Source organism: Streptomyces sp. NPDC050617, assembly GCF_040654795.1.
In the GTDB taxonomy this organism is placed as follows: Bacteria; Actinomycetota; Actinomycetes; order Streptomycetales; family Streptomycetaceae; genus Streptomyces.
The window spans coordinates 1-84,566 of record NZ_JBFAIS010000023.1 but is presented as its reverse complement, the minus strand read 5'-3'; the positions used below and the strand labels follow the sequence as shown (position 1 = coordinate 84,566).

Annotated in this window: 71 protein-coding genes, 2 tRNA genes and 2 pseudogenes; 35 read left to right on the top strand and 40 right to left on the bottom strand. The window is 71.7% G+C overall.

Annotated features, from left to right (window positions below; translation table 11 throughout):
• Positions 1-128: 128 nt before the first annotated feature.
• Positions 129-1,844: a hypothetical protein gene (locus AB0I49_RS27265; RefSeq protein ID WP_363229736.1), complete on the top strand. Its 1,716-nt coding sequence runs from the start codon at positions 129-131 to the stop codon at positions 1,842-1,844.
• On the opposite strand, the gene AB0I49_RS27260 is transcribed toward AB0I49_RS27265, so the two are convergent.
• The 4 genes from AB0I49_RS27260 to oxc form a co-directional block, all read right to left on the bottom strand.
• Entirely contained in the window at positions 1,832-4,009 is a 2,178-nt protein-coding gene (locus AB0I49_RS27260; protein ID WP_363229735.1) for an NB-ARC domain-containing protein, read from the bottom strand. The genes AB0I49_RS27265 and AB0I49_RS27260 overlap by 13 nt on opposite strands.
• Entirely contained in the window at positions 4,006-4,467 is a 462-nt protein-coding gene (locus tag AB0I49_RS27255) for a hypothetical protein (protein ID WP_363229734.1), read from the bottom strand. Before AB0I49_RS27255 ends, AB0I49_RS27260 begins: the two co-directional genes overlap by 4 nt.
• 215 nt (positions 4,468-4,682) lie before the next feature.
• Positions 4,683-5,939, bottom strand: a complete 1,257-nt coding sequence (frc, locus tag AB0I49_RS27250) for a formyl-CoA transferase (RefSeq protein ID WP_363229733.1) — start codon at positions 5,937-5,939, stop codon at positions 4,683-4,685.
• A 90-nt stretch (positions 5,940-6,029) separates the two neighbouring features.
• Complete coding sequence (gene oxc / locus AB0I49_RS27245; protein WP_363229731.1) at positions 6,030-7,826, bottom strand: oxalyl-CoA decarboxylase; 1,797 nt, start codon at positions 7,824-7,826, stop codon at positions 6,030-6,032.
• 294 nt (positions 7,827-8,120) lie between these two features.
• Between oxc and AB0I49_RS27240 the strand changes: the two genes are divergently transcribed.
• Positions 8,121-9,767 carry a FadD7 family fatty acid--CoA ligase gene (locus AB0I49_RS27240; RefSeq protein ID WP_363229730.1) on the top strand — a complete coding sequence of 549 codons (1,647 nt, stop codon included), beginning with the start codon at positions 8,121-8,123 and terminating at the stop codon, positions 9,765-9,767.
• 24 nt (positions 9,768-9,791) lie between these two features.
• Here AB0I49_RS27240 and AB0I49_RS27235 read toward each other — a convergent pair whose 3' ends face one another.
• The 10 genes from AB0I49_RS27235 to galU all read right to left on the bottom strand — a co-directional run bounded on the left by AB0I49_RS27235 (position 9,792) and on the right by galU (position 18,398).
• Complete coding sequence (locus AB0I49_RS27235; RefSeq protein ID WP_363229729.1) at positions 9,792-10,724, bottom strand: LysR family transcriptional regulator; 933 nt, start codon at positions 10,722-10,724, stop codon at positions 9,792-9,794.
• A 237-nt stretch (positions 10,725-10,961) separates the two neighbouring features.
• Positions 10,962-11,348 (bottom strand): MarR family transcriptional regulator, encoded by a 387-nt coding sequence (locus tag AB0I49_RS27230; RefSeq protein ID WP_363229728.1) that lies wholly within the window; start codon positions 11,346-11,348, stop codon positions 10,962-10,964.
• Between the two features lie 475 nt (positions 11,349-11,823).
• Positions 11,824-12,756 carry an NADP-dependent oxidoreductase gene (locus AB0I49_RS27225; RefSeq protein ID WP_363229727.1) on the bottom strand — a complete coding sequence of 311 codons (933 nt, stop codon included), beginning with the start codon at positions 12,754-12,756 and terminating at the stop codon, positions 11,824-11,826.
• A 205-nt stretch (positions 12,757-12,961) separates the two neighbouring features.
• Positions 12,962-13,035 (bottom strand) — tRNA-Ala (locus tag AB0I49_RS27220).
• An 89-nt stretch (positions 13,036-13,124) separates the two neighbouring features.
• Entirely contained in the window at positions 13,125-14,213 is a 1,089-nt protein-coding gene (gene glpR / locus AB0I49_RS27215; RefSeq protein ID WP_363229726.1) for a gephyrin-like molybdotransferase receptor GlpR, read from the bottom strand.
• A 151-nt stretch (positions 14,214-14,364) separates the two neighbouring features.
• Entirely contained in the window at positions 14,365-14,988 is a 624-nt protein-coding gene (locus tag AB0I49_RS27210) for a GNAT family protein (RefSeq protein WP_363229782.1), read from the bottom strand.
• Positions 14,985-15,497 (bottom strand): MogA/MoaB family molybdenum cofactor biosynthesis protein, encoded by a 513-nt coding sequence (locus AB0I49_RS27205; RefSeq protein WP_363229725.1) that lies wholly within the window; start codon positions 15,495-15,497, stop codon positions 14,985-14,987. The genes AB0I49_RS27210 and AB0I49_RS27205 overlap by 4 nt, the downstream gene beginning before the upstream one ends.
• On the bottom strand, positions 15,494-16,021 hold the full coding sequence (gene moaC, locus AB0I49_RS27200) for a cyclic pyranopterin monophosphate synthase MoaC (RefSeq protein ID WP_363229781.1): 528 nt from the start codon (positions 16,019-16,021) through the stop codon (positions 15,494-15,496). Before moaC ends, AB0I49_RS27205 begins: the two co-directional genes overlap by 4 nt.
• Positions 16,022-16,096: 75 nt before the next feature.
• Positions 16,097-17,380 carry a gephyrin-like molybdotransferase Glp gene (glp, locus tag AB0I49_RS27195; RefSeq protein ID WP_363229780.1) on the bottom strand — a complete coding sequence of 428 codons (1,284 nt, stop codon included), beginning with the start codon at positions 17,378-17,380 and terminating at the stop codon, positions 16,097-16,099.
• A 115-nt stretch (positions 17,381-17,495) separates the two neighbouring features.
• A complete protein-coding gene (gene galU / locus AB0I49_RS27190) occupies positions 17,496-18,398 on the bottom strand; it encodes a UTP--glucose-1-phosphate uridylyltransferase GalU (protein WP_363229724.1) in 903 nt (300 codons plus the stop codon).
• 111 nt (positions 18,399-18,509) lie between these two features.
• Here galU and AB0I49_RS27185 point away from each other — a divergent pair, with 111 nt between their 5' ends.
• Positions 18,510-19,079: a 5-formyltetrahydrofolate cyclo-ligase gene (locus AB0I49_RS27185; protein ID WP_363229723.1), complete on the top strand. Its 570-nt coding sequence runs from the start codon at positions 18,510-18,512 to the stop codon at positions 19,077-19,079.
• Positions 19,080-19,224: 145 nt separating this feature from the next.
• Here AB0I49_RS27185 and AB0I49_RS27180 read toward each other — a convergent pair whose 3' ends face one another.
• On the bottom strand, positions 19,225-22,032 hold the full coding sequence (locus tag AB0I49_RS27180) for a penicillin acylase family protein (RefSeq protein WP_363229722.1): 2,808 nt from the start codon (positions 22,030-22,032) through the stop codon (positions 19,225-19,227).
• Between the two features lie 381 nt (positions 22,033-22,413).
• Between AB0I49_RS27180 and AB0I49_RS27175 the strand changes: the two genes are divergently transcribed.
• The 4 genes from AB0I49_RS27175 to AB0I49_RS27160 all read left to right on the top strand — a co-directional run bounded on the left by AB0I49_RS27175 (position 22,414) and on the right by AB0I49_RS27160 (position 27,061).
• Complete coding sequence (locus tag AB0I49_RS27175) at positions 22,414-24,201, top strand: potassium/proton antiporter (RefSeq protein WP_363229779.1); 1,788 nt, start codon at positions 22,414-22,416, stop codon at positions 24,199-24,201.
• A gap of 177 nt (positions 24,202-24,378) precedes the next feature.
• Positions 24,379-25,692, top strand: coding sequence for an MFS transporter (locus AB0I49_RS27170; RefSeq protein WP_363229721.1), 1,314 nt, complete (start codon positions 24,379-24,381; stop codon positions 25,690-25,692).
• A gap of 66 nt (positions 25,693-25,758) precedes the next feature.
• A complete protein-coding gene (locus AB0I49_RS27165; protein ID WP_363229720.1) occupies positions 25,759-26,142 on the top strand; it encodes an FmdB family zinc ribbon protein in 384 nt (127 codons plus the stop codon).
• 85 nt (positions 26,143-26,227) lie between these two features.
• Positions 26,228-27,061, top strand: a complete 834-nt coding sequence (locus tag AB0I49_RS27160; RefSeq protein WP_363229719.1) for an S-methyl-5'-thioadenosine phosphorylase — start codon at positions 26,228-26,230, stop codon at positions 27,059-27,061.
• A 143-nt stretch (positions 27,062-27,204) separates the two neighbouring features.
• On the opposite strand, the gene AB0I49_RS27155 is transcribed toward AB0I49_RS27160, so the two are convergent.
• A complete protein-coding gene (locus AB0I49_RS27155) occupies positions 27,205-27,411 on the bottom strand; it encodes a hypothetical protein (RefSeq protein WP_363229718.1) in 207 nt (68 codons plus the stop codon).
• Between the two features lie 318 nt (positions 27,412-27,729).
• Between AB0I49_RS27155 and mscL the strand changes: the two genes are divergently transcribed.
• Positions 27,730-28,239 (top strand): large conductance mechanosensitive channel protein MscL, encoded by a 510-nt coding sequence (gene mscL / locus AB0I49_RS27150; protein ID WP_363229717.1) that lies wholly within the window; start codon positions 27,730-27,732, stop codon positions 28,237-28,239.
• Positions 28,240-28,337: 98 nt separating this feature from the next.
• Here mscL and AB0I49_RS27145 read toward each other — a convergent pair whose 3' ends face one another.
• A complete protein-coding gene (locus AB0I49_RS27145) occupies positions 28,338-28,517 on the bottom strand; it encodes a hypothetical protein (RefSeq protein WP_363229716.1) in 180 nt (59 codons plus the stop codon).
• Positions 28,518-28,770: 253 nt separating this feature from the next.
• On the opposite strand from AB0I49_RS27145, the gene AB0I49_RS27140 reads away from it, so the two are divergent.
• Both AB0I49_RS27140 and AB0I49_RS27135 read left to right on the top strand, forming a co-directional pair.
• Positions 28,771-29,913 (top strand): low temperature requirement protein A, encoded by a 1,143-nt coding sequence (locus AB0I49_RS27140; RefSeq protein ID WP_363229715.1) that lies wholly within the window; start codon positions 28,771-28,773, stop codon positions 29,911-29,913.
• A gap of 107 nt (positions 29,914-30,020) precedes the next feature.
• Positions 30,021-31,106: a P1 family peptidase gene (locus AB0I49_RS27135; RefSeq protein ID WP_363229714.1), complete on the top strand. Its 1,086-nt coding sequence runs from the start codon at positions 30,021-30,023 to the stop codon at positions 31,104-31,106.
• A gap of 147 nt (positions 31,107-31,253) precedes the next feature.
• Here the strand turns inward: AB0I49_RS27135 and AB0I49_RS27130 are convergent, their stop codons facing one another.
• The 5 genes from AB0I49_RS27130 to AB0I49_RS27110 all read right to left on the bottom strand — a co-directional run bounded on the left by AB0I49_RS27130 (position 31,254) and on the right by AB0I49_RS27110 (position 35,193).
• Complete coding sequence (locus tag AB0I49_RS27130) at positions 31,254-32,015, bottom strand: class I SAM-dependent methyltransferase (RefSeq protein ID WP_363229778.1); 762 nt, start codon at positions 32,013-32,015, stop codon at positions 31,254-31,256.
• Positions 32,016-32,150: 135 nt separating this feature from the next.
• Complete coding sequence (locus tag AB0I49_RS27125) at positions 32,151-33,101, bottom strand: transporter (RefSeq protein WP_363229713.1); 951 nt, start codon at positions 33,099-33,101, stop codon at positions 32,151-32,153.
• Positions 33,098-34,024 carry an ABC transporter ATP-binding protein gene (locus tag AB0I49_RS27120; RefSeq protein WP_363229712.1) on the bottom strand — a complete coding sequence of 309 codons (927 nt, stop codon included), beginning with the start codon at positions 34,022-34,024 and terminating at the stop codon, positions 33,098-33,100. Before AB0I49_RS27120 ends, AB0I49_RS27125 begins: the two co-directional genes overlap by 4 nt.
• Positions 34,021-34,488, bottom strand: a complete 468-nt coding sequence (locus tag AB0I49_RS27115; protein ID WP_363229711.1) for a GntR family transcriptional regulator — start codon at positions 34,486-34,488, stop codon at positions 34,021-34,023. The genes AB0I49_RS27120 and AB0I49_RS27115 overlap by 4 nt, the downstream gene beginning before the upstream one ends.
• Before the next feature lie 396 nt (positions 34,489-34,884).
• Positions 34,885-35,193: a hypothetical protein gene (locus AB0I49_RS27110; protein ID WP_363229710.1), complete on the bottom strand. Its 309-nt coding sequence runs from the start codon at positions 35,191-35,193 to the stop codon at positions 34,885-34,887.
• Between the two features lie 320 nt (positions 35,194-35,513).
• Between AB0I49_RS27110 and AB0I49_RS27105 the strand changes: the two genes are divergently transcribed.
• Together AB0I49_RS27105 and AB0I49_RS27100 are read left to right on the top strand one after the other, a co-directional pair.
• Positions 35,514-36,302, top strand: coding sequence for a VWA domain-containing protein (locus AB0I49_RS27105; RefSeq protein WP_363229709.1), 789 nt, complete (start codon positions 35,514-35,516; stop codon positions 36,300-36,302).
• Positions 36,303-36,393: 91 nt separating this feature from the next.
• Positions 36,394-37,416: a YafY family protein gene (locus tag AB0I49_RS27100; RefSeq protein WP_363229708.1), complete on the top strand. Its 1,023-nt coding sequence runs from the start codon at positions 36,394-36,396 to the stop codon at positions 37,414-37,416.
• Between the two features lie 192 nt (positions 37,417-37,608).
• Here the strand turns inward: AB0I49_RS27100 and AB0I49_RS27095 are convergent, their stop codons facing one another.
• A complete protein-coding gene (locus AB0I49_RS27095; RefSeq protein WP_363229707.1) occupies positions 37,609-38,610 on the bottom strand; it encodes a sigma-70 family RNA polymerase sigma factor in 1,002 nt (333 codons plus the stop codon).
• Between the two features lie 162 nt (positions 38,611-38,772).
• Here AB0I49_RS27095 and AB0I49_RS27090 point away from each other — a divergent pair, with 162 nt between their 5' ends.
• From AB0I49_RS27090 to AB0I49_RS27080, 3 genes are all read left to right on the top strand, one after another.
• Positions 38,773-39,306 carry an N-acetyltransferase family protein gene (locus AB0I49_RS27090; protein ID WP_363229706.1) on the top strand — a complete coding sequence of 178 codons (534 nt, stop codon included), beginning with the start codon at positions 38,773-38,775 and terminating at the stop codon, positions 39,304-39,306.
• A 157-nt stretch (positions 39,307-39,463) separates the two neighbouring features.
• The gene (locus AB0I49_RS27085) at positions 39,464-39,877 is read left to right on the top strand and encodes a hypothetical protein (protein WP_363229705.1); all 414 of its coding nucleotides are present in this window, start codon (positions 39,464-39,466) and stop codon (positions 39,875-39,877) included.
• A gap of 155 nt (positions 39,878-40,032) precedes the next feature.
• Positions 40,033-41,115 carry a hypothetical protein gene (locus AB0I49_RS27080; RefSeq protein WP_363229704.1) on the top strand — a complete coding sequence of 361 codons (1,083 nt, stop codon included), beginning with the start codon at positions 40,033-40,035 and terminating at the stop codon, positions 41,113-41,115.
• 97 nt (positions 41,116-41,212) lie between these two features.
• Here the strand turns inward: AB0I49_RS27080 and AB0I49_RS27075 are convergent, their stop codons facing one another.
• The gene (locus AB0I49_RS27075; RefSeq protein ID WP_363229777.1) at positions 41,213-41,980 is read right to left on the bottom strand and encodes a class III extradiol ring-cleavage dioxygenase; all 768 of its coding nucleotides are present in this window, start codon (positions 41,978-41,980) and stop codon (positions 41,213-41,215) included.
• A gap of 171 nt (positions 41,981-42,151) precedes the next feature.
• Here AB0I49_RS27075 and AB0I49_RS27070 point away from each other — a divergent pair, with 171 nt between their 5' ends.
• Positions 42,152-42,649 (top strand): MarR family transcriptional regulator, encoded by a 498-nt coding sequence (locus tag AB0I49_RS27070; protein WP_363229703.1) that lies wholly within the window; start codon positions 42,152-42,154, stop codon positions 42,647-42,649.
• A gap of 230 nt (positions 42,650-42,879) precedes the next feature.
• On the opposite strand, the gene AB0I49_RS27065 is transcribed toward AB0I49_RS27070, so the two are convergent.
• Both AB0I49_RS27065 and AB0I49_RS27060 read right to left on the bottom strand, forming a co-directional pair.
• On the bottom strand, positions 42,880-44,397 hold the full coding sequence (locus AB0I49_RS27065) for an MFS transporter (protein ID WP_363229702.1): 1,518 nt from the start codon (positions 44,395-44,397) through the stop codon (positions 42,880-42,882).
• A 194-nt stretch (positions 44,398-44,591) separates the two neighbouring features.
• Positions 44,592-45,248, bottom strand: coding sequence for a helix-turn-helix domain-containing protein (locus AB0I49_RS27060; protein ID WP_363229701.1), 657 nt, complete (start codon positions 45,246-45,248; stop codon positions 44,592-44,594).
• A gap of 517 nt (positions 45,249-45,765) precedes the next feature.
• On the opposite strand from AB0I49_RS27060, the gene AB0I49_RS27055 reads away from it, so the two are divergent.
• The 3 genes from AB0I49_RS27055 (at position 45,766) to AB0I49_RS27045 (ending at position 49,655) form a co-directional block, all read left to right on the top strand.
• Entirely contained in the window at positions 45,766-47,103 is a 1,338-nt protein-coding gene (locus tag AB0I49_RS27055) for a M6 family metalloprotease domain-containing protein (RefSeq protein ID WP_363229700.1), read from the top strand.
• A gap of 124 nt (positions 47,104-47,227) precedes the next feature.
• Entirely contained in the window at positions 47,228-48,562 is a 1,335-nt protein-coding gene (locus tag AB0I49_RS27050; protein ID WP_363229699.1) for a M6 family metalloprotease domain-containing protein, read from the top strand.
• A gap of 193 nt (positions 48,563-48,755) precedes the next feature.
• Complete coding sequence (locus AB0I49_RS27045) at positions 48,756-49,655, top strand: universal stress protein (protein ID WP_363229698.1); 900 nt, start codon at positions 48,756-48,758, stop codon at positions 49,653-49,655.
• A gap of 103 nt (positions 49,656-49,758) precedes the next feature.
• Here the strand turns inward: AB0I49_RS27045 and AB0I49_RS27040 are convergent, their stop codons facing one another.
• On the bottom strand, positions 49,759-50,379 hold the full coding sequence (locus AB0I49_RS27040; protein ID WP_363229697.1) for a TetR family transcriptional regulator: 621 nt from the start codon (positions 50,377-50,379) through the stop codon (positions 49,759-49,761).
• 140 nt (positions 50,380-50,519) lie between these two features.
• Between AB0I49_RS27040 and AB0I49_RS27035 the strand changes: the two genes are divergently transcribed.
• Both AB0I49_RS27035 and AB0I49_RS27030 read left to right on the top strand, forming a co-directional pair.
• A complete protein-coding gene (locus AB0I49_RS27035) occupies positions 50,520-50,669 on the top strand; it encodes a hypothetical protein (protein ID WP_363229696.1) in 150 nt (49 codons plus the stop codon).
• 3 nt (positions 50,670-50,672) lie between these two features.
• A complete protein-coding gene (locus tag AB0I49_RS27030) occupies positions 50,673-51,029 on the top strand; it encodes a DUF4190 domain-containing protein (RefSeq protein ID WP_363229695.1) in 357 nt (118 codons plus the stop codon).
• A gap of 23 nt (positions 51,030-51,052) precedes the next feature.
• On the opposite strand, the gene AB0I49_RS27025 is transcribed toward AB0I49_RS27030, so the two are convergent.
• A complete protein-coding gene (locus tag AB0I49_RS27025; protein WP_363229694.1) occupies positions 51,053-52,003 on the bottom strand; it encodes an ornithine cyclodeaminase family protein in 951 nt (316 codons plus the stop codon).
• Positions 52,004-52,023: 20 nt separating this feature from the next.
• The gene (locus tag AB0I49_RS27020; protein ID WP_363229693.1) at positions 52,024-55,503 is read right to left on the bottom strand and encodes a molybdopterin-dependent oxidoreductase; all 3,480 of its coding nucleotides are present in this window, start codon (positions 55,501-55,503) and stop codon (positions 52,024-52,026) included.
• 93 nt (positions 55,504-55,596) lie between these two features.
• Between AB0I49_RS27020 and AB0I49_RS27015 the strand changes: the two genes are divergently transcribed.
• From AB0I49_RS27015 to AB0I49_RS27000, 4 genes are all read left to right on the top strand, one after another.
• Positions 55,597-56,325, top strand: a complete 729-nt coding sequence (locus AB0I49_RS27015; protein WP_363229692.1) for a GntR family transcriptional regulator — start codon at positions 55,597-55,599, stop codon at positions 56,323-56,325.
• A gap of 119 nt (positions 56,326-56,444) precedes the next feature.
• Positions 56,445-56,921 (top strand): hypothetical protein, encoded by a 477-nt coding sequence (locus tag AB0I49_RS27010; RefSeq protein ID WP_363229691.1) that lies wholly within the window; start codon positions 56,445-56,447, stop codon positions 56,919-56,921.
• 71 nt (positions 56,922-56,992) lie between these two features.
• Positions 56,993-59,305, top strand: a complete 2,313-nt coding sequence (locus AB0I49_RS27005; RefSeq protein ID WP_363229690.1) for a hypothetical protein — start codon at positions 56,993-56,995, stop codon at positions 59,303-59,305.
• Positions 59,302-60,354 carry a hypothetical protein gene (locus AB0I49_RS27000; RefSeq protein WP_363229689.1) on the top strand — a complete coding sequence of 351 codons (1,053 nt, stop codon included), beginning with the start codon at positions 59,302-59,304 and terminating at the stop codon, positions 60,352-60,354. The genes AB0I49_RS27005 and AB0I49_RS27000 overlap by 4 nt, the downstream gene beginning before the upstream one ends.
• Before the next feature lie 16 nt (positions 60,355-60,370).
• Here the strand turns inward: AB0I49_RS27000 and hpaD are convergent, their stop codons facing one another.
• The 4 genes from hpaD to AB0I49_RS26980 form a co-directional block, all read right to left on the bottom strand.
• Complete coding sequence (hpaD, locus tag AB0I49_RS26995; RefSeq protein ID WP_363229688.1) at positions 60,371-61,393, bottom strand: 3,4-dihydroxyphenylacetate 2,3-dioxygenase; 1,023 nt, start codon at positions 61,391-61,393, stop codon at positions 60,371-60,373.
• The gene (gene hpaE, locus AB0I49_RS26990) at positions 61,386-62,888 is read right to left on the bottom strand and encodes a 5-carboxymethyl-2-hydroxymuconate semialdehyde dehydrogenase (protein ID WP_363229687.1); all 1,503 of its coding nucleotides are present in this window, start codon (positions 62,886-62,888) and stop codon (positions 61,386-61,388) included. The genes hpaD and hpaE overlap by 8 nt, the downstream gene beginning before the upstream one ends.
• A gap of 200 nt (positions 62,889-63,088) precedes the next feature.
• Entirely contained in the window at positions 63,089-64,006 is a 918-nt protein-coding gene (gene dapA / locus AB0I49_RS26985; RefSeq protein WP_363229686.1) for a 4-hydroxy-tetrahydrodipicolinate synthase, read from the bottom strand.
• The gene (locus AB0I49_RS26980; protein WP_363229685.1) at positions 64,003-65,604 is read right to left on the bottom strand and encodes a fumarylacetoacetate hydrolase family protein; all 1,602 of its coding nucleotides are present in this window, start codon (positions 65,602-65,604) and stop codon (positions 64,003-64,005) included. Before AB0I49_RS26980 ends, dapA begins: the two co-directional genes overlap by 4 nt.
• A 370-nt stretch (positions 65,605-65,974) precedes the next feature.
• Here AB0I49_RS26980 and AB0I49_RS26975 point away from each other — a divergent pair, with 370 nt between their 5' ends.
• Entirely contained in the window at positions 65,975-67,117 is a 1,143-nt protein-coding gene (locus AB0I49_RS26975; protein ID WP_363229684.1) for a helix-turn-helix domain-containing protein, read from the top strand.
• Between the two features lie 365 nt (positions 67,118-67,482).
• Complete coding sequence (locus AB0I49_RS26970) at positions 67,483-68,838, top strand: aldehyde dehydrogenase family protein (RefSeq protein ID WP_363229683.1); 1,356 nt, start codon at positions 67,483-67,485, stop codon at positions 68,836-68,838.
• On the opposite strand, the gene AB0I49_RS26965 is transcribed toward AB0I49_RS26970, so the two are convergent.
• On the bottom strand, positions 68,810-69,733 hold the full coding sequence (locus tag AB0I49_RS26965; RefSeq protein WP_363229682.1) for a DMT family transporter: 924 nt from the start codon (positions 69,731-69,733) through the stop codon (positions 68,810-68,812). The genes AB0I49_RS26970 and AB0I49_RS26965 overlap by 29 nt on opposite strands.
• Before the next feature lie 130 nt (positions 69,734-69,863).
• Here AB0I49_RS26965 and AB0I49_RS26960 point away from each other — a divergent pair.
• The 3 genes and pseudogenes from AB0I49_RS26960 to AB0I49_RS26950 form a co-directional block, all read left to right on the top strand.
• A pseudogene (locus AB0I49_RS26960) lies at positions 69,864-70,262 on the top strand (LysR substrate-binding domain-containing protein); the annotation flags it as partial.
• Positions 70,263-70,478: 216 nt separating this feature from the next.
• Positions 70,479-70,551, top strand: a tRNA-Arg gene (locus AB0I49_RS26955).
• A gap of 114 nt (positions 70,552-70,665) precedes the next feature.
• Complete coding sequence (locus tag AB0I49_RS26950) at positions 70,666-71,019, top strand: hypothetical protein (RefSeq protein WP_363229681.1); 354 nt, start codon at positions 70,666-70,668, stop codon at positions 71,017-71,019.
• 156 nt (positions 71,020-71,175) lie between these two features.
• Here AB0I49_RS26950 and AB0I49_RS26945 read toward each other — a convergent pair whose 3' ends face one another.
• Positions 71,176-71,301, bottom strand: coding sequence for a hypothetical protein (locus tag AB0I49_RS26945; protein ID WP_363229787.1), 126 nt, complete (start codon positions 71,299-71,301; stop codon positions 71,176-71,178).
• Between AB0I49_RS26945 and AB0I49_RS26940 the strand changes: the two are divergent.
• Positions 71,275-72,152: pseudogene (locus AB0I49_RS26940) on the top strand (DUF3631 domain-containing protein); the annotation flags it as partial. The gene AB0I49_RS26945 and the pseudogene AB0I49_RS26940 overlap by 27 nt on opposite strands.
• A gap of 514 nt (positions 72,153-72,666) precedes the next feature.
• Here the strand turns inward: AB0I49_RS26940 and AB0I49_RS26935 are convergent.
• The 5 genes from AB0I49_RS26935 to AB0I49_RS26915 are packed head-to-tail and all read right to left on the bottom strand — an operon-like array spanning position 72,667 to position 77,195.
• On the bottom strand, positions 72,667-73,191 hold the full coding sequence (locus AB0I49_RS26935) for an ATP-binding protein (protein ID WP_363229680.1): 525 nt from the start codon (positions 73,189-73,191) through the stop codon (positions 72,667-72,669).
• Between the two features lie 38 nt (positions 73,192-73,229).
• On the bottom strand, positions 73,230-74,105 hold the full coding sequence (locus AB0I49_RS26930; protein WP_363229679.1) for a glycosyltransferase family 2 protein: 876 nt from the start codon (positions 74,103-74,105) through the stop codon (positions 73,230-73,232).
• A complete protein-coding gene (locus AB0I49_RS26925; protein ID WP_363229678.1) occupies positions 74,099-75,337 on the bottom strand; it encodes a hypothetical protein in 1,239 nt (412 codons plus the stop codon). The genes AB0I49_RS26930 and AB0I49_RS26925 overlap by 7 nt, the downstream gene beginning before the upstream one ends.
• Positions 75,334-76,038, bottom strand: coding sequence for a hypothetical protein (locus AB0I49_RS26920; protein ID WP_363229677.1), 705 nt, complete (start codon positions 76,036-76,038; stop codon positions 75,334-75,336). The genes AB0I49_RS26925 and AB0I49_RS26920 overlap by 4 nt, the downstream gene beginning before the upstream one ends.
• The gene (locus AB0I49_RS26915; RefSeq protein WP_363229676.1) at positions 76,035-77,195 is read right to left on the bottom strand and encodes a glycosyltransferase family 1 protein; all 1,161 of its coding nucleotides are present in this window, start codon (positions 77,193-77,195) and stop codon (positions 76,035-76,037) included. Before AB0I49_RS26915 ends, AB0I49_RS26920 begins: the two co-directional genes overlap by 4 nt.
• A gap of 146 nt (positions 77,196-77,341) precedes the next feature.
• On the opposite strand from AB0I49_RS26915, the gene AB0I49_RS26910 reads away from it, so the two are divergent.
• The 4 genes from AB0I49_RS26910 to AB0I49_RS26895 all read left to right on the top strand — a co-directional run bounded on the left by AB0I49_RS26910 (position 77,342) and on the right by AB0I49_RS26895 (position 83,143).
• Complete coding sequence (locus AB0I49_RS26910; protein WP_363229675.1) at positions 77,342-78,316, top strand: helix-turn-helix transcriptional regulator; 975 nt, start codon at positions 77,342-77,344, stop codon at positions 78,314-78,316.
• A gap of 23 nt (positions 78,317-78,339) precedes the next feature.
• Positions 78,340-78,882 (top strand): peptide deformylase, encoded by a 543-nt coding sequence (locus AB0I49_RS26905; protein WP_363229674.1) that lies wholly within the window; start codon positions 78,340-78,342, stop codon positions 78,880-78,882.
• Between the two features lie 107 nt (positions 78,883-78,989).
• Positions 78,990-79,361, top strand: a complete 372-nt coding sequence (locus AB0I49_RS26900; protein ID WP_363229673.1) for a hypothetical protein — start codon at positions 78,990-78,992, stop codon at positions 79,359-79,361.
• 110 nt (positions 79,362-79,471) lie between these two features.
• Positions 79,472-83,143, top strand: a complete 3,672-nt coding sequence (locus tag AB0I49_RS26895) for a tetratricopeptide repeat protein (RefSeq protein ID WP_363229672.1) — start codon at positions 79,472-79,474, stop codon at positions 83,141-83,143.
• The last annotated feature ends 1,423 nt before the right edge of the window (positions 83,144-84,566 follow it).

Genomic DNA, 84,566 nt, shown 5'->3' with positions numbered 1-84,566 from the left:
GCCGCGAACCGCGAACCGCGAACCGCGAACCGCGAACCGCGAACCGCGAACCGCGAACCGCGAACCGCGAACCGCGAACCGCGAACCGCGAACCGCGAACCGCGTCGCGGTAGCCGGGGAGGGGGGCCGTGCACGATAACCCGCCCCCGCTCCGTACGCCCGTGGGCCCCGACGCCCACCGCTGGCGCACGTTCCCCGGCCGCAAGACCGTCGTAGCCGCCGCCCGCACCGTCACCTCGACCGTGCGCGTCCTCGAAACCCTCCCGGACCTCCTGCGCGGCGACGACCGGCTGGCCGTCGTCTTCGCGTACGACCCCACCTCCGCCTTCAACGACGGGGTCATCGACCTGCTCCACGACGCCGGCTGCCGCGTCGTGCCCTGGCCCCAGCTGACCGGCGCCCGACCCGACCTCATCGTCTCCGCCAGCGAGAACATCGACGTCCCGGCGGGCGACTGCCCCGTGCTCGTACTCCCGCACGGCGTCGGCTTCCAGAAACAGGTGCCGGACTCCCGCTCCGCGCGCAGCCGCCTGTCCGGGATGGTGCCGGACGCGCTGCTGGAGGCGGGCCGGGCGTGGCTGGCCGTCTCGCACCCGGAGCAGGAGGAGCAACTGGCCGCCGCGCACCCGAAGACCGCCGGGCGCACCCTGCTCGTCGGCGACCCCTGCTTCGACCAGCTGCTGCGCGGCCTGCCGCGGCGCGACGAGCACCGGCGCGCGCTCGGCGTCACGGGCGGCCGGCGGCTGGTCGTGCTCAGCTCCACTTGGGGCCCCACGTCACTGCTCGGCCAGGACTCGGACCTCGTACGCAGACTGCTGGCCGAGCTGCCGTGCGACGAGTACCGGGTGGCGGCCATAACCCACCCCAACGTGCCTTCTTGGCACGGCTATTGGGAGATCAACAGGATTCTCGCACCGGCCGTGGAGGCCGGTCTGCTGCTGATGTCGCCGGTGCACGACTGGCGGTCCGCGCTCACCGCCGCCGACGTCGTCATCGGGGACCACGGCTCGGTGACCCTGTACGGGGCCGCGCTCGGCAAGCCCGTCCTGCTCGCCGCCTTCGGCAGCGACGCGGTGCCGGGTACGGCCGCCGCCGGACTCGGCCGCGCCGCGCCCCGTCTCGATCCGCGCGGCGACCTGTACGAGCAGGTCGAGGAGGCCGTACGGACCCACGCCCCGGACCGCTACGCGGACATCGCGCGGCGGTCGTTCGCGGACCCGGGCCAGGCGGTCGCGCGGCTGCGCACCGCCGTGTACGAGCTGCTGAAGCTGCCCGAACCGCGCTCCGCGCCTCCCCTGCCGACGCTCCCCACACCGGCCTCCTCACCCGCCGCCGACGTCACGTCGTGGTGCGTGGTGACCACGGCGTCCGCCGAGTCGGGGCAGTGGACGGTCACGGTCCGCCGCCGCCCCGCGGCGGCGTTCGAGGATGCCGCGGCCGACGAGGAGACGGAGGAAGGCGTCTACGCCCACCTGGCGAGCGACAGCGCGGAGCCGGACCAGCGGCTGGCGGAGAGCGCGTCCGTGCTGCTCAACCGCTCCCCCGCGCGGACCGCCGTCGCCGCCCTCCGCTGGATCGACGAGACGCTGGCCGGGTTCACCGGCGGCTTCCTCGCAGCGGCGGCGCTGGACGGCGGGGGCGTACTGGCGGGGCTGCGCGACGGGCGGAGGGCGGAGGCGACGGCCACCGGCTCGGACACCGACCCCGGCCTGTGCGCCGCCGTGCTCTACACCTGCCTGCGCGCGGGCATCCCGCTGGACAGCACGATCGTGACCCTGCGCGTAGGGGCGGTGCGCGAGGAGGATGTGGCCCTGCGCCTTCGCCCCACCGCTCAGCTCCCCTGACTCTCCGGCCCCTCCAGCCGCTCCCGCAGCGTCTCCGCCTCAGGGCTGCCGCCCGCCGAGTAGATCTCCAGCGCCCTGGCCAGGTGCGCCCGTACGGCCGCCCGCCCGCCGCCCGTACGCTCCTCGATGTCCGCGAGCAGCACCAGCGCCTGCGCCTCGTAGTGGGTCGCGTCGACCTCCCGCAGCACCCGCGCCGCCGCGGTCAGCGCCCGCGTCGCCTCGCCCGTGTCGCCCGCGTGGTCGTGGGCCGCGCCCAGGGCGGCGAGCGCGCGGGCGGCCATCCGGGCGTCGCCGCGCTCCGTCAGCCGCTCGTACGCGCCGCGCAGGGTCTCCAGCGCGCCGCGGTGATCGCCGCCCGCGTCCTGCGCGCACCCCAGGAAGTAGGCGGCGATGGCCGCGCCGCGCTCCTCGCCCGCCTCGGTGTTGAGTTCGAGGGAGAGCCGGTACGCGGCCATGGCGCGGGCCGGGTCGAACCGGTCCCAGTACCGGCCGGAGAACTCCTGCACGGACGCCCGCAACACCGTGTGCCCCGAGACGTCGGCGCACGCGACGGCCGCCTCCAGCTCCGTGCGCGCCCGGTCGTACGCGCCGAGGTCCATCAGCGGCCGGGACAGCAGGCTGCGCAGCCGCGCCTCGGCCGCGGGCACCACGGACTCGGTGGCCGAGGCCGCCCCGAGCTCCAGGGACTCCTTCCACTCCGCCAGGTGCCGGCGGTGCAGGAAGAGGACGGTGAAGGCTTCCGCCAGCTGCCATACGGGCGTGTGCAGCCCGTGCCGGGCGGCTTCGCGCAGCACGGCGAGGATGTTGGCGCGCTCGGCCTCCAGCCACTCCAGCGGCTGCGGCCCGGCGGCCTGGTCCGCGTCCGCGAAGGGGTCGGGAGCGCCGCTCAGGAAGCCGTCGAGATCGGCGATGCGCAGCCGGTCCGCGCGGATGGCGCGGTCGGCGAGCGCGGTGAGGGCGAGGTAGTGCGTCACCACCCGTTCCGTCAGGGCGCGCAGCGCGGTCTGCGGCTCCTCCTCGGCGGCGCGCTCGCGGGCGTGCAGCCGTACGAGGTCGTGCTGGCGGTAGCGGCCCTCGGGGGTGACGTCGAGCAGCCCGGCCGTGACCAGGTCGTCCAGCAGGGGTCCGGTGTCCGCCGGGGCGAGGTCCGCGGCGACGGCGGCCGTGCCGTCGTCGAAGGTGCGGGCCGGGAGCCGGCCCAGCAGCCGGTAGAGGCGGGCGGCGGCCGGCTCCAGTTCGCGGTAGGCGGGGCCGAGCGCCGCGGACACGGAGTGCTCCCCTCGTAAGGCCATGCCGGTCAGCCGCTTTGTCTCGTCGGCGAGTTCGGCGGCCAGGGCGGTCATCGTCAGCCGGGGCGAGGCCGCCAGCCGCGCCGCGACGACGCGCAGCGCGACCGGCAGTCCGCCGCACAGCTCGACCAGCCGCTCGGCGGCCGCGCGCTCCGCCGCCACCGCTTCCTCGCCGCAGCGCGCGGCGAGGAAGCGCATACCGCCCTCGTGGTCGAGCGGATCGAGCGGCATCAACCGGGCTCCATCGAGGACGAGTTCTCCGAGACGGGCGTTGCTCGTGGCCAGAACGGCGCTGCCGGGCCCCTTCGGCACGAGGGGTCTGACCTGCGCGGGGTGGTTCACGTCGTCGAGTACGACGAGCATGCGGCGGCCCGCGGAGCGCGTACGGAACAGCGCGGTCCGCTCGGCGAGCGACGTCGGCATATAGGCGTCGACGACCCCGAGGGCCCGGAGGCCCTGCGCGACGGCCTCGGAGACGTCACCGCCCTCCCCGTCGCGCAGAGCCGAGAAGTCGATGTAGATCTGCCCGTCCGGGAACAGGTCGCGGGAGAGCTGCGCCCACCGGCAGGCGGTGGCCGTCTTGCCGATGCCCGGCAGCCCGGTGAGGAGGCCCAGGCCGATCCCCGCGTCCCCCTCGCCGCTGCCGCGCAGCAACCCGTCGAGCTCCGCCAGCTCCCGCACCCGGTTGACGAACCGGGTGGTCAGCGGCGGCACCTGATCCGGTTTCGGCCAGCTGTCGAGCTCGGGCATCTGAATCATGGTGTAGGTGATGCCGCCGTGGATCTGACCGGCCTGCACGCTCGGCCCGTACACGTTCCCGGACAGCTCGTTGGTGACGTGCTGCGCCGCGGCGCGCCCGTCGGAGACGTCGCTCACCGCGGCGCCTGCCCGTCCCGGCCGGGCGCCACGGCGGCGCCCGAGCTGTGGAAGGTCAGGTTGGAGAAGTCCCGCCCCTGGACGACCGGGCCGTGCTGCACGCCGCCGCTGACGGTGTTGGTCACCGAGCCGGTGCCCCGCCCGTCCGCCGCCGGGTCCAGCTCGGCCAGCAGGGCGCGCAGCTCGTCGGCGGCCGCCGGGTCCGCCTGGAGCACGCGCCGCAGCCGCAGCCGCCACCCGGCCTCGACGTCGCCGGCGGTCTCCTGGTCCGCTTCGTCGCGGGCGGCCGTCAGTTCGTCACGGGAGAGCTCCAGCTCGTCGTCGACGGAGCTCTCGTCCCCGCCGCGAGCGAAGAACCGCGCCAGCCGCTGCTTCGCCTGCGCCCAGGCGTCGGACGCCATCAGCCCGACCACGGTGGTCGCCCCCGACGCCGCCAGCGCCGCCAACTCAGCCTCCACGGTTGCCCCCTCTGTGCCCGCGCGGCCGTCATGACGTTCATGAAGCCGCCGGTGACACCGTAGAGAGAGCGCGGGGACTTTGGGTAGCCCGGCCCCGGCCCGCGGGCGTCCGGCCCGACCCGAACGGCGTACGCGAGGGGGCGTGGTGGCACGCACACGCGTGCCCCGCACGCGGGGAACGCGTGCGGGGCACCCCCGGTCGGGCCGCCGTTCGGTCAGGCGACGACCTGCCCGTCATGCAGCTTCGCGATGGCGTCGGCGTCGTAGCCGAGGCTCGCGAGGACCTCGTCGGTGTGCTCGCCGAGCAGCGGCGAGCCGGCGATGTCGGGCGTGAAGTCGGAGAACTTGATCGGGCTGCCCACGGTCAGATACGTGCCGCGGTCCTTCTGCTCGACCTCGACGACCGAGCCGCTCCGGCGCAGCGCCGGGTCGACGGCGATCTCCTTCATGCTGAGCACGGGCGCGCACGGCACCTCGAAGGTGCGCAGGATGTCGACGGCCTCGTACTTCGTCTTGTCGGCGAGCCACTTCTCGATGTCGGCGAAGATGTCGAAGATGTGCGACTGCCGCGCGCGGGCGGTGGCGTACTCCGGGTCGTCGACCCACTCGGGCTTGCCGATGGCCTCGCAGGTGCGCGCCCAGTTCTGCTCCTGGATCGTGAAGTAGATGTACGCGTTGGGGTCGGTCTCCCAGCCCTTGCACTTGAGGACCCAGCCGGGCTGGCCGCCGCCGCCCGCGTTGCCGCCGCGCGGCACCGCGTCGCCGAACTCGCCGTTCGGGTACTGCGGGTACTCCTCCAGGTAGCCGAGCCGCTCCAGCCGCTGCTGGTCGCGGAGCTTGACGCGGGAGAGGTTGAGCACGGCGTCCTGCATGGACACCGACACCTTCTGGCCCACGCCGGTCGCGTTGCGCTGGATGACCGCGGTGAGCAGGCCGATCAGCAGGTGCATGCCGCTGTTGCTGTCGCCGAGGGCCGCGCCGCTGATGGTCGGCGGGCCGTCCCAGAACCCGGTGGTGGACGCGGCGCCGCCGGCGGCCTGCGCGACGTTCTCGTACACCTTGAGGTCGGACCAGGGCGAGTCCTCGTTGAAGCCCTTGACCGAGCCGAGGATCAGCCGGGGGTTGAGCTCGTGGATGTGGTCCCAGCCGAGGCCCATGCGGTCCATGGCGCCCGGCGCGAAGTTCTCGACGAGGATGTCGGCGCCGCGGATCAGCTTCTCCATGACCTCCTTGCCCTCGGGGGCCTTGGTGTTGATGGCCAGCGACCGCTTGTTGCTGTTCAGCATGGTGAAGTAGAGGGCGTCCACGTCGGGGATGTCCCGCAGCTGACGGCGGGTCACATCGCCGCCGTTGGTGCGCTCGACCTTGATGACGTCGGCGCCGAACCAGGCGAGCATCTGGGTGCACGCGGGGCCGGCCTGGACCCCGGTGAAGTCGATCACCTTGATGCCTGCGAGCGGCTTCTCACTCATGGCGGCTTCCTTCTCGTGAGTTCTCGGTGTGCGGGTGAGGGTGGGATGTACGGGGGCGGGCGAGGGGAGGGGCGGCCCCGGGCCCGGCGCTCACTTCTTCGCCGGCGCGATATTGCCGACGGTGATGCCCTTCGGGTTGAGGTGCGAGATGTGCCCGCTCTCGGTGCCGGCCGAGGGGTCGATCGCACAGTCGATGAGGGCGGGGCCGCCCGAGGCCAGCGCCTCGGTGAGGGCGGCGGTGACCTCCGCGGGGGTGGTCGCGCGGTAGCCCTTGCCGCCGAACGCCTCGATCATCGTGTCGTGGCGCGCCTGGAGCATCAGGGTCGTCGGCGACGGGTCGGTCTCCAGCGGGTTGACGTCGTCGCCCCGGTAGACGCCGCCGTTGTTGAGGATGACCGTGACGATCGGCAGCTTGTAGCGGCAGATCGTCTCCAGCTCCATGCCGCTGAACCCGAAGGCGCTGTCGCCCTCCACGGCCACGACGGGCGCTCCGCTCTCGACGGCCGCGGCGATGGCGTAGCCCATGCCGATGCCCATGACGCCCCAGGTGCCGCTGTCGAGACGGTGCCGCGGCACCTGCATGTCGATGACGTTGCGGGCGATGTCGAGCGCGTTGGCGCCCTCGTTGACGATGTACGTCTCGGGGCGCTCGTGCACCACGTCGCGTACGGCCTTCAGGGCGCCCATGAACTGCATGGGGTGCGGGTCGGCCGCCAGCCGGTCCGCCATCTTGGCGACGTTCTTCGCCGAGCGCGCGCCCAGCTCCTCCCGCCAGGCGGCGGGCGCCGCGATCTGTCCGGGCTTGGTCCGCTCGGCGAGCGCCTCGAAGACCGATTCGATGTCCCCGACGAGCGGGGCGGCGATCGGCTGGTTGCTGTCCAGCTCCTTCGGCTCGATGTCCACCTGGATGAACTTCGCGTCGGGGTTCCACTGCGGCGCCTCGCCGTGGTTCAGCAGCCAGTTGAGCCGCGCGCCCACCAGCATCACGACGTCGGCCTTCTTCAGCGCCAGCGAACGGGCGGTGGCCGCGGACTGCGGGTGCCCGTCGGGCAGCAAGCCCTTGGCCATCGACATCGGCACGTACGGGATGCCGGTGGACTCGATGAACTCCCGGATCCGGTCGTCCGCCTGCGCGTACGCGGCCCCCTTGCCGAGCATCACCAGCGGCCGCTCGGCGCCCGCCAGGAGCTCGATCGCCCGGTCCACCGCGTCGGGCGCGGGCAGTTGGCGGGGCGCCGGGTCGACGAGCCGGCTGAGCGTCGCCGCGCCCGTCCGCGCGTCGAGCACCGAGCCGAGCACGGCGGCCGGGATGTCGAGGTAGACGCCGCCGGGGCGGCCGGAGATCGCGGTGCGCAGCGCGCGGGCGATGCCGCGGCCGATGTCCTCGACGCGGCTCACCCGGTACGCGGCCTTGCAGAACGGCTGGGCGGCGGCGAGCTGGTCCATCTCCTCGTAGTCGCCCTGCTTGAGGTCGACGAGGTGGCGCTCGCTGGAGCCGGAGATCTGCACCATCGGGAAGCAGTTCGTGGTGGCGTTGGCCAGCGCGACCAGCCCGTTGAGGAAGCCCGGCGCGGAGACGGTGAGGGCCACGCCGGGCTTCTTGGTGAGGTATCCGGCGGCGGCGGCCGCGTGCCCGGCGTTGCTCTCGTGCCGGAAGCCGATGTAGCGGATGCCCTGCGCCTGGGCGAGGCGGGCCAGATCGGTGATCGGGATGCCGACCACCCCGTAGATGGTGTCGATGTCGTTGAGCTTCAGCGCGTCGACCACCAGGTGGTAGCCGTCGGTGAGCTCGGGCTGAGCGGCGGCGTCTGCGGCGGCGTCGGCTTCGGCGCCGGCGGCGGTCTCCGGTGCGGTGGGGGCGGTCTCCGGTGCGGTGGGGGCGGTCATGGTCCGAGGACCTCCTTGGGCGGTCTGGCCTTTCCGGCTTCGTCTTCCACCATCCGCAGCGGCTGTGGCCGCGTCCAAGATTCATCGGCGACCAGCCGATAACCGACGTCTATCGAGCCCTGGTCAGGGCCGTAAGACCGCCCTCCTGGGGCCGTTGATAGAAGCTCGCTATCGGTCGTTCGCCAGCGCGTATTGGACGGTCGCGGCGCGCCCGCGCAGGCTCGCTGAGGAGAGCTCCCGAAGATCTGCTGCCGCCCGAGGGCAGCAGCCCGACCACCAGAGGAGGCGGAGGTCATGGCCGTACCGACCGCGACGTCCGTGGACGAGACCAACCCCTCCCGGCCCGGCCGGGCCTACCGGCCCCCGGAGCTCACGGGCCTCGACGACCTCCTCAACCGGCCGACGCGCGAGCGCCCCGGCGCGCCGGCGCTCGTCGTGGGCGGCGACCGGCTGCCCCTGTCGTACGGGGCGCTGTCCGCGGCGGCCAACGCCCTCGCGGTGCGGCTGACCTCGGCGGGCCTGGGCCGCGGTGACGTGGTCGCCCTCGTCTGCGCCAACACCGCCGAGTTCGCGGTGGGCCTGCTGGGCGCGGCGCGGGCCGGACTGGTGGTCGCGCCGATGGACCCCGCCCTGCCCGGCTCGCAACTCTCCGCGCGGACCGGAGCCCTGGGCGCGCGGGCGGTCCTGCTCGGGCCGCCGGCGGCCGGCGCCGCCCCGGTCGCGCGGATCGACGCCCCGGCCTGGCCCCTGCGCGTCACCGTCTCCCCCACCGGGAAGACGACGGCCGCCCTGGACACCGGCGGCGCTCCCCCGGCCCCCGCCGGTACGGGCGCGTCCCGCGAGCTGACGGCCGACGACGCCCTCGTCCTGTTCACGGCAGGGACCACCGACCGGGCCAAGATGGTGCCGCTGACCCGCGCCAACGTGGCGGCCTCCGTACGCGGCATCTGCGCCACGTACGAGCTGGGGCCGGACGACGCGACGGTCGCCGCGATGCCGCTCTTCCACGGTCATGGGCTGTTCGCGACGCTCCTGTCCTCGCTGGCCGGCGGGGGCCGCGTGCTGCTGCCGGAGCGCGGACGGTTCTCGGCGCGTACGTTCTGGAGCGACGTGCGGGCCGTGTCCGCCACGTGGTTCACCGCCGTCCCGACGATCCACGAGATCCTGCTGGACCGGGCGGAGGACGAGTACCCGGGGGACCAGGCGACCGCTCCGGGCCGGAAGCCGGCCCCGCTGCGGTTCGTCCGCAGTTGCAGCGCCCCGCTGAACACGGCCACGCAGCGGGCCCTGGAGCGCACCCTCGGCGCGCCGCTGCTCTCCGCGTACGGAATGACCGAGTCCGCGCACCAGGCGGCCAGCGAACCGCTGCCGCGGCGCGGCCCGTTGAAGCACGGCTCCGTCGGCCGGCCCACCGGCGTCGCCCTGCGGGTCCTCGACCGCGACGGGCTGCCGTGCCCGACGGGCGTACAGGGCGAGGTCTGGGTGCAGGGCCCCACCGTGGCCCGCGGCTATCTGGCCGATCCGGCCGAGACGGCGCGCAGCTTCGCCGACGGGTGGCTGCGCACCGGGGACCTGGGGTCGCTGGACGAGGACGGCTACCTGTTCCTCACCGGACGCCTCAAGAACCTCATCAACCGCGGGGGCGAGAAGATCTCGCCCGAGCATGTCGAGGACATCCTCGCCGGGTGCCCCGGCGTCGCGGAGGCCGCCGTGTTCGCCGTGCCCGACGCGCATTACGGTCAGCGGGTCGGCGCGGCCGTGGTCGTACGCGGGGGTGTGCGCGGCGGCGAGAGCCCCGGCTCCGAGCAGATCCTGCGCTACTGCCGCGACCGGCTGGCCGCCTTCGAGGTGCCGGACCGGCTGGAGATCGTCACGGAGCTGCCGCACACGGCGAAGGGCGGCCTGGACCGCGCGGCGGTGGAGGCCCGGTACGCGCGCTGAGGGCGCCGCGCCATCGGGCTCCCCTCACCTGACCCGGTGCTCGGAGGGCAGCGGCTGGTCGAAGACCTCGTCCAGGGACAGCCCCGTGGCGGCGTTCATGAACGCGCGGGCGACCACCGAGCCGGGCGTCGCGGCGTGTATGGCGACGGAGACCTGCGCGCTGGCGTCGGGGTCGACCAGGCGCACGGCCCGCGTCCGGCCGCTGACCGGCATGGCGCGCATCCAGGTGTGCGGCACGATGCTCGCCCACTCGCCGACGCCGACGGTCGCGTAGAGGGAGGCGACCGAGTCCGTCTCCAGCTGCGGGCTCACCACGACCCCGTTGTCCGCGAACACCCCGTCGATGAGCTGCCGGACCCTCATATCGGGGGTGAGCAGCGCGAGCGGCAGCTGCGCCGCCTCGGCCCACGTCATGGTGCGGGTCTGCGGCGTCAGCTGCTCCTCGGAGGCCAGCAGCACATACCGCTCCCGGTAGAGCGGCACCACCTGAAGGCCCTCCCGGTCCTCGGGCCCGAAGTGCGCGATGGCGGCGTCCAGCTCGAACTCGCGCAGCTGCCGGTGCAGCTCCCGCGCCGACAGCCGCGAGCTGACCTGCACCTTGGCCAGCGGGTGCGCCGTCCGGAACGCGGCCACGGGCAGCGCCAGGGTCGTCGACGCCGTGGGGTCCGTACCGAGGCGCAGCGTCCCGGTGATGCCCGACTGGACGGCGGCGACCTCGGCCTTGAACGCATCCTGCTCGGCGAGGATCCGCTTCGCCCACACGACGAGCCGCTCGCCCTCGGGGGTGAGGCCCTCGTAGTTGTGCCCCCGGTTGATCAGGGTCACGTTCAGCTCGCGCTCCAGTTTGGCGATGGCCGCCGACAGCGCGGGCTGCGATACGAAACAGGACTCGGCCGCACGCGCGAAGTGCCGCTCCTTCGCCACCGCCACGAAATACTCCAGCTGCCGGAACAGCATCGGCGGCTCCTTCCTCGTCGGCTTCCCCGCCGGCCACGGGGAATCGTCGCAGAATTATCCCTGAAGAGGACAAAGCCCCCGTACGCGAATGCGCCGCAGGCGAATACCCTGAGGCACCACCGTCGCGCCGTCCCCAAGCGACGGAAACTACGAGCTGACAGCCGGCCCGAACGGAATTCAGCCGCCTCAGCTATCCCCGCCCCCAGCCGCCTCAGCTATCCCAGCCCCTCAGCCGCCTCAGGCGTCCGCGTCGAGGAGCCGCGTGAAGATCCGAACGAGCTGATCGAGATCGTCGTCGGACAGGACGCCGACGGCCGGGGGCGGGCGCAGCAGAATGGCGTCGATGGTCTCGATGGCCCGGTGCCCGGCGGCCGTGAGCGTGACCAGCTTGCGCCGCCGGTCGTCGGGGTGCGGCCGGCGCTCGACCAGGTCGTGGGCTTCCAGCTTGTCGACGATGAGGGTCGTGTACGGGGCGTCGAGCCCGTTCGCCGCCGCGAGCTGGCTGAGCGTCACCGGCCCCTCCCGGAGCTGGAGCAGGATCTTGCCCCGGCCGCCGCCGAGCCGGAACCCGAGCGCCTCAGCCAGCTCGCCCCGGCGGCCGTGGGACTCGACGAACCGCTGCATGAGCGCCCACGCCCGCTGAGCGGGCTCACCCGCGCGCTCCGCCGATCCCGAGGCCCACCACGACCTCGCCGGGCCGGAGGAAGCAGACGACCCGCAAGATCCCACTGATGCCGACGATCCCGACGATCCCGACGAGGTGGCTGTCATCGGCCGTCTCTCCCGTGTCCCTCAGTACCCCGGCGTCCCAGAGCCTCACACCATATGTACGGCACTCCGGCGCGCCGCGCTCACCACGCTACCGCCCGGCCGGGAAAGCCGACGTGGCGCAGTCCGGGTTCAGGAATGCCGGAGATAGACCTTGTCGGCGATACGCCGCCTTCCTTCGGCCCGGACGAGCAGAAAGGCGTCGGTAAACCTATCGGCGCCGTGCCGGAGCGTCATCCGCGCGGTCGACAGGACCGGACGGGATTTCGTCAGCCGCTTTCCGAGCGGACTCGGGTGCGGGAAGGGGCGACCGCCCGCCGCTGACGTGGCGTCAGAGGGTGAGGACGATCTTGCCCTGGAGATGGCCGGCGTCGAGCAGCCGGTGGGCGTCGGCGACGCGCTCGAACGGGAACGCCTCCTGCACATGGACCCGGAGCCTGCCCTGTTCGACGAGGCCGACGAGTCCGCGCAGCCCGGCCGGGTCCGGATCGACCGCGATGCCGGAGAAGCGCATGCCCGCCGCCTCGTACCTGGCGACGAGCTCCGCATCCCCCTCCGAGACCGCCGTCACCAGGTGTCCGCCCGGACGGAGCACCCCGAGCGACCGCTCGACCGTGTCGCCGCCGAGCGTGTCGAGCACCACGTCGACGTCGCGGACCGCCGCGGCGAAGTCGACCGCCGTGTAGTCGATCACCTCGTCCGCGCCGAGCCCCTCCACGAACGCCCGCTTGCTCCCGCTCGCCGTCGCGATCACATACGCGCCGAGCGCCTTCGCGATCTGGACCGCGATGTGACCGACCCCGCCGCCACCGCCGTGGATCAGGACCCGGTCGCCCTCGCCCACGCCGCCGAGGTCGACGAGGCCCTGCCACGCCGTCAGCCCGACGACCGGCAGCGCCGCCGCCTCGGCATGCGGGAGCGACGCCGGCTTGCGCACCAGGTGCAGCGCCGGCGCCGCCACGACCTCCGCGTACGCGCCCGCCGCCCGCGGGAACAGCGGCATCCCGAACACCTCGTCCCCGGGCCGGAACCGATACGTCAGCGCCCCCTCCTCGACCACGCCGCTGATGTCCCAGCCGAGGACGAACGGCGGCCGGCCGAGCAGCGGAGGGAACTCGCCGCTCCGCAGGAGCGCCTCTATCGGGTTCAGCCCGATCGCCTTGACGCGGACGAGAACCTCGGTCGGCAGGACCCGCGGCTCGGGCGCCTCCACGACGGCCAGCACTTCGGGACCGCCGAGCGCCTGCTGGGTGATGACTCGCATGACTCTCTCCAGAACTGTGAAGGGGGGAGAGAATCCAGGCTAGGTATCCGAAAGGAACCGACAGGTGCCTACGGCCCCCCGACCGCTCGCAGCCGTCCGCCCAGCCGCCCACCAAGCCCCGGAAACGAAAAATCCCGCCCGGTCGATACGACCGGACGGGATTCCCTCAACTGCTCCCAAGCGGACTCAGGAACAGTCATTGCGGTGGACCTGTGGGGATTTGAACCCCAGACCCCCTCGATGCGAACGAGGTGCGCTACCAGACTGCGCCACAGGCCCTTGCAACGAGTGAAACTCTAGCACCCCGATCGGGCTACGCGGAAATCCGCTCCCCTCCTGGCCAGCGACGGAACGCCGGGAGGGGCCGATCACTCGTTGGCGGCGCGGGGGCGGTCGTCGTCGGCGTACTGGTCGAAGAGGGGGGTGCGGCCGCGGTCGCGGGCGCGGCGGCGGGAGCGGGACGGGCGCTGCGGCTCGGCGGCCGGCTGCTCCTCGGGCTGCTCCGGGGCGGGTTCCGCGGGGCTGGAGCGGGCCGAGCTCCAGGTGTCCGGGGCGCCGAGGTCGACGCTGCCGCTCGCGCGCGGGGCGACCGGGGCGGTGACGTACGTGGGCAGCGGTACGGGCACGGGCTCCCAGCTCTCGCCCGCGCCGCCGCGGCCGCGCTCGCGCTGCTGGTCCACCCACTCGGCGTGGTCCGTCTGCTCCACGAGGGCGCGCCGCCCCGCCGCGTGCACGGAGGGCGTCGGCGGCGCGGGGGCGTCGGGTTCGGTCCGGGGCTGGGCGGCGGGGTCAGCCGGGGCGTCGGCGATGGTGGGCGACTCCGCCGCCGGCTGAGGGTGTGGGCGGCCCTCTCGCAGCCGCTGGGCGGCGAGTTCGGCCCGGCGCTGGTCCATGGTGAAGGCGAACCGCCGCTTCTCCTGGACCCGCAGATAGACGATGTACGCGCTGAGCAGCACGGCCGGCACGGCCGGGGCCCACAGGAAGGCGAGGCCGCCGACGCCCGCGACGACCGCGCCGACCGTGAAGCAGAGGAACAGGACCACGGTGGTGCGCCGGCGGCGCGCGAGCACCTTCGAGCGCCGGGCGCGCTCGGCGGCCGTGGGAGCGGGGGCGGAACCGGGCCCGGGGGCCGAGCCGGACGCGGGCGCGCCGAAGGGCCGGACGTCGACCTTGTCGGTCGCGGCGTCCGGCACGGGGGCGCTCCGCTCGGCGGCGGGGGGCCCGGTGGGGTCCCCCGCGTCGTCGGAGGCGCTTCCCTCCAGGTCCGTCAGGTCCTTCTGGTCCTTGGCGTATCGGCGCTCCATCCCCGCCCGGCCGGACAGCAGCCGGATGGCGGTGGAGAAGCGTTCCGTCGGACGGGCTTCATTGAGCTCGTCCTGCCTACGGAGCCACATCGGCACCAAGTAGGCGGCCCAGGCCCCGACGATGACTGCGTAGATGAGGCCGCTGCTGCTCACGCTTCACACCGTAGAGGGGCATGCGCAAGCGCATCCGCCAATTGGCGCGGTGTGTCGCACGATCTGGCCGATATCTCGAACTTTTTTTGTGATTGTTTGGTTCGGCACCTCGCGAATGCGGTCATTTGGCAGCCGAATTCGAACACATATTTTATTTCTGCGAGGCGTTGGGCCGTACGCGGTGCCACCGGGTCAGCAGCCCCTCCGGGACCTCCTCGGCCGTCAGCACATAGACCAGATGGTCCCGCCAGCCGCCGTCGATGTGGAGGTAGCGCGGCCGCAGCCCCTCCTCACGGAAGCCGAGCTTCTCCACGACCCGGCGGCTGGGCCCGTTCTCCGGCCGGATGCACACCTCGATGCGGTGCAGCCCGACCGTCCGGAAGCAGTGGTCGACCGCGAGGGCGACGGCCGTCGGCATGACGCCGCGGCCGGCCACGGCCTCGTCCACCCAGTAGCCGACATGACCCGAGCACATCGACCCCCAGGTGATCCCCGCCACAGTCAACTGCCCGGCCAGCCGCCCCTGGTACTCGATGACGAACGGCAGCATGCGCCCCGCGTGCGCCTCGGCGCGCAGATGGCGCACCATCTGCCGGTACGTCGGCCGGTGGATCACCGGCCCGCCGGGCGGCGGCGGCGGGATGGTCGCCTCCCAGGGGCGCAACCACTCGCGGTTGCGCCGGTTGACCTCCCGCCACGCCCGCTGGTCCCGCAGCCTTATGGGCCGCAGTGACGTATCGCCGTCCGCCAGCTCGGCCGGCCAGGGGGCGTTCAGTTGACGCTCCCCGACGGTCTCGGATGGTCCCCGCCCCGGATCTGGTCGACGGCGTGCACCAGCAGCCGCCCCAGCACGGCCAGGCCGTCCCGGACCCCGCCCGTGGATCCGGGGAGGTTGACGATGAGCGTCGTCCCGGCGACGCCGGCCAGCCCCCGCGAGAGGGCCGCCGTGGGAACCTTCGCGAGCCCCTCCGCCCGGATGGCCTCGGGGATGCCGGGGATCTCGTAGTCCAGGACGCGGCGGGTCATGTCGGGCGTGCGGTCCATGGGCGAGATGCCCGTGCCGCCGGTGGTCACCACCACGTCGTACGAGGCCGCCACCGCCTCCCGCAGCGCCTCCTCGACCGGGTCCCCGTCGGGCACCACCCGCACCTCCCCGACCTCGAAGCCGAGCGCGGCCAGCCCCTCGGCGAGCAGCGGGCCGCCCCGGTCCGGGTAGACGCCGGCGGCCGCCCGGTTCGAGGCGGTGACGACCATCGCGCGGTACGCCGCCGGGCCCGCGCTCACGCCGCGCCGCCTTCCCCGCCGTCGCGGGTCCAGGTCCCGGACTTGCCGCCGCTCTTCTCCTCGACCCGTACGTCCGTGATGACCGCTCCCTTGTCGACCGCCTTCACCATGTCGATCACGGTCAGCGCGGCGACGGTGACGGCGGTCAGCGCCTCCATCTCGACGCCCGTGCGGTCGGTGGTCTTGACGGTGGCGGCGATCTCGACGGCGTCGTCGGCGACCGTCAGGTCGACCCGCACCCCCGAGACCGCCAGCGGATGGCAGAGCGGGATCAGCTCGGGGGTGCGCTTGGCGCCCATGATGCCCGCGATACGGGCCGTGGCGAGGGCGTCGCCCTTGGGGACCCCGGCGCCGCGCAGCAGCTCCACGACGCGTGGCGCGACCAGCACGCGGCCGGTGGCGCGGGCCGTACGGGCGGTGACGTCCTTCGCGGAGACGTCGACCATGCGGGCCGCGCCGGCCGCGTCGAGGTGGGTGAGGCGGGGCGGGGTGCCGGGGGCGCCGCCGCCCTCGGGGGTGGCCATCGGGTCCTGCGCGCTGCTCATCGTTCTCCCGGTCCGGTCCTTTTGGGCAGATACCGTACCGGCCGGAGCCGTCGGTCAGTCGAGGAGGACCACGTCGACCTCCGCGCCCGGCTCCACGGAGGTGGCGTCCTCGGGGACGACGATGAGGGCGTCGGCGTCGGCCAGCCCCTTGACCAGGTGGGAACTGGAGCCGCCGACGGTGGTCACCGCGCCCGCCTCGGCGTTGTAGCGGCCGCGCAGGAATTGACGCCTCCCCTTCGGGGAGGCGTCCACGCCGTCCACGCACACGGCCCGCACGGTCGTGCGGTCGATTGGTTCGAGGCCCATCAGGGCGCGGATCGCGGGGCGTACGAAGAGCTCGAAGGAGACGTACGAGCTGACCGGGTTGCCCGGCAGGGCGAGCAGCGGGGTGCGGGCCGGCCCGCCCTGGCCGTCGCCGATGAAGCCGAAGCCCTGGGGCTTTCCGGGCTGCATGGCGAGCTTGCGGAAGTCGACGCTGCCCTCGTCGCCGCCGAGCCCGGCGAGGGTCTCCTTGACGACGTCGTACGCGCCGACGCTGACGCCGCCGCTGGTGACGATGGCGTCGGCGCGGATCAGCTGGTCCTCCAGGGTGGAGCGGAGCGTCTCGGCGTCGTCGGCCACGGCGCCGACCCGGTAGGCGATGGCCCCGGCGTCGCGGGCGCAGGCGGTGAGCATGAAGCTGTTGGAGTCGTGGATCTGGCCGGGGGCCAACTGCTCGCCCGGCTGGATCAGTTCGCTGCCGGTCGACATGACGACCACGCGGGGGCACGGGCGGACCTTCACGGCGGCCCGGCCGATCGCGGCGAGCAGGCCGATCTGGGCGGGGCCCAGGACCGTGCCGGCGGACAGGGCGAGGTCGCCCGCCGCGACGTCGCTGCCGCGCGCGCGGACGTGGGCGCGGGCCGCGGCCGGGCGGTGCACCCGGACCTCGCCCCCGGCGGCGTCGGGGGCGGCGCTGTGCGCGGTCATCGTGTCGGCCGGGCCGCCGCCCGTGCCGCCGTCGGTCCACTCGACGGGGACGACGGTCTCGGCGCCGGGCGGCAGCGGGGCGCCGGTCATGATGCGGGCGGCCTCGCCGGGGCCGATCTCCGGGAGGTCGCCGCTGCCCGCCGCGATGTCGCCGACCACGGTCAGCACCGCCGGGAACTCCTCGCTCGCCCCCGCGACATCGGCGACGCGCACCGCGTAGCCGTCCATCGAGCTGTTGTCGAAGGGCGGCAGGGCGGCGGGGACGGTGACGTCCTCGACGAGGACGCAGCCCTGGGCGTCCAGCAACTGCAGCTCGATCGGCTCCAGCGGGCGGATCCGGGCGAGGATGTCCGCGAGGTGTTCGTCCACCGACCAGACCCGGTCCGGGGCTGCCGGGGCGTCGGGCCGCGCACGGCCCCCGCCCTGCTCGCTGCCCCGGTCACTGCCCTGCTCGGCGGCCTTGTCGGCGGTGCTGGTCAAAGTGCTACATCTCCTCGGTGACGTAACTGCGGAGCCAGGTCCGGAAGTCCGGCCCCAGGTCTTCACGTTCGCATGCCAGTCTGACAATGGCACGGAGATAGTCACCACGGTCCCCAGTGTCATAGCGGCGGCCCTTGAAGACCACGCCGTGCACCGGGCCGCCGAGATCGGGGTAGGCGGCGAGGTCCTGGAGGGCGTCGGTGAGCTGGATCTCGCCGCCGCGGCCCGGCTCGGTCCTGCGGAGCACCTCGAAGACGGCCGGGTCGAGGACGTAGCGGCCGATGACGGCGTAGTTGCTGGGGGCGTCGGCGGCGGCGGGCTTCTCCACCAGGCCGGTGACCTGGACGACGTCCTCCTCGCCGCCCGGCTTCACGGCGGCGCAGCCGTAGAGGTGGATCTGGGCGGGGTCGACCTCCATGAGGGCGATGACGCTGCCGCCGTGCTGCGCGCGCACCTCGATCATCCGGGCGAGCAGCGGGTCGCGGGCGTCGATGAGGTCGTCGCCGAGGAGCACGGCGAAGGGCTCGCTGCCGACGTGCGGCGCGGCGCACAGCACGGCGTGGCCGAGGCCGCGCGGGTCGCCCTGGCGGACGTAGTGCATGGTCGCGAGGTCGCTGGATTCCTGTACGCGGGCGAGCCGCGACTCGTCGCCCTTGCGGCGGAGGGCTTCTTCGAGCTCGTAATTGCGGTCGAAGTGGTCTTCCAGGGGGCGCTTATTCCGCCCGGTCACCATGAGGACATCGGACAGTCCGGCGGCGACCGCTTCTTCCACCACGTACTGGATCGCCGGCTTGTCCACGACCGGCAGCATTTCCTTGGGGGTGGCTTTGGTGGCCGGAAGAAATCGGGTTCCCAGGCCTGCGGCCGGGATGACAGCCTTGGTGATCCTTGAGTGCGAGGAAGTCATGGGCCGAACCATATCGGCTGGCATTGCGGGGAAGATGATGGTCCGGTGAATATGAACTGAGAGAGCGGAATTGTGTGCACAGTGACCAAATATGAAGGTAACAAAGGCGAGTTGCGACAGGCCCTCCTCGCGGTGAGGGCCGGGTTGACGGCCGGTGAAGTCGCGGCGGCGGGAGAGGTCTTCGCGCTGCGCGCGCTGGAATTGCCGGAGCTCACGCGGGCGCGCACCGTCGCCGCGTATGTGTCGGTGGGCGGCGAGCCGGGGACCCGCCCGCTGCTGGACGCGCTGCGCGAGCGGGGCGTGCGGGTGCTGCTGCCCGTACTGCTTCCGGACAACGATCTGGACTGGGCGGAGTACGCGGGCGCGGACCGCCTCGTACGGGCCGGGCGGGGGCTGCTGGAGCCCGACGGCGGGCGGCTGGGGCCCGGCGCGGTCACGGGGGCCGACGCGGTGCTGCTGCCGGGCCTGGCGGTGGACGGGCGCGGCATGCGGCTCGGGCGCGGCGGCGGCTCGTACGACCGGGTGCTCGCCCGGCTGGCGCGGGCGGGCGCCGATCCGGCGCTGGTGGTGCTGGTCTACGACGACGAGGTGGTCGCGCGGGTCCCGGAGGAGCCGCACGACCACCTCGTGCACGCGGCGGTGACGCCGTCGGCCGTCCGCCGTTTCGCGGCCGTCCGCTAGCACGGCCCGCTGGAACGGGCCGGCCACTGGATCGGGTACGAGCCGGGCCCCGGAGGTTTGAACCCCCGAGGCCCGCTGAGGCTCGACGCTTGCGGAACGGACCGCCCCGGAGGTTTGAACCCCCGCGGGCCGCTGAAGGACGCCGCTAAGGCTTGAGGACCAGTGAGTCCTTGGTGGCCTTCTTGACGGCGTCGGAGCTGTAGGCCCAGGGGAGCAGTTCGCCCCTGGCCCACATGTCCGTCTGGTCGTAGTAGTGCGCGTTGTAGGCGTGCCCGGAGGCGCCGGTGAGATTGATCCAGCGGGACTTGTCGAGGTCCGCGAGGTTGACGACCATCCGCATCGACGGGACCCATACGACGTCGTAGCCGCCCGCCGCGTTCCAGCCGCTGGCGTCGACCGCCGCCTCGCCGCCGCCGAGGTTCCAGGGGCCGCGGTTCAGGAGGAACTGGACGAAGCCGGGGCCCTCCTTGCCGAGCGTCTGGTTCTTCAGCGTCAGCTGGTGCAGCCGGCCCCAGCTCCAGGAGTTGACGTCCTTGCCGAGCTTGGAGGTCAGCTCCCAGCGGGCGTCCTTCATGGCGTGGGCCAGCAGGTCGTCGCGGTTGCGGGCACCCGGGTTGGTGCGGGTGCCGCTGGTCTTCCACCACTCGCTGTCGGGCTTCTTGAGGATGTTGCGGACCACCTCGAACCAGCGGTCGCCGCCGTCGGGCTGCGCCTGGTCGGGTTCGCGCTGGCCGCACTCGGTGACGAGCCGGGTGTTGCCGTTGAGGTCCTCGGCCGGGCCGGAGTCGTTGGTGGGCTTCACCCGCAGGCACTGGCCCTCCACCCGCAGCTCCTTGGGCAGCTTGTTGCCGAAGGCGAGCTTGAGGGTGTTGCGCCAGACGGCGTTGAAGTACGCGGCGGCCGCCGAGTCGGGCTCCTGGGTGTAGTCCCAGCCCTCCAGGAGCTTCTGCGCGTCGCGGATGTACTGCGTCTCCTTGGCCTTCAGGTGCAGGCTGCCGAGGTCGATCTTGAGCAGATAGGGCGTCAGCAGCTTGGCGATCTCGCTGCTGCTGTCCATCTGCATCTTCTGCATGTCGTCCGTCGAGATCTTCCCGCCGTCCTTGATCTTCGACTGGATGAGGTCGTTGATGCGCTGGCTGCGCGCGCCGTAACCCCAGTCGTCGGTCAGCGGGTACGGGTACTTGTCCTTGTCGACGACCGCCTGGTTGGCGGTGACGATGTAGCCGGACTTGGGGTTCTTCTCCCAGGGCAGCTCGGACTGCGGGATGTACCCCTTCCACTGGTAGGCGGGGTCCCAGCCGGGGGCCGGGTAGCGGCCGTCGCCCTTGGTGCCGCCCTTGCCGCGCACCGGGATCTGCCCCGGAGCCTGGTAGCCGATGGTGCCCTTGGTGTCGGCGTAGATCAGGTTCTGCGAGGGCACCTGGAAGTCGCGAGCCGCCTTGCGGAACGAGTCGAAGTCGGTCGCCTGGTTCAGCTCGAAGACGGCGTCCATGGACTTGCCGGGGTTCAGCGCGGTCCAGCGCAGCGCCACCGCGTAGCCGTCGGCGCGGTCGGGCGCGGGGTCCTTGACGGGTGCGTTCTGGCCGACCTTGACGAGCTCGGAGTCGCGGTCGGAGACGATCGGCCCGTTGTTGGTCGAACGGACCGTGATGACGCGGTCCCTGCCGCCCGCGACCTTGATGGTCTCCTTGCGGGTGGTGAAGGGCTTCTGCTTGCCGTCGAAGAGGTACGTGTCGGCGGTGACCTTCTCCAGGTAGAGGTCGGAGACGTCCGCGCCGAGGTTGGTCATGCCCCAGGCGATGTCCTGGTTGTGGCCGATGACGACGCCGGGCATGCCGGAGAAGGTGTACCCGGCCACGTCGTACGGGCAGGACGCGCTGACCTTGTTGCAGTGCAGGCCCATCTGGTACCAGAGGGACGGCATCTGCGGCGCGAGGTGCGGGTCGTTGGCGAGCAGCGGCTTCCCGGTGGTCGTGTACTTGCCGGAGACGACCCAGGAGTTGGAGCCGATGCCGTTGCCGCTGGGGCCGAGCAGCGCCGGCACGGAGCTGATCTTGGAGGACAGCGTGTTGAGGCCGTTGTGCAGCCCTTGCGTGAGGCCCTTGCCGCTGTTCCCCTGTGTGCCGCCGTTCCCCGTGGTCGTGCCGGAGCCGGCCGTCGCCTTGGGGTCGAACTGCTTGGTGAGGCTGTTGACCGCGCCGCCCTCGACGATCGGCTTGTTGCGGCCGTACGGGTACGGCGGGTACAGCTCCTCGATCTGCTTGGCCGACAGCCGCGTCGAGGCGAGCGAGCGGTCGATCTCGTCCTGCATGTTGCCGCGCAGGTCCCAGGCCATGGCCTTGAGCCAGGCCACGGAGTCGACCGGGTCCCACTTCTCGGGCTTGTAGTCGTTCTGGAAGTCCAGGGCGGCGTACTCGGCGGAGAGCGCCTTGCCCTTGTGGTCCTTCAGGTAGGCGTTGACACCGTCGGAGTACGCCTGGAGGTTCTTCTTGGTGCTCGCCGAGAGCTTGGTGTCGTACTCCTTCTGCGCCACCTGCCGCCAGCCCATGGTCCGCAGGAAGGCGTCCGTCTTCACCTGTCCGGACCCGAACATCTCCGAGAGCCGGCCGGCCGTCATATGGCGGCGGACGTCCATCTCCCAGAACCGGTCCTGGGCCTGTACGAAGCCCTGCGCCCGGAAGAGGTCCTCGGCGTTGTCGGCGTAGATCTGCGGGATGCCCTTGTCGTCCCGCTTGACCTGTACCTGTCCGGACAGCCCCTTGAGCTGCACGGAGCCGGAGGTCTGCGGGAAGGAGGCGCGCACCGTGTCGACGCCCCAGTACGCGCCATAGCCGACGCCCGCCACGAACAGCAGCACGAGGGTGATCACGAGCAGACGGGCGCGTCGGCCCTTCTTCTTGCCGGACTTCGGGCCGGTCTCCTGGGGGGAAGCGCCGGTCTTGTTGGCGGGCATCGCTGTCCTTCGAGGGGGCAGGGTGGTCCTGGAGTGCTGGAGCAACCATAGGCGCACCCCCTGTCACGTCCCTACGCGGAGTCGCCGCTGGGCTCCCCCTTCTCCCCTTCGGCCTCCTCTTCGACGCCGCGTCCTCCCCTTCCTCCCTCTTCTTCGAAGCCCCATCTCCGCGCGTGAAGCGCCCCTTTACCGTGCGCGGCGCCCCTCTTCGAGCCGCCGCAGCGACCAGCAGGCGTTAAGAACCCGTAAAATATTAGGCAAGGCAATGAAGTTACCGGTCGTCCGGGGAGCAGTTCCGGCCGATATGGCGTGAAAAGCACGAGAAAGGTCCGGCCCCTGACTGTCAACCACCTCAACGAACTCCTGCTGATCTGCTCCCTCGTGCTGCTCTCAGCCGTGGCAGCGGTCCGGGTCTCATCCCGCAGCGGGCTCCCCAGCCTGCTCATATATCTGGGCATCGGCGTCGCGATAGGCCAGGACGGCATCGGTGTCGTCTTCAACGACGTCGGTCTGACACAGGTCATCGGCTACGCGGCCCTCGTGGTGATCCTCGCCGAGGGCGGCCTCGGCACGAAGTGGAAGCAGATCAAGCCCGCGCTGCCGGCCGCTGCCGTGCTCTCCACCTTCGGCGTCGCGGTCAGCGTGGGCGTCACCGCGACCGCCGCCCACTACCTGGCCGGCATGGAGTGGCGGCAGGCGCTGATCATCGGCGCGGTCGTGTCCTCCACCGACGCGGCGGCCGTCTTCTCCGTCCTGCGCAACGTTCCGCTGCCCTCCCGCCTCACCGGTGTGCTGGAGGCGGAGTCCGGCTTCAACGACGCGCCCGTGGTCATCCTGGTCGTGGCGTTCTCCACCGCCGGACCGGTGGAGCACTGGTACCTGCTCATCGGCCACATCGCCCTGGAGCTGGCCATCGGCGCCGCCATCGGCCTCGCGGTCGGCTTCCTCGGCGCGTACGGCCTGCGGCACGTGGCCCTGCCCGCCTCCGGCCTCTATCCGATCGCCGTCATGGCCATCGCGTTCACCGCCTACGCGGGCGGCTCGATCGGGCACGGCTCCGGCTTCCTCGCCGTCTACCTCGCGTCCCTGGTCCTCGGCAACGCCAAACTGCCGCACTCGCCCGCCACCCGCGGCTTCGCCGAGGGACTCGGCTGGATAGCGCAGATCGGCATGTTCGTCCTGCTCGGCCTGCTGGTCACCCCGCACGAGCTGGGCGACGACATCCTGCCCGCGGTGGTGGTGGGGCTGGTGCTGACGGTGGTGGCCCGGCCGGTGTCGGTCTTCCTGAGCACGGCGCCGTTCCGTACACCCTGGCCGGAGAAGGCACTGCTCTCCTGGGCCGGGCTGCGCGGTGCGGTGCCCATTGTGCTCGCCACCATCCCCATGGTGGCGGAGGTGCCCGACAGCCGCCGGATGTTCAACATCGTCTTCATCCTGGTGATCATCTACACCCTGGTGCAGGGCCCGACCCTGCCCTGGCTCGCCCGGCATCTGAGGCTCCGCGACGACGAGGCCAAGGACCTGGGCATCGAGTCCGCGCCGCTGGAGCGGCTCCGCGGCCATCTGCTGTCCATGACCATCCCGGAGAACTCGCGGATGCACGGCGTGGAGGTCGCCGAGCTGCGGCTGCCCGCCGGGGCCGCGGTCACCCTGGTCGTACGGGACGGCACCAGCTTCGTGCCGCTGCCCTCGACGGTGCTGCGGCGCGGCGACGAGCTGCTGGTCGTGGCCACCGACCCGGTGCGGGACAAGGCCGAGCAGCGGCTGCGGGCCGTCGGCGAGGGCGGCAAGCTGGCCGGCTGGCTGGGCACCACGGGCGGACCGGGCCGCGGCCCCGCGGGGAACGCGGCACGGAAGCCGTCGGGAGCGGCCGGGAAGACGGGAGGTACGGCCGGGAAGACCGGCGGAGCCACCGGGAAGGCGGGCGGAACCGCCGGGAAGCCGCCGGGGCCCGGAGGCAGGGTGACGGGGGCGGTGGCCGGAAAACCGCCGGGCTCGTCGGGCTCCTCGGCTACGTCAGGCTCGTCGGGCTCCTCGGCCTCGTCGGGCAAGGCCACGGGGCCGGGGGACAAAGCGACCGGATCGGGAGGCAGCACGGCCGCGAAACCCGGCGGAAAACCGTCCGGGAAACCACCGGGGAAGGCCATGGGTAACATGAAACGGCAATAACCAACCCAACTCTGCCTGAAGCAGGGCTGGCGCGACCGCACGGCGGCCGCGGCCGCGCACCACAAGGCGGCCGAACCGGCATCTACCACGGTCCCGCACGAGAGGACAGCTCTCGGCGCGCTCCGTGGAGGCCCTCCGCGTGGTGGCGCGCTACCAGGCGGCAGAAAGGCCCGGACCGTGGCGACCACGGTCACCGACCGCTCCCAGGAGCGGCCCGACGCAGGTCCACCGCCCCGTCCCGGATACGGACAGCTGCTGCGCACGCGCGGCGCCTGGACGTTCCTGCTGCCCGGGTTCCTGGCCCGGCAGCCGTTCGCGATGCTCACCATCGGCATCCTGCTGCTGGTCGAGCACACCAATGGTTCGTACTTCCTCGCGGGCACCGTGTCCGCGACCGCGGGCGTCTCCATGGCCCTGTTCGCCCCGCAGAGCGGCAAACTCGCGGACCGCTTCGGGCAGCGCGCGGTGCTGCTGCCCGGAGTGGTCGTGCACGCCTCGGCGATCGCCCTGCTGACGGCGCTGGCACTGCTCGACGCGCCCCTGTGGGCGCTGTACGTCGCCGCCGTGCCGGCCGGTGCGTCCGTACCGCAGATAGGCCCCATGGTGCGGGCGCGGTGGGCCGCGAAGCTGGACGGCTCGCCCCTGATGCCGACGGCGGCGGCCTTCGAGTCGGTCACCGACGAGTTCACCTTCGTGATCGGGCCGGTGCTGACGACGGCGCTGTGCACCGGTGTGCACCCGGCCGCCGGGCTCGTCGCGGAGGCGTCCCTGACGCTCGTCGGCGGGCTGCTCTTCGCCTTCCAGCGGCGCACTCAGCCCGCGCCGAACCCGCGCGGTTCCGGCGAGGCCGAGGGGCGCACGTCGGCGCTCTCCGTGCCGGGCGTGCGGGTGCTCGTGATCACCTTCCTCGGCATCGGGTCGGTCTTCGGCGGCATGCAGGTCTCGCTGACCGCGTTCACGCAGGAGATCGGGCAGCCGGGCATCAACGGCCTGCTGTACGGGACGTTCGCGGCCGGCAACATGATCGCGGGCGTGGTCTGCGGCGCCATCGCCTGGAAGGTCACCCCGCAGCGGCGGCTGCTGACGGCCTATCCGCTGCTGGTGCTGGCCACGTCCCCGCTGTGGGCGCTGCACTCGGCGCCGCTGCTCGGCGGGGTCGGGCTGCTGGCCGGGCTGTGCATCGCGCCCGCGCTGATCACCGGCTACACCCTGGTGGAGTCCCTGGTTCCGGCGACTGCCCGCACGGAGGCATTCACCTGGCTGACCGGCGCGGTGGCGCTGGGGCAGGCGCTGGCCGCGACGGTCGGCGGCCAGCTCGTGGACGCGGGCGGCTCCAAGGCCGGATTCCTGGTGCCCCTGGGCGGTACGGGACTGGCGGTTCTGGTGTTGTTCGCACTGCGCCGGCACCTCGCGACGGAGGACGACGGCGCGCGCGTCGCCGCCGGGCCGGAACGTGGGGTCGGTCACCGCGAGGCCGTCTCAGTGGACTGAACGGCCGGAATACTGCACTATGGAGCGTCGTTAGCACTCATCGAGTGAGAGTGCCAGGAGGAGCAAGTGCCGACCTATCAGTACCAGTGCACCGAGTGCGGCGAGGGCCTCGAGGCGGTGCAGAAATTCACCGATGACGCCCTTACCGTGTGCCCGAACTGCGAGGGACGCCTGAAGAAGGTGTTCTCGGCGGTCGGCATCGTCTTCAAGGGATCCGGCTTCTACCGGAACGACAGCCGCGGCTCGTCGTCCAGCAGCACGCCGGCGAAGGCGGGCGCGTCCGGCTCCGGGGACTCCTCGGGCAAGAGCGACAGCGGCTCCTCCGCTTCCTCTTCTTCGTCCTCGGACTCCTCCTCGTCGTCGTCTTCGTCGTCCTCCTCGTCCTCGTCCGGGGCCTCCACGTCCTCGTCGAAGTCGTCGAGCGGCTCGGCGAGCAGCTCCGCGGCCTGACGCCCGCGTTCGCTTTCCTCCAGGGCCCCGCCGGTTTCCTCCGGCGGGGTCCTCGGCGTGCCCGGCGCGGGCTACTGTGATCGCCATGGCGAACGCAGAAATCGGGGTCATCGGCGGGTCGGGCTTCTACTCCTTCCTGGACGACGTGACCGAGATCACGGTCGATACTCCCTACGGACCGCCGAGCGACTCGCTCTTCCTCGGCGAGATCGCGGGCCGGAAGGTCGCTTTCCTGCCACGGCACGGCCGCGAACACCATTTGCCACCGCACCGCATCAACTACCGCGCCAACCTGTGGGCCCTGCGTTCCGTCGGCGCGCGCCAGGTGCTCGGGCCGTGCGCGGTGGGCGGGCTGCGCCCGGAGTACGGGCCGGGGACGCTGCTCATACCGGACCAGCTCGTGGACCGTACGCAGTCGCGCACCCAGACCTTCTACGACGGCGAGCCGCTGGCCGACGGCAGCACGCCGAACGTCGTGCACCTCTCCTTCGCCGACCCGTACTGCCCCGCCGGGCGGCAGGCGGCCGTCGCGGCGGCGCGCGGGCGGGACTGGGAGCCGGTGGACGGCGGGACGCTCTGCGTGATCGAGGGGCCGCGCTTCTCCACCCGGGCCGAGTCGCGCTGGTACGCGGGGCAGGGCTGGTCGGTGGTCGGCATGACCGGGCACCCCGAGGCCGTGCTCGCCCGTGAACTGGGGCTCTGCTACACCTCGCTGACGCTGGTCACGGACCTGGACGCGGGGGCCGAGACGGGCGAGGGCGTCTCGCACGAGGAAGTGCTGCGGGTCTTCGGGAAGAACGTGGGGCGGCTGCGCGAGGTGCTGTTCGACGCGGTGAGCGCGCTGCCCGCTACGGCCGAGCGCGGGTGTCTGTGCGCGACGGCCCTGGACGGCCTGGAAACCGGAATTCAGCTTCCTTGATCCCTTCCTCGCGCCTTTCTTGACCCCCGCTCGACACCCTCGCGAGTGGTGAGGTTTTCCACAACCGGCGAGTAGTCCACAGCCCTGAGCGGAATGCGCCGGAACACGTCATCGTGGTGCGTGTTCCGGCCCAGTTTCCCAGGTCAGGCGGTGGTTGCCGTGTCGTTCACCTCGTCGTCGTTCACCTCGCTCACCTTCCCTTCCACTCCCCCGCCGTGCGCGGTGCCCGCCTTCGCCCCGGTCCGCATGGGGCGCGGCGGCCACCGGCTGCGGCGGGCGCTGCGGCGCCGGCGGCGGGCCGTGTCCGCGGGGCTGGCGCTGGCGGCCGCGGCCGCTGCGCTGGCGGTCACCGGGCTCGATCCGGGCGCGGGAGCAGCCGCCTCCTGCGCCCCCGCCGACGCCCCGGACACTTCCGGCGCTGCTTCAGGCCCTCCCGGTGCTGCTTCAGACTCTCCCGGCGCTGCTTCAGGCGCCTCCGGCGCTTCCGACGCGGCGGGGCGGTGACGTCGTGCCCAGCCATGGCCCCGCGCTGAACGCCGCCCATATCCGTACGCACGCGCTGAGGGGTAACTGCTTCGAGTTGCTCGACTGGACAGCCCTCCCTCACCCTGTCCTATGTTGCGGAGCGAATTGTTCCGGGAATGACGCGTGCAAAGAGAGGCTGCTCGGTGAGCGAGAACAAGACAGGAGTCCTTGGCGGCTTCAAGGAATTCCTGATGCGCGGCAACGTGATCGAGCTCGCGGTTGCCGTCGTCGTCGGCGCTGCGTTCACCAACATCGTCAATGCCGTGGTCAAGGGCGTTATCAACCCGATCATCGGCGCTTTCGGCACCCAGAATCTGGATCAGTACTCGACCTGCCTCACCACCTGCGTGAAGAAGGGCGGCGAGTACACGGACGGCGTCTACATCCTGTGGGGCTCGGTGATCAGCGCCGCGATCACTTTCCTGATCACAGCGGCCGTCGTCTACTTCCTCATGATCCTTCCGATGAACAAGTGGAAGGCGCGGCAGGACGCCAAGAAGCCGGTGGACGACACCCCGGCGGCGGCGACCGAGGTCGAGCTGCTGGCGGAGATCCGCGACGCCCTCATCGCCCAGCGCAATGGCTCCGCCGCGGAGCACATCACGCAGCAGAAGACGCACGCGTCACAGAACTCGCAGACGTCGCAGAACTAGCACCGCCCTGGCCGCCGCCCGGCGGGGCGGCAGTCGGCGGGGCGGCAGTCGGCGGGGCGGCGGCCGGAAGCTCGGGGGCTTCGCGGGCGGCTACGGCCTCACAGGTGGTGGGGCGGCTTCTCGTCGAGAAAGCGGGCCAGGTCGGCGGCGCTGTCGCCGCTGCCGGCCGGGGCCCGCTCGCCCCAGCCCTGGTCCGTATCGTCCGCGGACTGCTGCGCCAGCGGGTCGTCGAAGACCAGGGCGGGGTTCGGGTCGCGCGGCGCGGGGGCGGTGCTCATGGTTCCAGGGTACGGCCGGGACGCGGGAGCGGCGGCGGGGCTCCGCCACGGGGAGCGCGCCATGCGGCCGACGCGCCCGGATCACGGGATACAGCCGATGTGCATGACAAGCTGACCCCGCGGTACGCGCCGCCTGTCCCCGCCGCACGACCCAAGAGGCACGCATCCGATGAGCGAACACTCCCCCGCGCCCGAAGGCCCCTCCACCTCTCCGCCGTCTCCGGTGAGCCGGGCCTCCGGCCTGGTCCGGAGAATGACGGCACGCAGCCGCGACGAGGAGCACCGCGCCGCCACCAACCTGGAGCTGCTCTTCGACCTCTGCTTCGTGGTCGCGGTGGCCCAGGCGGGGACCCGGCTGGTGCACGCCCTCGCCGAGGGCCACACGGGGACCGGGGTCACGGGGTATCTCTTCGTCTTCTTCGGCATCTGGTGGGCCTGGATGAACTTCTCCTGGTTCGCCTCCGCCTACGACTGCGACGACGTCCCGTACCGGGTGCTGACCCTGGTGCAGATGGCGGGCGTGCAGGTCTATGCCGCCGGGGTGCCGCGCGCCTTCGACGACAACGACTGGACCGTCGCCGTCATCGGCTATATCGCGATGCGGCTGGCGCTCACGACGCAGTGGCTGCGGGCGGCGCACTCCGAGACCGGGGAGGCGCGGCGCACCGCGCGGCTCTACGCGACGGGGCTCACGATCTGCCAGGTCGGCTGGATCGCGCTGCTCTTCGCGCCCGGCGATACGAAGAAGTGGCTGTTCCTGGTGCTGGTCGTGGCGGAGCTGGCGGTGCCGGTCGTCGCGGAGCGGCGCCACCGGACGGCCTGGCACCCGCACCACATCGCCGAGCGGTACGGCCTGTTCACGATCATCGTCCTCGGCGAGACGATCTCGGCCGGGACGATCGCCGTGCAGTCGGCCGTCGACGAGAACGACGCGCTGGGCGAGCTGCTGCCCATCGCGGCCGGTGGGCTGCTCATCGTCTTCGCGGCCTGGTGGATCTACTTCGCCGTGCCCATCCACAGCCATCTGAACACCAACCGGGAGGCGCTCCCCTGGGGCTACGGCCACTACTTCGTCTTCGGGTCCGCGGCGGCGATCGGCGCGGGCATCGAGGTCGCGGTGGAGGAGGCGGTGGGCAAGGCGCACATCTCGACGGCCGCCGCGTCCGCCGCGGTGACGGTGCCCGCCGCGATCTTCATGATCACGGTCTGGCTGCTGCACTCACGGCACTACAAGGTCACCCGCACACAGCAGCTCGTACTGCCCGTGGCCGCGCTGCTGGTCCTCCTATGCACCTTCGCGGGGTCGGCGGCGGTGCTGCTGGCCGGGGTGGTGTGCGCGCTGACGGTGGGGGTCGGGCTGCTGCTCGACCAGCGGAATCCGGCCGAGGCCGGATAAGGCGGCCGGGCCCCGCCCCCACCACGGCGCCCATCACCGCACCCATGACGGCACCCCCTACAGCGCCCACTACAGCGGGCCGTGCCTGCGTGATACGGATGGCTGCCATGACTGACGCTCTGACAGATGCCCTCACGGATGTGCGCGGCCTGCGGGTCGGGCACGCGCAGCGGACCGGTGACGGATGGCTGACCGGCAGCACGGTCGTGCTCGCCCCCGAGGGCGGGGCGGTGGCCGCCGTGGACGTACGCGGCGGCGGGCCGGGGACACGGGAGACCGATGCGCTCGATCCGCGCAATCTGGTGCAGCGCGTCGAGGCGGTGGTGCTGAGCGGCGGCAGCGCCTTCGGGCTGGATGCCGCGTCCGGGGTGGCGGCCTGGCTGGAGGAGCAGGGCCGCGGCTTCCGGGTCGGCCCGGACCCGGCGCAGGTGGTGCCGGTCGTACCGGCCGCGGCCCTGTTCGACCTGGGGCGCGGCGGCGACTGGCGGGCCCGCCCGGACGCCGGGTTCGGGCGGGAGGCCGTCGCGGCGGCGGCCCGTACGGAACTGGGCGCGCCCGTCGCCCTGGGCTGCGTCGGCGCGGGCACGGGCGCGGTGGCGGGCGGGCTCAAGGGCGGCGTCGGGTCGGCGAGCACCGTCCTGCCGTCGGGGGTGACGGTGGCCGCGCTGGCGGTGGTCAACGCGGCCGGTTCGCTGGTCGATCCGCTGACGGGGGTGTTGTACGCGCAGCTCTACGACGGCCATGTCGCCTATCCGCCCGAGGAGCGGCTGGCCGCCGCGCACCGGGCGCTGGCCGAGGCGAAGGAGGAGTCGGCGCGGCGTTCGGCGGCGTCCGCTCACCCGCCGCTCAACACCACTCTCGCCGTCGTCGCCACCGATGCCGTCCTGACCCGCGCCCAGGCCCAGAAGCTCGCGGGCACCTCCCATGACGGGCTGGCGCGGGCGGTGCGGCCCGTGCATCTGCTGTCCGACGGGGACACGGTGTTCGCCCTGGCGACGGGCGATCGGCCGCTGCTGCCGGAGGGCACGGACCCGGCGTTCGGCGTCCACCTGGAGGCGGGCGCGCTCAACGACATCCTCGCGGCGGGCGCGGACGTCGTAACGCGATCGGTGGTCAAGGCGGCGCTCGCAGCGGAGAGCGTGGACGGGCCGGGCGGGCGCTTCCCCTCCTACCGGGAGTTGTACGGAGCCTGAGAGGGGAGGTCGGAGGGGTGGGGGGCGGGGGCTGGGGGCTGACGGGGGGGGCGGTCCGCTGGTCCCTCCCCTTCCCCCTCCGTCCCCTCTCCTCTCCGGTCTCCCCTCCCCCCTCTGCCTTCCCTCCCCTCCCCCAGCCCGCGACCCTTACTTCGGCTGGTCGATCCGGATCTTCGACTGGCCGTGCTTGCGGGTCTCCCAGTCGTCCATGAACCGGCCGCGCAGGCCGTGCTTCTCTGCCAGTGCGACGAGGGTCTCGGTGCGGTAGTAGAAGTCCTCGCGCAGTACCTGGTGTTCGGCGCCTTCGGTGCGGTCGAAGGTGAAGTCGAAGAAACCGCCGGGGGCCAGGACGCGGCCGACGTGGGCGAAGCACTCTTCGATGACGGAGATCGGCGAGTGGGAGAAGACGCTGTGCGCGTGGACGACGTCGAAGTGGTCGTCGGGGAGGAAGTCCAGGGTCAGGTTCTGGGTGATGGTCAGGTGCGGGAGCTTGTTCTGGAGCCCGTACGTGGTGAGGGTCTGCTTGGCGGATATGAGGATGTCGGGGGAGATGTCGATGCCGTAGTAGTGGCCCGGGTCGAGGTAGTCGATGAAGCGCCAGCCCGCGCGGAGGTTGCCGCAGCCGATGTCGAGCATGCGGTGGGCGGGGGTCAGCCCGTGCTCGCTGAGGTAGTCGAACTGCATCTTGCCGAGTGCCAGCCACCGGTCGTGGGTCTGGCTGCCGACGGCGGCCTCGGGGTTGCGGCTGGTGTCGGAGGCCATGACCGCGCGGTAGTAGTCGACGTGGTTGGGGTGCTTGACGCGGAGCCAGCTGTCGCGGGCGGTGCGCTTGAGATAGGGGGCGATGCGGGCCGGGTTGCTCACCGCGTAACGCACCTTGTGCGTGAGGCTCGTGCGGTTTTTGAGCATGGCTTTCGATGACGCCACGGGTCTGACCTCCGTAGGGGACGGCGGGGGACGGTGGGGACAGTGGGAAACAAGGGATGAAATGCGGCAGGTGAGGGCGGTATGGGCGGAGAAGGGATAGGGAAAGGGGGCTGCTCGTCACACGTGTCTGGCGCGTAGCCAGCGGATGGTGAGGACGGTCAGCGCGAGTGCCAGGCCCAGCAGGATGGCCGTCTCGATCCACTGGAGGGGCCAGAAGTCGCTGCTGGGGTGCACCTTGTGGAAGCGCGCCACATAGCCGTGTTCGGCCATGCACTGCTTCAGTTCGGCGCCGGAGTAGGGGCAGTTCATGATCCCTTCCTCCGCTCCGGACGGCTTGATGTAGCCGAACTGGCCCGTGGACCAGGCGCTGCCGACCGGGATCTTGGGGACCATGCCGGGGGTGACCCGGGCCGTGGGCGACAGCCAGTCGGGGCGGACGAAGGTCAGGGCGAGCCGCACCACTGCGACCGAGGCCAGGGCGATGCCCATGGCGGGCAGCATGCGACGCGTCAGCAGTCCGGCCGCAGTGCCGGCCGCGAGGCCGAAGAGGGCGCAGGCGATGGCGGCGGGGCCGGTGGCGTTGAAGATGTAGCCGTCGTACCAGTACGGGCCGTCGAGCATGTTGGCGATCGGCGACCACCACCAGGCGACGAGGGCCGCGAGGACCGTGGAGCTGACGACCGCGCACAGGGCGGCGAGGCCGAAGCGGGCGGCGAACCAGCGGAGGGGGTCGACGCCCTGGGTGAGCGCCAGCCTGAAGGTGCCGTTCTCCAGCTCGCGGCCGATCAGGGGCGCGCCCCAGAAGGCGCCGATGAGAGCGGGGAAGACCATGCTCAGCGTGGCGAGGGCGCGGATGGGGTCGCTGTTGTCGCGCAGCAGCCGCTCGGTGGCCTGGGTGCCGCAGCCGCCGTTCCAGCCCTTGCAGATGGTGATGTGGTGATCGTCGATGAACGCCAGCATCTCCGTGCGCCGGAACCAGACATACGCCGAGCAGGCGAGCAGGGTGAGCGTCGCGACGAGGATCAGGGTGCGCTGCTGCCGCCAGGCGAGCCAGTGGGCTCCCCTCATGCCGCCTCCTCGGCCGGGCAGCCGGGGGCGGTGCGGGGCGCGGGCGGGACGGGGGCGCGGAGATAGCCGAGCAGCAGGTCTTCCAGGGAGGGGGTTTCGGTGACCCACCGCCGGTCGACGAGGTCGGGCTCGCGGACCAGGGCCGTCACCTGGCGGCCGGTGAGGGCGGTCTCGACGACCGTGGCGCGGTCCACTTCGGGCGGCAGGCCGTCGTCCGCGCCGTCGTGGGCGCGGCCGGTGATCAGTGCGTGTGAGTCGCGCAGTCGCTGGGCGTCGCCCGCGAGCCGGACGCCGCCGTGTTTGAGGAGGAGCACGTGGTCGCAGACGTTCTCCAGTTCGGAGAGGACGTGCGAGGACATCACGACGGTGATGCCACGCTCGGCGGCCTCGGCCATCAGCAGACCCATGACCTCGTGGCGTACGAGCGGGTCGAGGTCGGCGAGCGGCTCGTCGAGCAGCAGCAGTTCGGGCCGCTTGCCGAGGGCGAGGGCCAGGGCGATGCGGGTGCACTGGCCCTGCGAGAGGGTGCCGACCTGGGTGGGGAGGTCGATGCCGCCCGCGCGGACGATGCGTTCGGCAGTGGCCTGGTCCCAGGTGCGGTTGAACTCGCGGCCGAAGCGGAGCGTGTCGGCGACGGAGAAGCGCGGGTAGAGCGGCTTGTCCTGGGCGAGGAAGGCCGTACGGTCGCGGGCCTCGGCGGTGCCGGGGGCCGCGCCGAAGATCCGCAGTTCGCCGGTGGTGGGCCGGAGCAGGTCGGTCGCCAGATGCAGCAGCGTGCTCTTGCCGGCCCCGTTGGGGCCGACGAGGGCCGTGATGCGGCCCGCGGGAAGCTCGAACGCGCAGTCGCGCAGTGCCCAGCCGCTCCGGAACTTCCGGCCGAGCCGCGTCGCCCGTAGCGCCATGGGGGCGGTCGGATCGGTCACGTGGCTTCCTCCAGAGACGCCGGGTGCAGGGTGGTGCTCGCGCCCGCGAGGGAGCCGGGCGCGGGTGGCGGCGGGGGCGGGCCGTAGCTCCGGTCCAGGGCGGCCCCGGTCATCGCGGCGATGTCGTCGCGGTCGAGTCCGGCCTCGCGGGCGCGGTGGGTCCAGTCGGCGAGTTCCGTACGGAGCGGGGCGTCGGGCGCGGCCTCGGGGCGGGAGAGCGAGCGTTTGACGAACGTGCCCTGGCCGGGGCGAGGTTCGACGAGGCCCTCTCGCTCCAGTTCGCGGTACGCCTTGAGCACGGTGTGGGGGTTGATCGCGAGGGCGGCGACCACGTCCTTGGCCGTCGGCAGCCGGTCGCCGGGCTCCAGCATCCCCAGCCGCAGCGCCTGGCGGACCTGGTTGACGAGTTGCTGGTAGGCGGCGACGCCGCTGCGCCGGTCGATGCGGAACGCGATGGTCTGCATATGTCCGCCTCCCGCCTCTCGCCTCGCACTCGCACGGCGCGCAGCCACTCGTGCCTCGCCCGGCCAACGTCGTTTCACTAACCTGTTAGTGGAATGATGCGGATAGGCGCCGACCTCGTCAAATCCCGCCGCCTGCGGAGCGCGGACGGAGCGCGGGCAGAGCGCGGGCGGGATGCGGGCGGAGCGCGGACGGAATGCGGACGGAATGCGGACGGAATGCGGGCGGAATGCGACGAGCCCCGTGCCGCCTGTCGGACTACGGACAGGCGGCACGGGGCTCGAAGAGGACCGATGGATCGTTCGGCGGACCGACGGACCGACGGACTGACGGACCGACGGACCGCTGGATCGGTGGACCACCGGGTTGGCAGACCGCTGGAGCGGTGGACGCCGGGGTCAGGGGTGGAAGGGGGTCTTCCACTGGCGTACGAGATCGGCGAACGCCTCGCGTTCGGCGGGCGTCAGCTCCACGCTCTCCATCGGATGCGGGGTCGCGGGCATCGAGGGGGCGGCCGGCCCCGCGGAAGTCTCCGGCGGCGAGGCCGCTGTCGGGGGTGTCTCGGCGGACTGGCCCGGCCCCGCCCAGGGAAGCGGCGACGCGGCGCCCCGCCGTGCGTTACGGACCAGTCCCACCACCAGGAAGACGATGGAGGCGAGCAGCACGGCCAGGCCGATCTGCTGAGGAAGCGCGTCAGCGGCGAACATATCGCCAGTTAACACCAGCCCCAGGACTTTCGGGAGGGGCCAAGGGACCCGGAATTGACACCGGATTTGGCACCGGAATCGGCACCGGGCTCGGCACCGAATCCGGCATCGGAACGGCACCGGAATCGGCACCGGATCTGCCTCCGAACCGGCACCGGCCGCACCCGCCCCACGGCACGCCCCCACCCGCCCCGCGGAACGCCCCACCGCACGCCCCGCGCCTCCCGCCCCGTATCCCCCACCGCCCCCGTGAGACCCGCCAGTTGGACGTAATGTGCCCGCAGCGGATGATTCGTCCGCGGCATGTCTAGGGGAGTCTCATGACCATCGACTACACCAAGCGCCCCACCGCGCCCACGATCGACTACACCAAGCGCCGCGCCGCCCCCACCCCGGCGATCGACCTCAGCAAGGTCCAGTCCGCGGCGCCCAAGCTGGTCGATCTGTACAAGTCCGCCCGCGTCTCCCTGGAGAAGGCCGGGATGGCGGGCCGGCGGGCCGCGGTCTATCTGGTCCTGGACCGCTCCGGCAGCATGCGCGGCTACTACAAGGACGGCAGCGTCCAGCACCTCGCCGAGCGGGCGCTGGGGCTGTCCGCGAACCTCGACGACGACGGCACCGTACCCGTGGTGTTCTTCTCCACCGAGGTCGACGGGATCGCCGAACTCGGCCTCGGCGACTACGAAGGGCGCGTCAACGCGCTGCACGACGGCTACGGGCACATGGGCCGCACCAACTACCACCTGGCCATGCAGGCCGTCATCGACCACTACGCCGAGTCCGGCGCCACGGACCCCGCCTTCGTCATCTTCCAGACCGACGGCGGCCCCTCCTCCCGCGCCGCCGCCGAGCACGTCCTGTGCACGGCCGCCAAGCTGCCGATCTTCTGGCAGTTCGTGGCGTTCGGAAACCCGGGCGACAAGCAGTTCGACTTCCTGCGCCGCCTGGACGACCTGCCCGTGCCCGCCAAGCGCGTCATCGACAACGCGGGGTTCTTCGCCGCCGGCGCCGACCCGCGCGCCCTGTCGGACGCCGAGCTGTTCCACGAGCTCACCGAGGAGTTCTCGTCCTGGATAACCACCGCGACGGAGGCCGGCATCATCCGCTGACGCCCGGCGCTCATGGCGTCCTCGGCGTCCACGGCGTCCAAGTCACGATCCAGGTCACGCTCTGTCCTCATGGCCCGGCATGCTGGGCGCCATGACCGACACCCCTGGCCGCCTGCTGAATCTGCTCTCGCTGCTCCAGACGCCGCGGGAGTGGCCGGGCAGCGAGCTCGCCGAACGGCTCCGGGTCAGCGTGCGCACCATCCGCCGCGACATCGACCGGCTGCGCGAACTGGGCTATCCGGTCCAGGCCACGCTGGGCTCGGTCGGCGGCTACCGTCTGGTCGCCGGGACCGCCATGCCGCCCCTCGTCCTCGACGACGAGGAGGCGGTGGCCATCGCGGTGGGGCTGCGTACGGGCGCGAGCCATGCCGTCGAGGGCATCGAGGAGGCGTCCGTACGGGCTCTGGCCAAGCTGGAGCAGGTGCTGCCCGCCCGGCTGCGGCACCGGGTCGGCACCCTCCAGGCGGCGACCGTCGCGCTCGCCCTCGACGGCGGCACGGCGGTCGATCCGCAGGCCCTGACCGTCATGGCGGCCGCGGCGATGAACCACGAGCGGCTGCGGTTCGGCTACCGGGCGGCCGACGGGGCCGAGACGAAGCGGCACGTCGAGCCGTACCGGCTGGTGTGCACCGGGCACCGCTGGTACCTCGTCGCGTACGACGCCGACCGCGCCGACTGGCGCACCTTCCGCGTCGACCGGCTGCGGGAGCCGCGGGCGACGGGCGCCCGGTTCGCGCCGCGCGAGCTGCCCGCCGCGGACGCCGCCGAGTTCGTCGCCCGCGCGCTGACCGGGACGCGTCCGGGCCCCGAGGCCGTGGTGACACTGCACGAGCCCGCCGAGGCGCTGGCGGGGCGGCTGCCGGAGTCGTTCCAGCTGGTGCCGCTCGACGAGCACAGCTGCCTGCTGCGCACCCACGACGCCGACCTCGCATGGCAGGCGCTGCGCCTGCTGCTGCTCGGCTGCGACTTCGAGGTGCACGAGCCGCCACAGCTGATCGAGCTGCTGCGGGAGCTGGGCGGGCGCATCACCCGCGCGACGGGTACGGGCACGGGCACGAGTACGGCTACGGACGCGAGTACGGGTACGGGCACGACCGCACCCGACACGGCCTGATGACGCGACCACGTGACCACGCCACCACCAAAGGCCGCGCACGGGTACCCGGAAAACCCGGGACACCCGAAAAAAGGGGGAGCCCCGGCGCAGGGGGGGGTGGGCGCCGGGGCTCGTTCATGGGGCCGGCCGACCCGCTCTCGTGGGCCGGCCGATGTGAGGCTCGCGCGGAAGGCGGAGCGCGGAAAGCGCTTACGCCGCCGCGTCGAAGCCGGTGTCGTGGGCCATCTTCTTCAGCTCCAGCAGCGCGTGCTTCTCGATCTGCCGGATGCGCTCGCGCGTCAGGCCGTGCTGCTTGCCGACCTCGGTGAGCGTGCGCTCGCGCCCGTCCTCGATGCCGTACCGCGCCTTGATGATGGACGCGGTGCGGTGGTCGAGCCGGCCGATGAGGTCTTCCAGCTCCTCGCTGCGCAGCAGCGTCAGCACGGACTGCTCCGGCGAGACCGCGGAGGTGTCCTCCAGCAGGTCGCCGAACTGCGTCTCGCCCTCGTCGTCCACCGACATGTTCAGGCTGACCGGGTCGCGGGCCCAGTCGAGCACGTCCGAGACGCGCTCCGGCTTCGTGCCGAGCTCGGCGGCGATCTCCGTGTGCTCGGGGTCGCGGCCGTTCTCGCGGTTGAACTCGCGCTGCACGCGCCGGATGCGGCCCAGCTCCTCGACGAGGTGCACGGGCAGCCGGATCGTACGGGACTGGTCGGCGATGGACCGCGTGATGGCCTGCCGGATCCACCACGTCGCGTACGTGGAGAACTTGAAGCCCTTCGCGTAGTCGAACTTCTCGACCGCGCGGACGAGGCCGGCGTTGCCCTCCTGGATCAGGTCCAGCAGGGGCAGGCCGCTGCGCGGATAGCGGCGGGCGACGGCGACGACGAGGCGCAGGTTGGACTTGATGAAGACGTCCTTGGCGCGGGCGCCCTCGGCGGCGATGGCCTCGAGCTCCTCGCGCTCCGCCTTGACGGCGCTGTCCTCTTCGATCTGGCCGTCCAGGATCTGCTGGGCGTAGACGCCCGCCTCGATGGTCTGGGACAGCTCGACTTCCTTTGCGGCGTCGAGCAGGGGCGTACGCGCTATCTCGTCGAGGTACATGCCGACCAGGTCGCGGTCGGCGATCTCTCCGCCTACAGCGCGAACACTGCTTACCCCGTCAGTACCCTTGCTAGCGGTCTGACGACGGGCGACGGCACGGGTTGCCATGCGTGCTCCCTTGCGATGAGTCGGTCGCGGGATGGGGTGCGGAACTCCCTGCCGGGTGCCCCGTCCGATGGAAAGAACGACTGGAATCCGGACAGAATTCCCAAGCCGCGCTCATATTTTTGTGATCATGCAGTACCCTGTGCCGCCACAGAGGGGAGTCCCGTGGCCTCGGAACCACAGGAAGTGCAGGTCAGACCGGGCGTCGCCGGGGACCTCGGCGCGCTCACCGACCTCTACAACCACTACGTCCGTGAGACGCCGATCACGTTCGACACCACCCCGTTCACACCGGAGGGACGCCGTTCCTGGCTGCTCTCCTACCCTGAAGACGGCCCGTACCGCCTTCTGGTTGCGCAGGAGTCACGGGGCGGCCCGATTCTGGGCTACGCCACCAGCGGCCGGTTCCGCGCGAAGGCCGCCTACGGGACCTCCGTCGAGACCACCGTCTACTGCGCCGCCGACGCGGGCGGGCGCGGCGTCGGGACGCTGCTGTACAAGGCGCTCTTCGAGGTCCTGGCCCAGCAGGACGTGCACCGCGCCTACGCGGGGATCACCCAGCCGAACGAGCCCTCGCACCGGCTGCACCGGCGCTTCGGCTTCGAGCCGATCGGCACGTATCACGAGGTTGGCCGAAAATTCGGCCGTTATTGGGATGTGACCTGGTACGAGAAGAGGCTGTCCGAGGGCGCGAGCTGACCGGCGCCGGATCACCGCCCGCGATCGCCCCCTGTTCCGCCTGACGGGCCCCCTCCGCTTGACGGGCCCCCGCTCCGGTTGACGGGCCCTCCGGACGGGTGTGCCCTGGACATGACGGCTTGAGGACATGAGGAGGGGCCTGCGGAAGGAGCCCGCCATGCAGACATCCGCCCACCACCACGGCGCGACATCCGCCCGCCCGCAGCACCGCCCGCACGTAGCGGCCGGCGTCGCCCTGCCGGTCACCGCGGCCGTGGTCTACGGCCTGTACGTCCTCTTCCTCGACCACAGCAACGGCAGCTCCTGGGGCCGCGCCGCGCTCCTCGCGCTGGTGGCGGCCGTGGTCACCGGCGCGCTCGGGCTGCTGCTGGTGCGCCGCCGCGCGGCCCTGCCGACGGAGGTGCGGGCCCTCGCGTTCGGCGCGCTCTTCGGCTGCGCCATGGGCTTCCTCTACAGCCTGACCGGCCCGTCCGTGCTGCGCTCCGTCACGATGGGGCTGGTGCTCGGCGGCGCGCTGGCCCTGGTCTCCCTGTACGTCTTCCGCGCCCACGAGCCGCATGTGACGCGCTGAGCGCACGATGACGCGCCCACGACCCGCGCTGAGCAGGAATGAGCGAGGGATGAGTTCGGGATGATCGCAGGGCCATAGTCCCTGGTCCCGTCCGCCCGAGGGCGTAGGGCCGCCGACCGTTACGGACCAGGTGACCGCCGACCTAGCCTCGGCCCATGGAGATCAGGAGCGGGAACGGGCACGGGCACGGGAACGGGAACGGCGCACTCGACGAGGCCCTTGAGCGGCTGCACGCCTCGGGACCGGAGTTCAACGGATATCTGAGCAACCACGGCCCGATGGCCGTCGAGGCGATGGCCCGGCACGGCCGATCCGCCGCGGTGCACCGCTGGCTCGACGCCTACGAGACGCGGCTGGACGAGGTCCCCGGCGCGCGGGCCCGGATCACCGACGCCGACTGGCGCGAGGCGCTGGGCGACATCGGCCGGGTCGCGGACTGGACCGCGTACATCGGCGAGCAGCTTGCCGAGCGGCCCTGGCGCGAGGTGCTGGCCGAGTGGTGGCCGCGGCTGCTGCCCGGCATCGCGGGCGCCGCCACGCACCCGGTCATCCGGGTGGGCCACGCGGTGCGCACCCTGCTGGAGGACGGCGAGGACGCGCCGCGCCGCGCGGAGCTGGCGCACGCCATCGGCTACTGGGCCGCCCGCCATCTGACGCTGCCCGTGACCGTGCGCCCCTCGGGCGGCGCGTCGCCCGCCGCGGCCCTGGCCGCCCTTCCCCGCATCGCCGACCAGAAGGTGAGCGTCCGCGCCGGCTACGCCCAGCTGCCCGCCACCTCCGGCTGGCTGCCGGCCGTCGACTCGCTGCGCGTACCGGAGGACCCCGAGGCGGTGCGCGAGCAGCTGACCGCGCTCGTACGGGCCGCCACCCTCAACTACGGGGACTACGGGCACGGCAACGGCATCATGCTCGTGCACGCCGCGACCGCCCCGAACGCCGTGCTGCGCACCCTGCCCGCCCTCCCCGAGGAGCTGTGGGGCGCCTCGCTCGCCACGGCCTGGGCAGCCACCGCCGCGGTCACCGCCGTCTACGCGGCCGACGCCCCGCGCCCCTCCCCCGACGCGTCGTCACTCACGCCTCAGGAGGTCTTCGAGCGGGCGGTCGCGCACGGCGACGAGCACGCGATCAAGTTCGCGGACACCGCGCTGGACGTGGCGGCCGGGGCCGAGGACGGCGACACGCGCGCCCTGTCGGCCGCTCTGAACGCCATGCGGCTGATCGACCCGGAAGACGGCTGACGACTGACGACTGACGACTGACGGCCCCGGCAGGGTCCCCTGCTGCCGACGGCCCCGGCAGCAGCCCTACTGCTGACGGTCCCGGCAACAGCCCTTCTCACCCGAACTGGAGCGAACGCTTCGCCAGCCCCATCCAGAAGCCGTCGATGACGCTGCGCGCCCCGGCGAGGTCGCCGGCGGCGTCGGCGGCTCCGAGCGTGACGAACAGGGGCGCGAAGTGCTCGGTGCGCGGGTGCGCCAGGCGGCCCGCCGGTGCCTTGCGCTCGAAATCCAGGAGCTCGTCCACGTCCCCCGCCGCCAGCGCCCGGTTCCCCCAGTCGTCGAACTCGGCCGACCACGAGGGCGGCAGCGGCCCCGCGTGGCGGAGCGCGGCGAGGTTGTGGGTGAAGAAGCCGCTCCCGACGATCAGCACGCCCTCGTCGCGCAGCGGCGCGAGGCGGCGGCCGATGTCCATCAGTCGCCGCGGGTCGAGGGAGGGCATGGAGACCTGGAGCACGGGGATGTCGGCGTCCGGGTACATCTCGACGAGCGGGACGTACGCGCCGTGGTCCAGGCCCCGGTCGGGGATGTCCTGTACGGGCGTGCCGGCCGCGCGGAGCGTGGCGCGCACCCGGTCCGCGAGGCGGGGCGCGCCGGGCGCCGCGTACCGCACCCGGTAGTAGTGCTCGGGGAAGCCCCAGAAGTCGTGGACGAGCGGCACGGTCTCGGTGGAGCCGAGGGCGAGCGGCGCCTCCTCCCAGTGCGCTGAGATCATCAGTATCGCGGTGGGCCGGGGCAGTCCGGCGGACCAAGCGGCGAGCTGGCCGGGCCACAGCGCGTCGTCGGCGAGCGGCGGCGCACCGTGCGAGAGATAGAGGGCGGGCATACGCCCGCCGGTCGCGGGCGCGAGCGCGGCGGCGGCCTCGGATGCGGGAACGGTGGCGGACACGTGCCTCTCCAAGATTCCGGGTACTTGAACTCTCAAGCTAGTAAGCGCACTCTAACCCGGAAATGTTTAACCTTCAAGAATCCAGCTTCGAATGAAACAGTGGACGTCATGACGAACCAACCCGCGGCAGAGACTCGCTGGCTCAATGACGAGGAGCAGAGCATCTGGCGCGCGTACCACCACGCCTGGACCCTCCTAGAGGACCACCTCGACCGCCAGCTGCAACGCGACGCCGGGATGCCGCACATCTACTACGGCCTCCTCGTCCTGCTCTCCGACGCCCCGCGGCGCCGGATGCGCATGACCGACCTCGCCCAGAACGCCAAGATCACCCGGTCCCGCCTCTCGCACGCCGTCTCGCGCCTGGAGAAGAACGGCTGGGTGCGGCGCGAGAACTCGCCCGACGACAAGCGCGGCCAGCTCGCCGTCCTCACCGACGAGGGGTTCGAGGTCCTGAAGGCGAGCGCGCCGGGCCATGTCGCGGCGGTGCGCGCGGCCATCTTCGACCGGCTCACCCCGGAACAGGCCAGGTCGCTCGGCGAGATCTGCCGGGTGATGGCCGAGGGCCTCCAACCGGAGGGCGCCGACCTGCCCTGGCTGCGTTAGCGCGCGGCTACCGCACGGCAAGGCCGTACGGGCGTGACACCCCCGCATGCCCGTAACGCCGCCGCACGGCCCGTACGCCAGCACCCCCGGCGTACGCCCGTAGCGCCCCGTACGCCCGTAGCGCCGCGTACGCCCGTGCCGACGGCCGTAGCCCACGCACGCGGAAGGCCCCTGCTGCGCAGGGGCCTTTCACGTGTGTACGAGCGAGCCTCGCCCCCGTACGGATCGGGTCAGTGCGCCATCACCGGAATGGCGTCCTCCAGCGCGGCCTCGCCGTCGCCGGAGCCGGCCTGGGCGCCGCCCTGACGGCCGGCGTTGACGAGCGTGAACGCGATCGCCGAGGACAGCAGGAGGATGCCGAACGCCCACCAGATGGCGGTGGAGGTGCCGTGCATCATGGCGTTGAGCTTGAGCGCCTGCACGGACGCGGGCGTCGTGGCGGAGGCCACGTGCGACGTCGCGTACGCGGTGGTGGCGCTGGCCGCCACGGTGTTCAGGAGCGCGGTGCCGATCGCGCCGCCCACCTGCTGCGAGGTGTTGACCATCGCGGAGGCGACACCGGCGTCACGCGCCTGCACGCCGTGCGTGGCCAGGCTCATGGCCGGCATGAAGGCCGTACCCATGCCGAGGCCCATCAGGACCAGGCCGGGCAGGATCAGCCCCGGGTACGAGCTGCCCGCGCTGAGCTGGGTCAGGATCAGCAGGCCGATGGAGGCGACCAGGAAGCCCGGCCCCATCAGCAGCCGCGCCGGGACGCGGGTCATCAGGCGGGCGCCGATCTGCGTCGAGCCGGTGATCATGCCCGCGACCATCGGGAGGAAGGCCAGCCCGGTGGTGACCGGGGTGTAGCCCTTCACGACCTGGAGGTAGTAGGTCAGGAAGAGGAACAGGCCGAACATGCCGATGACGGCGAGGCCGAGCGCGAGGTAGACGCCGCCGCGGTTGCGGTCGAGCACGACGCGCAGCGGCAGCAGCGGGCTCTTCACCCGCGACTCGACGGTCACGAAGGCGGCGAGGAGCACGACGGCCGCGACGAACAGGCCGACGGTGATGCCGGCGCCCCAGCCGTCGGACTCGGCGCGGGTGAAGCCGTAGACCAGCGAGACCAGGCCGAGGCTGGCCAGGATGACGCCGGGGATGTCGAGCTTGGAGGGGTTGCGGCTGCCCGCGGGCTCACGGATCACGAAGATCGCGCCGGCCGCGGCGACGGCGGCGAAGGGGATGTTCACGAAGAACGTCCAGCGCCAGTCCAGGTACTCGGTGAGCACGCCGCCGAGGAAGAGGCCGATGGCCGCGCCGCCGCCGGCGATGGCGCCGAAGATGCCGAACGCCTTCGCACGCTCCTTGGCCTCCGTGAACAGCACCGCGAGCAGGGAGAGCGCGGCGGGCGCGAGCAGCGCGCCGAAGATGCCCTGGAGCGCGCGGGCGCCGAGCAGCATGCCGGTGTTGTTCGCGATGCCGCCGAGGGCGGAGGCGATGGCGAAGCCGACGAGGCCGATCAGGAAGGCCCGCTTGCGGCCCCACAGGTCGGCGACGCGGCCGCCGAAGAGCAGCAGCCCGCCGAAGGCGAGTGCGTAGGCGGTGATGACCCATTGCCGGTTGCCGTCCGAGATGCCGAGGTCGGCCTGGGCGGAGGGCAGCGCGATGTTCACGATGGTGGCGTCGAGGACGACCATCAGCTGGGCCAGCGCGATGAATATGAGCGCTTTCCAGCGCCGGGGATCGAGTTGACGGACGGTATCTGGCATGGGTGGAGCCGCCTAGCGGTGCGGAGGGTGGAAAACGGGACACAGGACACGACGTGCGCCGGGTGCCGGACGTGACACAGGACGTGCGGCGTACGACGGGTCCGTTGAACTGAAACGCTATGGACGTCGATTGTTGCGGAGGGGTCTGACAACAGGGTCGGGACGGATCGCTCGGACAGGGGAGGGGAGCCGGATCATGGCGTGCGGCGCAGGTCCTCCAAGGTCGCGGCGGCACCGCTGAGTTCGGAGCGGGCCGGGGTCATCAGGCCGTCCAGGAACAGCTGGAGGTGCCGGTGCACGAACTGGTCGAAGTTCAGACAGCCGCTGCCGGGCAGCGGCCGGGTGAGCTGCGTGAGGGCCACCATCAGATCGCCGACGTCGATGTCGGAGCGGAGCGACCCCGCGTCGCGGGCGGCGCCCATCAGCGCCTCGATCGCCCGGTCCAGGCGATCGCGCGCCTCGGTGAGCTCCGGGTGGTCGTGCTCGACGCCCTCGGCGAGCAGCGGGCACAGGGCCCCGATGCGCTCGTCCGCCGCGGCGTGCACGAAGCGCCTCAGCGCCAGGAAAGCATCGGGCTCCTCAGCTCGTACGCGTTCGGCCTGTTCCGCGATGCGGGACATGACCGAGAGGGTGACATGGTGGATCAGTTCGGACCGATCCGCGAAGTGCCGGTACAGAGTGGCATTGCCCACCCCGGCCCGTCGAGCGATTTCATCGAGCGGGACCTCGACCCCGTGCTCGACGAGCGTCTCGCGCGCCGCCGCGATGATCCGCTCGCGATTGCGCACGGCGTCGGCGCGGAGCCGGGGGTGCGCGGGCTTCGCGGCGGTGGTGGCGGCGGTGGCTGCCATCGGGGCGTTCCTTTCGCTGGTTCGACTGGTCGACTGGTTCAGCCGATTCGGCTGTTGCAGCTGATTCGGCTGGTTCAACTGGTTGCGCTGCTCGCGTCGCAGGCATGGCCGCGAGTTCACGTGCGCGTCGGCCCGCGGACACGGTCCGGGCCCTGCGGTGCGGTACGGGGATTTCCGTACGTATTGGTAACTTCGCCCCCTGGAACCGGGGACCGACTCCCCGGTTGTGCGGGACGTATCTGTAAACGGGGAGGGGCTCCCCGGATATTTCACCGGACGGGTGTGACCTGTGACACATCCGGCAATTCCGGCATGACGCGCCACATCCACCCCCCGCGAGACCCCCGCAAGACCCCGCGAGAACCTCCGCAAGACCCTCGCGGACACACCCTCCCGCTCACCCTCCCACTCACTCGTCCGCCGTAACCGAACAAGCGCGCGGACACTCTCCGGAACAGGGTGAACACAGAGAGCGCCCGCGTTCAGGCGGCCGCTCCCGCACCCCGAGGTGATCGGCATGCCCCACATAGCCTCCGCGCTCGTGGCCACGACGGTGACGACCGCGCTCGCCCTCCCGCTCACCGCCCCTGCCGTCCCCACCGCACCTGTCGCCCCTGCCGCCTCCCATGCCTCCACCGCTTCCAAGCCCGCGGTGCCCGCGCCCGCGTCCACGCCGCCCGCGGCCCGGCCCGGCGCCCGTGCGGCGCCGAACGCGGCGGCCGCCGCCGACCGCCCGTACGGCCCGTGCGCGCTCACCGGCATCCGGGACCACGTCTCCGAGGTCGGGCGCACGCCGCCGGGGTACGCGCGCTCCAGCGGGACGGTGCGCGCCATCACCCTCTTCATCGACTTCCCCGACGCACCGGCCGCCGGCACCGTGGCCGAGCGCTACGGCGAGTTCTTCCCGCGGGCCGCGGACTACTTCCGGGCCGCCTCGTACGGGCGGCTGGACTACCGCGCCACCGCGTACGCCCGCTGGATCCGGATGTCCCGGCCGTTCGCCGCGTACGGCATCGGCCGCGGCACACCCTTCGACCCCGCCTCGGACAGCGGCTACTACGCGATATCCAAGGAGATACTCGCCGCCGTCGACCGCGATATCGACTTCAGCCGGTACGACGTCATCAACGTCCTGGCCACCCCCAACGCCGGGCCGCCCGCCACCGAGTCCGTCCTGTCCGTCACCTTCAGCGGCGGCCCGATCGGCCTCGGCACCGACGACGGCGTCCCCTTCACCAACGCCTCCTTCATCTGGAGCCGGCAGACCGGCGACAGCGCCTTCCGGGTCCTCGACCACGAGGCCGCACACTCCTTCGGCCTCCCCGACCTCTACTACACCGGCGGGAAGAAGCGGCCGCCGCCCGTCGGCCACTGGGACCCCATGGACGAGGACTGGGGGCCGTCCGACGACTTCCTCGCCTGGCACAAGTGGAAGCTGGGCTGGCTGCGCGCCGGGCAGGCGCACTGCGTCTCGCGCCCCGGCACCAGTACTCACACCCTGACGCCCACCGCGGTCGCGGGCGGCGCCAAGCTCGTCGCCGTTCCGGTCTCCGCCGGCCGCGCCATCACCGTCGAGGCCCGTGACCAGGGCCCCCTCGACCCGACGGTCTGCCGCCCCGGCGTGCTCGTCGCCTCGGTCGACGCCACCGCGGCCACCGGCGCCGGCCCGGTCCGCGTCGCGGACGCCACGCCCGGCAGCGCGGGCTGCGCCACCGAGGACCCGAACGTGAACGCGGAGCTGAGCGACGCCACGTACCGGGCGGGCCAGACCTTCGCGGCCGAGGGCGTGCGCGTCGAGGTGCTCGGCCAGGACGGCGCGGGCCGCTGGCGCGTGCGCGTCACGTCGGAGCGCTGAACGGGCCCGCCGCGCCCCGCCCGCCCCTTCGCGCCGCCACTCCCCCGCGCCTCCGCCCCCACCGCTCCCCCTCCACAACTGCGCACCCCACACCTCCGCACCGTCGGACCGGAAGGGAACCGTCATGGACCCCAGCCGCCCCCCGATACGCGCGCCGCGCCGCGGCGGCGTCCTCGCCGCGACCGCCCTCCTCGCCGCCGTCGCCGCGACCGCCGCCGGCTCCTCCCCCACGGCCCCCGCCCCCGCCGCGCCGGGCTCCTCCGCCGCCGGGCACCGGCCGGGGACCGGCCCCCGCCCCGGCGCCGCCGTCCCGTCCGGGGGCGGGTCCTGCGCCCTCGCCCCCGGCGCCGGGACGCAGATGTCCGAGGGGCTGCCCACCGCCCCCGGCTATGTGCGCGGCACGGGCACGGTCCGCGCGCTCACCCTCGCGATCGACTTCCCCGACGCCCACGGGCGCGGCACGGCGCGGCAGCGGTACGCGGAGTTCTTCCCGCGGGTCCGGCAGTGGTTCAAGACCGCCTCGTACGGGCGGCTCGACTACCGCCCCGCGCTGCCCCTCACGCACTGGCTGCGGATGCCGCACCCCTTTCGCTCGTACGGGATCGAGCGCGGCTCCACCTTCGAGCCGGGGTACCGGCGGCTGCTGCGCGACCTCGCCCGCGCCGCCGCCGCGTCCCGCCCGGCCGTGGACTTCGCCCCGTACGACCTGGTGAACGTCCTGGTCACGCCGAACGCCGGGCCGCCCGCCACCGACACCGTGCTGTCCGTCACCTTCAGCGGCAACGCCGACGCGCCGAGCGCGGGCGGCGTGCCGCTCGCCAACGTCTCCTTCATCTACGGACGGCAGACCGGCCCGAGCGCCTTCCGCGTCCTCAGCCACGAGAACGGCCACGTCTTCGGCCTGCCCGACCTCTATACGGACGCCGAGGGCGGCAGCCTGGCCGGGCACTGGGACCTGATGTCGGAGGACTGGGGGCCGGGCAACGACGTCATGGCCTGGCACAAGTGGAAGCTGGGCTGGCTCACCGCGCGGCAGGTCCGCTGCGTCGCCGGGCCCGGTACGCGCACCGAGCGGCTCGCCCCGCTGAACGCGCCCGGCGGCGGCGCCCGGCTGGTGTTCGTACCCGTGACGCGCCACAGCGGGTACGCGGTGGAGGTCCGCCGCCGCGAGGGCAACGACGAGTCGGTGTGCCGGCCCGGCGTGCTCGTGTCCTGGGTGGACACGTCGGTGGACACGGGCGGCGGGCCGGTGACGGTCGTGGACTCCACGCCGCGCAGCGGCGGTTGCAGCCGTTCGTCCAATGTCGACGCGGAGCTGTCGGACGCGGCGTTCGCGCCGGGCCAGTCGTTCACCGACCGGCGCCGCGGAATCCGGATCGAGGTCTTGGAGGGGGGCGGGGACGGGGGCGGTCATGGGGACGGTGACGGGGACTACCGGGTGCGGGTCGTCCGGCGCTGAGCCCCGCCGGGGGCCGAGAGGCAGGGCCAGCCGGGACTTTCGCCCCTTTTACCCCTCTCCCGAGCGGGCAGGTGTGCCGAAGACGGAGTGATCGAATCCGAATCGGCATCCGGCCCGGACGCGAATACAGACGCGCGTCCGGACCCGGATCCGAACCCGGCATCGAACCGGACCGACTGAACTGGAGACGCGGATGAGCACCCTGCCGGTGATCGCGGCGGCGGACGGATCCCCCGACAGCGACCGGGCCCTGCGCTGGGCCGCGGGCGAGGCCCGGCGGCGCGGAGTGCCGCTGGACGTCGTGCACATCTGGCCGTACGTCACCAAGATGCAGCCCGTGACGCCGGACGCCGTCGTTCCGGTCGGTGTGCCGAAGGAGGGCGAGGACCCGGTCCTGAACGCGGCCCGGGAGCTCGTCGCTTCGCTCCCCGACGGCCCGCCCGAGCTGCGGCTGCGCACCATCGGCGGGGACCCCGGCCACGACCTGCCGGAGCTGGGCGCGGAGGCCGCGCTGCTGGTGCTCGGCTCGCGCGGGCGCGGCGGGTTCGCCAGTCTGCTGCTCGGCTCCAACGGCCTGGCCTGCGCGGCGCGGGCCGCGAGCCCGGTGGTGGTCGTGCCGCGGCCCGGTGACGACGACGCGCGCGGCGAAGGCCCGTACGGGCGCGTCACGCTCGGTCTCGCGCCCTCCCCCGAGGCGAACGCGGCGACGGGTTACGCCTTCGAGGCGGCGGCGCGATCGGGCTCGAAGCTCCAGGTGGTCTCGGGCTATCCGGAGCCGGTGACGCTGGCGAGCGCGTACGAGTTCGTGCTGCCGTACGAGCGGGAGACGGCGGAGTTCGCCGCGTCGCTCAAGCACGAGGTGAGCGTGCACCTCGCGCCGCACCGCGAGCGGCACCCCGAGGTCGAGGTGGAGGTCCGCGTCGAACCGGGGGACGCGGCCGGGCAGTTGGTGGACGCGTCGCGGGACGCCGATCTCGTCGTGGTCGCCCGGCGCCGCCGGCGGCTGACGATCGGCCACCATCTGGGGTCGGTGGCGCACGCGGTGCTGCTGCACTCGGCGTGCCCGGTGGCGGTGGTGCCGGACTCAGATTGAAACAGCTTGAGGCGGCTTGAGGCGGCTTGACGCGGCTTGAGGCGGCTTGACGCGGCTCGAAGCAGCCTGACGCGGCTCGACGGGCGGGGCTCCGCGTACCCGGCTACTCGTCGAGCCAGTGGCGGCGGCCGAGGTTGATCAGCCTCAGCTGCCGCCGCGCCCGGCCCGCGATCCGCTCCGCCTCCTCGGGGGTCGCCTCCAGGAAGGCGGACGCCGTCATCACCAGGTGGTCGACGTAGAGCGCGGCGAGCATGTGCGCGTCGCGCTCGCTCCAGCCCGCCAGCTCCGCCTGGCCGGCCAGCGCCTCGGCCACCTCGTCGGCGAACAGCGCCAGCTGTTCGGCTATCGCCTCGCGCACCGCCCGTACGCCGCCGTGCCGTTCGCGCGCGACGAAGCGGACGTGGGCGGGGTAGGCGCGTACGTGCTCGGCGACGACCTCGACGGTGCGGTCGATGCGCTCCTCGGCGTCGTTCTGTTCGGCGAGGACCGAGCGGATCATCGCGTGCAGGCTGCCGAGCGCCTCCTCGACCAGGGCGACGCCGAGGTCGGCCATGTCCCGGAAGTGCCGGTAGAAGGCGGCCGGGGCGACGCCGACGACGCGGGTGACCTCGCGCAGCCCGAGGCTGCTGAGGCTCTGGTCCTCCAGGAGGCGCAGGCCCGCGTCGAGGAGCGCCTGCCGGGTCTTCTGCTTCTGGGCCTGCCGGACGCCGGTCGTGTGACTCATATCATTCAGTAAACAACCGTTCTCCGGATTGGGCAACGCTAGACTGAGGAAGTCAGTGAACAGTTGTCATTCCAGTTGTTCACCCAAGACTGCCCACCCGACACCGGGTCGATCAGGCCCTCTCCTCGGAAAGGCCGGACATGATCTTCCTCGTCGCAGCATTCCTCCTGTTGGGGGTCCTCGTGGGCGCCGCGGCGCACACCCCCCTCCACTTCCTGCTCCCCGCCGCGGCCGTCATCGCCGTATGGCTGCTCGTCTTCACCGTCCGCGAACGTACGAAGGAGCGCTGACCCATGACCGTCTCCGCACCGGTACGCACCACGACCCCGGACCGCACCGCGCAGGCCGGCGGCACCGCGCACGCCGAGGCCACCGCGCGGACGGCCCCCGAGCCCGCCGCCCGCCGCCTCCGCCGCACCGACGCCGACGGCATGGCGGTGGCCTCCTTCGTCCTCGGCCTCGTCGGCCTGCTGGTCTTCAACATCGTCCTCGGCCCCTGCGCCCTGGTTCTGGGGACCCTCGCGCTGGCCCGCTCCACCAAGCGGCGCGGCCGGGCCTGGCTGGGCCTCGCCCTCGGCGCCGCCGATCTGATCGTCCTCGCGGCCCTGGTCACGGCCGACGGCACCGTCTCGTGGAGCATCGGCGGCTGACGTCCCCTCAGGTCAGCACGCGCTCAGGCAGGCGGGGCGCTCTCCGCCGCCACCCGCTCGTACACGAGCGCCGCCGCGGCCAGATCCGCCACCGCGCCGCCCACCGACTTGAACACCGTGATCTGCTCGGCGTTCTGACGCCCCTTCACCTCGCCCCGGCACAGCTCGGGGAGCGTGCCCGCGATGTCCTCGGCCCGCAGCGCGCCGGAGGCCATCGGCTGGAGCAGGTCGCCCGACTCGCGCAGTGCGGTCGGAGTGTCGACGAACACGGTCCCGCGGCGCACGCACGCGTCGTCCGACTCGCGCATGGACGGCCGGAAGCTGCCGATGAGGTCGAGGTGGGCGCCGGGCCGCAGCCACTCCCCCTTGATCAGCGGTTCCTCCGCGAGCGTGGCGCAGGTGATGAGGTCCGCCTCGCGCGCCGCCGCCTCCAGGTCGGCGACCGGCCGCGCCTCCATGCCGTCCGCCCGCAGCGCGCCCGCGAGCGCCTCGGCCCGCTCCGGCCGCCGGTCGTACACGAGGACCGTCGACGTGCCGACCGCGCTGCGGTGCGCGGCGGCGGCCAGGCTGCCGATGTGCCCGGTGCCGACGACCAGGTGGATGTCGCTGTCGGGGCGCGCGAGGTAGCTCGCGGCCAGGGCGGAGGTCGCCACGGTGCGCCGCCGGGTGAGTTCGTCGCCGTCGATGAGGGCCAGGTGCTCGCCGGTCGCCGCGTCGGCGAGGACGTACGCGGAGGACAGCGCGGGCCTGCCGAGCGCGGAGTTCGTGGGGAAGACGTCGACGAGCTTCACCCCGAGGTAGCTGCCCTCGGACCAGGCGGGCATGAGCAGCAGCGTGGCGCCGGGCGCGCCGTCCACCGCGTGGTGGTGGCGGTCGGGCGCGTGCGCGCCGCGGGCGAACCCGTCGCGCAGGGCGGGGATGAGGGCGTCGAACTCCAGGTGCCGCGCGGTCTGTTCGGCGGTGATGTTGAGCATGCGTTCTCCCGTGGGCGCTCTCAGGCGTCCAGTTCGAGGTCGGTGCGGGGGATGGCCTGGCAGGTCAGGCACGTACGGTCGGGCAGCCCGTCGCTGGGCTCGACGCGGTGCGCGACCTCGCCGGAGAGTACGGTCACGGCGCAGCTCTCGCACTGCCCGACACGGCAGCCGCTGGGCAGCGCGAGCCCTTCCCGCTCGGCGACGTCGAGGAGGGTGCCGTCGGTGCCGCGCCAGGTCACCTCGCGGTTCGAGCGGGCGAAGCGCACGGTGTGCCGGGCGTCGTCGGCCACCGCGATCTCGCGGGCGGCGGCGTGGAACTTCTCGGAGAAGATCTCGAAGCGCGGCACGCCCCGCGCCAGCAGGCCGTCGGTCAGGTCCGCGAGCATGTCCTCGGTCCCGCAGAGGTAGAAGCGGGCGCGGCGCTCGATGAGGTCCGCGGACACGTCGGCGGCGCTCATCCGGCCCGGCCGGTCGTACGTACGGCCCTGCCGGTCGCCGGCCAGGGGGCGGCTGTAGTGGTTGACGACGCGCAGCGCGGGCAGCCGGGCGGCGAGTTCGGCGATGCGGGCGGCGAAGGCGTGGCCCTCGGAGTTGCGGTTGCCGTAGTGCAGGACGACCTCGGGGACCGTGCCGCCGACGGCCGCCAGCGTCTCCAGATAGCCGAGGAACGGCGTGATGCCGACGCCGGTGGCCATCAGGACGACGGGGAGTTCGAGGTCGGTGGGGATGGCGAAGTTGCCGTCCGGTCCGGTGGCCGCGACCCGGTCGCCGACGCGCAGCCGCTCGTGCACGAGGCCGGAGAAGCTGCCGCCGGGCACGTGCCGGATCGCGACGCTGTAGCCGTCGCGGTCCCCGCCTCCGCCCTCGGTGCGGCGCGCGGGGCCGGTGAGGGAGTAGCTGCGGTCGGCGGCGTCGGGGTGGTGCAGCGTGAGGTGGGCTCCGGCGCGGTGGCCGGGCAGCGGCCGGCCGTCCAGCGGCTCCAGCCGTACGGTCAGCACGTCCGGCGACTCGCGCTCCAGCGCGGCGACCGTGAACTCCCGGCGACCGGCGAGGTCCGTCTCGTCGTGGGCAGGCCGGATCTCGCAGGAGGCCGAGCGCATCGGGACGGAGCCGCTGACGGGGTCGGTGAACTCGTCGTCGATCAGCAGGTTGTAGTTGGCGCTCGTGCCCTCTTCCCCGCCGCCGGCGAGCGCGTCGTACCCGGGCAGCCCGAGGTCGGGCGCGGACTGCCACCAGCCGTACTCGGCGACCGCGACCGAGGGGTGCAGGCCGTCGTCGATACGGGCGCGCATGCGGATCGTGGCGTTGCGGGTGGCCAGCCGCACCCACTGGCCGTCCCGGATGCCGCGCTCGGCGGCGGCCTCCGGCGACAGGTCCACGGTGGGGTCGGGGGCGCGGCGGCGCAGGGAGGTGAGGGAGCGGTGCTGGCTGTGGCAGAAGTAGCCGTTCTTGGCGCAGGTGAGGGTCAGGGGGTAGCGGCTGTCGGGGGCGGCGGGGGGATCGGCGTGGACGGGGACGGGCGGGTAGCCGTGGTCCGCGAGGCGCTGTGAGTACAGCTCGACGCGGCGGGTGGGGGTGTCGAAGCCGGTGACGCGGGCGGGGCCGCCGGAGCCAGTACCTTCCGCGGGCTCCGCGTGCTCTGCCTGCTCTGCGCAGTCTGCCTGCTCCGCCGGCTCCGCGTACTTGCGGTACCGGGTGTGCAGCGGCAGCCGTACGCCGCCGGGGCGTTCGCGCAGCTCGGCGGCGGTGAGCCCGAGGGGGGCGAGCTGGTGGTCCCAGGCCGCCTCGATGTCGCCGCCGAAGAATTCCTCCCCCATGCCGAGCCGTCCGGCGAGGTCGAAGACGATCTCGGTGTCGGAACGGGACTCGCCGACGGGGTCGGCCATGCGGGGCCGCAACTGCACCTGTTCCTGGGCGCGTTGCCCCGTCCCGAAGCCGATTCTGATGCCTTCGTGCTCCCAGGGGCTGTTCACCGGCAGCACGATGTCGGCGAGTTCGGCGGTCGGGGTGGGAAACAGGTCGAGGTGGACGGAGAATTCGAGGGCGCGCAGGGCCTCGGCGGTGCGCCGGGGGTCGGGCTGGGACATCAGCAGGTTGGCGCCGAAGGCGGCCATGGCCCGTACGGGGTAGGGCTCGCCGGTGGTGATGGCCGTGCAGAGGTCGCGGGCGTTCACCCAGCCGTGGGCGGGCGGGCCCAGCGGGTGCTCGCGCAGCCCGAGCGCCTTGGCCCGCTGCTCGGGGGCGAGCTGCTCGAAGCCGGTAGGGGCGTTGGCGGGGTGGGCGGGCAGGATGACGTTGCCGCCGGGCGCGTCGAAGGAGCCGGTGAGGGCGTAGAGGGTGGCGATGGCCCGGTCGGTCTGGGTGGCATTGGTGTGCTGCCCGACGCCGGTCCAGGAGTGGTACGTGACCGACTCGGCCTGCCCGAGGGCGTCGGCGAACGCGCCGATCTGCCGCTCCGGCACCGTCGTGACCTCGCTGGTGCGCGCGAGGGGCCACTCGGCGGCGGCGGCCGCGTACCGCTCGAAGGCGGGCAGGCACTCCACCGGCCCGTCGCGCGTCTCGATCCGCCGCCGTCCGGCGAGCGCGAGCCGCTCGGGGTGCTCGGTCGCGTACGCCGTGTCGCAGACGCGCGGCGCCCGCTCCGTCTCGTCCCAGGCGACGTAGCCGGCGGCGCCGGGCCGGATGTCCTCGGCGCGCAGGAAGCGGCCGGTGTCGGCGCGTACCAGCAGCGGGCCGTTGCTCCACGCGCGCAGGAAGGCGGTGTCGTGCGCGCCGCGCTCCATCAGCTGGTTGGCGAGGCCGAGGGCGAGGGCGGCGTCGGTGCCGGGGAGCACGCGCAGCCAGTGGTCGGCCTGGAGGGCGCTGGTGGAGCGGCGGGGGTCGATCACGGCCAGCTGCGCGCCGCGCGCCCGCGCCCGGCCGAGGGCGGTGGACTGGGCGAGCCAGGTCTTGGCGGGGTTGTGGCCCCACAGGATGGAGAGCTCGGCGGACTCGTAGTCGGGCATGGGCAGGCCGCAGCCGAAGGTGAAGGCGTGCGCGTAGTCCTTGTGCCAGTTGCAGATCTCGGTGGAGTAGCAGATGTTCGGGCTGCCGAAGAGCCGGATGAACCGCTCGATCCAGTCGATGGAGTCGGACAGCGGCGACCCGCTGGGCGAGGCCACGGCGAACGCGACCGCCTCGGGCCCGCTCACGGCCCGGATGCGGCCGAGCCGCTCGGCGGTCTCGGCCAGCGCCTCCTCCCAGCCGATGGCCTGCCAGCGCGGGTCGGGGTCGGACTTCGGGGTGGTGCGGCGCAGCGGTCGGGTGAGCCTGCGGGGGCTGCGCACGATCTCGGGGGCGGCGCGGCCCTTGGGGCACAGGGCGGCGCCGGTGGGGTGCTCGGGGTCCGGCTGTACGTCGAGGAGGGCGCCGTCCCGCGTGGTGTATACGGCGCCGCAGCGGGAGCGGCACAGCGTGCAGTACCCCCGTACTCGCTGGGTTTCGCCGGGCTGCGCGCCCATAAATTACCCTTCGGTAGTCGGTTACCGGTGACCGATGATGGCTCGCAGGTAGGCTGCGACCCTTACAGCGACGTTGTCAAGGGGAGGCGAACGGTGAACGTCGGACCGACAGCGGGACGGACCGGGCCGCCTCCGGCGCCCTCGGGGCGTCCGGGCGCCGAGCGGCTGCGCCACGTCAGCCTGCGGGAACAGTGCCTGGCGGTGATCCGGCAGGCACTGGTGTCCGGCGAGATCCGCTCGGGCGACATCTACTCCGCGGCGGCGCTCGCCGCCAAGCTCGGCGTGTCGAGCAGCCCGGTGCGCGAGGCGATGCTGACCCTGGTCAACCAGGGCCTGCTGGAGCCCGTACGCAACCGCGGCTTCCGCGTCGTCGCGATGAGCGACGACGACCTCGACGAGATCTACGACATGCGGCTGCTCCTGGAGGTCCCCGCCACCCTGCGAGCCGCCCGCCGCGCCCGCCCCGCCGACCTCGACGAACTCTCCGCCCTGGCCGCCGAGATCGAATCAGCCGCCCGCGACGGCGACGTCGCCGCCTTCCTCGACGCCGACCGCCGCTTCCACCTCACCCTCCTGGCCCTCTCCGGCAACCACCGCCTCACCGCCACCATCGCCAACCTCCGCGACCAGACCCGCCTCTACGGCCTCGAAAACCTCGCGGAACGCGGCCTCCTCCCCGCCTGGGCCGACGAACACCGCGAACTCCTCTCCGCGATCGCCGCAGCCGACGAACCCCGCCTGGAAACCCTCATACGCCACCACCTGCGGCACGTACGCGGCGAATGGGAGACGACGGAAGGGCGACAGCCGGGCGAGTCGTAACAGCTCTGTCACCCTCGCCATCAAAACCACGGTCGGATGCGGGCAACTGCCACTCATTGATAGCTTCGTGCGGGGGCCGCCCTGGATAGGGTCGGCTTGGCGAGGAATAAGGGGGAAGCATGACATTCGCCGAAGAGTGGGACCAGTTGCGCAGCGAAGCGGCGGGGCAGGAGGAATCCCGCACCCGTATCAATGGGGCGTCCTCGGAGCTCCCTCTCGTGCCGCCCGGCCCCGGACTTCCTGACTTCTCCTCTTCCTCGGCGAAGAAGAAGGCCGCCGTCGCCGCGCTCCAGGACCATGTAGAGCCCGATACGAAGACCGCGGGCTCCTGCCCCGAAGAAACCTCGAAATCCGCCGCCAAGGGTTTCAGCGGCTGGGCAACGGGTTCAGGCATCACCAAGGCGCTCGAGGGCTGGAACGACTCCGTCAAGGCGCTCCAGGGACGGCTCTCCGGCGAGAAGACAGCGCTGAGCAACGCCAATCGCCTGTTCCAGGGCAACGACCACAACAGCTCCCTCCTGTTCGCGTCTCCTCATGGCACGGACGGTACGCAGCAGCCTTACGTGCCGTATCCGTCGCGTGTTTCGCAGTACTGAGCACGGCTGATTCACAGCGCCGAGGACGACCGAGAGAACTGGGGAGAACTGTGCTCACGTACCACGATGTCATGCACGCCGACCTGTCGCTCCTGACCACAGCGGCCGAGCAGTGGGACGAGTCCGCGAAGAAATTCGAGGAAGTGAAGAAGGTCTACGACGGCCGGGTGAAGAGCGTCGGGCACGACGGCAGCTGGAACGGCACGACCGCGATCTTCGCCCGCCCCAACATGGCCGAGACATCCGGGCAGTTCGCCGCCGCTCCCAAGGAGGCCCGTGCGATCGCCTCCCTGCTGCGCGACGCGCACACCCAGTTCGTCGACCTCAAGAACAAGGTCAAGTCGGCGGTCGCGGACGCCGAGGCAAAAGGCGGCGTCAAAATCAGCAGCGAGGGCAAGGCCGTATTCGACCCGGAGAGCGCCGACCGGATCGATCCGGCCTGGGCGCACGCGGCGCGGCTCGACGCCGGTAAGCGGGAACAGGCCGAGAGCTACTGGACGAAACACATCGAGCAGGCCGTCCGGGCCGTCGACGACGCGGACCAGGGAGTGAAGCTCGCCCTCACCACCGCCGTGCGCAACACCGACGTCATGCACGGCGGACTTGCCGGATTCAACGCCTCGGCCGAAGGAGACATCGAGAAGGTGGAGGGGCGGCGCGCCGACGAACTGGCGACCAAGCTGAACACCACCGGTCACCTCGACGCCAAGGAACGGGCCGAGATGCAACGCCTCTTCCGGGACAACGGCCACAGCAAGGAATTCACCCAGACGTTCCTGTCCGGCCTCGGCCCCAAGGGCACCCTCACCTTCACCAACAAGCTCAACGACCTCGCCTATTTCGACGACAAGAAGAACAAGGGCGACTACCTGGCCTTGGAGAAGGGGCTCGCGACCAGCCTGGCGACGGCCACTCGGGTACCGCGTTTCAAGGGGCCGAAGAACGAGCCGCTGAAGTTCGGTACGCCCGGCTACGAGAAGGCGTACAAGGAATGGCTGAAGACCTCCGACTCCGCCTTCTACCGTGACTGGCGCTCGGGCCTGCAGAAGGCCGGCCTGGAGAAGTACGGGCTTGAGGCGGCGACCGAGAAGACGCACACCATCTCCAGGGACCACGACCAGAAGGTCCGCGGCTACCAGAGCCTGCTCACCCTGATGAAGCAGGGCGACGGCTACTCGCCGCAGTTCATGTCCGACGTCACGGACGACATGATCGCCGCCGAGCGGAAGGACCACGATGTCTGGGACCTGCACGGGGAGTTCCACGGCAAGGAGGACGGCTGGTTCGCCCATGACCCCGTGGACACGGCGCTGGGCATCATGAGCCACGACCCGGACACCACCACGACCTACCTCGACCCCGGTTCGAGCGGCAAGGACGCACAGCACCGCGCCAACGACCGGCTCAACTACCTGTTGCACGACCGGGACTGGAAGATCACCGACAACACCACCTGGTACGGAAACATCGAGCACCGCTCGGGCGACACCGAGGCCCCGGGCGCCAGAGAGGGGCTCGCCTCCGCGATCGAGGCCGCCGCCACCGGCCACGAGCCGGGTGGTGCCGCCGGGCGGCCCGGCGCTCACTCCGAGGCGCAGGCCCGCGTCATGCAGGACACCATCAGCATCCTCGACGTCGACGGCAGCGGCGATTCCCTACCCCAAAATCTCCAGAAACCGCTGGGCCGGGCCCTTGCGGCCTACGTTCCGGACACCCACGACATCATCATCGGCCAGAACTCGGACAAGGGCGGCAACGCCGGGCAGCCGGGAATCCATGGCTCCGGCGACAACGCCCACCTCGCCAACAACCAGGCCAGCCTGCTCCGTGTACTGCGCGGCGTCTCCGACGACGACGCGACGTATGCCGCGCTCTACCACGCCGAGCGCGCGTATTCGGCGGAGGTCCTCTCCGGTGGCACCCATTCCGGCAATACGCACGAGAACATCGGCGACTGGGACCACCGGGCGGCGACCATCGGCAAGGTGAACGGCGCGTACAACGCCATCGGTTCCGACATCATCCTCGACAAGCGCGACAGCGAGATCGGCTGGGTCAATGACACGGCCCGGTACACATACCACGGAGCCGGCATTCCCATCACGATGATCCCCGTTGTCGGCGACGAGGCCCAGCGCGCCCTCGACGCGGCCACCTATGAATGGTCCAAGGACGTCATCAACGAGAAGGAAGGCCGGGCGAGAGCGGACAACAGCGAGAACTACGCCGCCGGGCTCGACGGCACCAACAAGCTCATCGACAAATGGGCCGCAGGTCGGCATGCCGACGGGTCCACCGCCGTGGACCGGATGAAGGACGAGGCCGAGCAGAGCTACACCTCTGGCCGGGACGCCGCCTACACCGCCCTGCGGACGCCGAAGTGACGGCGGGCAAGGGCAAGGGGTCGTTCCCGGTATGGAAGAAACTCGTCTTCGCCGGCGCGGTATGCGCCCTTGTGCTGGGCGGGCTCAATCTGGGCTGGAACACCAATACGTTCGGGCCCGACGAGGTGTGCCACGGGCTGCTGCCCGCCGGGGAGATGGAGCGGACCCTGGGCCGCTCCGGGCGGCTTGAAAGCGACGATTACAAGAACGCCCCCGGAAAGGGCGACGTGGAATTCCGCTGTTCCGTCCGGCAGACCTCGAAGCTGCTGGGGCACAAGGATGCCGAGGTGCGGATCGGCGCCTATCAGGAGCGCGCCGACTTCGCGTTCACGTCGACCGCGTGGCGCGCTCCCGCCCGGATGTCATACTTCTCAGGCCCCGCCACCGGCGCCGTCTCCGATTCGACCGGGTGGGTCATGCTCCCCGAGTCGTGCTGGGGAAAGTCGGGTGACAGCCCGTTGTCGGAGAAGCCGCCCGTGTACGTCATCGAGGCGAGCGCCACGGGCGCGGGAATGAAGCAGCGGGAGCTGGCGCGGATGCTCGTCAAGACGGCTGGCGCCGTTTCGCAGCGGGCCGGTTGCGCCTCCGGGAACGCCGCTGAGGATCCGGAGCCGCTGCCGGCGGCATCGGTGCGGCCCATGGATTCCGCGAAGGCGTGCGGGATTCCGGGGCTCGCCCTGGACGTCTCGGGTGACACGGCGAAGGGGCGGCCGGTCGAGCGGGCGCGTTCCCTGTCCGCCAAGACCGAGCCCGTATGGGCCTGCGATCTTCTGCTGGGCGAAAAGGGGGCGCCGTACGCGAGTTTCGCCGTAGTGCGGGACACGCGGATGACTTCGGCAATTTCCCAGTCCCTGGCCCACCACTCCCCCGACGCGGGGGTCATGGCCTCGTGCGGCGGCGAGGACACGTACTTCACCATGAAGACGGGTGCGCGGTACGCGAAGGCCTCGGAGGCGTCCGGGTCCCGACTCCCGGACGAGAAGACCCTCTTCAAGAAGTTCGTGGACGGAGCCAAAGAGCAGATGAATTGCGGGACTTCCGCGCCGTAGAAGCTCGACACGCCTCTCACCCCAGCCCGTCCGCCCCCACCCGTACCGCGGACTCGTCCAGGGTGGTTTCGGATACGGGCTGTACGCGGCCGTTCAGGTCGAGGACGGGGGAGGCTTCCTTGTACCAGGACTCGATCACGGCGTTGCCCCAGAAGTCGCGGCGGCGGTCGTCGTGGACGCTCCAGCGGTAGGTCTCGTGGTCGGGGTCGCCGGTGTAGTAGTCGGTGGTGTAGAGCTCGACGCGGTGGCCGTCGGGGTCGCGGAGGTAGAGGTAGAAGGCGTTGGAGACGCCGTGCCGGCCGGGGCCGCGTTCGATGTGGTGTTCCTGGCGGAGGGCGCCCAGCAGGTCGGCGGTGCGCAGGACCTGGTGGGACTCGTGGGTGGCCACGCCGAGGTGGTGCAGGCGCGGGCCCGCGCCGCCCGTGAAGGCGACGTCGTGGACGGTCTGCTTGCGGTACATCCAGGCCGCGTACAGCTCGTGCGCGTCGCCCTCGATGGTCTCGGAGCAGCCGAAACCCAGCGACGTGTAGTGCGCGTAGGCCGCCGGGACGTCCGGGGTGCAGATGTTGAAGTGGTCCAGGCGCGCGATCTCCGCGCCGCGCCGCAGGTCGTAGCGTTGGATGAGCCGTTCCGCGGGCTCGATCCCGTAGAAGAACTCCACAGGGAAGCCGAGCGGGTCGAGCACCCGCACCGCGTCGCCGACCCCGTGCGTCCCCTCCCCCTTCGGCACCCGCCGCACCGGCCTGCCGAGCGCCGTGAAGAACGCCTCCGCCCGGTCCACGTCGGCCCCGCTCCGCACCCGGTATGCGAGGTGGTCCAGCGCCGCCGTCTCCCCCGCGCGCAGCACCAGGGAGTGGTGCGTCAGCTCGTCCGTACCGCGCAGGCACAGGCACGCGTCGTCCTCGTACTGGACGTGCAGGCCCAGCAGGTCCGCCCAGAACCAGCGGGCCCGCGCCAGGTCGGTGACGACCAGCTGGGCGTAGCCGGAGCGCACGACGTCCGGCGGGGGCGGGAGTTCGCGGCCGGCGGCGTCAGTCATCGTCCGCGCTCCCGAAGCGCGGCGTCCTCGTATCGCCCGTCGCGACCGACACGAGCTGCCGCTCCGTATAGAAGTCGATGCTGCTCTCGCCGCCCTCCCGCCCCACCCCGGACGCCTTGACCCCGCCGAACGGCGTGCGCAGATCGCGGACGTTGTGGGAGTTGAGCCACACCATCCCGGCCTCGATCGCCTGCGCCACCCGGTGTCCGCGCGCCAGGTCGGAGGTCCATACGTAGCCGGCGAGGCCGTACCGCGTGTCGTTCGCGAGCCGGATGGCGTCCTCCTCGTCGCGGAACGAGGCGATCGCCGCTACCGGGCCGAAGATCTCCTCGCGCCAGATCCGCATGTCCGGTGTGACGTCGGCGAAGGCGGTGGCCGCCAGATAGTTGCCGGTCGGCAGGTGGGCGGGGCGCTCGCCGCCCGCGACCAGGCGGGCGCCCTGCTTGACGCCCGCGGCCACGTACCCGAGGACCCGCTCGTAGTGCTCGGGGTGGACGAGCGCGCCGATCTCCGTCGCCGGGTCGTCGGGCCGCCCGACCCGCGTCCGGTCGGCGCGCTCCGCAAACCGCGCGACGAACTCCGGGTAGACCGACTCCTCCACGATGATCCGCGAACCGGCGGTGCAGCGCTCCCCGTTGAGCGAGTACACCCCGAACAGCGCCCCGTCCACCGCCGCCCCCAGATCCGCGTCGGCGAAGACCACGCACGGCGACTTGCCGCCCAGCTCCATCGACAGCCCCTTGAGCCCCTCGGCCGCCGTGCGCATGATGGTCCGCCCGGTGGCCGTCTCGCCGGTGAAGGAGATCAGCGGTACGTCCGGGTGCCCGGCCAGCGCCGCGCCCGCGCTCTCCCCGGTGCCGTGGACCATGTTGAAGACCCCGGCGGGCAGCCCGGCCTCCGCCATGATCTGCGGCCACACGGAGGCGGACAGCGGAGTGAACTCGGCGGGCTTGAGGACCACGGAGCACCCCGCGGCGATGGCCGGCGCCAGCTTCCAGCTCTCCAGCATGAACGGGGTGTTCCACGGCGTGATCAGCCCCGCCACCCCGACCGGCTTCCGGACGACGTAGCCGACCTGGGCGGCCGTCGGGAACGCGGCCTCGTGCAGCGCGTTGATCACATCCGCGAAGTAGCGGAAGTTCTCGGCGGCGCGGCGCGCCTGCCCGCGCGCCTGGGTGATGGGCAGACCCGTGTCGAAGGACTCCAGCTCGGCCAGCCGGTCCTCGCGGGCCTCGACGGCGTCGGCGATCCGGTACAGCACCCGGCCCCGCTCGCGGGCGCTCAGCCGCGGCCAGGGGCCCCGCGCGAACGCCTCCCCGGCGGCGGCCACCGCGGCGTCGACGTCGCGGGCGCCGCCGGAGGCGACCTCGCAGTACGGGCGGTTGGACGCCGGATCGGCGTTGGGGAAGGTACGCCCGTCGGCGGACTCGGCGTGGGCGCCGGCGATGTAGTGGCGGATCAGCCTGGGGAGGTCGGCCGGGGTTCGCGGGGTCATGGCTGTCACTCTCGTCGGCGCGGGCTCGGGCTCGGGCGCGGGCTCGGGCGGGATAGCGGTCGGGGGCTCGGGCGGGATAGCGGTCGGGGGCTCGGGCGGGGCAACGGTCGATCGCGGCGGTCGGTCGCGGCGGTCGGTCGCGGCGGTCGGTCGCGGCGGTCGGTCGCGGCGGTCGATCGCGGCGGTCGATCGTGGCGGCGTCAGAAGGAGAGCAGGTCGGCGGCTGCCGCCCGCAGCTCCCGGATGCGCGCGACCCCCGCCTCGGTGGGCTCGATCAGCGGCGTACGGACATGCGCGGACGCCAGCAGCCCGGCGTCCGCCAGCACCCACTTGGCCGGGGCCGGATTGGTCTCCACGAAGAGCAGGTCGACCAACGGGTGCAACCGGTAGTGCAGTTCGCGGGCGCCGTCGTGGTCGCCCGCCTCCCACAGCTCGTACATCCGGGCCACGGGCGCGGGCGCGATATTGGCCAGGGCCGAGACGAAGCCCGCCCCGCCGAGCGCGAGCAGCGGCAGGCAGAGCAGCTCGATGCCGGACCACATCAGCAGTTCGCGCCCGCAGGCGTAGTACGTGCGGGAGAAGTGCTCGAAGTCCTTGGTGGTCTCCTTGACGCCGACGATGTTCTCGAAGTCGAAGAACAGCCGGGCGACGGTCTGCGGCGCGATGTCGACGGCGGTGCGCGAAGGCACGTTGTAGACGACCAGCGGCAGGTCGGGGAACTCCTTGGCGATGGCCGCGTACCAGCGGTAGAGGGCCTCCTGCGTCGGACGCGCGTAATAGGGGGTGATCACCAGCGCCGCGTCCGCGCCCAGGTCGCGGGCGGCGGCGGTCAGCTCCATCGTCTCGTCCAGCCGCGCCGAGCCCGTGCCCGGCACGAACGGCACGCGGTCGTCGACGGCTTCGGCCGCCGCCTCCATGGCCGCGACGCGCTCGGCGGTGCGCAGCGCGCCGGGCTCCCCGGTGGAGCCGCCGAGGGAGATGCCGTGCGAGCCCGAGTCGAGCTGCCAGTTCACGAGGGCGCGCAGGCCGTCGAGATCGAGCGCGCCGTCCTCGCCGAAGGGGGTGACGACGGGGGCTATGGAGCCCCGGATGCGGCGCGGGTCGCTGCGGAACCTCACTGTGCTGCCTCCTGGGGGCGGTCGGCGGGACGTCGGTCGGTGGGGGCGGTGGGGAAGGTGTCGGGGTCGGTGCTGAGGTCGCCGCTGTCGCCTCGCGTGCGCCAACGCTCGTACTCAGACTGCCAGTTGGATCCCAGCGGGTAGAGCCCCTCGATGGCGGCGCCCTCGGCGACGCGTTCGGCGATGAACTCCTCCTGGAGCTCCTGCTCCAGGGAGTCGGCGATCAGCTCGGGCAGCAGGCGCGGCGGCAGTACGAGCACCCCGTCGGCGTCGCCCACCAGCACGTCCCCCGGCCGCACGAGGGCGTTGCCGCAGGCGATCGGCACATCCGTGTCCCAGGGGATGTGGCGGCGGCCCAGCACCGCCGGGTGCACGGAGGACGAGTAGACCGGGATGTCGAGCGCGGCGACGGCGGCGCTGTCCCGCAGCCCGCCGTCGGTGACGATGCCCGCGGCCCCGCGCCGGTGCGCGCGCAGGGCGAGGATGTCGCCGAGCGTGCCCGCGTCCGCCTCCCGCCGCGCGTCCATGACCAGGACCTCGCCGGGCCGTACGGACTCCACGGCGCGCTTCTGCGCGTTCATGCCGCCGCTGTACGCCGGGGCCAGGTCCTCGCGCAGCGGCAGATAGCGGAGCGTACGGGCCACCCCGACGAGCTTCAGGTCGGGGCGGGTGGGGCGCGCGCCGTCGATGAAGAAGCCGTCGTAGCCGCGTTTGCGCAGCTGGGAGGCGAGGGTGGCGACGGAGATCTGGGCGAGGGCGGCGCGGTGGGGTCCGGTGAGGGCCTCTTCTGGGGTACGCGCTTCCGCTGCGGTATGCCCGTACGGCGCCGTACGGGCATCCGCGGCCGTACGCCCGTAAGCCGCCCCCGTACGGGCTTCGGCCCTACGCCCGTAGGCCGCCGCCCTGTCCTCCGGCCGCAGCCGCGGCATCGCGCCGACGTCGGCCAGCGGACCGGCCGCCTCCGCGACGCGGTTGGCGAGCCGGCCGGTCGACTGCCCGTCGCCGGTGACCTCTACGGCCACCAGGTCGCCCGGCACGACGACGCCGGCCCCGCTCGGGGTGCCGGTGAGGATGACGTCGCCCGGCTCCAGGGTGATGGTGCGGGAGAGGTCGGCGATCAGCTGGGCGAAGGGGAAGAGGAGATGGTCGCTGGTGTCGTCCTGCGCCGGCTCCCCGTTGACCCAGGTGCGCAGGCGGAGCCCGGCCGGGTCCAGCGTGCGGGCGTCGAGCAGCCGGGGCCCGAGGGGGGTGAAGCCGTCGGCGCCCTTGGAGCGGAGGTTGGCGCCGCCGTCGGCGTGGCGCAGGTCGTACACGCCCGCGTCGTTGGCGGCGGTCACCCACCGGACGTACGACCACGCCGACTCCAGGGGCGTCTGCCGGGCCCGCTCGCCGATGACCAGCGCGATCTCGCCCTCGAAGGCCATCAGTTCGCACCCCTGCGGCCGGATCAGCCGGTCGCCGCTGCCGGCGAGGGAGGTGGGGGGCTTGAGGAAATAGGAGGGCCGGTCGGGGAGGCGGTCGCGTTCGGCGGCGCGGCTGCGGTAGTTGAGGTGGACGGCGACGATCTTGCCGGGGGCGGAACCGAGCGGGTGGGGCATGAGGGCTCCGGGGCGTCGAGGCACCAGGCGGAAGGACGGCGAGGCGTCAGGCGGAGGGGGGAGGCATCAGACGGAGGGCGGCGAGGCGTCATACGGAAGAGGGGCCGGGGAGGCCGAGGGCATCAGGGGTGTCAAGGGCGTCAGCGGCGTCAGGGGCGTCAGGGGCGTCAGCGGCATCGGAGAGGCCGAGGGCATCGGGGGGGGACCGGGGACATCAGAGGCATCAGAGGCAGGTCGGGGACGCGGCACGTGGTGGTCCGAGTCTGCGGATGCCCGCCGGAAGCTTCTTGTCCGAGAACGCACACCCTTTGACCGGCAGCGAACGCCGCCGGGCGACTCGCCCTTGGCAACGGCGGTAGCGCCCGGCAGCATGGCTCGGGCATACACGCTGCTGGTGGGAGGCGCCGTGTCCCTGACCCTGCGCACGGCCGGCCTGTCGGCCGCCGAGCGCTTCGATTTCTGGCGCAGCGTGATCTGCGACGCGTTCGTGCCGCTGCGCGCGGACCCGGGCGCGGGCCCGTTCGAGGGCGAGCTGCACGGCGTACGGCTGGGGGAGCTCCAGGTCACGGAGATCGCCGCGACCGCGCACGCGGTGCACCGCACGCCGCGCGCCATCGCCGCCTCCACCGAGGACTATTTCAAGCTCGGCCTCCAACTGCGCGGCTACTGCGTACTGAGCCAGGACGGCCGCGAAGCCCCGCTGACGCCGGGCGACTTCGCGGTGTACGACACCACGCGCCCGTACACGCTCGCCTTCGACGACAGCTACCGCCAGCTGGTGCTGATGCTCCCCCGCCGGCTGCTGCGCATCCCGCCGCGGGACGTGGCCCGGATCACGGCCGTACGCGTCCGGGGGCAGCACGGCACGGGCGCGCTGGTCTCCGCGCTGCTGCTGCGGCTGGCCGGACATCTGGAGGAGTACGAGGGGTACGAGGGGCCCGGCGGCGTACGGCTCGCGGACAACATCGTGGATCTGCTGGTGACGCTGGTCGCGGACCAGTTGGAGGGGACCGGGTCCGGGGCCGGCGACCGGCCGCGCCCGGCGTCGGGGCGGCGGGCGCTGCTGACGCGGATCACGGCCTTCGTCGAACAGCATCTGGGGGACGTGGAGTTGGGTCCGGACATGATCGCCGCCGCGCACTTCGTCTCCACGCGCTATCTGCACAAGCTGTTCCGGGCGGAGGGGACGACGGTCTCCTCCTGGATCCGGTCGCGGCGCCTGGAGCACTGCCGCCGCGACCTGCGGGACCCGCTGCTGGCGGACCGGCCGGTGGGGGTGATCGCATCGCGCTGGGGGTTCGTTGACGCGGCGCATTTCAGCCGGGCGTTCCGGGCGGCGTACGGGGCGAGTCCGCGCGAGTTCCGGTCGGCGGGCGAGTACGGGCCGGGGGACGAGTTCCGGGCGGCGAACGAGTACGGGCCGGCGGGCGAGCACCAGCTGACGGACGGATACCGGCTGACGGGCGAGCAACGACCGGCGGGCGGCGCGGGGCGGCGGCCACGCAGGGTGTGAGCAGCGGCGGGGTGTGAGCAGTGCTGGACAAGGGCTGTTCGCTCACGGTCAAGTGCCGGACAGCGCTGCCCGGAAGGGTGGGAGGGGAGGACGCCGTATCCGAGCGCTGGAGGAGCCGCATGCGGGCGAAGAAGCAGACAGAGAAGCGATCGGAGCAGCCAGACCGGCCGGAGCGGTCAAGGCCGGAGCGGTCAGACCGGCCGGAGCGGTCAGACCGATCGGAGCAGTCAGAGCGGTCAGAGCGAACACCCGCCTCAGCGGAAGAGGCGGCGCGGGAGATCCAGGGCCGGCTGCTGATAGCCGGCGAGTGGACGGAGGCGGCCGACGGCGCGCGGTTCGCGAGTTACGACCCGGCGAGCGGCGCGGTGACGGGATGGGTGGCCGAGGCGGGCGAGGCGGATGTGGACGCCGCGGTGACGGCGGCGCGGGTGGCGCTCACCGACCCGGCGTGGGCGGGGATCACGGCCGCCGAACGGGCGCGGCTGCTGTGGCGTACGGCCGAGCTGATCGAGGAGCACGCGCGGGAGCTGGCGGAGCTGGAGACCCGCGACCAGGGCCAGCCGATCGGCGTGGCGCGAGGGGTGAGCGTCGCGGGGGCGGCGGAGCACTTCCGCTACTACGCCGGGTGGTGCACCAAGATCGAGGGCGCGGTGGCGCCGGTGGACTTCCCGGACACGGTGCACTACACGCGGCGCGAGCCGGTGGGCGTCTGCGCGCTGATCACTCCGTGGAACTTCCCGCTGATGATCGCGGCCTGGAAGATCGCACCCGCGCTGGCCTGCGGAAACACGGTGATCGTCAAACCGGCTGAGCAGACGCCGCTGACGACGCTGCGGCTGGTCGAGCTGATCCGGCGGGCGGGCGTACCGGCCGGCGTGGTCAACCTCCTGACCGGCGGCCCGGCGCCGGGCCGGGCCCTGGTGGCGCACGCGGGGGTGGACAAGGTCTCGTTCACCGGTTCCACGGCCGTCGGCCGCGACATCGTCCGCGCCTGCGCCGGAAACCTCAAACGCCCCACCCTGGAACTGGGCGGCAAGGCCCCCAGCATCATCGCCGCCGACGCCGACATCGACGCGGCGGTCGCGGGCAACCTGCGCGGCGCGCTGCTCAACTCGGGCCAGGTCTGCGCCGCGTACACCCGCTTCTACGTCGACCGCCGCCGCGTGGACGAGTTCACGGACAAGCTCGCCACGGCTGCCGCCGCCCTCCGCCTGGGCCACGGCCTGGACCCGGCCACCGAACTCGGCCCGCTGGTCAGCGCGGAGCACCTGGCCAAGGTCGAGGCGGGCGTCAGATCGGGCATCGCGGAGGGCGCGGAGGTCGTCACCGGGGGCGCCCGCGCGGACGGCGCCCTGGAGGAGGGCCACTTCTACCGCCCGACCGTCTTCGCGGGCGTACGCGACGACATGTCGGTCGTACGCGACGAACTCTTCGGCCCGGTCCTGCCGGTCCTGGCCTACGACGACCCGGAGGAGCTCGGCCCGCGCGCCAACGACACCGAGTACAGGCTGGCCGCGGCCGTATGGACCAGGGACCTGACGACCGCTCACCGGATGGTGGCGGACATCAGGGCGGGCGCGGTCTTCGTCAACATGCCGCCGGTACCGGACAGCGCGGCGCCCTGGGGCGGCTTCAAGGCGAGCGGGTGGGGGCGGGAGATGGGCAAGTACGCGCTGGACGCGTATACGGAGGTCAAGGGGGTGTGGATGCACTTGGGCTGACGGCCCGGACCCCGGGAGCCCCCTCGCCGCCCCCTGCCCGAGGGACCGCCGTACGTCGACGGCCGCGATTGATGAGGAAGACGCCGAGCACGGTGACGGCACCGCCGAACAGCGCCAGGGGGTGCGGCACTTCGGAGAGCCAGACGAAGGAGACGGCGAGCGCGACGGGCGGTACGAGGTAGAGGGCGGCGGTGGAGGCGGCGAGGGGTAGCCGGGCGACGGCGTACCCCCAGATCACGAAACCGAGGGCGGAGGGCAGCAGCCCCAGGAAGACCGCGGGGGCGAGGGCGGAGAGCGGGGCGTGGGCCGCGGCGCGTACGGCGGCGGGCGCGAGGGGCAGCCCGAAGACCGTGCCGGCGACCATGGCGTACGTGGCCACTTCGAGCCCGCTGTAGCGGCGCAGCAGGGGCTTGGTGGCGAAGTGGTAGGTCCCTTGGACCACCGCGGCGGCGAGTACGACGAGGGCCCCGGCGCTGAACGCGGTCGCCCCGCCGGCGAGAGCCACGAGGGCGCACCCCCCGATCGCGACGGCACTGCCGACCAGCACGTGGCGGGTGAGCGGTTCCGACGCGGGGAGGAAGACGGCACCGAGCAGCACGCTGAAGACAGGTGCGGCGGAGATCAGCAGGCTGGCGGCACCGGCCTCGACGTGGACCTCGCCCCAGTTGAGGAGCGTCTGATAGGCGGCCATGCCCGTGGCCCCGCAGCGCGCGACGAGCGGCAGATCGCGCCGCCGCGGGAGCCGTGCACGAGCGAAGGGCGCGACGGCCGCAAGAGCGACGGCGGCGACGGCGAGACGGTGGCGGGCGAACTGCTGGTGGCCCACGCGGAGGTGGTCCTGGGCGACCTGGCCGCGGCGGAGTCGGACTTGGCGGCGCTGCGCGGGGGCGGGCACGGGGTGGTCCGCGCGGCGGCCTTCGCGTCGGCGGCCCGTACCCTGCTGCCGCCGACATGGGCGGCCCCGACGGGCGGTGCGGAAGGGAGCGCCCTGACGCTGCACCTCACGGCAGGAACCGGAGGAATCGCTGGAGGCCCTGCGCAGACGGGAAACGGACCTGGCGGTCGTCCACGGCTATACGGTCCTCCCCCGCGACTTCCCGGCAGGGTATGAGCAGTCATGGCCGATGGACGACCCGGTCTTGCTGGCACTGCACCCGGACCACGCGGCACGCCTGGGCCTGGGGGTACGGGAATCCGCCGACCTGTCCCGCCTGGCGGACGCCTCGTGGCTCACGCCGAGCCCGGACGCGTCGTGCTACGAGATGATCCAGCGAACGTGCGGCGCGGCCGGCTTCGTACCGGACATCCGCGCCCGCAGCAGCGACTTCTCCGTACTGACCGCGCTGGTGGCAGCGGGCGCGGGCGTGGCCCTGCTCCCCCCGCCTGGCCCTGCCCGAAGCCCACGCCTCGCTCAGCCTCCGCCCCCTGACCCACCCCGTAACCCGCACCGTCTTCGCCACCACCCGCCCCGGCACAGCCCGCCGCCCGGACATCGGCCACGTAATGACCCTCCTCCGACAAGCAGCGGAAACCCGCCCCTCCACCCCCTGACCCCACTCCATCGAACCCGCCCACCGCATCCGCTACCCTGTCAGTGGTCGAAACGGCCCCCGCGTGCCCACCACACGGCCCGTCCGCCCGCCTCCGTAGCTCAGGGGATAGAGCACCGCTCTCCTAAAGCGGGTGTCGCAGGTTCGAATCCTGCCGGGGGCACGTTTAAGTAGCAGGTCAGAGGCCCTGTCACCCGTTGGGGCGACAGGGCCTCTGCCGTCCGGCACGGATTTAGCACACATCAGGTGTGCGCAGAGGGTGGGGAGCTGTACCGCGATGCCCGCTAAGGACGAACTGGCCAAGCGCCGTCACGACAACCTGGTCGACCACCTGGAGACTCTGATGAAGGCTTCGCTAAAGCCCGGATACCAGGGCTACCACGGACAGCTGGTCCTGAGCAGCGACGACCTCGAAGAAAGGGGCGACCTCAAGGACGTACGACGTGCCGCGCGCGAGGCGGGTCGTCGCCTCGACTGGCAGCCGAAGACCGACCTCGTGGATGGACGCCTCTTCGTCTACGACGACCGCGAGGTCCCTGAGGAGATCAGCAGGCTGGCGATGCGCGACGCTGCCGAGGCAATGGACGCCTTCATGCGGCCGTACATGAACCGGGCCCCGCGGAACAGCTGAGCGGCATCCTGCCGCCAGGTGCCGCCCCGTCGGCTGACCGGCAGCATCTGGCTGGTCTCGGCACGGATCAGGCACACATCACACCGCAACGCCCTCCAGGGCAGCCACCATATCTGCGGCCTTGCGAGCCTTCTTCTCCGCCTTTTGCAACTTGCCCTACGCCTTGGCGAGTTGCTTCGCCCGTCGCTTGTGGATCTTCTTCGAGACCTCGTCGAGACGGTCGGGGAAGAGATGGCCGTACGTGTCCAGCGTCCCAAGGCAGGAGACAAGGAGGACCTGCACGGCCTGTTCAAGCCGGGCACCAGCGCAACCGGCCCGCCTGGCGCATCTCCGGCCCCGAGCACAAACCGACCCCGTACCCGACCTTCGCCATGGCCGCGCTCGCGGGGATCGGCGACCTTCCGGACACGATCATGGACCGGGCGGTCGTACTGCGGATGCAGAAGCGCAAGACGGGTGAGAAGGTCGCTTCGTTCCGCTTGCGGGATTCAGTGCCAGAACTCAACGTACTGCGCGACAAGCTGGCTGCCTGGCTGGGCCCGCTGCGCAGCGAGGCAGCCCGCTTGATTCCGGGCATGCCGGTGGAGGACCGGGCGGCGGACACCTGGGATCCTTTGGTCACCATTGCCGACCCGGCCGGCGGCCACTGGCCCGCCCGCGCCCGCGCCGCGTGTGTGGCCATGACCCGGCACAAGGCGGTCCAGGACGAGCAGAGCAGCCTGAATACACGGCTGCTGCGCGACATCCACCGCATCTTCGCTGAGAACCAGAACCCCGAGGCCCTGTCCACTCAGGACCTGGTCGCCGCCTTGATCCAGGACGCCGACGCCCCATGGGCGGAGTACGGCACCAAAGGACTGAACGCCGACCACCTGGGCAACCTGCTGCGGGACTTCAACATCGGCTCGGCCAACTACCGGTTCGAGAAGGGCAGGCAGGCCAAGGCGTACATGCGCATCCGATTCCTGGATGCCTGGGCACGCAACTGCCCCGACCTCACCGAGGCGACACCCGAGCCCACACCCGGCGCTGCGCCTGCCCGCCCGGCCCAGACCAGGCCGCCCGCAGCTCCGGCGGGATCGCTGCCCATCGGCCCGCCCGGCGGCCTCGCCGGGCCCAAGCGCACTCTCTGATCCCACCAGGGCGCAGCCCGTAGCACTGCGTCGCGTCCGTCCCCGCGCAGGTCAGCGCGGGGACGGACTTTCTCGCCGGGACGCACTTCTTCGTACCTGCCCGGAAGTCCGTACCTGTGCTGACCAGGCACGCAACGCATGCGACGCACGTGACACCGCCCCACCGCCGAGGATGGTCCGGCCTGGGCCGACGAACAGCAGCAAGTTGGGGCGGAAGCATAGCTTCCGCCGACCACTCTCCGAAAGGGCGAGGTCGGACCAGCACCAGGGGGCACAGGTCCGTCAGGCTTCGGCCGAGGGCGGACCGAAGCCTGGGGGAAGAACGAATCGAACCGCCGTCGTTGCCACTCGTCCGCCGTCACAAGCCCGACCCCAACTGCCAGCGCGCAGGGCGGGTCGATGCCTAATGCGGCGACACCCGAGCGCGCCGGAGCAGTCACCACGAGCCCCCCGGCTCCACAGTCACTACAAGCACGGCGGCGCTGGGTCGTGCCGTGGTCACGCGGTGCCATGCTCAGGTACGGCGGCCTGCGGATAGGGCAGCGACCAGCGCACTCAGGTCTCCACGATGAACGACTACTTCTTCGTCATCGGCTGGTGGGTCAAAGCGGGCGAAGAAGTCGTCGAGGGCTTCAGGGGTGACGGTGAGGGCGTTGGCGTCCGCGCGCTGGTTGCGCTCGGTCAGGCGTCGCAGCAGCTCGTCGCGGTCGGCGGGGAGGTAGACGACCACAGGGTGGCCGCCTGCTTCGCGGACGGCCTGTCGCCAGGCATCGCGCTCGGCGCGGCACCACAGCCCGTGGTCCAGGACGACGTCGTTCCCGGCCTCGATCTCCTTGATGAACCGCCGCCGGATCGCCTCGACGGCGGGCCGTTCGCGCTCGAAGTAGGTGTGTTCGGGGTAGTCCACGCCGTAGCGGCCGTGGAGGCGGTGGACCTCCTCGTCGACGGACAGCCGGGTGAAGCCTTGGCCAGCCAGGGCCTGGGCGACGGTCGTCTTGCCGGAGCCAGTCAGACCGGCCAGGAGAACAGCGAGGGGCACGTGGTCTTCCCTTCCGCGACGGGCGTGCGCGAGCGCGGTCATTGTCTCCGATCCTGGCCGCTCTGCATGTGCGGGCGCCATGTGGTGAAGACGCCACGTGCCTCGGCGGGCCAGCCGAGGGGCATCCGGTCCAGGCTCACCCGGCGGAAGGCGAACCGCGGGTCGCTGATGTTGAGTACGCCGCCGTGCTGGCCGACGTGCGTCAGGAGGCGGCTGGCCTCCTCGCGCACGGCCGAGGTCTGTTCCTGCCAGGTACCGGAGGAGAAGTGCTGGATGCGGCGGCGGAGGTCATCGAGGACGCCCGAGCGCCACTTGAAGTGGTGCACCGCGCAGAGACGGTCCGCATCTGGCTTGTGGCCGGGCGCCCGGTGATTGCCGGAGGCCACGGTGACGTCGTGGCGAGCGAGGACGATCTTCCGGGGGTCGCCGTGCAGGAGCCGGTGGGTGAGGTAACCGCCGAGGGGGTAGGCCAGGTCCAGTCCGCCTTGGGGCTGCCAGCCGGTCAGACGTCCGCTCGCGGTGACGCGGTCGAGCATCAGCCCGCCGACCACGCGATGCCTGGACTTGTCGGCCTGGGCAATCACCTCGTCCAGTGGGGAGGGGTACTGCTGGAACTCGTCAGCGTCCGCGAGCAAGTGCCAGCCGGGTCCTGACCGGTGCCGCAGGGCTTCTCTGAGCTGGGTGTTGGTGTGCTCGTGCCACGGGCCGGTGCTGGTACCAGTGGGGGTGATGCCCAGCTCGCGGCTGGCGGCCTGGAGTTCGTGCCGCTGCTGGTCGGCGACGTGCTCGGGGAAGTGGAAAGCGATCAGGAATCGCTCGATGCCCAGCCGTCGGTAGTGGCGGACCCAGGCGGCCAGCAGCGGAGGTTCGACGGGCCCGATGACGGCGATCAGGGCTGGGGGTGTGCTCAGCATCGTGGCTCCTCCGTACGGAGGCAGGCGAAGGTGCGGGTGAGGAAGTCGGCCTGCTCGGCGGCCGATGGCATCCCTAGTAGGCCGGGTGTCTCCGGGCCGGGGTACTCCGGCGGCTGTCGGACCACGGTGTGCAGGGCGTCGGCGAGGCCGTCCGGGTCGCTGGCAGGGAAGGTCAGTACCCAGGGCAGGCCGTGCAGGCGGGCGGTCAGCTCGGGATCGTGGTCAGAGACGACGAGGGTAACGCCGAGGCGTATGGCGTCCATCACGAGCCCGGATTCCTTGCCTACGCCGGGATGCCTGGCCACCAGGGCGGCGTCTGAGGCGCCGTACACCAGCCGCAGCACGCTCTCCGCGACGGGGCCGGGCACCGTGTGCAGTTGGAGATCGGGCAGGGATCGCCACCGTTCCAGCATGGCGTCGTCGAGTGGGGCGCCCGTGACGATGAGGTGCAGCGGCTCCTTCAGCCGGGACAGGGCGGCGTCGATGGTGGTGATGTCCTTGTACGGCCACCAGCCGCCCACCAGGCACACCACGGCTTCGGCTGGGGGGATGCCGAAGGCGACCCGACCGCCGTCGCGTTCGGCATCGGTGAGGCGGCAGCCGTCGTCGACCGCAAAGGCCCGCACCACCGCGGGCAGGCCGGGGAAGGCGGTGGCGAACTGATCGCCCACGGCCCGAGTCGGGTAGAGGGCGATCACCTGCCTCTCGCCACGGCGGGCGAGTCGGCCGAGCAGTCGCACTGCGGCGTCCTCGGCGGTGACTGCTTCGTGGACAAACCGAAGGTGCGGCTGGCCACCGAGAAGGGCGGCGGCCCCGTGCAGGGCCTCGCTCGCAGTCAGGATCACCACCGCCTCGGCGGTGGGCTCCAGACGGCGGGCACACCGTAGCGCGGCTGCCTCAGCCAGACAGCGGGCGATGAGGGTGACCTGGTGCGGTAGACGCCGCAGCCGACGGGGCCAGCGGCGCGAACGGAACAGACGCCGCCCGGCCGCAGACAGCCAGGCCGCCAGCCGGGAGGCCACCAGCAGAACACCCGCCTGACGCCCGGCCGGCGCGGTCACCAGCCGGGCACCGGCTTCGCGCAGGGCCGTGATCGCCTCGCTGGTGACCCCATGCGGGGCGATGACCAGGCTGCCGGGCCGGGCCTGGGCCAGGGCCACCAACGTGCGCTGGTGGTGCCCGCCCAAGCGGTGTGCGTGCGGCTCGATGAGCACGAGCGCGCAGCCGGTCATCCGGACACCGCCTGGTCCCCGTGGGCGGCGGTGAACCTCTCCCGCAGCCATGCGGGGTCGTTGAGATGGTCGAACCGCTTCGCATCACGGGCGGCCTCGCGGGCGAATGCGACGCCCTCACGAGCTCCGGCGGCGGCGCAGGCGGCAAACTCACCGCTGTGGCTCCTCGCCCACGCCTCCACCCTCTGGCGAGCGTCGTCGTCGGCCATGCCGTACTCGCTGCCGCGGCCGAGCATCGCGCACTCGCGGAAACCCGCCTTCCAGGCGTGAAAGGGGCTCTGGTTGAACCGCGTGATCCCGGCGGCCGACGCAGCGAACTCGATGCGGCCTGGGAGGGCGGCGAGCACGTCCACGGCCTCGCCCATCTCGCGCAGGGCACTGCGGCGGATCAGCTTCAGCCCGCCGTAGCCGTAAGAGAGGCCATTGACCGGGTTGACCGCACGCCACACCCGCATGGACACACCCTCGTCCAGCGGTTCCACGACTGCGGAGTCGAAGTCGGTGTCGATGGCGAAGTCGCCGTCGGCGAGGAAGAACTGCTCGCGGTCGACGACCTCGGCGCACAGCCGGTAGGCCCGACGCATCCCGTGCACCCCGTGCAGGCGCTTGACCGTGCCGCCGAGGGCCCGCTGGAGGCGGGCGTGCAGGGAGTTGGCCATCGGCTCGTCGTATGAGAGGAGCACCGCGTCAAACTCGGTCACGAGATCGCCTCCAGGTAGCGGGCTGCCACCAATGCGGGGGTGAAGTCGGCGGTGGAGGCGTGGGCCCGCTTGGCGTGGAGTGCATGGAACTCGTCGTCCGTGGCCAGCCGTTCGGCCAACGCGACAGCCTCGGCCGAGGTGGTGAAGCACAGCTCGGAGTCAATGTGCTCGGCGAGCCAGCCCAGCTTGGGCGAGATGACCGGCAGGCCCATTCCCTGGCAGTCGATCACGCTCATCGACCAGGGGCAGCCTGGCCGGAACGGGGCGATGCCGAAGCGGGCGCCGGCCAGCAGGTTCTTGTAGCGCACGCGGTCGCCGCGGTCGGAGACGATCTGAACGTGTGGCAGGGCGGCGAGCAGGTCGCGCATCTTCTCGGGGCTGTCGTCCAGTCCCTGCCGTTCGGCCCGGCGCTGGCCGAACAGGTCCATGACCCGCAGCCGCACCGTGCCGGAGGCCCTCAGCTCGCGGGCCAGGTCCACGAACTGGCCGGTGCCGTAGTGCGCGTACAGCCGGTGGTTGTAGACGCCGATCGCTCCGCCCGTGCCGGAGGTCGACCGGGAGACGGCCGGGTCTCGGACCAAGCGCTCATCACGCGGGGCGGGCACCACCCGCAGCTTCTCGCCGAGGTCAACGGTCATACGGGCTGCTGCAGCCGTGATCCAGGAGGCGGCCGTGGAGGAGTGCGCCATCACCCGGTCGCAGGCGGCCAGGCCGGCGGCGAACGCCAGCAGCACCGGTCGGCCGAGCCCCACGTCGTTCAAGGACGGGTCGAGCAGGAGCTGGCCGCCGTCGGCGAAGGAGAACGGCAGGTAGTGGCAGTACCCGGCCAGCAGCGCATCCGACCCGGCCTCCAGCAGAGCCGTGCGGATCGCAGGAGCCTCCTCGATCTGGTTGGCCACCACCACATCCGGTTTTTCGACCCGGATCAGTGTCGCCAACTCGTCGATGTCCGCAGAGAAGCGGGCCCGGTACTTCGTCCCCGGCACCTTCGTCTGACGGAAGCCGCAGCGGGCATCCCCGGCCGCAGCCGGGGCCGCGATGGTCACCTCCGCCCCGGCGTCCGCCAGGGCCGGGGCCAGCAAGTCCGCGAAGATCCAACCCGAATCAGCAGACAGCCGGTCGGGGTTGGAGATGTTCAGCGAATACAGCACGCGCATCGCGCATCGCCTCCCTCATATGCCCGGAGGATCGATCCGGGCCGGTAAGGGAAGGAAAACGGCTACGAAGGCCGTGACGGGATGATGAACTTGGATCACTCACGGTTCATTCATGCTCACCAACGAGGACGCGGGGCGGAGCTTCGATGGACGCGCACAGCGAGGAGATCACCGTCGAGCAGGCGGCCGAGGACTACGCGGCCGAGGTGGCGCGCTGGCGGGAAGTACGCGGCATGTCCAAGCGAGCATTAGCGCGGGCCATGGGCTTCGACCCGTCCTACGTCAGCCACGTCGAGTCCGGCCGCGCCAAGCCCACCGAGGAGTTCTCGCGGCTTGCCGACGAGGCCCTGAATGCCGGGAAGGCGATCTGGCGGCGCTGGTGCGACTACGAACAGGCCAAGGCCCGCACTCGACGCCCGGAAGTGTCATCGTCTGGCCAGCGCAGGCCCGAGCAGCCGTACGCGACCGGATCGGCCCTCGTCGTCGAGCACGACGCCGCCCGGCTCCAGTACGACGGCAGCAACTACCAGCTCACCATGCGCCGGCGCCTGCGGAACACCGGCGACGAACCGGTGACCCGCTACCTTATCCGCATCTCCGTCGACCGCTACCCCGGCGCCCCCGAGCGGTCCAACGTTCACTACAGAGCACACCCGTTGACCTGGGACGCACTCGCGCTGACGGCTGCCTGCCGGGGCGAGGCGATGCGCTGGGAGGCCAAGCACGACCGCGACGCCTTCAAGGAGGTCTGGTTGCTGTTCGACAACGAACACGGCCGCTTCCCGGTCTACCCCGACGAGTCCGTGTGGATCGAGTACGCCTACACCGTCGGCGACGACAAATGGGGCCACTGGTTCCAGAGAGCCGTACGCCTGCCCACCGAGCGCCTTGAAGTCCAGCTCGTCTTCCCTGCCGCTCTCGATCCGGTCGTGTGGGGCACCGAGACCTCCATGACTGCCGAAGCCTCCCCGCTGCGTACCCCTCCCGTCCGCAGCGACGACGGCGAGCTACGGCAATTCACCTGGATCACGACCACACCCGCCCTGCACGCTCGGTACCGTCTTGAGTGGCGGTTCCGAGCCCGGCCCGAACGCGACACGGATCAAGAGGAGTTCAGGTGATTGACGTGCGGCCCAGCCAGCGTATGCGAGACCTAGGAGTCGTCCAGCACGGCGCCGGCATCCTCACCGAACCGACCCGTGCCTTCGACCTGCCCACCGATCGCGACGAGGCCGAGCACATCACCGACGAGCTGTTCGCCGCGATGGAACGGATCGGACAGATCCATCCCTTCGCCAAGGGCATGGGCATCGCGGCCCCGCAGATCGGCATCGCACGCGCCGCCGCCGTCGTCCAACCGCCTGGCGACGCGCCCGCCATCATCCTGCTCAACCCGCGGATCACCGCCCATTCCGGCGAGACGGACGAGCAGTACGAGGGCTGCCTGAGTTTCTTCGACGTCCGGGGCCTCGTGCCCCGCCCCCTGAAGATCACGGTGGATACCACGGCCCTGACCGGCGAGAGAGTGACCACCGTGTACGAACACGGCCTCGCCCGCCTCGTCCACCATGAGATTGACCACCTCGACGGGCTGCTCTACACCGCCCGTATGCGCGCCGGGGTCGAGCCGATCCCCATTGAGGAGTACCGGCAGACCGGCAGCGCTTGGGTCTACAACGACGCCTGACCCCATTACCTACGCCAGCGCGGACACACCCAGGGCACATCGCACCGAGTCCGCTTACGCCACTAGAGTTGACCGCCCGGCACCACGAGTAACTCCTGGGAGTTTAGATGGACTTAGCGTTCTCCGAGCTGGCCTTGGCAGCACTGGGCGGTTTCAGTGGAAGCCTGAGTGAGGCTGTCGCGACGGACCTGTGGAGGCGCTTGCGGAGCCGCCTTTCCAGCGACGACCGAGCTGTTGCCGCATTGGAGGGGCAGGGTGCCGACGATCCGGATGCTGTCGCCGCACTGGGCGAAGCGCTGCGTCGCGAGGCCGCAGCCGACCCAGAATTCCGGCGCGAGCTGGAAGACCTGCAGTCGCTCCTGGCCCGGCCGACGGGTACCACCAACAGTGTGCGCGACTCCCATGGCCTGAACGCACCCGGAGCAACGTTCAAGGGCGCCATCAACATGTCCTTTGGCCGGTCTGAGCAGGGGCAGTGATTACAAATCCGCCCGAGCCTGCTCGGGACACGACAGCGAACAGCGTTATCGGCTCGACGGGCCTGAACGCCCCGGGGGCGGACCTCCGCGGCGCCATCATCAACATGGGGATGAGTCTCACCAGCCCCAACCCCACCCCCCAGGAACTGCTTGCATTGGGATCGGTGGAGGCCCCCTATGGCAGGCTTCCCGAGGCAGTGCTGGGCCGGGACGGAACACTCTCGGCCCTGGCCCAGGCCGACGCGGCGGATCACCCACGTATCCAAGTCCTGTCGGGAATGGGCGGTGTGGGCAAGACGACGGTTGCCCTGAGCGCAGCTCAGCGGGCCAAGGAAGCCGACGTCGAAGTCTTCTGGATCCAGGCCGGATCCGCAGCAGCTGTGGCTGACGGAATGCGCCACGCAGCCCTCCTCGCCGGGGCTCCGACCGAGCACGTAGCCCATGCGTGGGAGAAGGGCGGACGGCCTGCGGCCGACTTGGCGTGGCGCCATCTCACGACCATGGATCGCCCGTGGCTGCTCATCTTCGACGATGCCGATGACCTCGACGTGTTGTCCTGCCCGGGTGCCGCCCTGGCCGACGCCACGGGCTGGGTCAGGCCCCCAGCCGGTAGGTCACAGGGCGTCCTGGTCACCACAAGGGACGGCAACGAGCAGTCCTGGGGCAGCCGGATCACGCGGCTCCACAGGCTGGAGGCCCTGGAACTCGAATTCGCGGCCCGGGTCCTCCGGGAATTGGCTCCGGAGGCAGGCGACACGGAGTCTTCCAGGGCCTTGGCCGACCGACTGGGCGCCCTGCCGCTCGCCCTCTACCTGGCGGGCTCATACCTGGCCATGGCGCACAACGATCCACTGGCCGAGGCGCAGACCTTCGCCGAGTATGTCGACGCCCTCGGCGATTCTCCGTTATTCCTCGACGACGTGACCGAGAGCATGCACGGGGATCTGCGCGGCGAGGAGGATCGGGCCCGCCGGACAATTGCCGGTACGTGGCAGCTGTCCCTCTCTCTTCTCGAACGGCAGGGCACGCCGCATGCCCGCGGGTTGCTGCAGCTGCTGTCCTGTTTCGCCCCGACCGCCTCCCTGCCCATCCCTCTCCTCTCCCCTTCCACGATTGCTGCCCTGAGCATGTGGCCCACAGAGCTGCCACCTCGGGCGATCAGAAAGTCCCTTGGTGGCTTGCGGAGGTTCGGCCTCCTCGGGGTTGACACACACTCAGCAGGGTCGCCATACCGGATCCACCGGCTCGTGGCCGAGGTGTCGGTCAACCCGCTCCTCGCGGAGCCCGGGGACTACCGAGAGATCTGGGGCTCGGCCGCCGACCTGCTAGTGGCAGCCACCCCGTACATGGAGAACCCACGGGATCCGAGTTCCTGGCCAGCCTGGCAGGGGCTCATCCCACACTGGCTGGTCATGATGCGCCGGTTGCCACGATGGGGTACCGCTGCCGACGACCGGCTCAACGGCGTGTTGATCGCTGCCGGGGTCGCCGTGTCCCATCTGCACTTCCGGGGCGATTACATAGCGGCCTGCGAACTAGCGGACGAAGCGCTGGAGCGTATCGATTCCGTACAGACCTCCCCTTGGATCGGGGTAAACATCCGCAGGCATCGGACAGTCGCGGTCGAGGAGATGGGCGATCTCAAGGCTGCCGAGTCCGAACTCGACCGGATTGTGGAGGAATGCGTCAGGCAGTTCGGGTCGGCCGACTCCACCACGCTGTCCGTGCGCTACCAACGGGCAAGGGTGTTCTGTCGACGAGGAAAGCTCGCGGAAGCAGAGTGCGAGTACGACGAGGTAATCCGTCATGAGTCCAAGCTCTTTGGCGCAGAGGCAGCCACTACGTTGCGGTCACGGCACGGTCGTGCGATCTGCATCAGGAGCATGGGACGCCTCGATGAAGCGGCAGACGAGGGAAGGCAGGTGCTGGAAGGTCTGCGAGCCGAGCTCGGAGAGAAGCACCCCGATGTCCTCGAAGCTAAGCATGAATTTGCGATCTCGCTCCGCGACCAAGGGCAGAACGAGCGCGCCGAGGAAGCCTTCCGCCAGGTACTCGAGCTAGAAGAAGAGGTTCTGGGAGACGAGCACCCGTCCACGCTGATCACTCGCGCGAACCTGGCCAGCACCCTCATGCTGCGCCAGGAGTTCACTGCGGCGGAGGCCGAAGTCCGAGCCGTACTCGATGCGCGAACGCGCATCATCGGGCCCGATCATCCCGAGACACTCGACGCTCGCCACACCTTGGCCGTGCTGCAAATGCGGCAAGGCGAACTCGACGCAAAGGGTGCAGCGGCGGTCTTCGCAGAACTCACCGACGCGCAGCAGAAGCAACTGATCGATGAGCACCCCAACGTGCTGGTGGGTCGCAACAGCCATGCCGCGGCACTGCGCTTGCTCGGCGAAGTGACTGAGTCGGAATCGGTGTACCGGGCGATCCTGAAAGCGGCAACTGCACGCCACGGGAAACATCACCCAGTCACGCTCAACGCCCGTTTCGAGTGGGCGATGGCCTTGGGACGCGTCGGACGTACGGACGACGCCGTATCCGAGATGCGCAAGGTCCTCACTCTGCAAGAACGCGTCCTCGGCAGCTCTCACCGTAACGTTGCCAGTGTTCGAGCATCGCTTGGCGCGCTCCTGCTTCAGCAGGGAAGCCTTGCCAATGCCGAGGAACAACTACAGCAGGCGCTGAGCGCCATGCCGGAGGACGATAGCGGGCGTCTAGACATCCGACACGATCTAGTAGGGGTCCTACACGCACGTGGGAAGCTGCAAGAAGCTATCCGTCAACTGCGGGAGATCGCTTACGAGGAACGGCAGACGTTGGGGCCAGCACATCCAGACACGATCACCGCCCGCAATAGCCTCGGGGTCGCGCTGAAGGATTTTGGAAGACTCGACGAGGCCGCGGCGATCTACCGCGAAGCGCTCACGGATGCCGCTGACAAGCATTCCGACGATCAGCCACTGGTACTGACCCTACGCCACAACCTTGCTGTCGTCATGCGCATCCAAGGCCATCTCGACGAAGCTGAGAAGGAGCAGGCAGCAATCCTGGAAATCCAGGAACGCAGGCTCGGTCCTGAACATCCCGAGACGCTCGCCACCCGACTGTCCCTCGCCCGTATTTCGGATGACAAGGGATCCGTCGGTGAAGCCGAAGCCGCATACCGAGAAATCCTGTCGGTATGCGCCCGCATCCTGGGACATGATCACCGACAGACCCTGTCCGTCCATGGGAACTTGGCCTTCCTACTGGCCGATCAAGAGCGGTTCGCTGAAGCAGCGGCAGAGTACCGAGATGCACGGGACGCATGCCTGGGCGTCCTCGGTGACGACCATCCCGAGACTCTGACAATGAACCACAACTTGGCTATGGCGCTGGGGAATCAAGGGATGCTCGCCGAGGCCATTCCTCGGTTCTATGACGTCGTAGAGCGTCGAGAACGCGTACTCGGACCCGACCATCCAGAGACACTGATGGCGCGCAAGAACCTCGGTGAGGGACTGAGCCGGGCGAAACGTCCAGCGGAGAGCGCCGAACAGTTCAAGGCGATGGCAGAGGGATGCACCCGTATACACGGGGCGCATCACGACTCGGTCTGGGATGCTCGATACCGGAGAGCCCAACTCCTGTGGGAGGCGGGCCGGCCGCGCGCCGCGCAGGGCGAACTCGAGGCGTTGCTGGAAAGCGCTTTGGAGGTCCGGCCAGTTGGGGATCCGCGGGTCACCGCGCTCCAACGGGTTCTGATGGCCGTGCGTGCCGACGACGGCGATTCCTAGCGACAGCATGCACCGCACACGTTGTCGGCAGTCACAGGCAGGACAAAGTGACAGGGAAGGATTCGGTCCCGACTGCACGAACAGCCGATGCCTCGTCAGACAGAGTCGACGCGGAACGGATTCAGCACACATGAGGTCGGGAATCCCCGCGAACACATGAGAACTAGGGAGGGGAGTTTTCCCAGGCCAGACACCCTGCGGCCGATGTATACGCAGGTCACAGCCTCGCCCAGGGAAAACTCCTAAAGCGGGTGTCGCAGGTTCGAATCCTGCCGGGGGCACCATGCAAAACCGCTCTGACCTGGGGTTTCACCCCCAGGGAGGAGCTTTACCCGGCCTCGGACTCTTCGTCCGGGGCCGTTTGCGTGAGTGGTACGTGAGCGGACGGGGCGCCAGGTCCCGATATTTCTCCCGACGGATCAGCGCCTTCCTGCACGGGTTCCGCCGCCTCATCGGGATCGGGTTCCGCTGCGGGGCGCCGCTTCCGGAGGCGGTCCGCGCACGCGGAACGAGACGGACGGCGGCCTCGGCGATCGGGCCTGTTCCAGGACGCAGCCGCCGCATGGTCAACCGGTGTGGGCCTGGGCACCGGCTTCCTGCGGCAGCTGCGTCTCGTGCGGGGTGGCAGTTTCGCCTACCGGCGGGCGCTACACGCGCAGCAGCAGCTCTGTGGTCTCCCTGTACTGCCGTAGCGCAAGTCGCAGTACCTCTGTCTGGGCCTCGGCGTCCTGGTCCTGTCAGCCCGCACGCGGGACGTGGTGCCGCTCCGTGAGGGTTTCGGTCAGCTGGGCGACGGCTTCACCGAAGACGCCGTCGGCCTCCTCCGCTGCCTGGCGCGGGCTCTCCACGAAGATGTTGAAGGCCTGCTGGAGGCGCGGGGCGAGTTTGTCGCGTTCGCCCTGTGCCGCAGTGCGGGCTCCGGCGTGCGGACGGGGTCACCAGTCCTGACGACAGGGTCGCACGGGGCGCTGGTGGGCCCGGCAAGAGGTGTCTGCGAGGCGTGCTGCTCGGCGAGATCCGGCCTCCCGCCCTGAGGGGGTGGTGCGCGCTCCCGGTCGTATGTCATCACCTGCCGCTTCCCTTCGCATGGCCGCCGGTTCAGTGCCGATGGCGTCCCGTCGAGTGGTGTAGCCGGTCGCGCGTGTGGAACGCGCGGGGCTCTGCCCGGGGCGTGCACCTGTTGTCGGTGAGCGCTCCCTGAACAAGGGCAGGCCATCGCGCAAGTCTCCTTGGTGAACGGGCAGTTCAACCGAGGAGGACACGATGGCCCTGTCCCAGTCTGACCTGATGCGGCTGCTGGAGTCGATACGTGCGGCCGACGGAGTCGAGGCAATCAGGGTGGTGTGTGAGCGCATCCTGCAAGAACTCATCGAGGCGGAGGCGACCGAGGCCATCGGTGCCGCCCCGCGTGAGCACTCGAGCG

Bases quoted from the DNA above. Each gene is read 5' to 3' on its own strand.
- frc (WP_363229733.1), bottom strand. From the start codon at position 5,939: ATGAGTGAGAAGCCGCTCGCAGGCATCAAGGTGATCGACTTCACCGGG.
- oxc (WP_363229731.1), bottom strand. From the start codon at position 7,826: ATGACCGCCCCCACCGCACCGGAGACCGCCCCCACCGCACCGGAGACC.
- AB0I49_RS27240 (WP_363229730.1), top strand. From the start codon at position 8,121: ATGGCCGTACCGACCGCGACGTCCGTGGACGAGACCAACCCCTCCCGG.
- AB0I49_RS27235 (WP_363229729.1), bottom strand. From the start codon at position 10,724: ATGCTGTTCCGGCAGCTGGAGTATTTCGTGGCGGTGGCGAAGGAGCGG.
- AB0I49_RS27230 (WP_363229728.1), bottom strand. From the start codon at position 11,348: ATGCAGCGGTTCGTCGAGTCCCACGGCCGCCGGGGCGAGCTGGCTGAG.
- AB0I49_RS27225 (WP_363229727.1), bottom strand. From the start codon at position 12,756: ATGCGAGTCATCACCCAGCAGGCGCTCGGCGGTCCCGAAGTGCTGGCC.
- moaC (WP_363229781.1), bottom strand. From the start codon at position 16,021: ATGGCCACCCCCGAGGGCGGCGGCGCCCCCGGCACCCCGCCCCGCCTC.
- galU (WP_363229724.1), bottom strand. From the start codon at position 18,398: ATGACTTCCTCGCACTCAAGGATCACCAAGGCTGTCATCCCGGCCGCA.
- AB0I49_RS27180 (WP_363229722.1), bottom strand. From the start codon at position 22,032: ATGCCCGCCAACAAGACCGGCGCTTCCCCCCAGGAGACCGGCCCGAAG.
- AB0I49_RS27160 (WP_363229719.1), top strand. From the start codon at position 26,228: ATGGCGAACGCAGAAATCGGGGTCATCGGCGGGTCGGGCTTCTACTCC.
- AB0I49_RS27145 (WP_363229716.1), bottom strand. From the start codon at position 28,517: ATGAGCACCGCCCCCGCGCCGCGCGACCCGAACCCCGCCCTGGTCTTC.
- AB0I49_RS27140 (WP_363229715.1), top strand. From the start codon at position 28,771: ATGACGGCACGCAGCCGCGACGAGGAGCACCGCGCCGCCACCAACCTG.
- AB0I49_RS27135 (WP_363229714.1), top strand. From the start codon at position 30,021: ATGACTGACGCTCTGACAGATGCCCTCACGGATGTGCGCGGCCTGCGG.
- AB0I49_RS27130 (WP_363229778.1), bottom strand. From the start codon at position 32,015: ATGCTCAAAAACCGCACGAGCCTCACGCACAAGGTGCGTTACGCGGTG.
- AB0I49_RS27125 (WP_363229713.1), bottom strand. From the start codon at position 33,101: ATGAGGGGAGCCCACTGGCTCGCCTGGCGGCAGCAGCGCACCCTGATC.
- AB0I49_RS27115 (WP_363229711.1), bottom strand. From the start codon at position 34,488: ATGCAGACCATCGCGTTCCGCATCGACCGGCGCAGCGGCGTCGCCGCC.
- AB0I49_RS27110 (WP_363229710.1), bottom strand. From the start codon at position 35,193: ATGTTCGCCGCTGACGCGCTTCCTCAGCAGATCGGCCTGGCCGTGCTG.
- AB0I49_RS27105 (WP_363229709.1), top strand. From the start codon at position 35,514: ATGACCATCGACTACACCAAGCGCCCCACCGCGCCCACGATCGACTAC.
- AB0I49_RS27100 (WP_363229708.1), top strand. From the start codon at position 36,394: ATGACCGACACCCCTGGCCGCCTGCTGAATCTGCTCTCGCTGCTCCAG.
- AB0I49_RS27095 (WP_363229707.1), bottom strand. From the start codon at position 38,610: ATGGCAACCCGTGCCGTCGCCCGTCGTCAGACCGCTAGCAAGGGTACT.
- AB0I49_RS27085 (WP_363229705.1), top strand. From the start codon at position 39,464: ATGCAGACATCCGCCCACCACCACGGCGCGACATCCGCCCGCCCGCAG.
- AB0I49_RS27080 (WP_363229704.1), top strand. From the start codon at position 40,033: ATGGAGATCAGGAGCGGGAACGGGCACGGGCACGGGAACGGGAACGGC.
- AB0I49_RS27075 (WP_363229777.1), bottom strand. From the start codon at position 41,980: ATGCCCGCCCTCTATCTCTCGCACGGTGCGCCGCCGCTCGCCGACGAC.
- AB0I49_RS27070 (WP_363229703.1), top strand. From the start codon at position 42,152: ATGACGAACCAACCCGCGGCAGAGACTCGCTGGCTCAATGACGAGGAG.
- AB0I49_RS27065 (WP_363229702.1), bottom strand. From the start codon at position 44,397: ATGCCAGATACCGTCCGTCAACTCGATCCCCGGCGCTGGAAAGCGCTC.
- AB0I49_RS27060 (WP_363229701.1), bottom strand. From the start codon at position 45,248: ATGGCAGCCACCGCCGCCACCACCGCCGCGAAGCCCGCGCACCCCCGG.
- AB0I49_RS27055 (WP_363229700.1), top strand. From the start codon at position 45,766: ATGCCCCACATAGCCTCCGCGCTCGTGGCCACGACGGTGACGACCGCG.
- AB0I49_RS27050 (WP_363229699.1), top strand. From the start codon at position 47,228: ATGGACCCCAGCCGCCCCCCGATACGCGCGCCGCGCCGCGGCGGCGTC.
- AB0I49_RS27045 (WP_363229698.1), top strand. From the start codon at position 48,756: ATGAGCACCCTGCCGGTGATCGCGGCGGCGGACGGATCCCCCGACAGC.
- AB0I49_RS27040 (WP_363229697.1), bottom strand. From the start codon at position 50,379: ATGAGTCACACGACCGGCGTCCGGCAGGCCCAGAAGCAGAAGACCCGG.
- AB0I49_RS27035 (WP_363229696.1), top strand. From the start codon at position 50,520: ATGATCTTCCTCGTCGCAGCATTCCTCCTGTTGGGGGTCCTCGTGGGC.
- AB0I49_RS27030 (WP_363229695.1), top strand. From the start codon at position 50,673: ATGACCGTCTCCGCACCGGTACGCACCACGACCCCGGACCGCACCGCG.
- AB0I49_RS27025 (WP_363229694.1), bottom strand. From the start codon at position 52,003: ATGCTCAACATCACCGCCGAACAGACCGCGCGGCACCTGGAGTTCGAC.
- AB0I49_RS27020 (WP_363229693.1), bottom strand. From the start codon at position 55,503: ATGGGCGCGCAGCCCGGCGAAACCCAGCGAGTACGGGGGTACTGCACG.
- AB0I49_RS27010 (WP_363229691.1), top strand. From the start codon at position 56,445: ATGACATTCGCCGAAGAGTGGGACCAGTTGCGCAGCGAAGCGGCGGGG.
- AB0I49_RS27005 (WP_363229690.1), top strand. From the start codon at position 56,993: ATGCACGCCGACCTGTCGCTCCTGACCACAGCGGCCGAGCAGTGGGAC.
- hpaD (WP_363229688.1), bottom strand. From the start codon at position 61,393: ATGACTGACGCCGCCGGCCGCGAACTCCCGCCCCCGCCGGACGTCGTG.
- hpaE (WP_363229687.1), bottom strand. From the start codon at position 62,888: ATGACCCCGCGAACCCCGGCCGACCTCCCCAGGCTGATCCGCCACTAC.
- AB0I49_RS26980 (WP_363229685.1), bottom strand. From the start codon at position 65,604: ATGCCCCACCCGCTCGGTTCCGCCCCCGGCAAGATCGTCGCCGTCCAC.
- AB0I49_RS26975 (WP_363229684.1), top strand. From the start codon at position 65,975: ATGGCTCGGGCATACACGCTGCTGGTGGGAGGCGCCGTGTCCCTGACC.
- AB0I49_RS26950 (WP_363229681.1), top strand. From the start codon at position 70,666: ATGCCCGCTAAGGACGAACTGGCCAAGCGCCGTCACGACAACCTGGTC.
- AB0I49_RS26930 (WP_363229679.1), bottom strand. From the start codon at position 74,105: ATGCTGAGCACACCCCCAGCCCTGATCGCCGTCATCGGGCCCGTCGAA.
- AB0I49_RS26925 (WP_363229678.1), bottom strand. From the start codon at position 75,337: ATGACCGGCTGCGCGCTCGTGCTCATCGAGCCGCACGCACACCGCTTG.
- AB0I49_RS26915 (WP_363229676.1), bottom strand. From the start codon at position 77,195: ATGCGCGTGCTGTATTCGCTGAACATCTCCAACCCCGACCGGCTGTCT.
- AB0I49_RS26910 (WP_363229675.1), top strand. From the start codon at position 77,342: ATGGACGCGCACAGCGAGGAGATCACCGTCGAGCAGGCGGCCGAGGAC.
- AB0I49_RS26905 (WP_363229674.1), top strand. From the start codon at position 78,340: ATGCGAGACCTAGGAGTCGTCCAGCACGGCGCCGGCATCCTCACCGAA.
- AB0I49_RS26900 (WP_363229673.1), top strand. From the start codon at position 78,990: ATGGACTTAGCGTTCTCCGAGCTGGCCTTGGCAGCACTGGGCGGTTTC.
- AB0I49_RS26895 (WP_363229672.1), top strand. From the start codon at position 79,472: ATGAGTCTCACCAGCCCCAACCCCACCCCCCAGGAACTGCTTGCATTG.